The sequence below is a fragment of the Bacteroides sp. Ga6A2 genome, from assembly GCF_000702225.1.
Taxonomy (GTDB): Bacteria; Bacteroidota; Bacteroidia; order Bacteroidales; family Bacteroidaceae; genus Ga6A1.
This window is the reverse complement of record NZ_KL370873.1, coordinates 17912-133254: the sequence shown is the minus strand read 5'-3', so window position 1 is coordinate 133254 and position 115343 is coordinate 17912. Positions and strand designations below refer to the sequence as shown.

The 115343-nt window shown below is 46.5% G+C and carries 94 protein-coding genes, 2 tRNA genes and 2 pseudogenes (1 of these 98 cut by a window edge); 60 read left to right on the top strand and 38 right to left on the bottom strand.

The window, feature by feature from the left end; all coding sequences use genetic code 11:
* The coding region annotated (locus T538_RS17395) for a BspA family leucine-rich repeat surface protein (protein WP_155993294.1) crosses the window boundary (this coding region is incomplete at its 3' end): on the bottom strand, positions 1-3 show 3 of its 600 nt. The annotated region extends 597 nt beyond the left edge of the window.
* A 235-nt stretch (positions 4-238) separates the two neighbouring features.
* Positions 239-2524, bottom strand: a complete 2286-nt coding sequence (metE, locus tag T538_RS0115340; protein ID WP_031535065.1) for a 5-methyltetrahydropteroyltriglutamate--homocysteine S-methyltransferase — start codon at positions 2522-2524, stop codon at positions 239-241.
* 422 nt (positions 2525-2946) lie between these two features.
* On the opposite strand from metE, the gene T538_RS0115335 reads away from it, so the two are divergent.
* Together T538_RS0115335 and T538_RS0115330 are read left to right on the top strand one after the other, a co-directional pair.
* Positions 2947-4755, top strand: coding sequence for a transglutaminase domain-containing protein (locus tag T538_RS0115335; protein ID WP_031535067.1), 1809 nt, complete (start codon positions 2947-2949; stop codon positions 4753-4755).
* Between the two features lie 17 nt (positions 4756-4772).
* Positions 4773-6914, top strand: coding sequence for a DUF3857 domain-containing protein (locus T538_RS0115330; protein ID WP_031535068.1), 2142 nt, complete (start codon positions 4773-4775; stop codon positions 6912-6914).
* 108 nt (positions 6915-7022) lie between these two features.
* On the opposite strand, the gene T538_RS0115325 is transcribed toward T538_RS0115330, so the two are convergent.
* The 11 genes from T538_RS0115325 to T538_RS0115270 form a co-directional block, all read right to left on the bottom strand.
* Positions 7023-7715: an LrgB family protein gene (locus T538_RS0115325; protein WP_031535070.1), complete on the bottom strand. Its 693-nt coding sequence runs from the start codon at positions 7713-7715 to the stop codon at positions 7023-7025.
* A gap of 4 nt (positions 7716-7719) precedes the next feature.
* Positions 7720-8073: a CidA/LrgA family protein gene (locus T538_RS0115320; RefSeq protein WP_031535072.1), complete on the bottom strand. Its 354-nt coding sequence runs from the start codon at positions 8071-8073 to the stop codon at positions 7720-7722.
* A gap of 107 nt (positions 8074-8180) precedes the next feature.
* Positions 8181-8255: transfer RNA gene (locus T538_RS0115315), tRNA-Val, on the bottom strand.
* A 254-nt stretch (positions 8256-8509) separates the two neighbouring features.
* Positions 8510-9592 (bottom strand): leucine-rich repeat domain-containing protein, encoded by a 1083-nt coding sequence (locus T538_RS18245; protein ID WP_081836772.1) that lies wholly within the window; start codon positions 9590-9592, stop codon positions 8510-8512.
* Between the two features lie 723 nt (positions 9593-10315).
* Positions 10316-12013 (bottom strand): leucine-rich repeat domain-containing protein, encoded by a 1698-nt coding sequence (locus tag T538_RS0115305; protein WP_155993288.1) that lies wholly within the window; start codon positions 12011-12013, stop codon positions 10316-10318.
* A gap of 264 nt (positions 12014-12277) precedes the next feature.
* Entirely contained in the window at positions 12278-13570 is a 1293-nt protein-coding gene (locus tag T538_RS17910) for a peroxiredoxin family protein (protein WP_031535077.1), read from the bottom strand.
* A 386-nt stretch (positions 13571-13956) separates the two neighbouring features.
* Positions 13957-14334 carry a DUF2752 domain-containing protein gene (locus T538_RS17385; RefSeq protein ID WP_034539336.1) on the bottom strand — a complete coding sequence of 126 codons (378 nt, stop codon included), beginning with the start codon at positions 14332-14334 and terminating at the stop codon, positions 13957-13959.
* A gap of 79 nt (positions 14335-14413) precedes the next feature.
* Positions 14414-15649, bottom strand: a complete 1236-nt coding sequence (locus T538_RS0115285; RefSeq protein WP_031535081.1) for a sodium ion-translocating decarboxylase subunit beta — start codon at positions 15647-15649, stop codon at positions 14414-14416.
* Between the two features lie 3 nt (positions 15650-15652).
* Positions 15653-17500, bottom strand: a complete 1848-nt coding sequence (locus tag T538_RS0115280) for a biotin/lipoyl-containing protein (RefSeq protein ID WP_031535083.1) — start codon at positions 17498-17500, stop codon at positions 15653-15655.
* Positions 17501-17532: 32 nt separating this feature from the next.
* Positions 17533-17793, bottom strand: a complete 261-nt coding sequence (locus T538_RS0115275) for an OadG family protein (RefSeq protein ID WP_231497132.1) — start codon at positions 17791-17793, stop codon at positions 17533-17535.
* Positions 17794-18033: 240 nt separating this feature from the next.
* Positions 18034-19482 carry an MFS transporter gene (locus T538_RS0115270; RefSeq protein WP_031535087.1) on the bottom strand — a complete coding sequence of 483 codons (1449 nt, stop codon included), beginning with the start codon at positions 19480-19482 and terminating at the stop codon, positions 18034-18036.
* 269 nt (positions 19483-19751) lie between these two features.
* Between T538_RS0115270 and T538_RS0115265 the strand changes: the two genes are divergently transcribed.
* The 9 genes from T538_RS0115265 (at position 19752) to T538_RS0115225 (ending at position 32857) form a co-directional block, all read left to right on the top strand.
* Positions 19752-20921, top strand: coding sequence for a glycoside hydrolase family 88/105 protein (locus T538_RS0115265; protein WP_231497131.1), 1170 nt, complete (start codon positions 19752-19754; stop codon positions 20919-20921).
* A 72-nt stretch (positions 20922-20993) separates the two neighbouring features.
* Positions 20994-21977: a pectinesterase family protein gene (locus tag T538_RS0115260; protein WP_034539362.1), complete on the top strand. Its 984-nt coding sequence runs from the start codon at positions 20994-20996 to the stop codon at positions 21975-21977.
* Between the two features lie 104 nt (positions 21978-22081).
* Positions 22082-25312, top strand: coding sequence for a SusC/RagA family TonB-linked outer membrane protein (locus tag T538_RS0115255; RefSeq protein WP_231497130.1), 3231 nt, complete (start codon positions 22082-22084; stop codon positions 25310-25312).
* A 33-nt stretch (positions 25313-25345) separates the two neighbouring features.
* Positions 25346-27607, top strand: coding sequence for a RagB/SusD family nutrient uptake outer membrane protein (locus T538_RS0115250; protein ID WP_031535095.1), 2262 nt, complete (start codon positions 25346-25348; stop codon positions 27605-27607).
* A 180-nt stretch (positions 27608-27787) separates the two neighbouring features.
* Complete coding sequence (locus tag T538_RS0115245; protein ID WP_051656168.1) at positions 27788-28498, top strand: DUF4919 domain-containing protein; 711 nt, start codon at positions 27788-27790, stop codon at positions 28496-28498.
* 171 nt (positions 28499-28669) lie between these two features.
* The gene (locus T538_RS0115240) at positions 28670-29662 is read left to right on the top strand and encodes a Gfo/Idh/MocA family protein (protein WP_231497129.1); all 993 of its coding nucleotides are present in this window, start codon (positions 28670-28672) and stop codon (positions 29660-29662) included.
* Between the two features lie 459 nt (positions 29663-30121).
* On the top strand, positions 30122-31039 hold the full coding sequence (locus tag T538_RS0115235) for a DMT family transporter (RefSeq protein WP_031535101.1): 918 nt from the start codon (positions 30122-30124) through the stop codon (positions 31037-31039).
* 66 nt (positions 31040-31105) lie between these two features.
* Complete coding sequence (locus T538_RS0115230; RefSeq protein WP_155993286.1) at positions 31106-32083, top strand: YwqG family protein; 978 nt, start codon at positions 31106-31108, stop codon at positions 32081-32083.
* Between the two features lie 189 nt (positions 32084-32272).
* Complete coding sequence (locus T538_RS0115225) at positions 32273-32857, top strand: hypothetical protein (protein ID WP_031541517.1); 585 nt, start codon at positions 32273-32275, stop codon at positions 32855-32857.
* A 953-nt stretch (positions 32858-33810) separates the two neighbouring features.
* On the opposite strand, the gene T538_RS0115220 is transcribed toward T538_RS0115225, so the two are convergent.
* From T538_RS0115220 to T538_RS0115210, 3 genes are all read right to left on the bottom strand, one after another.
* Positions 33811-33884: transfer RNA gene (locus T538_RS0115220), tRNA-Arg, on the bottom strand.
* Between the two features lie 55 nt (positions 33885-33939).
* Complete coding sequence (locus tag T538_RS0115215; RefSeq protein ID WP_051656180.1) at positions 33940-36594, bottom strand: putative LPS assembly protein LptD; 2655 nt, start codon at positions 36592-36594, stop codon at positions 33940-33942.
* Between the two features lie 110 nt (positions 36595-36704).
* The gene (locus T538_RS0115210) at positions 36705-37241 is read right to left on the bottom strand and encodes an HD domain-containing protein (protein WP_031535109.1); all 537 of its coding nucleotides are present in this window, start codon (positions 37239-37241) and stop codon (positions 36705-36707) included.
* Between the two features lie 231 nt (positions 37242-37472).
* Here T538_RS0115210 and T538_RS19260 point away from each other — a divergent pair.
* The 3 genes and pseudogenes from T538_RS19260 to dnaA form a co-directional block, all read left to right on the top strand.
* Positions 37473-38339, top strand: a pseudogene (locus T538_RS19260) (N-acetylmuramoyl-L-alanine amidase); the annotation flags it as partial.
* A gap of 642 nt (positions 38340-38981) precedes the next feature.
* A complete protein-coding gene (locus T538_RS0115195) occupies positions 38982-39902 on the top strand; it encodes an MlaD family protein (RefSeq protein WP_031535114.1) in 921 nt (306 codons plus the stop codon).
* 112 nt (positions 39903-40014) lie between these two features.
* Positions 40015-41415 (top strand): chromosomal replication initiator protein DnaA, encoded by a 1401-nt coding sequence (gene dnaA, locus T538_RS0115190; protein WP_031535116.1) that lies wholly within the window; start codon positions 40015-40017, stop codon positions 41413-41415.
* 76 nt (positions 41416-41491) lie between these two features.
* Here the strand turns inward: dnaA and T538_RS0115185 are convergent, their stop codons facing one another.
* A complete protein-coding gene (locus tag T538_RS0115185; protein ID WP_031535118.1) occupies positions 41492-42226 on the bottom strand; it encodes an NADPH-dependent oxidoreductase in 735 nt (244 codons plus the stop codon).
* A gap of 78 nt (positions 42227-42304) precedes the next feature.
* Here T538_RS0115185 and T538_RS0115180 point away from each other — a divergent pair, with 78 nt between their 5' ends.
* The 5 genes and pseudogenes from T538_RS0115180 (at position 42305) to asnA (ending at position 47634) form a co-directional block, all read left to right on the top strand.
* Positions 42305-44569 (top strand): ribonucleoside-diphosphate reductase, encoded by a 2265-nt coding sequence (locus T538_RS0115180; protein WP_031535119.1) that lies wholly within the window; start codon positions 42305-42307, stop codon positions 44567-44569.
* A gap of 10 nt (positions 44570-44579) precedes the next feature.
* Entirely contained in the window at positions 44580-44939 is a 360-nt protein-coding gene (gene folB / locus T538_RS0115175; RefSeq protein ID WP_155993284.1) for a dihydroneopterin aldolase, read from the top strand.
* A gap of 16 nt (positions 44940-44955) precedes the next feature.
* Positions 44956-45750 (top strand): annotated as a pseudogene (locus T538_RS0115170) (rhamnogalacturonan acetylesterase); the annotation flags it as partial.
* A 53-nt stretch (positions 45751-45803) separates the two neighbouring features.
* The gene (ung, locus tag T538_RS0115165; protein WP_031535126.1) at positions 45804-46466 is read left to right on the top strand and encodes a uracil-DNA glycosylase; all 663 of its coding nucleotides are present in this window, start codon (positions 45804-45806) and stop codon (positions 46464-46466) included.
* 133 nt (positions 46467-46599) lie between these two features.
* Positions 46600-47634 carry an aspartate--ammonia ligase gene (gene asnA, locus T538_RS0115160; protein WP_031535128.1) on the top strand — a complete coding sequence of 345 codons (1035 nt, stop codon included), beginning with the start codon at positions 46600-46602 and terminating at the stop codon, positions 47632-47634.
* Positions 47635-47675: 41 nt separating this feature from the next.
* Here asnA and T538_RS0115155 read toward each other — a convergent pair whose 3' ends face one another.
* Positions 47676-48734: a nucleotidyltransferase family protein gene (locus T538_RS0115155; RefSeq protein ID WP_081835030.1), complete on the bottom strand. Its 1059-nt coding sequence runs from the start codon at positions 48732-48734 to the stop codon at positions 47676-47678.
* Between the two features lie 370 nt (positions 48735-49104).
* Between T538_RS0115155 and T538_RS0115150 the strand changes: the two genes are divergently transcribed.
* The 3 genes from T538_RS0115150 (at position 49105) to T538_RS0115140 (ending at position 52167) form a co-directional block, all read left to right on the top strand.
* Positions 49105-51270: a hypothetical protein gene (locus T538_RS0115150; RefSeq protein ID WP_031541515.1), complete on the top strand. Its 2166-nt coding sequence runs from the start codon at positions 49105-49107 to the stop codon at positions 51268-51270.
* 143 nt (positions 51271-51413) lie between these two features.
* Positions 51414-51551, top strand: a complete 138-nt coding sequence (locus T538_RS0115145; protein ID WP_155993282.1) for a hypothetical protein — start codon at positions 51414-51416, stop codon at positions 51549-51551.
* 379 nt (positions 51552-51930) lie between these two features.
* Complete coding sequence (locus tag T538_RS0115140; RefSeq protein WP_031535136.1) at positions 51931-52167, top strand: YecH family metal-binding protein; 237 nt, start codon at positions 51931-51933, stop codon at positions 52165-52167.
* Positions 52168-52223: 56 nt separating this feature from the next.
* Here T538_RS0115140 and T538_RS0115135 read toward each other — a convergent pair whose 3' ends face one another.
* The 3 genes from T538_RS0115135 to T538_RS0115125 are packed head-to-tail and all read right to left on the bottom strand — an operon-like array spanning position 52224 to position 57228.
* Positions 52224-53480 (bottom strand): MFS transporter, encoded by a 1257-nt coding sequence (locus T538_RS0115135; protein ID WP_031535138.1) that lies wholly within the window; start codon positions 53478-53480, stop codon positions 52224-52226.
* 18 nt (positions 53481-53498) lie between these two features.
* On the bottom strand, positions 53499-54815 hold the full coding sequence (locus T538_RS0115130; RefSeq protein ID WP_031535140.1) for a SpoIID/LytB domain-containing protein: 1317 nt from the start codon (positions 54813-54815) through the stop codon (positions 53499-53501).
* 49 nt (positions 54816-54864) lie between these two features.
* Positions 54865-57228, bottom strand: a complete 2364-nt coding sequence (locus tag T538_RS0115125; RefSeq protein ID WP_051656165.1) for a DUF4922 domain-containing protein — start codon at positions 57226-57228, stop codon at positions 54865-54867.
* A gap of 118 nt (positions 57229-57346) precedes the next feature.
* Between T538_RS0115125 and rlmN the strand changes: the two genes are divergently transcribed.
* The 26 genes from rlmN to T538_RS0114985 all read left to right on the top strand — a co-directional run bounded on the left by rlmN (position 57347) and on the right by T538_RS0114985 (position 82603).
* Positions 57347-58393: a dual-specificity RNA methyltransferase RlmN gene (gene rlmN / locus T538_RS0115120; protein ID WP_031535144.1), complete on the top strand. Its 1047-nt coding sequence runs from the start codon at positions 57347-57349 to the stop codon at positions 58391-58393.
* Between the two features lie 99 nt (positions 58394-58492).
* A complete protein-coding gene (locus T538_RS0115115) occupies positions 58493-59581 on the top strand; it encodes a DUF4837 family protein (protein ID WP_031535146.1) in 1089 nt (362 codons plus the stop codon).
* Positions 59582-59603: 22 nt separating this feature from the next.
* Complete coding sequence (locus T538_RS0115110) at positions 59604-60674, top strand: PdxA family dehydrogenase (RefSeq protein WP_031535148.1); 1071 nt, start codon at positions 59604-59606, stop codon at positions 60672-60674.
* A gap of 1 nt (position 60675) precedes the next feature.
* Complete coding sequence (locus T538_RS0115105; RefSeq protein ID WP_031535150.1) at positions 60676-61425, top strand: nucleotidyltransferase family protein; 750 nt, start codon at positions 60676-60678, stop codon at positions 61423-61425.
* Entirely contained in the window at positions 61416-62261 is an 846-nt protein-coding gene (locus T538_RS0115100; RefSeq protein WP_031535153.1) for an ATP-grasp domain-containing protein, read from the top strand. Before T538_RS0115105 ends, T538_RS0115100 begins: the two co-directional genes overlap by 10 nt.
* 10 nt (positions 62262-62271) lie before the next feature.
* Positions 62272-63246, top strand: a complete 975-nt coding sequence (locus T538_RS0115095; RefSeq protein ID WP_031535156.1) for a CDP-alcohol phosphatidyltransferase family protein — start codon at positions 62272-62274, stop codon at positions 63244-63246.
* Positions 63236-64225, top strand: coding sequence for a lysylphosphatidylglycerol synthase transmembrane domain-containing protein (locus tag T538_RS0115090; protein ID WP_031535158.1), 990 nt, complete (start codon positions 63236-63238; stop codon positions 64223-64225). The genes T538_RS0115095 and T538_RS0115090 overlap by 11 nt, the downstream gene beginning before the upstream one ends.
* 7 nt (positions 64226-64232) lie before the next feature.
* Positions 64233-64946, top strand: a complete 714-nt coding sequence (locus tag T538_RS0115085) for an HAD family hydrolase (RefSeq protein WP_031535160.1) — start codon at positions 64233-64235, stop codon at positions 64944-64946.
* Between the two features lie 27 nt (positions 64947-64973).
* A complete protein-coding gene (locus T538_RS0115080) occupies positions 64974-65543 on the top strand; it encodes an FKBP-type peptidyl-prolyl cis-trans isomerase (RefSeq protein ID WP_031535162.1) in 570 nt (189 codons plus the stop codon).
* Between the two features lie 42 nt (positions 65544-65585).
* The gene (gene aroC, locus T538_RS0115075) at positions 65586-66662 is read left to right on the top strand and encodes a chorismate synthase (protein ID WP_031535164.1); all 1077 of its coding nucleotides are present in this window, start codon (positions 65586-65588) and stop codon (positions 66660-66662) included.
* Between the two features lie 937 nt (positions 66663-67599).
* Positions 67600-68541, top strand: coding sequence for a PorP/SprF family type IX secretion system membrane protein (locus tag T538_RS0115065; RefSeq protein ID WP_031535169.1), 942 nt, complete (start codon positions 67600-67602; stop codon positions 68539-68541).
* Positions 68538-69983, top strand: a complete 1446-nt coding sequence (locus tag T538_RS0115060) for a T9SS ring complex lipoprotein PorK/GldK (protein WP_031535171.1) — start codon at positions 68538-68540, stop codon at positions 69981-69983. The genes T538_RS0115065 and T538_RS0115060 overlap by 4 nt, the downstream gene beginning before the upstream one ends.
* Before the next feature lie 7 nt (positions 69984-69990).
* The gene (gldL, locus tag T538_RS0115055) at positions 69991-70920 is read left to right on the top strand and encodes a type IX secretion system motor protein PorL/GldL (protein WP_081835031.1); all 930 of its coding nucleotides are present in this window, start codon (positions 69991-69993) and stop codon (positions 70918-70920) included.
* 18 nt (positions 70921-70938) lie between these two features.
* The gene (gene gldM / locus T538_RS0115050) at positions 70939-72489 is read left to right on the top strand and encodes a type IX secretion system motor protein PorM/GldM (RefSeq protein ID WP_031535174.1); all 1551 of its coding nucleotides are present in this window, start codon (positions 70939-70941) and stop codon (positions 72487-72489) included.
* Between the two features lie 36 nt (positions 72490-72525).
* The gene (gldN, locus tag T538_RS0115045; protein ID WP_031535176.1) at positions 72526-73641 is read left to right on the top strand and encodes a type IX secretion system ring subunit PorN/GldN; all 1116 of its coding nucleotides are present in this window, start codon (positions 72526-72528) and stop codon (positions 73639-73641) included.
* A 194-nt stretch (positions 73642-73835) separates the two neighbouring features.
* On the top strand, positions 73836-74492 hold the full coding sequence (locus T538_RS0115040) for a porin family protein (RefSeq protein WP_031535178.1): 657 nt from the start codon (positions 73836-73838) through the stop codon (positions 74490-74492).
* A gap of 156 nt (positions 74493-74648) precedes the next feature.
* A complete protein-coding gene (locus T538_RS0115035; protein ID WP_155993280.1) occupies positions 74649-75359 on the top strand; it encodes a DUF6249 domain-containing protein in 711 nt (236 codons plus the stop codon).
* A 3-nt stretch (positions 75360-75362) separates the two neighbouring features.
* Complete coding sequence (locus T538_RS0115030) at positions 75363-75899, top strand: RNA polymerase sigma factor (protein ID WP_031535182.1); 537 nt, start codon at positions 75363-75365, stop codon at positions 75897-75899.
* Positions 75889-76245: a DUF5056 domain-containing protein gene (locus T538_RS17905; protein ID WP_051663842.1), complete on the top strand. Its 357-nt coding sequence runs from the start codon at positions 75889-75891 to the stop codon at positions 76243-76245. The genes T538_RS0115030 and T538_RS17905 overlap by 11 nt, the downstream gene beginning before the upstream one ends.
* A 36-nt stretch (positions 76246-76281) precedes the next feature.
* The gene (locus T538_RS0115020) at positions 76282-76680 is read left to right on the top strand and encodes a hypothetical protein (protein ID WP_231497128.1); all 399 of its coding nucleotides are present in this window, start codon (positions 76282-76284) and stop codon (positions 76678-76680) included.
* 479 nt (positions 76681-77159) lie between these two features.
* A complete protein-coding gene (locus T538_RS0115010; RefSeq protein ID WP_081835032.1) occupies positions 77160-79358 on the top strand; it encodes a TonB-dependent receptor domain-containing protein in 2199 nt (732 codons plus the stop codon).
* Positions 79355-80167: a sensor histidine kinase gene (locus T538_RS0115005; protein ID WP_051656159.1), complete on the top strand. Its 813-nt coding sequence runs from the start codon at positions 79355-79357 to the stop codon at positions 80165-80167. Before T538_RS0115010 ends, T538_RS0115005 begins: the two co-directional genes overlap by 4 nt.
* Positions 80164-80595 carry a hypothetical protein gene (locus tag T538_RS0115000; protein ID WP_031535192.1) on the top strand — a complete coding sequence of 144 codons (432 nt, stop codon included), beginning with the start codon at positions 80164-80166 and terminating at the stop codon, positions 80593-80595. Before T538_RS0115005 ends, T538_RS0115000 begins: the two co-directional genes overlap by 4 nt.
* A gap of 10 nt (positions 80596-80605) precedes the next feature.
* Positions 80606-81376 (top strand): LytR/AlgR family response regulator transcription factor, encoded by a 771-nt coding sequence (locus T538_RS0114995; RefSeq protein WP_031535194.1) that lies wholly within the window; start codon positions 80606-80608, stop codon positions 81374-81376.
* A 313-nt stretch (positions 81377-81689) separates the two neighbouring features.
* The gene (locus T538_RS0114990; RefSeq protein ID WP_155993278.1) at positions 81690-82145 is read left to right on the top strand and encodes a DUF5640 domain-containing protein; all 456 of its coding nucleotides are present in this window, start codon (positions 81690-81692) and stop codon (positions 82143-82145) included.
* 29 nt (positions 82146-82174) lie between these two features.
* Positions 82175-82603, top strand: a complete 429-nt coding sequence (locus T538_RS0114985; protein ID WP_155993276.1) for a hypothetical protein — start codon at positions 82175-82177, stop codon at positions 82601-82603.
* Positions 82604-82814: 211 nt separating this feature from the next.
* On the opposite strand, the gene T538_RS0114980 is transcribed toward T538_RS0114985, so the two are convergent.
* The 4 genes from T538_RS0114980 to T538_RS0114960 form a co-directional block, all read right to left on the bottom strand.
* Positions 82815-83339 (bottom strand): peptidase associated/transthyretin-like domain-containing protein, encoded by a 525-nt coding sequence (locus T538_RS0114980; RefSeq protein ID WP_155993274.1) that lies wholly within the window; start codon positions 83337-83339, stop codon positions 82815-82817.
* 167 nt (positions 83340-83506) lie between these two features.
* Positions 83507-84211, bottom strand: a complete 705-nt coding sequence (locus T538_RS0114975) for a hypothetical protein (RefSeq protein WP_031535198.1) — start codon at positions 84209-84211, stop codon at positions 83507-83509.
* Positions 84212-84675: 464 nt separating this feature from the next.
* Positions 84676-85377 carry a YiiX/YebB-like N1pC/P60 family cysteine hydrolase gene (locus tag T538_RS0114965; protein ID WP_051656157.1) on the bottom strand — a complete coding sequence of 234 codons (702 nt, stop codon included), beginning with the start codon at positions 85375-85377 and terminating at the stop codon, positions 84676-84678.
* The gene (locus tag T538_RS0114960) at positions 85361-86089 is read right to left on the bottom strand and encodes an RDD family protein (protein WP_031535203.1); all 729 of its coding nucleotides are present in this window, start codon (positions 86087-86089) and stop codon (positions 85361-85363) included. Before T538_RS0114960 ends, T538_RS0114965 begins: the two co-directional genes overlap by 17 nt.
* 102 nt (positions 86090-86191) lie before the next feature.
* Here T538_RS0114960 and T538_RS0114955 point away from each other — a divergent pair, with 102 nt between their 5' ends.
* The 8 genes from T538_RS0114955 to T538_RS0114915 all read left to right on the top strand — a co-directional run bounded on the left by T538_RS0114955 (position 86192) and on the right by T538_RS0114915 (position 96074).
* A complete protein-coding gene (locus T538_RS0114955; protein WP_031535206.1) occupies positions 86192-87160 on the top strand; it encodes a stage II sporulation protein M in 969 nt (322 codons plus the stop codon).
* Complete coding sequence (locus tag T538_RS0114950; RefSeq protein WP_031535208.1) at positions 87135-88019, top strand: hypothetical protein; 885 nt, start codon at positions 87135-87137, stop codon at positions 88017-88019. The genes T538_RS0114955 and T538_RS0114950 overlap by 26 nt, the downstream gene beginning before the upstream one ends.
* Before the next feature lie 5 nt (positions 88020-88024).
* Entirely contained in the window at positions 88025-88597 is a 573-nt protein-coding gene (locus T538_RS0114945; protein WP_051656156.1) for a DUF4129 domain-containing protein, read from the top strand.
* Positions 88594-89838 (top strand): hypothetical protein, encoded by a 1245-nt coding sequence (locus T538_RS0114940; RefSeq protein ID WP_031535211.1) that lies wholly within the window; start codon positions 88594-88596, stop codon positions 89836-89838. The genes T538_RS0114945 and T538_RS0114940 overlap by 4 nt, the downstream gene beginning before the upstream one ends.
* An 8-nt stretch (positions 89839-89846) precedes the next feature.
* A complete protein-coding gene (locus tag T538_RS0114935) occupies positions 89847-90821 on the top strand; it encodes an AAA family ATPase (protein WP_031535213.1) in 975 nt (324 codons plus the stop codon).
* A 6-nt stretch (positions 90822-90827) separates the two neighbouring features.
* The gene (locus tag T538_RS0114930; RefSeq protein WP_231497127.1) at positions 90828-92138 is read left to right on the top strand and encodes a DUF58 domain-containing protein; all 1311 of its coding nucleotides are present in this window, start codon (positions 90828-90830) and stop codon (positions 92136-92138) included.
* A 51-nt stretch (positions 92139-92189) separates the two neighbouring features.
* On the top strand, positions 92190-95078 hold the full coding sequence (locus T538_RS0114925) for a DEAD/DEAH box helicase (RefSeq protein WP_031535217.1): 2889 nt from the start codon (positions 92190-92192) through the stop codon (positions 95076-95078).
* Between the two features lie 492 nt (positions 95079-95570).
* Positions 95571-96074: a hypothetical protein gene (locus T538_RS0114915; protein ID WP_031535219.1), complete on the top strand. Its 504-nt coding sequence runs from the start codon at positions 95571-95573 to the stop codon at positions 96072-96074.
* 181 nt (positions 96075-96255) lie between these two features.
* Here T538_RS0114915 and T538_RS0114910 read toward each other — a convergent pair whose 3' ends face one another.
* Entirely contained in the window at positions 96256-96789 is a 534-nt protein-coding gene (locus T538_RS0114910) for a hypothetical protein (RefSeq protein ID WP_139185368.1), read from the bottom strand.
* A 9-nt stretch (positions 96790-96798) separates the two neighbouring features.
* Positions 96799-98247, bottom strand: coding sequence for a hypothetical protein (locus tag T538_RS0114905; RefSeq protein WP_031535223.1), 1449 nt, complete (start codon positions 98245-98247; stop codon positions 96799-96801).
* Between the two features lie 306 nt (positions 98248-98553).
* Between T538_RS0114905 and T538_RS0114900 the strand changes: the two genes are divergently transcribed.
* A complete protein-coding gene (locus T538_RS0114900) occupies positions 98554-99645 on the top strand; it encodes a leucine-rich repeat domain-containing protein (RefSeq protein ID WP_031535225.1) in 1092 nt (363 codons plus the stop codon).
* Positions 99646-99739: 94 nt separating this feature from the next.
* Here T538_RS0114900 and T538_RS0114895 read toward each other — a convergent pair whose 3' ends face one another.
* Entirely contained in the window at positions 99740-100978 is a 1239-nt protein-coding gene (locus tag T538_RS0114895) for a dienelactone hydrolase family protein (RefSeq protein ID WP_031535226.1), read from the bottom strand.
* A 73-nt stretch (positions 100979-101051) separates the two neighbouring features.
* On the opposite strand from T538_RS0114895, the gene T538_RS0114890 reads away from it, so the two are divergent.
* The 3 genes from T538_RS0114890 to T538_RS18510 all read left to right on the top strand — a co-directional run bounded on the left by T538_RS0114890 (position 101052) and on the right by T538_RS18510 (position 104416).
* On the top strand, positions 101052-103577 hold the full coding sequence (locus T538_RS0114890) for a cellulase family glycosylhydrolase (RefSeq protein WP_197025804.1): 2526 nt from the start codon (positions 101052-101054) through the stop codon (positions 103575-103577).
* Positions 103578-103606: 29 nt separating this feature from the next.
* The gene (locus tag T538_RS0114885; RefSeq protein WP_031535229.1) at positions 103607-103942 is read left to right on the top strand and encodes a hypothetical protein; all 336 of its coding nucleotides are present in this window, start codon (positions 103607-103609) and stop codon (positions 103940-103942) included.
* Between the two features lie 237 nt (positions 103943-104179).
* Entirely contained in the window at positions 104180-104416 is a 237-nt protein-coding gene (locus T538_RS18510) for a hypothetical protein (protein WP_155993270.1), read from the top strand.
* 52 nt (positions 104417-104468) lie between these two features.
* On the opposite strand, the gene T538_RS0114875 is transcribed toward T538_RS18510, so the two are convergent.
* The 10 genes from T538_RS0114875 to T538_RS0114830 all read right to left on the bottom strand — a co-directional run bounded on the left by T538_RS0114875 (position 104469) and on the right by T538_RS0114830 (position 114952).
* Complete coding sequence (locus T538_RS0114875; RefSeq protein ID WP_031541500.1) at positions 104469-105059, bottom strand: hypothetical protein; 591 nt, start codon at positions 105057-105059, stop codon at positions 104469-104471.
* A 92-nt stretch (positions 105060-105151) separates the two neighbouring features.
* Positions 105152-106642 (bottom strand): succinate CoA transferase, encoded by a 1491-nt coding sequence (locus tag T538_RS0114870; protein ID WP_031535235.1) that lies wholly within the window; start codon positions 106640-106642, stop codon positions 105152-105154.
* 201 nt (positions 106643-106843) lie between these two features.
* Complete coding sequence (locus T538_RS0114865; protein WP_031535237.1) at positions 106844-107272, bottom strand: amino acid-binding protein; 429 nt, start codon at positions 107270-107272, stop codon at positions 106844-106846.
* Between the two features lie 12 nt (positions 107273-107284).
* A complete protein-coding gene (locus tag T538_RS0114860) occupies positions 107285-108601 on the bottom strand; it encodes a phenylacetate--CoA ligase family protein (protein ID WP_031535239.1) in 1317 nt (438 codons plus the stop codon).
* Positions 108602-108643: 42 nt separating this feature from the next.
* Complete coding sequence (locus T538_RS0114855) at positions 108644-109057, bottom strand: PaaI family thioesterase (RefSeq protein WP_031535241.1); 414 nt, start codon at positions 109055-109057, stop codon at positions 108644-108646.
* The gene (locus tag T538_RS0114850) at positions 109057-110373 is read right to left on the bottom strand and encodes a phenylacetate--CoA ligase family protein (protein ID WP_031535243.1); all 1317 of its coding nucleotides are present in this window, start codon (positions 110371-110373) and stop codon (positions 109057-109059) included. The genes T538_RS0114855 and T538_RS0114850 overlap by 1 nt, the downstream gene beginning before the upstream one ends.
* 33 nt (positions 110374-110406) lie before the next feature.
* Positions 110407-111720 carry an aminotransferase class I/II-fold pyridoxal phosphate-dependent enzyme gene (locus T538_RS0114845; RefSeq protein WP_031535245.1) on the bottom strand — a complete coding sequence of 438 codons (1314 nt, stop codon included), beginning with the start codon at positions 111718-111720 and terminating at the stop codon, positions 110407-110409.
* The gene (locus T538_RS0114840) at positions 111717-112289 is read right to left on the bottom strand and encodes an indolepyruvate oxidoreductase subunit beta (protein WP_031535247.1); all 573 of its coding nucleotides are present in this window, start codon (positions 112287-112289) and stop codon (positions 111717-111719) included. The genes T538_RS0114845 and T538_RS0114840 overlap by 4 nt, the downstream gene beginning before the upstream one ends.
* 4 nt (positions 112290-112293) lie before the next feature.
* Entirely contained in the window at positions 112294-113883 is a 1590-nt protein-coding gene (locus T538_RS0114835; RefSeq protein WP_031535249.1) for a thiamine pyrophosphate-dependent enzyme, read from the bottom strand.
* A gap of 19 nt (positions 113884-113902) precedes the next feature.
* Entirely contained in the window at positions 113903-114952 is a 1050-nt protein-coding gene (locus T538_RS0114830; protein WP_031535251.1) for a Fic family protein, read from the bottom strand.
* Positions 114953-115343 lie beyond the last annotated feature (391 nt).

Below are 115343 nucleotides of genomic sequence, written 5' to 3'. Positions count from 1 at the left end.
CATAATCTAAAAAATGGTTTAATTACGCCTGCAAAATTAAGTGGTTTTTCACTTTTCTGCCAAAAAAGAGCCAATATTTATAATATTTTAACTTTTCAAGGATAAGAAGGTATAGTTCTTTCAACAATCAGTCTGTGGTTAAAGTAAGTTGATTTAATTCCGCCACCGCATTGAGTATCAGAAAATAGAAAGACAAAAGCAGACTTCTGCAAAGAGAAATCTGCTTTTTCGTGCATTGTTATACCGCAACATCTTCGGCTTCGGCGCGGAGTATTCGTGCGGCTTCTACAAGGTTAATAAGGCTTTCCGAAGTCTCCTTTTCGCCGCGCGTCTTCAGTCCGCAGTCGGGATTTACCCACACATTCTCCTGCGGAATCTTGGCGGTTATCTTGTGCAGAACATCGATAATCTCGTCGACCGACGGCACGCGAGGCGAGTGTATGTCGTACACGCCCGGGCCAACCTCGGTCTCGAACTTGGCGGCATTGAGCGCGTCGAGCAACTTCAGGTCTGAGCGGCTTGCCTCGAAGGTTATCACGTCGGCATCCATGGCGTCGATGTCCTTTACGATGTCGCCAAACTCGCTGTAGCACATGTGCGTGTGAATCTGAGTCTCGGGCTTTACCTTGGCATGAACCAGACGGAATGCCGGGATTGCCCAGTCGAGATAGTCGGAGTGCCATGCGCTTTTGCGCAGCGGAAGTTTCTCGCGCAGGGCTGCCTCGTCAATCTGGATAATCCTGATGCCGTTCTTCTCGAGGTCGAGAACCTCGTCGCGAATGGCAAGACCTATTTGCAGAGCCTGCTCCTTTAGCGATATGTCCTCGCGCGTGAACGACCAGTTAAGAATTGTTACCGGGCCTGTGAGCATTCCCTTAACAGGCTTGCTGGTACAGCTCTGTGCAAATACCGACCATGCAACGGTTATCGGCGTGCTTCGGCTCACGTCGCCCCAGATTACAGGTGGCTTAACGCATCGTGTGCCGTAGCTCTGCACCCAAGCGTTCTGCGTAAACACGTAGCCGTCCATCTTCGAACCGAAATACTCAACCATGTCGGTACGCTCAAACTCGCCGTGAACAAGAATGTCGAGGCCTATGTTCTCTTGCAGCCAGATGCACTCGGCAATCTTTCGGCGGTTAAAGTCAACATATTGCTTTTCGGATATCTCGCCCTTTCTGAAAGCCATGCGGTTGGCACGCACATCGGCAGTCTGCGGAAACGAGCCGATGGTTGTTGTTGGGAACGGCGGCAGGTTGAACTCGTTCTTCTGAATGTCGCGGCGGTCGAGTCGGGCAGGCTTGCGCTCAAAATCGGCATCGCTAAGAGCCGAAAGTTCGTTCCATACCGCCTTGTTCTCGGTTGTGCGGGCTGATGCGAACAGAGCCTTGTTTGCTTCCTGAGCCTCGGCGTTGCCGGTTGCTATGTCGGCAAGTTCGGCAAGTTTCTCCTCGGCAAAGGCAAAGTGTCGGAGCACCTCGGCAGGCAGCTTCTCCTCGCTTGCCACGGTGTACGGAACGTGCAGGAGCGAGCACGATGTGCCCACAACCACGTTTTCGGCCTTTACCGATTTTTCAATCTGCTCTATCAGCAGATTTTTCTGAGTGTAGTTTGCTTTCCAGATGTTTTTTCCGTTTACGATGCCAGCAAAGAGCAAGGTATTCTCTGGAAATCCTGATTGTAATAGGTTGAGCGACTGCTGTCCCTCGACAAAGTCGAGTCCGATGCCGTCGAAGCCAATCTGAGTAACATCGGCATAGACATCGCGAATGTCTCCGAAGTATGTCTGAAGGGCGATTTTCAGTCCTGTTGCGCGAATCTGCTCAACGAGCGACTTGTAAATCTGTCCGAAGAGTTCGCGCTCCTTGTCTGTTACATCGAGAACCAAGGCAGGCTCGGCAAACGAAATCCATTCAGCCCCAGCCTTGGCAAGACGGCGCGCAATTTCGGCATAGGCCGCAGTTGCCGATGCAGCAAAATCTTCGGCTTTCTTGCTGCCGTTGTAGCGCGCCAGACGCAGAAATGTGTACGCTCCGATTAAGGTAGGAACGGTATTTATTCCGGCTGACTTAGCCTCGATAAACTCGCTCACAGGCTTTGCGTCGGTAGCCACGCCCAGTTCGGTTGTGTCGTCAATCTCAGGCTCTATATAGTGATAGTTTGTGTTGAACCATTTCTTCATAGGCAACGCCTTCACGTCGCCCAACTTGCCCTGATAGCCGTGGGCTGCGGCAAAATATGTGTCGAGCTGCGGCAATCCGAGCTGACGGTAGCGTTGTGGCACGGCACCAAGCAGAAACGCCGTGTCGAGCATGTTGTCGTAGAACGAGAAATCGTTCGACGGAATAAAGTCGATGCCAGCCTCCTGCTGCTTCTGCCAGCCGTAGAGACGGATTTCGGCAGCCACCTTGCGAAGTTCGTTTTCAGACACTTCGCCCTTGAAAAACTTCTCGCTCGCAAACTTCAGTTCGCGCTTTTTTCCGATTCGTGGGAATCCTATAACCGATGTCTTTTTTGTTGTCATTTTATTAGTATTGTGTTTGTTAAACTATTTTTTCTTGATTTCGGGTGCAAAGATATGCGCGCAGACTTATCGTACAAAATCTTTTTCGTAAGTTCGGGAAAATATGCTTCGTTTGTATTGAAATTTCGCTCTGATTCAGAATATTATTCTGTTAAAAATGCTTTGCTTCGGGAAAAATAGATGAGGAAGGGGAGGGGGAGTCCAACCCGAACGAATCCCGAAGGCATCCCGAACGGTTGCCGGATTTTGGAATGATTGAGGCTGGGATTTTTCATTTTCTGTTAGAAAATCTGAAAAAATGTAGTATTTTTGCAGTCGGTTTTAGGGATTAGGTATCGAAAACATCTGCAATAATAGAAAAATCATAATCTCCATAGCCTGCTTATTTCTAATTTTGTTTAACTGCAAAAAACTTTTAGTAAATGATAAGAAATTTACCTACGCTTTTGCTGGCATTTCTTTTTGCAACCAACGTTTGTGCTCAGACTGAGGATAACAATGTAATGGTAAGCGATGCTTCCGACTGCTATTATTTCAGCGAGAAAAACGGCGTTGTCACCGTGCGCAACGAACGTGCCGAGACCTATACGGCTACCCGTATGTGGGCTGACGTTCAGCCATTCATCTCGTACGGTAGGGGCTGCCAGCTAACATCGTCGCGTGTTCGCGGCTATTCGCCAATGTACAAAAATGTTACGCGCAGCAGCGTTTTTGCCGGAGACACCAAGGTGTGTTACTTCAACGCGCGTCTTGGCAGCAAGGGCGAGACGCTCAGGGCATCGTTCGAGAGGCTTTATTCCGATGTCAGGTTCTTTACCGACATTCCGTTTCACAACGATTATTTCATAAAAGACAAGGTTATAAAAGTCGTCGTTCCAAAGTCGCTTAGCCGCTTTGCCGTCAAGGGTATAAACCTGCCGCCATCGGTAGTGTTTGAGCATAAACAGTCGGGCGGAAACGATATCTATACCTTTACCATTACCAACATGCCAACACCTCCGACTGACGACAATCAGCCCGACAATACATCGGGTATCATCGTAACCGGAAGTTTTGCCGACTATGCCGATTTGTACGCGTGGGAGCATAAGTTTGCCGAGGAGGTTGACTGCTCCGTTAGTAATATAGACCAGATAGTTTCGGAAGCCACGGCTGGTGCGAAAAACGATGTTGAGCGCGTGGCACGGACGTTAGAATGGGTGCAGAATAATATCCGTTATGTTGCCGTAGAGAAAGGCGACAATGCCTGGAAACCAGATGCTCCGCAAGAGGTTATACGCAAAACGTATGGCGACTGTAAAGGCATGGCTCTGCTTCTGCGCACGCTGTTGAAACATCAGAAGATTGATGCACGCTTGGCAGACGTGAGTTCTGCCAAGGCTTTCGTAAAGCCGAGCCAAGTGCCTACGCTCTGCTCGATAGACCACATGGTTTGCGTTGCCTTCGTGGGGGGAAAGGAATATTGGCTCGATGCTACCAACAAGTACGCTCCGCTGGGTTTCGCTTCCGACTGGACATCGGGCTGTGAGGCTATTTACGAAGAGCCGGGCAACAAGTGCAGAATGGTGCGTATGCCGCTTCACACCTCGTCTATGTCTAAAGATTCGGTAGTGGCTGATTATTCCTTAGCGTCCGAAGGTGCGATAGTAGGCGAGATAAAGCATCATTTTACTGGCGATATGAAGATGTCTGCGCTCGCCGCATATTTCGAGACCGAGAGTCAGGACCGAAAAGAACTTTCGGGAAGAATGCTCGGCGTTGCAGTCAGTCCTAATATTGATGTGAGCGACATCAGCTGGAGCGGAGCCGACAGCCGCTCGGCTGTTTCAACCCTGTCTGCCAAAATCCGCAACAAAGATGCGGTCGAGATGGTAGGCAGCGAGGTTTACGTTGAACTCAATCCGATGAAAGACTGGATTCTGCCTGTGGTAAATACCGAAAAACGAAAAACAGACTATGAACTGCCTATGATTGCCGAGTGCAGCGCAGATATAACACTCTCAGTACCAAAGAGTATGACGGTCGAATCGGTACCCGAAAACCTTACCGTCGAGACCGACAATGCCGTGCTCAGTCTGCTGTGTGAGGCAAAAGGGCAGAAGATAATCTTCAGAAAGAAAATCGTAATAAAGAATAAGATTGTTCCGCTTGCCAAGCAGTCAGACTGGAACGCTACCGTTAAGCGTTGGAACGAGGCTTGCAGCGAACAGATTGTGTTGAAAAAAATGTAATCAGTAATAAATATCCAATGAGTAAGAGATTTACCAAAATGATGGCAGCCGTTTGTGCCGCCGTGTTAGCCTTGTTCTCGTCTGCCGTAAAAGCCGAGAATGATGCCGATTATCGTAAGTATGCCGATGGCGTCCGAAAGGAGGTCTATGCCATGCCGATGCCTGAGTTCAGTAACCCTAAAATTCCCGACGAGCTGAAGAATAAATCGTCGGTTGTGATGGCACGTTATACCGATGTGTCCGTAGGAAAACAGCTAAAGCTTGCCTTCAATTTCGGAATAAGCCTGAGCAACGATGTATTGCTCACACGTATGACGCGCGAGCTGGTTTATATCGGCGATGAAAGCACTCTGAAGGAGTATTCGGAGTACGAATTTCAGACCCACAGCAAAAACTGGACAGGGTATGGAGTAGACCGCCAGAAGCGAGTGCTGGGTATCAGGGTGATAAAGAAAGACGGAACGGTTTCGGAAGTGCCGACCGACGATTACATTATCGAATCGGAAGGCTACAAGGATAAGAACAAAACGCACAAACTCGCCGTCCCGGGCTTGCAGATAGGCGACTTTGTAGATGTCATGTTTCATACCGTGACGCGCTATCAGAATCATAGTTTCGAGCCAATGTATTTTACGTTCTTCGACACAAAACCTGTTCTTTCAGACAAGTATCATTGTGTTATCAACAAAGATTTGGCAACATTCTACCGCTGTTTTAATGGGGCTAAGCGATTTGTCGAGTCGACAAATGCCGATGGCGACATCGTTCTCGACGCTACAGTACTCAACGAGCCGCAGTTTCCTGAGTTCTGGGTTAAATATAGCGCGCAAGTGCCTTATATCCAGTTGCAGATATATCACCTTAAGTCAGACAAACCAAAGTCTGCCCAAAGCGGTCTACGCTATGTCGAAGACTACGAAACGCAGTTGAAAGATGCGTGGGCTGGAATGTCTTTCGGTAAAATTCCTTTTTATCCTTTGAGCAAGGATGCAAAGCTGGTGATTAGAAACTGCGAAAAACTGAGCGACAAAGAAAAGGTTGAGCGTATATACAACGTTATGCTTCTTATGAGCATAAACGGACACAGCTACTGGGGCATAGAATCGTTCCTGAATGAGTTCGGAAAGGCTCTGAAGAAAGCCGGTATATCTTTCAAGCCTTTCTTCACAACCGATGAGAACGACGAGCCTATAGACGAACTCGGTACGTACTACAACGCATATCCCGGCATATATATTCCGTCGGTAGATGAATATTATTTAAAACCTGTTGCCATAATGCCTGCCGGCGAAATACCGGCGTCATTCAGCGGGCGAAAGGCTTTCGTAACCGACGAGAAGGGCACGACGTGGTCGCCAGTCACTCTTCCGTCTTACACGGCAGAACAGAACAAGGAAAAGTATGATGTTGCCGTAAAGTTCGACGGGACAAAGCTGAATGTGAGCCGTCGCCTCGAACTGTCGGGCTTGAGAAAGACAAGTGCTCAGATGCGTCTTCTTACCTTCGGCGATTTCGACTCGTCTCTGCGTAGAAATGCCGGAACAAAAGAGAAGAGTTACGAAGAGTACATCTGGGCTGAATTCGATTCAAATACTCGTGCAGGCAAGATTGAGGAGATTAGAAAGGCACGCGAGAAACAGCTCGAAAATGTAAAGTCTGAGATCGAGAACTTCCACGGAAAGGATGTGCAGGTTGATTTCAAATCGTTCAAGGTAGAGAGTTATGGCACTCGCAGAGATTCGTCATCTTTCGTATTCAATGTAGATTACGAAATCAGCAATCTTGTAAAGAAGGCAGGAAAGAACCTCATGCTCTCGGTTGGCGAGTTGCTTGGCAGACAGACTACTCTCGACGAGAACGAAAGGAAACGCAATGTGGATATCTACTACAAGCCTCGCACCTTCGAACATACAGTCCGCATAGATTTGCCTTCGGGCTATACAGTCTCTGCCGAGGCTCTTGGTAAACTTAATGTTAATGTTGCTAACGAGTGCGCCGAGTTTGTAGCAAAGGCATCGCTAAATGGCAGTCAGCTTGTTGTCGAGATGCGCAAAGTCTACAAAAACGACCATGAACCAGTCTCTAACTGGAATAAGATTGTCGAGGTTGTGGATGTTGCCAAAAACTATCAGAATATGCAAGTGGTTTTAAGCAAATAGGGTAGTAAGGGACTTCGTGTACAGATGGATTCTACAGACAACTGTGTGTTGAGTTTGTACAAAAAATATAGCCTGTCGTTTCTTCTGAAAAGACAGGCTATACTTATATCAGAAACCGAGCATCTGTAAGATATACGGAGCAAGGATTGCCGTCAGAATGCCGTTGAGGATAAGTCCAAGGCTGGCATAAACGCCGTGCATCTCGCCCTTCTGCATGGCGGCAGATGTCCCGACGGCATGGGCTGCCGTTCCTATCGAGATGCCTTGCGAGTCGGCATGCTTTATGTGCCCTACATACAGCACCTTAAATCCGACCACCGCGCCCAGAATGCCCACGCACACAACAATGGCTGCCGTAAGCGACGGTATTCCGCCAAGCGTGCGAGTAACCTCCATGGCTATCGGGGTTGTTACCGACTTGCTTGCAAGCGACAAGACTACCTCTTTGCTCGCGCCAAGCCATTTGGCTATCAGCACAACCGATACGATGCCCACCGTGCAGCCCACAAACTGCGACACGAGTATTGGCACAATCTGCTGTCTTATCGAGCGTAACTGGCGGTAGAGCGGCACTCCCAAGGCAACCACGGCAGGCTTCAGCCAGAAGTCAATCATCGAGCCTGCGCTCTGGTAAGTCTCGTACTTTATTCCCGTAACCTTCAGGAATATTATCAGAAAGGCTATGCTTAGCAGAATAGGGTTAAGCAAAGCCCAGCCAGTTAGTTTTTGCAGCCTTCGCGCCAAGAAGAACACGCCGAAGGTTAGCGTGAGCAGAAAATATTGGTTTTGTAAATATTCCATCGGTCTATTTCTTTATTTTATCCTGAAAAATACGCGTAATGTGGTGCGACCATCCCGTAACCACAATAACCAGAATAGTGCTTGCCACTACCGACACGACGATAGGCACAAACTCAGCCTTTATAATGTCGAAATACAGCATCAGCGCCACACCCGGTGGAACAAAGAAAAAGCCCATGTTCTTGGTCAGAAAGGTGCTTAGCGTCTCAACCCACTCAAGCCTGATGGCCTTGGTCTGAAGAAGGGCTGTGAGAAGAAGCATTCCGAGAATGCTCGAAGGAATAGGAATGTTGGTGAGCCAAACGATAAGTTCGCCAACGGCAAGACATCCGATGATGATTGCAAACTGTCTGAACATATCTTGTTTTGTTTAAAAATTCTGTCTGGGCAGAAAAATCCTCAAGAAAACTTTTCGGGGAGATTATACAAAAAAGAACTTCTACGTATTGTAGAAGTTCCTCGGAGTGGGCGTTGACGGATTCGAACCGCCGACCCTCTGCTTGTAAGGCAGATGCTCTAAACCAGCTGAGCTAAACGCCCTTTCTTTCGAAAAGCGATGCAAAGATACAGCTTTTTTTTGAACTACCAAACTTTTTGGAAGAAAAATTAAAAAATAATTAAGAATTCACAATTCACAGTTGACAATTCACAGTTGACAATTGACAATGGATAATTCTGGGCTGGCGTATAGTTGCATGATAAAGGAAAACGACTTGCAGCCGCATGAGATAAGCGTTTGCAAGTCGTTTTTTTATAATTATCCGTTTCGGAAATTCCGCAAAAGGTAAAGAACGTTATTCTGCAATACCGTTAAGATTGTATTTCTTGCCGTTTCTTACAATAACAACCTTGCCGTCGATAATGTATTTTCCGTCTTTCATGCCGTTGTCTGCCTCTATGTCTGCAACACCAGTAGTTCCTGACAGTGTGTCTACGGCATCTTCCAGAATAGTGAAGTTCTTCCAGTAATCTGCAGCCTCGTATGTTGCCTTGCAGCCCGGGAGCACATGGAGTGTGCCGTATTTTGTAAACGTTTTATCACCAATCTTCTGCGGAGTTTTTGCAAGGTTGGTAACAGAAGTCAGAGCATCGCAATTCTTAAAAACAGAATTTCCAATGCTTGTCACAGATTTAGGGATAGTGACAGAGGTTAGTTTTTTACATTCAAAAAAAGCGTAACCTTCAATATTTGTCACAGAATTCGGAATAGTGACAGAAGTTAGTTCTATACACTTCCAAAAAGCATAGGATCCAATACTGGTAACAGAATTCGGAATAGTGACAGACTTAAGACTGCTACAGTATTCGAAAGTTTTCTCTCCTATAGTTTTCACAGAATTCGGTATAGAGACAGAAGTAAGACCATAACAAAAACCAAAAACGCCTTCTCCCAAACTAGTAACAGAATTCGGAATAGTGACAGTTCTCAATGCACTGCCATTGAAAGCACCATTTCCAATACTAGTAACAGAATTCGGGATAGTGATATAGTTAATGCTTAAACATTGAGAGAAGGCATAATCTCCAATACTAGTAACAGAATTCGGAATAGTAGGTGATGGGAGGGATTTACAGTAATAGAAGGCACAACGTCCTATACTCTTCACAGAGTTACCGATAATGACAGTGGTGAGATTTTTACATTCATAAAAAGCACCGCTTCCAATATTAGTCACCCCATTGTTAATTACTACTTTCTTGATTTTATCTTTTTGAGGTAGCCATGGAGCTTTACTTTTTTTAGAAGAATAGTAGTCAGGCATATTAGTGCCCGAAATTGTCAGAGTACCGTCATTGGACAGTTTCCAAGTAACGTCAGCATGAATCATGTTGAATGAAACAATGCTCAAAATGATAGTTAAAAGAAATTTCTTCATTTCTTAAATTTTAGAATTATTAAAGATGTTAATTTAATCAATATGGTATTTTTCCTTATATTTAGAATTTTATATGCATTATGTGCACACATTAACCATAATCATGCGTAATAGTCTGCAATAATACTATTTTTATCTATATGAGCGTATGTTCTTTGCCTGTTTTTTGAAAGAAAATTACATTCTTCTACTTAGAGACAATTCACAATTGACAATGGACAATTTATGATTCATGATTCTTAGATTTACGTATAGTTGCATACGTGAGTTCGGAATAAGAAACTTCATCCTTCTATATTTGGAAATGATTATTCGAAATGACGCTGAAAGCGTCACCTCTCAGTAACCGCAGCATCCGTAGGATCTGCGGACAGTAATGAAACGGATAATTTCGACCCTGAAAGCGGTCGCCCATTGCGTCAGATGGGGCACTCCTTCAGAGTGCTTGTCGTAGGTTGGTGGCTTTTTCCGCAGGTCGTTCCGACCTACGGCTACTAAGCGGAGACGCTTTCAGCGTCTGCAACATACAGATAATCAATTCTGTGATGTCTTACAAAAACAACAGAACTATGCGTTGTACAAGTAAGAAATGTATAATTTATCCCGAATTCGTATAGTTGCGTGATAAAAGAAAAACGACTTGCAGCCGCATTAAATAAGCGTTTGCAAGTCGTTTTATGTTATTTTTCCCGTTACGGAAATACTGCAAAAAGGAAAAGACTGTTATTCTGCAATACCGTTAAGATTGTATTTCTTACCGTTTCTTACAATCACAACCTTACCGTCTATGAGGTATTTTCCGTCTTTCATGCCGTTGTCTGCCTCTACGTCTGCAACACCAGTAGTTCCAGAACCATTGGCATCCTCTATAATTGTAAAGTTCTTCCAATAATCAGCAGCTTTGTATGCAGCCTTGCAGCCCGGGAGCACATGGAGTGTGCCGTATTTTGTAAACGTTTTATCACCAATCTTCTGTGGAGTTTTTGCAAGGTTGGTAACAGAAATCAGAGCTTTGCATTCCTCAAAAACAGAATTTCCAATGCTTGTCACAGAATTAGGGATGGTGACAGAGGTGAGTTTTGTACAGTTGTAGAAAGTGGAATCCTTAACAGCTGTCACAGAATTAGGGATAGTTACAGAGGTAAGTTTCGAACAATTCGAGAAAGCTGCCTTATCAATATTTGTAACAGAGTTTGGAATAGCGACAGAGGTAAGGCCTGAAGAATAGAAAGCAGACTTACCAATACTTGTAACAGAATTAGGAATAGTAACTGATGTGAGGTCTGTACAACCACAGAAGGCAAACGCTCCTATACTCTTTACGGAATTAGGAATAGAAATTGAAGTGAGATTGTAACATTTATAAAATGCACCGCTTCCAATATTAGTTACCCCATTGTTAATTACAACTTTCTTGATATTACTTCTTTGAGAGAACCATGGAGCATCAGTGCCCTTAGGACGATAGTAGTCAGGCATGTCTGTGCCAGAAATTGTCAAAGTACCGTCCTCAGACAGTTTCCAAGTAATTTTATTACTATTCATGTCTTTGGCATCCTCTACAATTGTGAAGTTATTCCAATAATCAGCATCCTCGTATTTTGCCTTGCAGCCTGAAACTACATGGAGTGTGCCGTATTTTGTAAACGTTTTATCACCAATCTTCTGTGGAGTTTTTGCAAGGTTGGTAACAGAAGTCAGAGCATCGCATTCCTCAAAAACTGAATTCCCAATGCTTGTCACAGAATTAGGGATGGTTACAGAAGTGAGTTTTCTACAGTTATAGAAAGCGAATTTCTCAATAGTAGTCACAGAATTAGGTATAGTTACAGAGGTGAGGCTTGTGTCAGAGAAAGTAGAAGCTTTAATAGTTGTCACAGAATTTGGAATAGTTACAGAGGTGAGTTTCTCACAGCCCATGAAAGCAGACATACCAATAGTTGTCACAGAGTTTGGTATAGCGACAGAGGTAAGGCTTGAACAAATATAGAAAGCATGATCACCAATACTTGTCACAGAATTTGGAATAGTTACAGAGGTGAGTTTTGTGCAATCACAGAAAGTCGCCTCTTCTATACTCTTCACAGAATTAGGAATAGTGACAGAGGTGAGACCACAGTTATAGAAAGCATGATTACCAATACTCTTCACAGAATTAGGAATAGAAATTGAAGTGAGATTGCTACATCCAAAAAATGCAGCGCTTCCAATATTTGTCACTCCATTGTTAATTACTACTTTCTTGATTTTATCTTTTTGAGGTAGCCATGGAGCTTTACTTTTATAAGAAGAATAGTAGTCAGGCATATTAGTGCCCGAAATTGTCAGAGTACCGTCATCAGACAGTTCCCAAGTAACGTCAGCATGAATCATGTTGAATGAAACAATGCTCAAAATGATAGTTAAAAGAAATTTCTTCATTTCTTAAATTTTAGAATTATTAAAGATGTTAATTTAATCAATATGGTATTTTTCCTTATATTTAGAATTTTATATGCATTATGTGCACACATTAACCATAATTATGCGTAATAGTCTGCAAAAATACTATTTTTATCTATATGAGCGTATGCTCTTTGCTTGTTTTTTGAAAGAAAATTACATTTCTTCCCGTCGCGACTGGGCGACGGGAAGGACACATCATATAAACAACGTGGGGTGATGATATTTTGCTTGTTCATTATTCTATTCAATGTTTAGTGCTTTTTTGATAAGCGGTTCCAGCTCCTCTGCTTTAGTGGAGGTAGAGAGAATGGTGCCGTTACGGTCTATGAGGAACATGGCACCTCCGGCATTGTTAGCACCGTTCTTGCGCCATACACCGTTCTCGTCGTTCAGTTCCAGCAGGCTCGTCCATGGATAGCCGTCTATCTTGGCCGCGTTTTCCATTGCCTTGCGGCTGCGTTCACGGGCGATGGCAATGACGGTGAAGCCTTTGTCTTTGTATTTCTCATATATTGGAATCATGGCAATGCTGTGGCGGCGGCATGGACCGCACCACGATGCCCATAGGTCAATGAGTGCAACCTTGCCTTTTGTGAGGGTGGAAATTGGAACGAGTTGGCCGTCTGCATTACGCACTGTGTAGTCAATGTAGGGTTTGTCAGGCTGCAGGTGGTATGCTGCCTCAGCTATGGCTATTTGCTCATGGATGGGATGGTTAGGGTAGTAATTTGCCAGTTTGTTATGATAAAGCGTCAGATATGGCTCATAATCAGACTTGTTGAAGTTTGCAATGATATCAGCATATTTTAAGCCTTGGATAGCATCAAGCACATCGTAAAGCGTCCTAAGCATCGGGTGTTCTTTGGCGTAGGCTATGCGAAAATGCCTCAGTTCTGCATATATGCTGTCACGCTGCTGTTTCAATTGCAAACCTTGTGCAGTAAACTGTTCACTCTCATTCCGTATATAATGGTCTATCACTTGACGTAGAGAGTCAACGTATGCCTTTGGCAGACTATCCACATTCATAGACCTCGCCTTGACAACTGTGGAAAGATATTCTGCTTTGTAGAACTCTGTCTTGCGATCAGGATTTTTCAACTTGTTGTTTATTTCTTCCATGGGGTTCCAAAAGCGTACTTCCTCTATGCTGTCTTTTATTGCATGCTTACGTCCTTCCTCGCCGTTGCTGACGATACGTACCCGCTTGTCTTTATACATCGTAACATTCACGTTACAGTTCTCAGCGAGAAATTTGCCAACGAATCCACTGGCTTTTAGTGATTTTGCGAAACATACTTGATAAAGCTTTGGTAAATCGGTCTCAATATCGTAGGTGAAGTGCCCGTCATTGGCTTTTACGTGAAAGCGCGGGTCGTTTACAGCGCGCAGGTCAGTGCCGGGCTCACAGATGATGATTTCGTCGCCCCATGCGTCGGTTTCCAATGTTCCTTCAACATGGCATTTGATTTGCCCATGCCCCGTTATTGCGATGAGGGCGAGCAGTGCGGTGATGATAGTTTTCTTGTTCATATTTATATCGTTTTATTTTAGTCTTTCTTTCATATCTTCCAGTTGGCTGAAAGCACATACTCCAATACTCTTCATGGTGTTAGAAATAGATTTTGAAGTGATTTAGTTGTTATTTAAATTAATATGGTATTTTCCTTATATTTAGAATTTTATATGCATTATGTGCACACATAAACCATAATCATACGTTATGGTTTGCAAAAATACTATTTTTATCTATATAAGCGTGTGGTTTTTGCTAGTTTTTTGAAAAGAAATTGTGCTCTTCTTCTACTACTTGTAATTTTTAACATTGTTTTAGGTAATGTAAAATAAATGTTATTATCAAAGAAACCATTGTTGTGTAAAGGAATTTCCTCAAAAAAATAATTGTAATTTGTAAGCTGTCAATTAAGAAATCCAAATTCAGAAATAAATCTCAAAACGCCCCAGACAAAGTAGGCGGCAATAAATGCTCCGAAAAAATAACGGTTGCAGAAAACGGAGCGCAGACGGCGGTTTCGTCCCCACACAATGGCAACGGTTATAGGCAAGGCGATGGGCGCGACAATCGTAAAGAAAGCGTTGAAGCGTAGAGCCTCGTTCCATTCGCCATGCAGAATGGCGTGCAGAGCGCGCTGAGAACCGCACGCCGGACATTGTATGCCCGTAAGCTCGTGCAACGGACAGCGGATGGGAAAATGAGCCATAGACGGGTCTATGAAGTAATACAGCGCCAGCAACGCCGCGCCAATCATCAGGAAACAGAAAGACGATTTGTTCATAAATCAGCAGAAAAACACATCCCTGCAATGTCCTGTCTGAACATTTGCAGGGATGCGCCTAAAAATATTTAATCATGTTTTATCCGAGGAACGAGATAAGAACGCCGGCTGCAACCGCTGAGCCGATAACACCCGAGATGTTGCTCGACATACAGTAGTTCAGAACGTGGTTCTTTGGGTCGTACTTGGTAGAGATATCGTTGCACACACGGCTTGCCATCGGAACGGCGCTCAAGCCAGTTGCACCGATAAGCGGATTGATTTTCTTCTTTGAGAACAAGTTGAAAATCTTAACCATGCAGATACCTGATGCGATAGAAAGCGCAAATGCAAGGAAGCCGCCGATAACGATACCGATGGTGCGAGGGTTCAGGAAGGCATCGACAGTCATTGTTGCGCCAACGCACAAGCCAAGGAACACAGTTGCGGTGTTCATTACGCTGTTCGAAACGGTGTCGAACAAACGGCTTGTGTCTGAACCGATTTCCTTCAGAAGGTTACCGAACATCAGCATACCGATAAGGCTCACAGCCGATGGTACGAATATCGCAACGATTGTTGTAACGGCGATAGGGAAGATAATCTTCAGTGTGCGCATATTCTTGATTTCTACCTTGTTAGGGTAGAGCTTGTCCTGCTCCTTCATGTTAATCATAAGCTCCTTCTTTGTGCACAAAAGCTTTACAACCAATGGAATGATTACAGGCACGAGCGCCATGTAAGAGTATGCCGCGATGGCGATAGCTCCAAGCAAGTGAGGTGCCAGCTTGATGGTTGTGTAGATGGCTGTCGGACCGTCGGCACCGCCGATGATTCCGAGTGCGCCAGCTTCTTTAGGGGTGAAGCCCATGAGGATTGCGCAGAGAAGAACGGTGAAGATACCCATCTGTGCGGCTGCTCCGAAGATAGAAAGGCGAAGGTTGCGCAGCATAGGGCCGAAGTCGGTAAGCGCGCCCACACCCATGAAGATTACCGGAGGAAGGAAGCCTGTCTTGATGAGCATATAGTAGAGGAAGTTCATCAGTCCAAGCTCGTGAGCCACGTCGTGAAGCGGCATCTCCCAGATGTTGTACTGTTGTCCGTTATAGTTGATGAAACCGTTCTCGTCAGCCTGAAGAACGCCCATCTCGCCGCCCGGGAAGTTGGCAAGCAACACGCCGAAGGCGATAGGCACAAGCAGAAGAGGCTCGTAGTGCTTCTTGATTCCGAGGTACAGCAGCACGAATGCCAGCGCGTACATTATCAGGAAGCGCGGGTCAGCAGAAATGTTGCTGAACGCCGTCATTTCATAGATTTTTGTCAGTATCTCGTTCATACCTTATGCTCTCTTAATTTTCATTATAACGTCATCTTCTTCAACGCTGTCGCCAGAGTTGAGTGGAATGGCTGTGATAACACCGTCGAAGTCGGCACGGATAGCGTTGTATGTCTTCATTGCCTCGATGTAGCAGAGCACATCTCCGGCCTTAACAGCGTCGCCCACGTTCTTTGGAGTTTCCTGAGCGTTCTTCACGCGGTAGAATTTACCCTCGAGTGGAGCGATGATGTCCTCGCCGTCGCCTGCTGCGACAGGTGCGCCTGCGGCTGGGGCTGATGTAGCGGCAGGAGCAGCGTCGCCGTATGCAATATTAACCTTGTAGTTCTGTCCGTTCACGCTTACCGTGATAGTTTCAGGCATTGCTGCGCCTGCGGCAGGAGCGTTCTTTGCAGCCTTACGCTTAGCAAGGTCAGCCTCGAAGTCAGCCTTTGCCTTTCCGCTCTTGTAAGCCTCATACTGAGATGGGTGCATAGAGTACTCGAAGAGTTCTTCGTCGTCCTCGCCAAGTTCCCAACCGTTAGCCTCCATCTTCTTGCGGTATTCGTCAAGGTCGTCTGGATAGTTTTCCTGAGGGTCTGAAGTCATGAACTCGCGACCTTCTGCCTTTGCCATCTCAACGATTTCCGGAGCAACCTCGCCCGGCAGTTTGCCGCTCTTGCCAAGAATCATATCCCAGATGTTGTCGGCAATCATGCTCCAGCGCTCCTTGCCCTTCTCCATCTGAATCACGTTCATCAATGCAAGGTTCTTAACATACTGGCTGAATGGAGTTACAAGGCATGGATAGCCCACCTTAGGCCAAACGTATGCAACCTCGTCGAACAGTTTTACGAGAATCTCGTCGGTAGACAGCTCTGGCTGGTTGTGCTTAACCTTCCATTTGTTAAGCGATGCCAGATTTTCCTCAAGGTCGGTCATAAGCGAGCCCATCATTCCGCCCGGCAGACCCGGCTTAACGAGGAGCGAGTTGTTCAGACGGTTCAAGTCAGGGCAGTAGTAGCCAAGGAAGTCGTCCATCATCTCCTGAATCTGTGTGCGGACCTCCATGTAAGCCTCCATGTTAATCTCTTTAACCTTGAAGCCGGCATCCTTCAGCATTTCCTGAACGGCGATGATATCGGCGTGGCCAGTACCCCAGGCAAGTGGAGCAACGGCAGTATCAACATAGTCGCAACCGTTCTTGCATACTTCGAGGATAGAAGCCATGTTGAAGCCCGGACCTGCGTGTGAGTGATACTGTATGATGATGTCTTTCTTGTATGCCTTGATTCCGGCAGTAATCTTGCCGAGCGATTCAGGACGGCCGATACCAGCCATATCCTTCAAGCAGATTTCGTCTGCGCCGGCATCGATGAATGTCTTAGCCAGATTAACGTAGTATTCTACGGTGTGGATAGGCGAGTGGGTGATGCAGAGAGATGCCTGGGCAATCATTCCGCCTTCCTTTGCATATTTAATTGATGGAATTACGTTGCGTGGGTCGTTAAGTCCGCAGAAGATACGGGTGATGTCTGTACCCTGTGCCTTCTTAACCTTGTAGAAGAGCTTTCTCAAGTCCTTAGGACATGGGCTCATTCGCAAGCCGTTGAGGGCGCGGTCGAGCATGTGTGTCTGAATTCCAGCCTCGTGGAAAGGCTTTGTCCAAGCGCGAACCGACTTGTTAGGGTTCTCGCCGTAAAGAAGGTTTACCTGCTCAAAGCCACCGCCGTTTGTCTCAACACGGTCGAAACATCCCATTCTGATGATGGCTGGCGCAACCTTTACCAACTGGTCAACTCGTGGCTGGTACTTTCCGGCACTCTGCCACATATCGCGGAAAACTAAACTGAATTTTACTTCTTTTTCCATATTATCAAACTCTGTTTTTTGTCGTTATGAAATTAAATTTTCTCAACTTTCGAAACACGACCCTTGCCGCCAGTAAGTTGAGCCACTGTAGCGTCGATTATTGCCTTTGTTTGTGCGTCTATTGCGCTCGGAGCGGCAGCAACAGGCGATTTCTTCTGTTCTTCCTCTGCCGGAAGCTTGTTCGTTGCCGCAATAAGCAACTTTCCAAGAAGTATAACAATGCACAGAATGAGGAACACCGTGGACATTCCCACGAGCATCAGTTGTACTCCTAACATGAATTCATCGTTCATAGTTTTATATTATTTAGTTATTATTTGTCTTTCAAAAAATCCGTACGAAAATATCAAAAAAAATATTAACAGAGTAATTTTGTCTTATGTTTTTTAGTAGAAAGACGGAAAAAAACAGACCAATGTTCTGAAAAGTTGTTGTAGAGCAGAAGTTTTAAAAAACGCTGCTTTCCGCAGAATACAAAAAGCCCGAGAACGCAAATCCTCGGGCTTCTTTTGAAGTTGTATTTTGATTTCTGATTATCGAACGATAACAGGACTGTACTTAGGAACAAGAGTCTTCATTACAATCCAGCCGATAAGATAAGCAACGGCGCAGACGCAGAAGATAATCATGTAGCCTGCTGGCTTGCCCTCGAATCCGAGGAACTGGAATGCTGAACCCTGCTCTGCTGCGTATGTGAACAGACTTCCTGAGCACTTGTTGATAAGGAATGAACCCAGACCGCCTGCCATTGCGCCGATACCTGTTACGGTAGCGATAGCAGTCTTAGGGAACATATCAGATACTGTTGAGAAGATGTTTGCACTCCAAGCCTGATGTCCTGCACCAACCAGACCGATGATGATTGCTGGCCACCATGCGCTGTAAGCACCGAGAGGCTGAGCAAACAAAGCAAGTACTGGGAAGAATGCGAAGATAAGCATTGCAAGCATACGACCCTGATAAGGATTCATGCCCTTCTGCTCAACGAACAACTTTGGAAGATATCCGCCGAACATTGAAAGAACTGTTACGATTGCATACAATGTGAAGATAAGCGCGATACCTGTTGGAGAGTCTGATGTATATCCGTACTGGTCAGAGAAATAAGCAGGAGCCCAGAACAGGAAGAACCACCAAACACCGTCGGTCATGAACTTACCGAAGGCAAACGACCAAGTCTGACGGAATGTGAAGCACTTTGCAAAGCCGATAGCAGGACCTTCGTCGTCGCTGTTTGCAGCATTGTTGCTGTCCTCATCCTGATTGATGTAAGTAAGTTCGGCCTCATTTACATGCTTGCTCTTTGTAGGCTTGTCGTAGATGAAAATCCAAAGACCTGCCCAAACAAAACCGAGCACACCGATGATTACGAAAGCCAACTCCCAGCCCATAGCCTTTGCCAGCAACGGAATAGTTGCAGGAGCAGCAAGGGCACCAACAGATGCACCAGCGTTGAAGATTGATGTTGCGAAAGCACGGTCCTTCTTAGGGAAATATTCAGCTGTAACCTTGATTGCAGCAGGGAAGTTACCAGCCTCGCCAAGTGCCAGAACGCATCGGCATGCAAGGAAGGCATACATACTTACGGTTGCAATAGTAAGGGCTGCTACCGAGCCAGCCTCTACGGCTCTGAGAGCCTCTACGCTGTTAAGGCCTTCCCACTGCATTGTGAACCAGCCACAACCTGCATGCATAACAGCACCGAGCGACCATACTACGATTGCCCAAAAATATCCTTTCTTTGTACCCATCCAATCTACAAACTTGCCTGCAAAAAGGTTCGCTACGGCATAGAAGATTGAGAATACGGCTGTGATGTTACCGTAAATTTCATCAGTCCAATGAAATTCCGGTGCAATAAAATCTTTCCAAGTTAGGGATAGAACCTGACGGTCCATATAGTTTACTGTAGTAGCAAAAAACAACATGGCACAGATAACCCAGCGGAAATTACTCATTTGGTTTGTCTTTAAAGAACTCATTCTGTTTTGTTATTTAGTTATCAAATTCTTGCAAATAGTGGAAAATCGCGAACAAAGATAAAGTAAACTACTGAAAAAAACAAGAACTTCGCCGAAATCTCCAAAAAAAAAGAAAAAACGCATGTTTCGTTAATCGTATTTATGTATCTTTGCACACAAAATATATTAATAATGTTAATATGATCAGAAAATACTTATCGATTACACTTGCTTTTGTTTTTACCAGTGCGTTTGCGCAGGACAAAATTATAGTACCTTCAGATCTTCCCATGTCTGTCAGAATGGTTAAGAGTGAGATGCACCGATGCCCAAAGGGCTGGCAGCTCGATTTCCAGAAACAGCCAAAGTGGGATTATTGCCATGGCGTAGAGATGAAGGGCTTCCTCGAGGTTAGCGAAATGTATCGCGACACCGTGGTCTACGCATACGTCAGAGACTTCTGCAATCAGATGACTCACGACGACGGCACGGTAGAGACCTATCGTCCTTACGAACTCAGTCTCGACCGCATAAATACAGCAAAACTCTTCTTCAAGATGTATTGGAAGACGGGCGACGACAAGTATCGCCGTGCAATCGAAAAGTTCAGAATGCAGTTTGATTTTCAGCCTCGCACATCCGAGGGCGGATATTGGCACAAGATGGTTTATCCAAACCAGATGTGGCTCGACGGAATGTATATGGCACAGCCTTTTTATGCCGAGTATAACCGCCGTTTCGGTAAGTTGAGAGAGTGGCAGGAATGCATCAAACAGTTTAAGATAATCGATAAGCATACATTCGACCCCGTAACTGGATGGAATCGCCATGCGTGGGATGAGAAGGCCACACAGCGATGGGCTAACCCAACAACCGGACAGAGCGCACACGCATGGGGACGCGCAAACGGCTGGTACGCAATGGCACTCGTTGATGTGCTTCAGCAGATGCCTGAGGACATCAAGAACAGAGGCGTGCTGGTAGAGATTTTCAAGAGAGTTGCAAAGCAGATTCGTGACAAGCAAGACCCTAAGACTGGCTTGTGGTATCAGGTTCTCGACCGTCCGGGCGATGAGGGCAACTACTTCGAATCGTCGGTTTCGGCAATGTTTATCTACACCTTGTATCGCGGCGTGTTCCAAGGTCTTCTTGACGAGTCATACCTTGATGCAGCCGAAAAGGGATACGACGGTTTCATGAAGGAATTTGTTGATGTTCAGGCTAACGGATTGGTAAACATCAAGAAATGCTGCGCTGTTGCTGGACTTGGCGGTCGTCCTTACCGAATGGGCGACTACAAGTATTACATCGAAGAGGCTGTCAGGGATAATGACCCTAAGGCTGTAGGTCCGTTCATCTCGCTCTGTATTGAGCGTGAGAGACTTGCAATGCGTGCGCAGAAGGCAAGTGCTGTTTCGGAAAAAAATAGCGCAAAGAGTGGCAAAAAAGGTAAAAAGTAAATAATAATAGGTGCGCAGGTGTGCGTACCTATTTATAATATAAACAAAATGATTACAAACTACATTGATTCCATGAAAAAATTGCTTCTGTTGGCAATTCTTACAACTACATTCGCGACGGCTGGTGCAAAGGGACAATACGATAATTCCGATACGCTCTATGTGTCGCTCGACAGAAAAGGAGAGTTCAAGTCGATAGCCAAGGCTATCGAGGTGTGCCGCGCGTTTATGGAGTATCACAAGGTGATTTTCATAAGAAACGGCGTTTATCGCGAGAAACTGGTAATACCGTCGTGGCTCACAAACGTTGAACTGTGCGGCGAGTCGGCCGACAAGACCGTCATTACTTGGGACGATCACGCAACGCGATTCATAACAGGTTCAACTTCCGAAATGGGAACGTTCAGAACCTATACATTAAAGGTTGAGGGCAACGACATCACTCTTAAAAACCTGACCATTGCCAATATGGCAGGCAGGGTGGGACAGGCGGTGGCTCTGCACACCGAAGGCGACAGGATAAAGGTTCTGAGCTGCCGATTGCTTGGTAATCAGGACACCGTATATATGGGCGTTGAAGGAACAAGAGTGTTCTACAAGGACAGTTATATTGAGGGAACGACCGATTTCATCTTCGGTCCGTCGATAGCATGGTTTGAGGGCTGCGAGATTCGCGAACTTGCCAACTCGTATGTTACAGCGGCTTCAACTCCCGAGAACCAGAAATTCGGCTACGTCTTTAACAACTGCAAGATTACGGCCGACGATTCAGTAAAAGAGTTCTACCTCGGTCGTCCGTGGCGACGCTTTGCAAAGACGCTCTTCATGCATTGCGAACTCTCGGGCAAACTCAGCAAAAAAGGCTGGAAGCAATGGAGTAATGCCGAGGAAGGCGCAGAACTTACAAACACTCAGTATCAGGAGTTTGAGAACTCAGGCGAGGGTGCTCAGACAAAAGACAGAGTAGAGTGGAGTAAGGTTCTCAGTAAGAAAGAGGCTTCGAAAATAACACCTGAAAGTGTTTTTGGGGTAAACACATCATGGATTGTTGAATAAAATAGTAAAAAGGCAAAAAGTAATTTTCAATTGATAGAATAAATATTTAAGGCATGAATTTGAATTTACAAATTAAAAGATGTGCTCTTACTTTTGTAATGAGCATGCTCTGCCTGATTGTTTTTGCGCAAAGTTACACCGTGCGAGGAATTGTAACGGATAATAGCGGCGAGCCTATTATCGGTGCAAACGTATCAGTGAAGGGCACGAACAATGGTACAATTACTGACTTTGATGGTAAGTTCACGCTCGACGACGTAAAACCTGCCAACGTGCTTGAGGTTTCTTACATCGGTTACATTACTCAGAGCGTGAAGGTCGGCTCTATGGCTAACTTCACCATCATGCTTCACGAGGATGACAAGACCCTCGACGAGGTTGTTGTTATCGGTTACGGTACAATGAAAAAGCGTGACATCACCGGTGCCGTTTCTTCTGTATCGAGCGATAAGATTATCGACCCAGTATCAAACGTAACGCAGGCATTGCAGGGTAAACTGTCTGGTGTGTTCGTTCAGAGCACCGACGGTCGTCCGGGCGGTTCTGTAAAGGTTCGTGTGCGTGGAGGTGGTTCCATCACACAGAGCAACGAGCCTCTTTACATTGTCGACGGATTCCCTGTGTCAAGTATTGCCGACCTTTCTGCCGAGCAGATTGAATCTATCGACGTGTTGAAGGATGCCGCATCTACTGCAATCTACGGTTCGCGAGGTGCAAACGGTGTAGTTCTTGTAACAACCCGAAGCGCACAGACCGGTGATAAGGTTCGCGTTCAGTACGACGGATATTATCAGACTAAGACTGCAGCCAAGAGACTTGAAACTCTGAACGCTCAGGAATATGTTGGTATTACTTGGGGTATCGGTACAATGCTTGGTATTGGTGACAACGTGGCTAAGTATTTCGGATTGGGTTCTGCCTATGGAAACAATTTTGCTGCTTATGCAAATGTGGCCGCTCACGACTACACAGACGATTTGTTGCGTAATGGTAGAGCGCACAGCCACAATATCTCAATCACCGGAGGTTCAGAGAAGACAAAGATGGCTTTTAACCTCAACTATTTTGATGAGGATGGCTTGAAGAAGAAGTCTGGCTTTGAGCGTTTCGCTACTGCCTTGAAGATAAATCAGAAGATCAGCGAGAAGGTAAAGCTCGACCTCGAATTCCATTATAGTGAGGCAAATACAGAGGGTGACGAGACTTTGCAGGATAGTAAAGGTTCGGTAATTACTTCTGCTTATATGTATCGTCCAATCGACAATCCGCTTGGAACTGGCGATAAGACTTTGTTTGGCGATGGTATGAAAAATGTTGACGAGGACTACAACCCTGTTACGATAAATAACGGAACTGAGCAGTTTGTACAGAGAAGAAACTTCCGTGCAAATGCTGGTCTTGAATGGACTATTGTAGATGGCTTGAAGTTCCGTACTGAGTTTGGTGGCGGTCGTGGTAACAGCGAGAGTCGCTACTACAACAACGGATATTCGCTTAACAGTAAGGATGTAAACTCAGCATCTATAAGCAAGACAAACGGTTGGCAGTATCGTTCGGCTACAACTCTTAACTGGCAGGCTGTAGGTCTTTCTGACATTCACGATTTGTCAGTCCTTGTTGGTAATGAGTTGCGTGGTTCTTCATCAAGCACATTGTCAACTGGAAAATTGAAGGGATATCCTGTATCTTACAGTCCAGAAGAAGTTTGGGCTAATATTGGTGCTTATGATACATCTATTGCCCAGACTGTTCCAACAAACAAGATTGGTACTCCAGAGCGTAACGTCTCATTCTTCGGTCGTTTGAACTATAGCTTGAAGGATAAGTACTTGCTTACAATTACTGCCCGTGCCGATGCTTCGTCTAAGTTTACAAAGAATAACCGTTGGGGTTACTTCCCTGCAGCTGCGATTGCATGGCGTTTGGGCGATGAGAGCTTCTTTGAGGGCTCACGCGAATGGCTTTCAAACCTAAAGCTTCGTTTGTCATACGGAACAGCAGGTTCGGATAATATCAACTCTTCTTTGTGGCAGACAACCTATACCTCAAGTTCGTCTGTTCGCGACGGTTCTCCAGTACTTACATACAAGACTTCGTTCCTTGGAAACCCAGACTTGAAGTGGGAGACAACAGTCTCTCGTAACCTTGGTCTCGACTTCGGTCTGATTAACAACAGAGTTACAGGTAATATTGATGTTTACTGGAATACAACAAAAGACCTTCTTATCACAGTTCCTGTGAGTGTAACAACAGGTTCTAACTTCCAGTACCAGAATGTTGGTAAGACATCTAACAAGGGTATCGAGTTTGCCATCAATGCAAATATCATCCGTACAAAGGATTTTGAATTGACAGCTTCTGCAACATACAACTATAACAAGAACAACATCGACGAGTTGAACGAGGGTGTAACAACTCTTTACGGTTCTACATGGGGTTCATCAGACCAGGTTCCACAGCTCGACTATGAGTATATCGTAGGTCAGCCAGTTGGTACTGTTCGTGGTTTCAAGTGCGTAGGCTTCTATTCTGTTGATGACTTCGAGTATATCAACGGTCAGTATTGCTTGCCTGTTGATGATAACGGAAAGCGTGTAGGCGATTTTGCTCTTTCAACTTTGTATGATGCTACAATGGGAAAAGAGTTCAATATTCCTTCAGGACAGAGCGCATTCCCTGGAGCAGCCAAGTTTGAGGATGTAAACAAGGATGGTGTTATAAACGAGGATGATGTAACAAGCCTTGGCTCTATAACTCCAGCGCATACCGGAGGTTTCAACCTAAATGCAAAGTACAAGGGCTTCGATTTTGGTGCAACATTTGCATGGGCAATTGGCGGACATGTTTACAATGCTGTGGCAATGAACTCGCTTTCGGCAAGTAAGTACTCTCTTGGTTCTAACCGTCTCAGCTTTATCAGAGAGTGTTTCCAGGTTCAGAAATTTGATGACAAGGGTGATGTTTACTTGGTTACCGACCCAGACGAACTGAAGCAGATGAATGCAAACTCAAAGTACTATCTGCCAACGCTTAACCCTTATGTAATCTCTACATTCTTCGAGGATGCTTCATATTTGCGTCTGAATTCGCTTACTCTTGGCTATTCGTTGCCAAAGGAGTTTGTAAAGCATCTTGCAATGCAGAAGCTTCGCTTGTATGTTACGGCTTCTAACTTGCTTACAATCACAGGCTACTCAGGTCTCGACCCAGAAGTCAGCTCTGCCGATGACAAGTCAAGTTCTCGAAATTCGGGTAAGTTCCCTACAATCGGTCTTGACTGGGGTGCTTATCCACGTGCCAAGTCGTTCACATTCGGTCTGAATGTCGAGTTCTAAACCAAAGAGGTGTAATTTAAATACTGATTAAAAATGAAGAAATCATTATATATTGTTTTAGGTGCAGGAATGTTGCTTGGCGCAACATCTTGTGATGAATACCTTGACACATCTTCGCCTTCTATTGCATCTTCCGATTTCGTGTTTACACACGAGGAGAGTGCGCAGGGCGCGCTTAACTATGCCTACGAAATGTGGCGAGGAAGTTCGGCTGTTCACTCAAACGGATTGTTCTACGATGTGGTTGTTGACGGCGATGAGACAACACGCCAGCCAGAGCGTTTCGGTGCTCAGGCGCGTAACTTGCCACAGAGTATGTATGCAGCCATTTCGGGTGCTGCGGGTGGCGTAAACTGCGAGAAGGGCGGTACTAAGAACTTCAGTCTCGACTACAAGAATTCAGCATCTGCTTTTTCTGGCTTGTATTCTATTATCGGACAGACAAACTATCTTACCCGTGCTTTCGAGGCTCAGCCAGAGTTTGAGAAGATTCTAAAGGAAGGCAAGCCTACTGTATTGTCAGACCTTTACGGTCAGGCAGTAGCACTTCGTGCAACTTGCTACTTCGAGCTTCTTCGTTTCTTCGGCGATATCCCTTACTCTCTTGAGCCGGGTGTTGCTGCCGAGGGTCTGACAAGCCGCGATTACATTTACGACGACCAGCTCCGCCGTCTGAAGTTGGTTGAGCCGTTCATGTTCCGCCTTGGCGAGAACGCATCGGCTGTGCCTACTATAATGACAAGAGACTATGTAGACGGTCTTATCGGCCGTATGGCGTTGTATGCAGCAGGATACAGCACTCGTCGTAACGATGTTGAGTATGTTGGTTACGATGGCAACAAGATTTCTTTTGAGATTGCATGCAAATCGGCAAACACAAATTCGTTCTATGCCCGCCGCAGCGATTACAGGAAGATTCTTGAGGACGCGCTTCCATACCTTCGCAGTTTCTACGCAGCATCTTTGGCCCGCAACAGCTATGGTTACTTGGTTGTAAAGGATGGACGTACTTCTGATGTGTTCAACACAGAGGATGGAAAGGTAGAGCGTAAATACGGAAATCCATATCAGTATGCTTTCCAGCAGATGATGAACGGCGACGGCTTCTATTCAGCAGAAAGTGTGTACGAGATTCCAGAAACTCGTGCCGTAGGTGCAAACGAGCGTCCATACGCGTTTGGTCGTCCATCAAACGGTGGTGGTAGTAACTCATTCCCATGTAAGGCATACGGTCAGAGCCGTTTCAACCCTCTTTACTACTACAACGACTTCGACCCTAAGGATTTGCGCCGCGATGTTACATGTACCGTAACTGGTAGTGACGGTAAGGGTGGCGAGGCTATCATCTCGCTGGCTGGTAATGCCTCAGCAAAGCTTGCCGGCGGTATTGCCCTTAACAAGTGGGACGAGAACCGTGGTTCTTCGCCTTATGTATTGTCACAGCGTCAGGCCGGTATCAACTGCCCTTACATGCGTTCTGCCGACATCTATCTTATGATTGCCGAGATTGATGCAATTATAGGTAATGAGGTTGAAGGCAAGCAGATGCTTGAAGCCGTTCATAACCGAGCTTTTGCCGAGCCACAGGACATCAACGCCTTCATCGAGAAGTGCGGCGGTTCTTTGCTCGATGCTGTTATCGAGGAGCGCAAGCTTGAGTTCGGAGGCGAGGGCTCACGCCGTTACGACCTTATCCGTAACAATATGCTTACTCCTGTTCTTACTGATTTCCATAACAAGATGGAGGCTATGTATTCCGACCTTCAGACTAAGGGATATCATACTTTCGAAAACGGAAACGTGATTTCTAACTATATTTGGGTTAAGAACGTGGATGCCAAGAAGCTCTTCGGATATCGCCTTACAACTCAGTATTCTGCTCCTGAAGAGGCTGCTGAGTACGACTGGCAGAATGACCTTGCATCAACAGTTCTCTATCCATGCTGGAGAGGTCAGAACGATGACTGGTATTCTGTTGGCTATGCTTCTTATTCGTTGGAGTCTGATAGAACAAAGAACTTGGCAAAAATCAATCAGACAACTACAAACCTTTCAATTGTAGGCTTGTTCCGCCATGTTGATGAAGAAGAGGCAAAGGCTCTCGAAGCCGACGGATATACAAGAGTTGACTGGGGTATTTCTCTCCTCAGCAGCGATAACAAGGACGACTATAACAAGAATGTTTTGTGCGGATATGTTTACGACTATCCTCCAATCTACTTCTTGCCGTTCAGTATAACTGATATGCAGACATCTAAGATTACAAACGGTTATGGCTTCCAGAACGTGAAGTAATTTAAAAGAATATCAACAATAGAAAGAGTCTGGTTTCTCATCGCGGAAGCCAGACTTTTTTTGTAAATAATGTTCGTAATCTGCAACAAACTGTTGGAAAAAGAAAAGGCGTAAGCGAAATATTATTACTTTTGTACCTGAAATACAACTAAAACTGATGTTATAACAAAATCTAAAAGTATGAACAAGTACATTCTGACTTTTGTATGCTGTCTGACATTCTCGCTGCTTGGCGTGGCTCAGACAAGAGAGATTATTCCGGTAGACTGGAAGGGTATTAAAAAGGAGATAAAGAAGAATCCCGAACATGTAAGGGATTTGGTAAAGAGGCTGTCGGCCGAGAAAATAGACACTACGATGACTTTTCCCGAGAGGATTCTGGCATTCTATGGGCAGTCTTTCCTGACCGACGATGGCGAGGAGCTTGATGCAAGGGAGTCGATGAAGTTGCTGAGAGAAGAGAAATATAAGGATTGCATAAAGAGGGCAGACAAGGCTTTAGGCGTAAATCCGCTGAACTTGGATGCTCTTTGTGCCAAAGGCGTTGCCTTGAAGAGGCTGTCAAAAGATTCAAAATCGGGAGTAGCAGAAGACGAATGTATTCTGTATTTCAACAGAATGACTCGCATCTTCAACACGATAGCAATGACGGGCTATGGAGACAAGGAGCATCCTTTCTATGTTACGAAGGTGAGCGACGAGTATAGTTTTATGAACCATTATCTCGAACTATACGACCGCGAGCGTCAGGTTCTTGCCGGAAACTGCGACCTTATTTATTTGAAAAATGGCAGCAAATATTACGACGCAAAGGAAATCTATTTTGAGATTACGCGAGTATTGGAGCTTGAGTCGATAAAGTTTGGCTTAATGAAACCTGATTATAAATAACAGAAAAACAGAGCATCCTAATCAAAGAAAGATGCTCTGTTTTTTTATGGTTTGTTTCTGGCGGACTTGCAAAAGTGATTTTTTAGTCATATTTTTGTGCATAAGGAAGTTAGATGCCGTCATTCATCGGCTTCTGTAAAGAACTATAACCTTTTTTAAAAGCACATTTATATGGAACAGGACAAAAACATGCGCGTGGGAATTATCGGCGCAGGCTGGATAGCCACAAAGGCAGCAATCACGCTTTGCCATTTAACTAATGTAGAGGCTTATGCCATAGCGTCGCGCACGCTCGCCAGGGCGCAGGAGTTTGCCGCAAAATGGAACATTGCCAAGGCTTACGGCTCGTACAGCGAGCTGATTGCCGACCCCGATGTTGACCTTGTGTACGTTGCAACGCCCCACAGCCATCATTTCGGTGTTACGCGCGAGGCTATCCTTGCCGGAAAGCCTTGCCTTGTTGAGAAGGCTTTCATGGCAAATCATCGTGAGGCTGAGGAGATTGTTACGCTGGCGCGAGAAAAGCGCGTTTTCCTTGCCGAAGCCATCTGGACTCGCTATCAGCCGGCCGTGAAGATTGTGCGCAAACTCATATCCGACGGCAGGATAGGAGAACCGCGGCTTGTTACGGCAACGCTGGGCTACAGCATGGGCGAGAAACCGCGTATAATGCAGCCCGACCTCTGCGGCGGCGCGTTGCTCGACCTTGGCGTGTATGCTATCAACTTTGTGAGAATGTTTTTCGACAGCAGGATTCTGAATATTGAGTCGCAATGTGTAAAGTCGAAAACGGGAATGGATTTGACAAACTCAATCTCGCTCGTTCTCGAAGATGGAATCCTTGCAAACCTTCAGTCGTCGGCTGCCTGCGTGGGCGATAATATCGGCGTAATTGCCGGAACGGAGGGCAACATCATCATCGACAACATAAACAATCCGCAGCGGATTCGTCTGAACGGTCGCGACCGCGTGTTTGTAGAGGAGATTGAAGTGCCGCGGCAGATTACGGGCTACGAATATCAGTTCTTGGAGTGTCGCGAGGCTATTGCCGACAACCAGCTTGAGCCGTACAGCATGCCGCTCAACGAGACGCTCTACATAATGCAGCTGATGGACGGTTTGCGCCGTAAGTGGGGCGTGCGCTATCCGATGGACGATTTCTGATACACGTTATTTGAGAATTCACAATTCATAATTCACAATTCATAATTCAGAATTCAAAATTCAGAATTCACAATTTGAGAATTCATAATTCATAATTCAGAATTTACAATTTGAGAATTCAAAATTCAAAATTCATAATTCATAATTGGCGGTTGGTTTTCATTATTCATAAACTACCCTCTCAAAAAACAACTGTAACTGTAACTCGATTTGGAATTTTGAAAGTTGAAAAGTCTTGATTCTGAATGTGTTGGGAAAGAGATAGCGGGTAATTCATGTAAGCCAAATCATTGGTAATGCAAACAGGGTGAAGCCTTGCAATAGAAAACGAGTTGGGCGGAAAGACGAAGAATCAGATTTTTTTGTTTTTCCGCCTATGTTTTTCAAAATGCAGACAAAACAGACTTCAACAAAAAAATAGTTTGTATCTTTACTGCCGTAAAAAGATTATTTCCAGACATGAGTAATTTGTTGTATCATTTCGTAGCCTTTGTTGTGGTGGCGATATGGGGCTCTACCTTCGTATTTACAAAACTGCTGCTAAACGGCGGACTGTCGCCTGCGCAGATATTCACGCTCAGGTTTATAATAGCCTATGTGCTGCTGCTTGCCACGTCGCTGTCGTACTATCCGCGCAAGATGGGCTGGACAAAGACCGGGCTGAAGAAGTTTCGCCTCTTTGCCGATTCTGTTAAGGACGAAATGCTGATGCTCGGACTTGGCATAAGCGGCGGCTCGCTCTATTTCCTTACCGAAAATTCGGCTATGAACTATACAACAACCACAAACACGTCGCTTATAGTTTGCCTCTGTCCGCTCTTTGCAACTGCGCTTATATCGCTGTTCTACAAGTCGGAAAGACTCAGTAAGATTCAGATTCTGGGCACTCTGATGGCTGCCCTTGGTGTTGTGGTGGTTGTTCTTAACGGTCATTTCGTGCTCCATCTCTCGCCGCTTGGCGATGCCCTGGCTTTTGCGGCGTGCCTTTGCTGGGCTGTCTACTCTCTGCTTATGATTCCGGCAAGCCAGAAGTACAACACAATCTTTGTGACCAGAAAAGTATTTTTCTACGGACTTGTGTCTATGCTTCCTTACTATTGGTTTGTGCCGGGATTTCCGTCGCTTGCCGACATCATGCGCCCCGAAGTGCTCAACAACCTTCTGTTTCTTGGCTGCGTGGCGTCAATGCTCTGCTTTCTTGTATGGAACTGGGTTATAAAGAGACTCGGCGCGGTGGCTGCCACAAACTACGTCTATTTCAATCCCGTTACAACCATTGTCTTTGCGTGGGTTGTGCTTAGCGAGGATATAACCGTGTACTTCATCATAGGCTCGGTATTGATTATTGCCGGAATGTTTTTGTCGAACAAGAAGTAAATTTGTCATTTTTTTATATCTTTGTCGTAATTTCCAACTTTGGGAAGAAACATTTATCTTGTAGATATGAAAAATAAGGATACAGAAGATTATGAGGAGTTGGAAGACGTCTCGTATCTGTTCAAAGGAAATCTTGATGACGACGACGATTTTGACTATGACGACGATGACGAAGAGTATGAAGACGATGACGATTGCTTTTACACAAATGCACAGGCAAGACTGATTTTTGATGAGATAAAGAAACAGACTGCCGTAACAGCCGTAGAGATTGTTGCCGACATAGTTGATAAGAACAAACCGCTGCTCTTGACTGACAGCAAGTTTGGCGGACTTCCTTACTGGCAGGATGGAATGGAATATCCTACGGCAAAAGACGACGGGACAAAACTCGTACTTCTGGCTCAGATAAACTTCGGGCAGATGCCGCATCTCGATGACTTTCCTGAGAGTGGAATCCTTCAGTTCTTCATAAAGCCCGACGATATTTACGGCTGCGATTTTGATAATAGAAATTACGACAAATGGCGTCCGGTATATCACGAGAACATCGGCGAGCCTATGAGCGAGGATGCTCTCAGGGCAATGGGCGTCAAGACTGCCGAGGAGGTGGAGTATTTCCCGCTATCGCCCGAGTTTGCCCTTTCTTTCGAGAAACAGGAAAATGTCCTGAATATGACTTGCGAGGATCTTTTTGAAAGAGAGGTGCGTAAGATTGCTCCAAAACTGAATCTGCCAGTTCCCGATGATAATGTGCCTTTCTACGATTTCTTCAGCGAAAGCATAAGTGATGAATTTTATGACGAGTGTAGCAGAGAAGGACATAGAATAGGCGGATATCCGGCGTTTACACAATGCGACCCTCGTCTGCCCGACGATGACAAGGATGTTCTTCTGTTGCAGATTGACAGCTGTGGCGAAGGCGATGTTGGTGACGGCTTGATAATGTGGGGCGACTGCGGCATTGGCAATTTCTTCATTTCAAGAGACGACTTGAAAAAGCGCGACTTCTCTCGGGTTCTTTACAACTGGGACTGCAACTGATTGAATTATTACAAAGAACGAATCTTATACCGAAACCGTTTCTGCTCCTTGCAGGCAGAGGCGGTTTTTGTTTTGTTGATACGTTTCGGGAGCGGCAAAGTGTGTTGTGCAGCAGATGTGTTAAAAAATTATAAAATGCTCAGCAATAACATTCTTTTCACTACTTTTGCGGCGATTAAAAACAGGTATATGAACAAGATTAAGAAAACACTTTTGGCATTGTTCGTGGCAATGTCGTGCTCGGCAATGGCACAAAACGCACAGAACTATCTTAACATCAAAGCTCCAATCTCATTCGACGGAAAGGATTATAAGCTTGGCTGGAGCTCTCATCCTGCCGAATATTACTACTTGGAAGAGTTCTTTCCCGAAGGACAGAAACCTGAGCATTACGACGATATGTTTAGCGTTTCTGTGGTTGTTGCAGATGTCGAGGTTTCTGATTTGGTCATGGCCAAGGTGCGCGAACTCGACGAACGCAAGAAAACTGACGGATGCTGCAATTATCAGGTTCTGGAGAGAAAGGGAGGCGAGGTTATCATCGACTTTATGGTTGCTGCCTACGAGAATGGCAAGACATCGTTTGTAGAGTCGGACATTCATCATTACAAGAAAATCAAGTTGAACGGAAAGCCAGCTGTACAGCTTAACTTTTACAGCCACAGAGCTTATGGCGACGATATTGTTCCTTACTTCGAAACTCTTTTGAAACAGAAGACCGACTGGATTATAAAAATGGGCGAGATGGATATTAAAGTCAGTCTGAAACAGTAGTCCGTTTGGGGCGAAAGGGGCGGTGGCGTATGGGTGAGGCTTCTTCATTGTGCTATGGCTTTTGTTTGGGATGTTTTCGGGTTTCGTTCGGGATGCGGGCTTGTAACTTGTTTGCGATGCAAAGATACAAACCCTAAAATTGCCACTTATGCGTTAACGTACGTTTTTAGGAGTTCCGTACGATTATATGCGATTTTTTTTCTCTGTGGGAAAATATACGTTTGGCTTCTTTCTCGCTTCATGGGTAATCCAACGAATATCATTGACCCTGAAAGCGGTCGTCCATTGCAACTAATGGGGCACTCTTTCAGAGTGCTTGTTGTTAATGGCTATTATACCGCAGGTCGTCCCGACCTACGGTTACTAAGCGGAGACGCTTTCAGCGTCTGTGAAATACAGAAAAGTGTTGTAATTTTCATAAAGCCAATGATTTAAGGAAATAGATGCGTCGAGAATAATCCAGAACTCGCGTAGCCTTTAGAGCGAGTTCGGGATTGCCATGCGTCTCTTTCGGTAGCAATCGAACGGACTTTGAGCTGAAAATTCGGCTTTACGGGTGTCTGTAACGTTGTGTATTCTTTCCGATAATGCCGAGGGCGTATCGTATAATGCTGATATAATGCCTTTTAGGAGAAAAATATATACGGGAGAGTTACAGTTACAGTGGTTACAGTTGTTTTTCGAGAGGGTTGTAGTTTAATTTATTCTCTCTCTTTTTTTTATTTTATATATTATATATATTATATATATTATATTATATAATATATTAATTATTAGATATTTATATATATATTATAATAAAGAGTTTTATTAATATTAATATATACCATGCCTCAAAAAAACGAACTGTAACTGTAACTTTGTAACGCTTTACTCAATTTTTCTTTATATGGCTCTTTGTAAAAAAATATCGAGAAACCCTTTGTTTAAAGGACTTCTCGATGTGTGCCTTGTGATCCCGATGGGATTCAAACCCATGACCTTCAGAACCGGAATCTGACGCTCTATTCAGCTAAGCTACGGGACCTTTTGTTTTTTCAAACTCGTGCAAAGATAATTCTTTTTATCCAATAATCCAAATTTTAGTACCAGTCGAGCGTTGACGACATGCTACTCTTCTTCTCGTACTTCAGGGCATCGGCAAGTTCCGAGGCATTGGCGCGAAGCGAGATGTTGTATGATGTGTATGGACCAACCACAAAACTTCCGCTCATGTCGAAGCAATGCATGCTTCTGCCAATAGAGCAGGTCGTTGCCGAAATGCGGTGGTTGTTGAAGTCGTAGCCCGAACTGAAGCTGAAACTCCAGTTGCTCGAGATTCCAACGTTTCCGCTGAAGTTGAGCGTGTGGGTTAGTTTGTATGGATAGCGGTGCGTGCGCACGTTGAATTTGCTCTTTGTGTGGTCTTCGGCAAGCGATACGCCATACGAGAAACTCAGCGACCACGGCAGTTTGAAAGCCATGTAGCCGTCTTTGTCGGTAGTATCTTCCTTGTGCTTATCCTTTCTTACAACATTTTTCTCTTCGCCGTCCTCGTTAGCATCGTCTGCTTTGTTTTCGGTAGATTCTTGTTCTTTGTCCTTCTTTCCGAAGCCGAACAATTTGGCGAGTTTCTCGTTGTTAAGGGTGTACGAAATGCTCTGGCTCATTCCCTGATAGCGGCCGAAGCGTCCGTAACTCCATTCGGTACGGTCGCTCAGGTCTCCGTTGTCGTCGTAAGCGTATGTGGCAAATACGGCTGTGGTGCTGAACGTATAGCTCTTAGACAGTTTCAGACGCAGATTTACGGTCATGTCGCTCCATTTGCGTGTTGTGGCTGCAAAGTTGTAGCCCATGCTTACACCAAGGTTGTCGATAAGACTAATCTTCTTGTAACCAGTCGAATCCTTGTCCGAACGAATCTTCATCTCAACGTTGTTGCCTATCGAGAAGTTCATCGAGCTTGACAGACCGCTTCCCGGCGCGCCATAGAGTGCACCCTCGTAGTAGTTGTACTGCACATCGTTGCCGTTGGCATCCTTGTATGTTCCGTAAACTCCGAATCGCTTGTCGCTGAAATCGGGCGTATAACTGTACGAAACCTGAGGCGTTAGGACGTGGCGTATTGCCACAACCTTGTCGCCGAAAAGTTTGCGGCTCGGAACATAGAAACCGTAGAGCGTAGTATTGGCAGAAATGCCGGTAGAATAGTCGTAAACTCGGTTGAATCCCGTAATTGTATCGCGTTCTACTACGCCCTTGTCCTTGTTGTATTTTTGCTCCACCTTGTAGGTGTACCAGCGTTCGTGATAGCTGACTTGCGGACTAACGTTAATGTATTTCAGAAGGCTGAAACTCATGTCGGTGCTGAGTTGATGGTTCATACCATTCTTCCAGTCTTTTGCAAAACTCGAGTGCAGCAGTTTGTCTTCCTTTGTGCTGATGCTGTTAGCCATCTGCATATTGTAGTTTATGCCGATTTTCTCGTACCATCGTGCGCTTCCGGCCGCCTTCTTGCGCTTGAACGGATAGAACTTAGGAATTCTGAAGTCTACTCCCGGAAGAGACACCTGCATAGAGCTGTCGCGAGTGTTCTGCGAGAGGGTAGAGGTGAGCGAGAGAGTTGCTCCCGTTCCCCACAAGTCGTTAAGGTTGAGCGAGATACTCGAAGCCTTTGTGTTTGATGAATATTCGGCCAGATTATATCTTGCCGAAAGGCTGTTGGCGTTATAACTGCTTGTGTTGAATCTGACACTTGCAGAGAAGCCTATCTTCGGGTTTGCCTTTGCATCCTGACGATGGCTCCAGTTTATCTGAAAGTCGGTCGACTCGGTCTGGTCTATGCCCTTGTCGCCGCTCTTTGTCTTCATGTAACTGGCGTTGAAACTGCCCGAGTAGCGGTATCTCTTAACGTAGTTAGACGATGCCTTCAAGCCCCACGACCCCTGCGTGTAGATGTCGCCGAGCAGCTTCAGGTCCATGCGGTCGCTTATGGCAAAGTAATATCCTCCGTCGCGAAGATAGAATCCTCGCGTGCTCTCGTCGCCGTATGTTGGCATGATGAATCCGCTCGAATACTTGCTGCTGAACGGGAAGTAGAAGAACGGAACGGCAAGCGGCAGCGTAACATCCTCGACCACGAGCCATGCCGGACCCGATACCACGTCCTTTCCCGGACGCACCTTGGCGCGGCTCAGAGCCAGATAGAAGTGCGGATGCTTTTCGTCGCAGGTTGTATATTTGGCGTGCTCAACATAAAGTTCGTCGTTCGAGCCTTTCTTGGCCCTCTCACTCGTCAGGAATCCGTCGCCCTGCTTTGTGTCGACGTTGGTTATGTAGCCGCGCTTTGTCTTGAAGTTGTAGCTCATAGTCTCGGCGTTGTACGGCGTGTCGCCGTCGGTAAATACCGGCAGACCGTTCATCACTCCGAGCGAGTCGGGCATACCTTGTGCAAATACGGTGCTGCTGTCGATATTCATCGAAATCTGGTCGGCCTCGAGAGTGATATTCTGATACGAAACCTTGCTTTTTCCATACAGATGGGCAAAACCCTTGCCAGCCTCGTACACAATTGAGTCGTTTGCTGTGTACTCGACAGGTGCTTCGAGCGGCTGATTTTTTCTGTTCACACCAACAGAGTCGTGCGACAGCGAATCGTTTGCAAGAGAATCTGAACGTATGGCATCTGGCTTTACGGAATCGCTCACCGAAAAATTGTGACGCTCAACCGCAAAACGGGCATTAGACCGTTGCGCCATGAGGAACAACAGTACGAATGATGCAAATATGAATGTTTTTTTCTTCAAAACGTCGGCAAAATTACAACATTTCCTTGTTACCTGCTAATCTTTTAATGATATTTTCTGTGTTACAGAAACATTTTACACCAATTTTCGAACCTCTCAATTCCGTCGTCTCCGAATTTTCTGATGCTTTTCAGAGCCTGCTCCGGAGTCTTTACTTTTTCGAGGTTCGACTTGCTGTAAAACTTGTCGGCAAAGCAGATAAGTTGTTCTTCTAACGTTTCGGGAATCAAATCCTTGTGCGGAACCGGCAGATTTTGTTCAACAATCTGCTTGAGCGACAGCCCCGTGCCCGTGTGCCTTTCGCAAACCCTTGCGTGGCGCGGATATCCCTCGGCCTCCATTATTCGTGCGCCAATAGTGCCGTGGCAGATGTAAGGTTCTGTGCCAAAGCATTTTATTCCGGGAGCATCAGTCTCGAAAATGCCTATGTCGTGAAGCATTGCCGCCTCGAAAACAAAGTCTTTGTCTATATCAAATTCTGGATGTTTGTTTGCAATTTCTATAGCCATGTCGGCAACGCACCGGCTGTGGAAAAGCAGAATTTCTTTCAGTTCCGATTCCTCGGGGTAGTATTTGTTAATTATGTCCAGCGGATTCATTTTTTATCTGAGAAATAGAATATTGTGTTAAAACTATGCAGAACAATCTATTCTTTTTGCGGAAGCAAAAGTAACTAAATTATGTCAAAAAGCAGTATTAAAACGAAAAAATGTTATGCAGATTATTAGACTTTTACAAAAAAAATATTATTTTTGCGACATTATACTTTAAATGTTATGTGCAAAAAAATATTCTTATTAGCATTTCTAGCGTTGAATGTGGCATGGAATATGCCTTCATTCGGAGCATCTGCTCCTGCAAGTAAAAAGTTTATCGTAGTTATCGACCCGGGACATGGTGGTCATGACCCCGGTGCTATCGGTTCAACAACACGAGAGAAAGTTATCAATCTATCTATTGCTTTGGAAGTTGGACGCCTAATCGAGAAAAACTGTAGCGATGTAAAGGTCATCTATACTCGTAAGAAGGATGAGTTTGTTCCGCTTGACGAGCGTGCAAACATCGCAAACAAGAACAAGGCCGACTTGTTCATCTCTATACACACCAACTCTCTCCCAAGTGGAAAGATTGCCCGTGGTGCCGAGACTTATACGCTTGGTATGGCCAAGGCCGAGGCAAACCTTGAGGTTGCAAAGAAGGAGAACAATGTAATCCTTGTTGAGGATAACTACCGTGAAAAGTACGAGGGCTTCAACCCAAGTTCGTCTGAGAGTTATATCATGTTCGAGTACATGCAGGACAAGTACATGGAACAGAGTGTCGAGTTTGCTCGCCTTATCCAGAACAAGTTCGTGTCTACTGCAAACCGTGCCGACCGTGGTGTGCATCAGGCAGGATTCCTTGTGTTGAGATGTACTTCTATGCCAAGCGTACTTATCGAACTTGGTTATATCTCAACTCCTGATGAAGAGCAGTATCTTACATCAGACGAGGGTATCTCAAACATGTCAAAGAGTATCTACGAGGCATTCCTTAACTATCGTCACAACAACGACGGTCGTATCAAGACTGCTACAATATCAAGCAACGACGATGCAATCGTAGGCAGCGTTCCTACTGTTACTGCAACAGCGTCAGAGCCTGCCGTAGCTCCTGCTGCTGCACCTGCTGCTCCAGCCGTTGTTGCTGCTCCGGTTAATCCAAATGCTCCGGGCGCACCGGCACCAGCCGCTCCAGCTGTTGTTGAAGAGCCTGCTCCAGCCGCACCTGCCGTAGTTGAGGCTCCTGTTGCTCCAGCACCAGCCGCTCCTGCTGCACCTGCTGCTCCGGCTCCTGCTAAGCCAGCCGCACCTGTTGCCGAGCCAGCTCCAACACCAGCACCAGCTCCTGCTGCACCTGCAACTCCAGAGCCAGCCGCTCCAGCACCTGCAAAACCTGCTGCACCAGCACCTGCTAAGCCAGCAACTCCTGCTCCAGCCGCAACACCAACGCCGGCAGCCAAGCCAGCCGCTGCACCTGCTGTTAAGCCAGCTGCACCTGCTGTTAAGCCAGCTGCTTCTGGTTCTAAGCCTGTATTCAAGGTTCAGCTTGGTGCTGTAAGCGCTCCAATCAGCAATGCTGATGGCAAGTTCGGACTTACTGGTGTCTCTTATTATAAGGAAGGCGGTATGTATAAGTATACTTACGGTGAAACTTCAAACTTTGATGAAATCCAGAAGTTGAGAACTGAGGCTAATGCCAAGGTTCCGGGAGCATTTATCATTGCATTCCACAATGGTAAGAAGATTCCGGTTGCAGAGGCTAAGGCTCTTCTGAAATAATAAGGTATAAAAACGAAAATGAAATCATCTGCAAAAGAGGTAAAGATTGCTATCACAGCCATAGCTGCTGTTGTTATAATGTTCGTAGGAATAAATTTCCTGAAAGGCATAAACGTATTCAAGTCGAGCAACTTCTATTACGTTGCCTTTGAGAACATTCAGGGTTTAACTGCTTCGAGTCCGGTTTATGCCGACGGTTATAGCATAGGTATTGTCAGAAGTATCAACTATGACTACGAGCATCCCGGCAACGTGATTGTCGAGATTGAGGTTGACAAGGACATGCGAATTCCGAAGGGAACAACCGCCGAACTTGTAACCGAGATGCTGGGAACTGTAAAGATGAATTTGCTGCTCGCCACTAACCCTCGCGAAAAATGCGAGCCGGGCGACACTATCAAAGGTGGCGTAAATGCCGGCGCTCTTGGCGCGGCTGCCAACATGGTTCCCGAAATTCAGGCTCTGTTGCCTAAGCTCGACTCGATACTGACTTCTGTTAATACTCTGCTCGCTGATCCTGCGTTGGCCGGCACTTTGCACAATGCCGAAAGAATTACTGCCAACCTCGATGTTACAACTCAGCAGCTTAACAGACTTATGGCAGGCGATATTCCGCAGCTGACAAAGAAGCTAAACGTGATAGCAGGAAACTTCGAAGAGACAAGCGCAAAACTTAAGGAACTTGACGTTCAGAAGACTCTTGCAGGTGTAGACGCAACTCTTGCCAACGTTCAGACTATGACTGACGATTTGAACAAGAAGATGAACAGCAAGGACAACAATATCGGCCTGATGCTTAACGACAGATCGATTTACGACAATCTGAATGCGGCAACAGCAAACGCTGCAAGCCTGATGAAAGATTTGCAGGAGAATCCTAAGCGTTACGTTCACTTCTCTGTTTGGGGAAAGAGCGATAAGAAAAAAAAGTCGGAGTAAAACTTACTCGGCTTAAAGATAAAAATCCCGCGCTTCGATTGTAGAAGTGCGGGATTTTTTTTGTAGTTTTGCAAACTCGAACAAACTTGTAGATTAAAAAGTGCATTAACAGATGAGCAACTTTGATGTAAAACAAATGTGGGAACAATGTCTTGGCATTATCCGGAACAACACTCCTGAACGCGAGTTCACGACTTGGTTCGGAGCCATACAGCCCATAGAATATTCTAACGGCGAACTTATTCTTAGTGCGCCGAGTCACTTTGTAGTTGAACGTATCGAAGCTGATCATCTCGACCTGTTGCGCTTTGCCATCCAGAAGGTTTTTGGAAAGGGCACAAAACTTGAATACCGCGTACTTGCCGACAAGAAGAACAATCTTACTGTTGATGTGGAGGCTACTAAGCGTACTGTATTCAAGGAAGAACTTAAGAAGCCTGAGATTACGAATCCGAATGAGAAGCCTGTGCTCCGTCCGCTCGATCCTCGTCTTAACCCAAACTACAATTTCGAGAATTTCATCGTTGGAGGCTGTAACAAACTGCCTCGTTCGGCCGGCGAGGCTATTGCCGAGCGTCCTGCTGATACTGCGTTCAACCCGTTGTTCCTTTACGGCCCTCCGGGAGTGGGAAAGACGCATCTTGCCAATGCCATCGGTATAAAGATTAAGGAACGATATCCCGAGAAACGCGTGCTCTATGTTGCTGCGCACGAGTTTCAGGTGCAGTATACCGATTCTGTAAGAAACAATACTTTCAACAACTTCATAAACTTTTATCAGAGTATTGACGTGCTGATTCTTGATGATGTTCAGGAGTTTGCCTCTGCGTCGCTTGTGAAGACGCAGGACACGTTCTTCCACATCTTCAACTATCTGCATCAGAACAGAAAGCAGCTGATTCTTACTTGCGACCGTCCGCCGGTAAAATTGCAGGGAATGACGGACCGACTTCTGTCGCGTTTCAAGTGGGGATTGCTGGCTGAAATTTCGCGTCCCGACGTGGCTCTGCGAAAGGAAGTTATACACAGCAAGGTGCATCGCGACGGATTGCATTTCTCAGAAGAGGTAATAAATTATATCGCCGAGAATGTTGATGAGAGCGTGCGCGATTTGGAAGGCATCATAACATCGCTCATGGCGCGTGCAGCCGTGTTTAATCGCGACCCTGACTTGACGATGGCAGAGAACCTTGTGCATCAGATTGCAACTCTCTCGAACAAGCCGATAACCGTCGATGACATCATCACGAAGGTTTGCTCGTACTACAACATCGAACCGAAGGAGATTCAGACTCCAAGCCGAAAGCAAAAGGTGGTTCAGATTCGTCAGATTGCCATGTATCTTTCGCAGAAGTACACCGACACGTCGCTGTCGCGCATCGGTACGATGATTGGAAAGCGAAACCACGCAACCGTGCTTCATGCAACGAAGATAATCTCGGGCTTGCTTGAAAACGACAAGCAGTTGCAGAAGGATATGCAGGAAATAGAGGCTCTGGTGAAGCAGAGATAGATATAAAACGAAATCAACCGTTTCATTCATTCAGGAAGATGATGAAACGGTTGATTTTTTATTTCCGAGAGTTCTTTCAGAAACCTTGTTTCTTTACAAAGTCCCAAAGAGTTTTAGAGAGAGCCTCGTTGTCCTTGCGGGTGTATCGGCAATCGGTAAACACTTGTGCAAGGTTCTCTTTCTTGTTTATTCTTACAAACTCCTTGTTCTCTTCGAGAGCCTCTTTTGCCGAATAAATCTGGTCTATCTGCTCGGCTGAGTAGTCGTGATATGTCTCATTGTGCATGATGGCTTCGACAGGAAGACGGTCGCTCTTCTTTGCATCCTCGGCTGGATATCCAACGGTTATTGTTGCAACAGGCACGACGAACTTCGGCAGATTCAGCACCTTCGAGATGGTTTCGGGCATGTATACCGTTGTGCCGAGATAGCATGTGCCAAGTCCGGCAGCCTCGGCAAGCACGGTGACTGTCTGGGCAAACAGGAGAGTGTCCTGAACGGCATTCATGAACGACAGAAAGTTGTCGTATCCGGCATCGGCGTTGCGCTGTTCGCACCACTTTGTAAAGCGGTTGAAGTCGGCGCAGAATGTCAGAACTACAGGTGCGCCAGTAACCATTGGCTGGTTGAAGTGCGCTGGTGCCAACTGCTCTTTAATCTCCTTGCTTCGGCTCACTACAACGCTGTAGAGCTGCATATTTCCCATCGTTGGAGTCTGCATAGCCTCCGCGATAATCTCGTTCAGCAGAGAAGCCTCAATATCTTTGTCCGAATACTTGCGTATTGAACGTCTGTTTTTTATGCTATCCATAAATTGTTTTGATTGTTTAGAGCACAAAATTAGCACATTTTTTTGTAATTTTGCAGAACTCTAATCAAAAGAACTAAGATTGTGGCTAAAACACTTACATTTGACGAGGCTTTTGCTGCTGCCCTGAAATATTTCGGCGGAGACAATGTTGCATCCGAGGTCTGGGTGAAGAAATACGCCCTGAAGGATTCGGACGGAAACGTGTGCGAACTTACGCCCGACGAGATGCACAGGCGCATGGCGAAGGAAATCGCCAGAGTTGAGGCTCGCTATCCTAATCCTGTTGATGAGAGCGAGATTTTCGGTCTGTTCGAACATTTCAGATATCTTATTCCTGAATCGCGACTGATGTCGGGCATCGGCAATAACTATGTTGCCGAGTCGTTGTCGAGCTGCTTTGCCATCGGACTTAAAGGCTCGTCGGATTCGTACGGCGCAATTATGCACATCGACGAGGAACAGGTTCAGCTTCTGAAACGTCGCGGTGGAGTGGGGCACGACCTCAGCCAGCTGCGTCCTAAAGGCTATGCTGTCAAGACATCAAACCTGACATCCATCGGACTTGTTCCGTTTATGGAGCGGTATTCAAATACGGCGCACGAGATAGCTCCCGAAGGCTCGCTTGTGCTTTCTCTCTCTGTCCGCCACCCTGAGGTCGAGGCGTTCATCGGCATGAAAAACGCCGCTACGAACGTGGCTGTGAAGATTGATGATGAGTTTATGAAGGCGGTAATAAATAATCGCCAGTATGCCCAGCAGTTTCCGCTCGATGCGCAGACTCCGGTCGTAAAGCAGCATATCGAGGCTACTGATTTGTGGCAGATAATGATGCATAATGTGATGAGGAGTGCCCAGCCCGAAATCCTTTTCTGGGACAGAATTACGCGCGAAAGCGTATCTGACTGCTACGACGAGTGCAGAAGCATTTGTACCAATCCGTCGGGCGAGATTCAGCTGAGCGCGTACGATTCGTGCCGGTTGCTCGTGATGAATCTGTATTCGTACGTTCAGAATCCGTTCTCGTCGTCGGCATCGTTCAACTACGAACTTTTCGACCGTCATGCACGAATCGCCCAAAGAATAATGGACGACATAGTAGACCTTGAACTCGAAAAGATAGAGCATATTCTTGAGAAAATAGACGAAGACCCCGAGAGCGACGAGGTAAAATATACCGAAAAGCGACTTTGGGAGAAAATATACGAAAAGACGAAACTCATACGTCGCACGGGCATCGGATTGCTGGGCGAGGATGAGACTGTGGCGGCGTTGAATCTCCGCAACGGTTCGCACGATGCTGCCGAATTTTTTTCTGGTGTTTACCGCAACCTTGCCTTGTCGGTTTATTCATCGTCGGTTCAACTTGCGAAAGAACGCGGAACTTTCGGCATTTACAACAGCGAGAAGGAGGCTGAAAATGCCTTCATAAACCGCATAAAAGATGCCGATGCTTCTCTGTTTGCCGAGATGCAGAAGTATGGCAGACGAAACATATCATGCTTGGCGTCAGTCCGTTCCGAGAAGAAAAGTCTTGCGGCGTTGGCTCATCTGCCTGTCATTCAGGAGCGTGAGGGCAACGACGGTATTGCAAAACTAAAACTTTACGGAGAGTTGCAGAAATGGTCGGACCATGCCGTGGCTGTCGACATCATGCTTTCTGCAAAGGCTGACGAAAGTCTGGCAAGCAAACTTTATATCGAGGCTTGGCGCAACGGGTGCTGGGTTTGTAATGTGCGTTGCGAGAAAAATGAGGAAACAGAGCCGATGTCAAAGGATTCCGTGGTGTTCAAGCAGCCGATAATAACCGAGGTTCGTCCGCAGTCGCTCGAATGTGATGTGGTAAGATTTCAGAATAACAAGGAAAAATGGGTGGCTTTCGTAGGATTGCTCGACGGCTATCCTTACGAGATATTCACAGGTCTGCAAGATGATGAGGAAGGCATTGTTCTGCCAAAATCCGTTACCAAGGGAAAAATCATAAAGAACGTTCTGCCCGACGGCACAAAACGATACGATTTTCAGTTTCAGAACAAGCGCGGCTACAAGACAACTGTCGAGGGCTTGAGCGAGAAGTTCAATAAGGAATATTGGAACTACGCCAAACTTATCAGCGGCGTGCTCAGATACCGAATGCCTACGCATTATGTAATAAAGCTCGTAGGCTCTCTTCAGCTCGAAAGCGAGAGCATCAACACGTGGAAAAACGGCGTTAAACAGGCTCTCAAGAAGTACGTCGTAAACGGAACAGAAGCGAAGGGCGTGATGTGTCCAAACTGCGGAAGCGAGTCGCTCGTTTATCAGGATGGAAATCTAATCTGCAAGGAATGTGGAGAAATAAGATAAATCAATGAAAATGAATACTTTTGTACATCTTAACAAGATAAAGATATTTGCCCGTCATGGGGTTTTGCCGCAAGAGCAACTCACAGGCGCGTATTTCTACGTCAGCCTGAAAATAGGCTATGATTTCTCCAAGGCTATGCTGACCGACAATCTGGAAGGAACGATAAGTTATGCCGATATTTTTGAGATAGTAAGACTGGAGATGGCAGTCTCGTCAAAACTTCTTGAACATGTTGGCGGACGCATCGCAAACCGCATCAAGAACGAGTTTCCGCATATAACGAGCATCGAACTCACTATCGACAAGGAAAATCCGCCGATGGGAGCCGAATGTTTGGCGGCTGGCATCGATATAAAGATTGAATACTAACTAAATATTAAAACATATGAAACTAAAGTTTATTGCACTAATGTGCGTTGTAGCGGCATTGTTTGTCTTTGTTTCGGCTACTAAAGATGATGTTGTGACAATCCATACCATCGGCGATTCTACGATGGCAAACAAACCGCTCGACAAGGGTAATCAGGAGCGTGGATGGGGACAGGTTCTGGGTGAGTTCTTCAATCCCGACAAGGTGGTTGTAAAGAACTACGCGGTGAACGGCCGAAGCAGCAAGAGTTTCATCAACGAAGGCAGATGGGACGAGGTTCTGAAGAATATTAAGCCGGGCGATTACGTCTTTATTCAGTTTGGACACAACGACGAGAAACCGAAGGAGGACCGCCACACAGACCCGGGAACAACTTTCGATGCCAACCTTCGCAAGTTTGCAGTCGAGGCAAAGGAGAAAGGAGCGATTCCTGTTCTCTTCAACTCAATTGTCCGCCGAAATTTCGGACACAACAAGAACGCCGTTGCCAACGACGATTATCGCAAGGCTAAGGCTGATGATATAGTAGAGGGCGATACGCTCATCGATACTCACGGAGCATACCTCGACAGTCCGCGAAATGTGGCAAAAGAACTCGGTATCGTCTTCATCGACCATAACAAATTGACACACGATTTTGTTCAGTCGCTTGGTCGCGAAGGCTCGAAAAAAGTTTACATGTGGATTGAGCCAAATACTTGCGAGGCGTGCCCAAATGGTCGTCAGGACAACACACATCTTAATGTCTGGGGGGCTCACAAGGTGGCAAACCTTGCAGTTCAGGAAATAGCAAAGAAGATTCCTGCGCTGAAGAAGGCGGTAAACAAAAAAGTGTGCAAGCAGTATAACAAATAATAGCAATTATGGACGTAAAGATAGAGGATTCGTGGAAGCAGCATCTTGCCGCAGAGTTCGAGAAACCGTATTTTGGCGAGTTGGTAAACTTCGTTAGGCAGGAGTATGCGCAATACCGCATCTATCCGCCGGGAAACCTTATTTTCAACGCTTTCAACCTTTGTCCGTTCGACAAGGTGAAGGTTGTGATTCTTGGTCAGGACCCTTATCACGGACCGGGACAGGCTCACGGCTTGTGCTTTTCGGTTAACGATGGTGTTCCGTTTCCTCCATCTTTGCAGAATATCTTCAAGGAAGTAAGCAACGATACAGGCAAGCCTGTTCCGCAGTCGGGCAATCTAACCCGATGGGCACAGCAGGGTGTATTGCTTCTCAACACAACGCTTACAGTTCGCGAGCATCAGGCTTTCTCTCATGCCGGAAGAGGGTGGGAAACCTTTACCGATGCCGTAATCTCTCTTCTTAACTCGCAGAGACAGAATCTTGTGTTTATTTTCTGGGGCTCTCCGGCGCAGAGGAAAGGCGCATTTGTCGACCGCAATCGTCACTTGGTGCTGACATCTCCGCACCCGTCGCCGCTGTCTGCTTATCGCGGATTTTTCGGCAATTCTCACTTTTCGAAAGCAAATAGTTACCTTTTAGAGCACGGTGAAACACCTATTGAATGGTGATGATGTGATAAAATGTAATATCTATAATGTTATTTGTGTGAATTGTGAAAAATAATTAAAGAATTTGCATCATTTTGATAAATAATACTTATCTTTGCAACGCTAAAACGAAGAGCGACAAAAGAAATTTAAAATGAGTATTATTAAACCAGCTGACTATAAGTCACTGCTCGACATCAAACAAACAGAGCAGGGGATAAAGAAGATTAAGGACTTCTTTCAGATGAACCTTTCTACAGAGCTGCGCCTGCGTCGCGTCACAGCTCCTCTGTTTGTGCTAAAAGGACTAGGCATTAACGACGATCTTAACGGAGTTGAGAGAGCAGTTACTTTTCCTATCAAGGCACTTGGCGATGCCAAGGCCGAGGTGGTACATTCGCTTGCCAAGTGGAAAAGACTCACTCTGGCTGAATACGGAATCGAAACCGGATACGGACTATATACTGACATGAATGCCATTCGTGCCGACGAGGATTTGGATAATCTCCATTCTCTCTACGTCGACCAGTGGGATTGGGAGCGAGTAATCTCTAAGGAAGACAGAAACATCGATTTCCTTAAGAAGATTGTTCGCCGAATCTATTCTGCCATCGTCCGCACCGAGTATATGACGTGCGAGATGTATCCTCAGATTAAGCCTTTCTTGCCTGAAGATATCCACTTTATCCATGCTGAGGAGCTATTGCAGATGTATCCAAATCTCTCTCCACGCGAGCGTGAGGATGAAATCTGTAAGAAATACGGTGCTGTTTTCATTATTGGAATCGGTGAGAAACTGTCTGACGGAGAGCCACATGACGGCCGTGCTCCAGATTACGACGACTATTCAACTCCTAATTCCGAAGGTTACAAGGGCTTGAATGGCGATATCCTTATCTGGTATCCTGTTCTTGGCAGAGCACTCGAGCTTAGTTCTATGGGAATCCGCGTAGACAAGGAGGCCCTTCTCCGCCAGTTGAAGGAGAGTGGCAAGGAAGAACGCAAGGAGTTGTACTTCCACAAGATGCTTCTCAACGATAAACTTCCGCTTTCTATTGGCGGCGGAATTGGTCAGAGCCGTTTGTGCATGGTAATGTTGCACAAGGCACACATCGGCGAGACTCAGGCAAGTATCTGGCCTGATAAACAACGCGAGGAATGTGCAAAATACGGAATGCACCTTATATAATATAAAGAATAGGGCGGTACTTTTGAGTATCGCCCATTTTTTTATGCTTTGAAGATTTTTTTGATTGCCGTTTTTATCTTTAATAATAGGTGCAGAGTCTGATTCAAACTACTCCACAAGACTTCGTTTACCGTTGCTTTGAAACCTAAGAAATGACGGTATTGCGCAATTTCGTAGTTGATGTATGTTATTCCGCCATTACGCTTGATTGTCAGAATATTCTTGAGGTCGAAACATGTCGCAAGTATCTCTTCGCCAAGTAGTTGCTCTTCTTCCGATGGCAGCATGTATGTTCCGTCTTCTTTTTTTAGGTGCTCCTTGTTTAGTCCGAAATAATGTATTAAAATGGAGTTGAATGCGTTTGCGTATTTAATCACGAGCTCGTCTTTTGTTTCGAGGATATGCTGAATTCCGTATGTCGAAACATATTGATTCCAATCGCAGATCATGTGCATCTTCAGTCCAGTGTGCGTAAGATGATAGATGTTGTGCAGAATCGTGTACATGCAGTAGAATTTTGCCTTGTCGCCAACATGCTTTTTCAGATAATCATAGCGTTTTTTGCTACTTAGCGTTGGGTATCGCTGTACAATCTGCTTGTGCAGTTCTATCTCAACACCGTTGATTCTTACATTGTCGTGTTTCTCGATAAATGTGCCTACTTCAACCTTTATTTCATTGGCTTTCAGTAACTTCATTGCGAGTGAATAGTCTTCGACATAGAAATCTATGTCGCCAAGTTTTCTGTGCGATGGAGTCTTGTACAATTGTGCTATGTCCGTTCCTTTTATGACATGCGAGCGCACGTTGCCACTTTGCATAATCTTTCTTAAAGCCAGTATTGTCTGCAAATGAATGGCATAAAGTTTCTCCGTCTTGTCTCTAAGATAGATGAACTTCAGTTTTGTGCGCAGAGGCGGTTGTATTCCGTTTTTTTCAATGCTGTCAAGAATTAGCGGTCCTACGCACTGGTTGTACGCTTGTTCGTAAAAGCTGTTCCAGAACTCCTGCGGATTGTCGGCAAAGAGTTTCTCGTCCGCTTTGTTGTCGTTAAGGATTGCTCCCAACAGGTTGACTATAGCTAATTGTACTTTTTCCATTATAGTTATAATTCAAGTTTGCTAAGATATCCATAATTTTTATCATGTGCAACACATGAGCGCTTTATTTAATATTTTTTTAGATTTTGAGGTCATGTTAAGAATTTATTTGAAGGTTGATCGTTTGAGGTTGTGAAATATATTTGACCTTTATTTGATGTTGCAGAATGGTGTGCTTACTGTGTGTTTAATAATGCTTTGTAAATATGTTAAATAACTTACTTTTAGTGAAGTATGTGTGAATAATCTTTACATGGATAATATTGTATTGCTAAATATTTTTTTACGAAAAAAACATAATATATAGCATATATCATAAATTTTTTGTATCTTTGCCGAAAATATAAGAATCTATTAATTCGATTGATATATGAAGAATTTATTACTTTTATTTATTTGCTTGATGCTTTGTGCTCCTCTATGCACTAAGGCACAGGTAAACGTGTCTACTTCAGCTCAGTTGAAGGATGCTTTTGCTGAGTATAGCAAAATATCTCAATATCAGACTGCTTATGATAATGCTGTGGCAAAAGTTAATAGCATTCAGGGACAGTTGGGAAACACTCAGCAATTTGTTACTGTGGAGGTGTATGACGAGTTGACTTCACAGTGTTATGATGTATATGCAGAAGTAGAATCGGCATCAAATTTAAGTTCAACTACTGAGATAAATAATAAACTGAAAAATGTAAAGTTGTATCTTCAGACGGTGAATTTAAAGTCTCTTTCTGATGATGCATGGGATGCATACTATGATTGGATAGACGAAAATGGTTATGAAGATGACGATGAGTCTATAGATGCATTTTTAGCATTGGAAGGTAATGAACAGTATGCTAAAATAGTAAGCTATTATAATGTTTATCCTGTAAATCCAAATTTACTAAATGGTGCGATTGGAGAACAGAAGAGTGCTTATGATGTTTTTAGAACTGTAAGAAATAAAGAATTTTATCTGTTCTATAGAACTAAGATAGGTGCAAATTTTACTACTGATAAGGAGGCAAATAATGGTATTGGTAATGTTAATGGTTTTTTGAAGGCTATAGCAGTTGTAACAAAACTCCAGAGTGATGCTTTAAATAATACTTTAACAACAACTGTGCAAGAAAATCCAATTTATGTACAGTTGTCAGAAAAATTGGAAGATGCTAATGCTGAAATGACTGCAGCGTATGCAAATCTTGATAATGCAAACAATGCAGCGGAAATCAATATTGAGGCGTCTTTCTCTACAGATGCATATATTAGTAAGTATGGCGGAACAATAAATGGTAATGCAAGAACACTTACTTTAACTAATGAGGCTTTGATTGGTACTCTTTCTGCTGATGGTAAGGTGAATAATCTTTGTGTTGCTAATGCTGTGATTGCGCGCTCAAATGATGGAAACTATAAAAATTGTTGTACTGTAGGTGATAATATTATTGGCTATGTTGGTAATGACGGCGTAACATATAGTTCTTTGCTTGCTTTGGCAGCTGATATGAATACGGTTTATGGTTGTGATGTAAATAATCCTACATTTTTGGTTCCGGTAACTCAGAATACTAAGGTTTATAAATATGCATATTATGCTTTGACTTCAAAGAATGTTAAGAAGACTGGATATGTAAATAGTGTTGGTGGAAGCCTTGTTGGTAAACCAACTCTTAATGATAATGAATTCTTGATTCTAGAGTCGGAAAATACCAATACAGCCATAACTGAGAAAAATATAATTGAAAATACTTCTGAAAATGGTTATGTTTGTAATTATTGTTATTTGACTGATTCAAAAGAATTTTACGCTCCTGTAGCATTTACTGCAACGAAGTTGGATTACAGCCGTTCGTTTAGTGCCGTTTGGTCATCATTGATTTTGCCATTTGAAGTTAATTCTACAGTCCTTGAGAAAATAGGTGTGAGTCGTGTAAATGAATTTACTTCATACGAGAATCATGTTTCTACATTTACTACTATTCAAGGTGGAATGGAAGCTTATACACCTTATATTATTTTCCCTTCTTCTTCAGGTAAGGTGTTTAGTAATATTGAGGATGCAGTATTCCCGAAGTCTCCGTCTACAGATTTGACTAGACTTGGTAATAATGGATATTTCTATGGAAACTTAGGTCCAAAGCAGGAGGCTATTAACCATATTTCTGATGGTGAGAAGTATAATGTTTATGGATTCAATACAAAGAATCAGATGGTTCGTGCTCTTGGTACTTCGTATTTCTCAGCGTTCCGTTGTTATTTGAGAGCTATCGAGTCTGATGGTGCAGAGGCAAAGGTTCGAGTCGTATTGCGTGATGAAAATGGTAATATGCTTGATGGTGAAACAACTGCTATAGATGCAGTTCCTACTGAAAACTTTACAGTATCAGGTGTTAATGGCGTGATAGTTGTAAATTCAGATAAGTCTCAGAATGTATTAGTTTATACATCTGCAGGTAAACTTGTTAAGTCCGCAGAAGTTGCTGAAGGTGAGACTACTATATCTGTAAATCCAGGAATGTATATTGTAAACGGACAGAAGGTATTGGTTAAGTAATTAGAATAAAATATAGAAGGTTTGGGGTAAAAAACTGCCTCAATCCTTCATTGAGATATTATAGTAAACAAGTGATAATCTTAAATAATAAATGTATGTTAGATAAAATTGAATATGTAAAACCAGAGTTGTACACCATAGAGATGAATGACATCGTTTTAGCTGGTGCATCAGCTTTCGATAACACAGGCGGAGATCCTATCGATTCTGGCGATTTCAACTCTAAGGGCCGTGGTGGTAATGGCGGCGGTATGTGGAAGTATATGGATGATGAGAAATAATCAAATTAATATAATAAAGAGGGCGGGAGTGTAAACTTCTGCCCTCTTTGTTATAAAGGTTTAGTTTGTGTCATAAAAATCGTGAAGAAATCATTCTACACGATTTTTGAATTCAGTTGAAGTCTATTATTTCATCGTTGTTTGAATCATCGGAAATAAAAGTTACGTCTTGGGATGAATTTAGAAGTTCGACTCTTTCGATTATCTCTTGAGTTTTAATTGTTGGTTTAATATATGTACTTTTCATAATTGTTTGGGTATAAATTATTAAACAATAGTGTATTTCTGCAAAAATACCTTTAACTTTGTATTATTGCAATATTTAGTTGCAAAATATTTTGTTTTAGTCGCATATTTTGACAATAAATAAAGATTGGTTATGGAACAAATTCACGGACATGAGGTTCTGCACATGATGGAAGGAAACGTGTATAGCGAAGCATCGTTGAGACAGGCTATAATAGCTCGATTTGGGGCAAAACAACTGTTTTATACATGTTCGGCATCGAACCTTACGGTAGACGGTCTTATCGAGTTTCTGAAAGAGCATGGCAAGTTTAAACCGATGAACGACGGATTTACGGTAGATGAAACCAGCGTTTGCAGTAATGAATAAAAAATGGCTGTTATCACGTGCAATGATAACAGCCATTTTTTGTGCTTTCCGAAGCCTTATAACTTGCGGTAAACGGCAGCCGTAACGGCGAATGTTACGAGGCAGAAAAGCATTACGATATTGAAGAACATTGGGTAGCCAACATTTGTGCTAATATAACCTGAAATCATGCCCGGATACATTACGCCGCCAAGATATTGCCCTGCTGTACAGATGCTGAAAACGGCTGTGCTTCGTTCGCCTCTTGAGAAAGTGACCAGATATAGCGTATAGGCGGCAAAGCCCAATCCGTAGCCAATTTGCTCGACGCAAAGACAACTGCCTATAACATACAGATTGTCGGTTGGAAAGTAACTTAGATATACATAAACGACATCTGGTAGCGTGATGCACAAAACAAGCGGCCACAGACATTTTTTCAGACTCCATTTAGATACAGCCCAACCGCCTATTATTCCGCCAAGGAGAAGGCCTATAACGCCCAGTGTTCCGCTTACAAAGCCGTAATCTACGTTAGACATGGCAAGTCCGCCTTCTTCGGTGCTGCGGGTAAGGAAGAGTGGAACGATTTTAGTAAGCAATCCTTCGGGAAGGCGGAAAAGAAGAATGAAGCACAATGCCGAGATGATGTTCGGTTTGGTGGCAAATACCTTAAGTGTTTCGACAAATTCCTTGACTTGAATGTGGAAGTTGAACGACTCGTGCGTTGTTTTTTCGACATTTGGCAAAACGATAGTGTGATACAAGCCCAGCAAGCCCATCAAACCACCTAGGATGAGGAATATTGCCGACCATGACATCTGAACGCTGCTATCGCCCTCAAAAACGTCATTTTGAAGCCATCCGGCAAGCATAACCAATCCGCCCTGACCGATAATCATGCCGATGCGGTAAAACGTGTTGCGAAGTCCGACGTACAGTTCCTGTTCTTTGTCCTTGAGTCCGATGATGTAAAAACCGTCGGCGGAGATATCGTGTGTGGCACTTGCAAACGCAATAATCATGAAAATAGCCAGAGTTCCCTGAAGCCAGAACGATGTTGGAATGGTGAATGCCACCAGCGCAAGCGTAATGCCCATCAGAAACTGCATGGACAGAATCCACCAGCGTTTAGTCTTTATATTGTCGATAATCGGACTCCATATTGGCTTTATAACCCACGGTAAGCCCATCCATCCGGTGTAGAGCGTAATCTGCTCGTCAGAGAGTCCGAACTCCTTGAACATGATGACGCTAACAATCATTACGGCGGTAAAAGGCAGTGCCTCGCCGAGATATAGCGATGGAATCCATTCTAACGGTTTGTTGCTCATGATTTTGCGAGTATGGTGTTAGTAAAGTTTTTTTATCTGAGCCTTGCGATAGTAGTGCATCAGAATCTCGTTGTATTTGTAGCCTTCTTCGCCCATCACCGCTGCGCCAATCTGGCAGAGGCCAACGCCGTGTCCCCAGCCTGCGCCGGTAAGCGTGAAACTCTGCGGAATGCCGTCGACGACTTCGCCCTTGTCTACCACGAAAGCCGAACTGAACAGATGAGAATCGCTCAGGGTGCGGCGTATTTCGAGTTCCTTTCCGATGATGTATGTCTTCTTTGTTCCGATGATTTTCAGTTTTGAAATTCTGCCGCTCTTTCCGCGTTCGATAGGGATGAGGTCAATGATTTCGCCGTAGTCCTCCTTCTGCTTTGTTCTGATGAGGTTGGCGATGCGCTCTTGCGAGAGAACCTCCTTCCAACGGTAGAAATTGGTTGTTTCTTGGTCGTATGAGTTGAGAACCTGCGACAGAATGGCTACGTTGTGAGTGTTGCAGAATGCTTTAGGCGCGCTGCGAATCCATTTTGCGGCATTCTCCTCGACTGTGAGGTCGGGAATTTCGCTGTTGTCGCAGTCGTCGCGGACAGGCTCAAGATAGTTCTTGTGCTCGTTCTGCCAGCAATATTCAAACTCCTCGCTTATGCCTCCGCAGCACTTGCTGAAACGTGCGTCGCAAATCTCCAGTCCTTCCTTCAGAATCTGCCCCTTTGTGGCTTCTACAGCCTCTACAACCGTCTGGTTGTTTGCCTTTGTTATGCCTTGGTAACGTTGGCAATGGTCATCGGCGCAGACATCAAAAATAGTGTGGTCTTCGCGGTCGTACCACTTGATGTATTCAGTTTCGGTCTTGGCAAACGAGAAGAATCCGCCGTCTTCCTTTTTCTTCTCATTCTGATTGCGCTTCTCGATTTGTGCAAGCAGCCAACTGCGCGAGATTACGGCGTGAGCCTTCAGAAATTCGAGAGCCGATGTTGCCTTCATTTCTGAGGAAATGACGCTGATGAGGTAGTCTTCGACTGGAAGAATGTTGATGGCGCAGATTTTTCCTTCGTGAACGACGAGTTTCAGAGTACCGCTGAAGATCTGCGTTTCCTTTCGCTCCCAGTGGAAGTTTATGCCGATGGTTACGTCGTAGAGCGAGAACGACGCTTTCTTCTCCTGAGGCACGAATGTGAGTTCGCGGTAGAGGTTGTTGTTCCAAAGAATTCCGCCTTCGCTGAACGAGACGCTCTGTTCGCCCGAGATAATTTCTCCTTTTGCCAAATATTTGTTGTTCAGCGCAAAACGGATTTCGTTTCCGCTGACTATGCCTACACTAACTTCTGGTTCTTTCATAACTTGTTGAAAATCTTGTTTCTATAAAGAAAACGAGATTTTTATGTATTTATTTGTTTAGTTCGTTGATAACTTTTTTTATCTCTTCTTCTGAAAGCGAAACTTCCTTCAGAATTCCGTTTGCCTCCTCAGCTGTCAGACCGTGGAAATCTTCCTGTCGTGGAGTGATGATGAGTCCGCCCATATCGATTGTTCCCGGACTTACGAGACGCTTTTTTTCGCCATTGGCAGAATAACATTCAGGGCGATGCTTCTTGCGAGGGAAGACGATGATAATCTCATGACTTTCGTTTCGCCAAGCCATCACGTTTACGGCAGGCTCAGTCTGTCCCTCTGGCATCGGAAGTGCGCTGTAAAGTTCCTCGAAAAGATAGAAACTTGTGCCTTTGCTCGCCTCGATGGCGAAGGCTGGGCAGGCAAAATCTGTTATCTGATAAAGGCAACTCGAGAACGTGCCCTTTATGAATTTTGCGTTGTGAATGTGGCGATACCAGTTCTTCTCGATTGGCACCGAGCCGCGCAGTCCGCCTTGGAAGTGAGCATGGTCGGGAGCCGAAGCACCGCACATCGGTCCGTTGTAGAAGATGAAATAGTCGGGCGAGATGCTCCAGAGCAGCTGCGTAAACTGCGCGTAGTGGTCGAGAATCTGCTGTGGCTTGTGCTCGCAGAAACTGAATGTAAAGTGATTTTTCAGAATCGGGAACGGATTAACCAAAGCGTTGAAGTCCGTGCCGGTTTCGAACGAAATCTGCTCGGCAGGGCGGTTCTCGTTGCAAAGAAAGCAAGGTCTGTTGGCTATGGTTTTCTTGTCAATCTTTGCGCCAGTCGAAACGATTCGGGCAGGATTGAACTGAACCGAGATGTTCTCGTCGAGCGGCTTTACCATCACGTTGTCGAGTTCAGCCACGCGCTTCTTGAAATCGTCCCAACATTCGGTCTGGTTTATGAATTTTTCGGTCAGGTCGATTGGCTCAGCCTCTCGCACAAGCTCCTCGCCGTAGAGGTTGAACTCGCTGCACATAAGTTTTCGTGCGCAGAGTTCGATGGTGCGGAGTTTGTCCTTGTATGTGTTGTTCTTGTTCTGCTTCTCGATGCTCAGATTTGCGTCGGAATTGCCGTCCCAGCGTCGGCAGAGATAGAGAACGTCGAAGATTCGCCCGATGCGATAGTCTCTCGATAGCGTGATTCCCATGGCATAATCTTCGCCGTAGCTTGTGTTTGGGAAAGGCGTGTTGCGTACGATGCTTGTTACGAAGGCACGCGGCGCGCCAAGTCCGTTTATGCGCAGGGCATTGTTGTGACCGTTCTCGTCGGTCCATTCCTTGTGGTCAATCACGCCCGGAGGCAGAGTCTCGAGCTGGAAGTTGCACATGCGGTACGAGCCTATTACCATTGCGCATTGCTCCTCGCGGAACTTGTCTACGATGCGCTGAAGCGTGTTGTTGTCGCTGTAAAGGTCGTCAGAATCGAGTTGGACGGCGTAGCATCCGCATCGCTCATCGTTGATGGCTCTGTTCCAGCATCCGCCGATGCCGAGGTCGTCGCGTTCGGGAATGATGTGAACCACTCGCTCGTCGCTGAAAGAGTCGATGGCTTCGGTCGTTCCGTCGTCCGACAGATTGTCGACAATAAGAATGTTGAATTTGAAGTCGCATTCCTGCGTGAGAACGCTGTTTATGGCATCTTTTATCGTTTTTACGCGATTCTTTACTGGTATAATTACACTCGCCACCACCGGAAAATCATCTTCGCAAACCTCGGCATTGTCGGTGCGCGGAGGCAGATATGCGTTTATGCTCTTCAGATAGTCGGTGCAGGCGATTTCCATCTCAATCTGCACGTCTCTGTTGCGCGGATTAACGTAGTCGAACTGCTTCTCGCCGCTCGTGCGCTTGTCTGTCTCATCTTCGGTGTATAGACATTCATTCAGATGAAGAATTTTCGTGTACGGAATGGCAAGTCGGGTGGCATACCATCCGGCATATTTGAACGAAGTGTCTTTCAAAGCCTTCTGAGTAGCCTCGTAGAAATCTACGCTGTAGAAAATCAGCACCGAGCCGAAGTCGAAATCATCTCTAAGGCTTCCTTCCTGATAGTCGATGAGCGGATGCTGCTTCAGTCCCTCGTCGGTACGCAGAAAATGGTCGGTGTAGAGCATAGAAAAATCGAGCGACATACATAAGTTTGCCACTCTGTCAATCATGCCGTCGCCAAGAACCACCTTGTCGGGGCGTGTAATAATCATTATGTAGTCATCGTCAAGGGCTTTTTCGGCCATCGTCATGAACGATTCCGACGAATAGAAATTATCGTTAACCAACTGAACCGAGCTTATCAGTTCGTTCTGTTCAAGTGCCTGCGCGAGTGCTTTGGTCTTGGCATCGCTGCTGTAGGGCATAAAACAACTAATCATACTTTATTTCTTTATTGATATGCGAAAATACGCCTTTCTTTGCGAATTGCAAAAGAATAGAATGCTTTTTTATTTTTTTTTATTACCTTTGCTCCGTTTTCGTGTATTAAAATAAAAAATGGATAGTCAGAAACAGCCGCTTTTAGGAATGACACTTGCCGAACTGAAGCAAGTGGTTGCATCGTTGGGCATGCCGTCTTTCACTGCAAAGCAGATAGCATCGTGGATGTACGATAAGCAAGTTGCAGAAATTGACGAGATGACCAACCTGTCGGTGAAGAACCGCCAGCTTCTGGCTGAACGCTACTGCATCGGAAACAGTGCGCCCGTAGATGGTCAGCACTCGGTTGACGGAACGGCGAAATATCTGTTCAGAACATCGGCAGGCGACTATGTCGAGACTGTTTACATTCCCGACGGCGACCGTGCAACGCTGTGTGTGTCGTCGCAGGTGGGATGCAAGATGAACTGCCGTTTCTGCATGACAGGAAAACAGGGCTTCCAGGCGAGCCTTACGGCTACCGAAATCCTCAATCAGATATATTCTGTACCGGGACATGAGAACCTTACGAACATTGTGTTCATGGGGCAGGGCGAGCCGATGGATAACCTCGACGAGGTGTTCCGCGCGCTCGAGATTCTTACGGCTGATTACGGGTATAAGTGGAGTCCGAAGCGTATAACCGTATCTACCGTCGGTCTGCGCAAGGGCTTGAAACGCTTTCTCGATGAGAGCGAATGTCACTTGGCAATAAGCCTTCATGCACCGATTCCTGAGCTGCGACTCTCGATGATGCCAGCCGAAAAGGCTTTCCCAATCGAAGAAATAATCGAACTTCTGCGCCAGTACGACTTCAGTCACCAGCGCAGACTTTCGTTCGAATACATAATGTTTGGCGGACTGAACGATACACCAACGCATGCCAAGCAACTTGCCAGCCTGCTGAAAGGGCTTGACTGCCGCGTGAACCTAATCCGTTTCCACAAGATTCCGAACGTGGACATTCCGCCAACCGTCGAAGACCGCATGATGCCGTTCAGAGACTATCTCACAAACCATGGCATCTTTACAACCATTCGCGCATCGCGAGGCGAGGACATCTTTGCGGCTTGCGGACTGCTCAGCACTGCCAAGCAGGAGGGCGTTGAACTCAATTTTGGGTAAAAGAAAATTCGGGGTGGAGGTAAAGTAAAAGTAAAATGCAGAATTTGCGCTTGCGCATCTTTTTGTGCTACTTTTGCCGAAAAACTAACAGAATTTATTATGAAGAAAATATTTGCTTATTTGTTGTTTGTTGCAGTTGTGATGAACATCGCAGGCTGCGATAAGGGTGGAGGATTTTTGCTTCCGGCATCGAGCGGAAGAATGTACGAGGTTCTTGTCGTAATGGACAAGGAGCAGTGGGAACATTCGCCTGCCGGAAGAGCTTTGTTCGATGTGCTCGACACCGACGTGCCGGGACTTCCGCAGAGCGAACGCTCATTCCGCATAAATCAGGTAAACACCGTTGCCTTCAAGAGTACTTTCAGATTGTTCAGAAACATCATCATCGTGAACATCGACAAGAATCAGTACACTCAGACTAAGATGAAGTACGAGCGAAACGTGTTTTCCGATCCTCAGGTTATCCTGACTATCCAGTCGCCAAACCAGCTTGAATGTGCCGAGTACATCAAGGAACACACGCAGGAGATTATCGACTTCTTCGTCAGAATTGAGTTCCAGCGTACCTTCAAGCAGTTGCGCGACCGCCACAACGAGCGTCTGAGCAACACCGTGCGCGACAGTTTCGGCTGCGACTGGTGGATTCCTGTTGATATGCAGCGCATCAAGAAGGGCAAGGACTTCATTTGGATTTCTAACGAGATGAACGACCAGAATCTGGTTATCTATTCATATCCGTACACTTCGAAGAATACGTTTACGTACGATTACTTCGTGCACAAGCGCGACTCAGTCATGCGTCTGAACATTCCGGGCACGCACGACTATCAGTACATGGCAACCGATACGATTTATGTCGTTACCCGACCAATCGTCGTAAAGCATCAGTACGCATACGAAGGCCGCGGATTGTGGGAGATGGAGAACGATGCCATGGGCGGTCCGTTCGTATCACACTCGAGAGTCGATACCATAAACAATCGCATTATCGTTGTCGAAGGATTTGTGTACGACCCTGCGCACCTGAAGCGCGAGAAGATGCGCCGACTCGAAGCCATTCTGTACACGCTCCGTCTGCCAGCCGAACTCGAAAAGGACAAGGAGGGCAAGGACGATGACTTGGGCGCGAGCAGCAGCTTCATCGAGGTTATTAAGAAGAAACTGAAAGGAAACGAAAAAAAGAAATAAATATTAACAGAAAATACAGAATATGATTCGTGTTGCTATTACACACGGTGACATAAATGGCATTGGATACGAGGTTATCTTCAAGACATTCGAAGACCCTACGATGCTCGAACTTTGTACACCAATAATATACGGTTCGCCAAAAATTGCCTCATATCATCGCAAGGTGCTCGACATTCAGACACCTTACGTCATCATCAACAACATAGATGATGTGCAGGAAGGCAAACTGAACATTTTTACATGCTTCGACGAGGAAGTGAAGGTTGAGTTCGGGGCAGCAACTCCTGAGGCTGGCGAGTGCGCCATCAAGGCTCTCGACATGGCGATAGTGGACTATCAGAACGGCATGTTCGATGTGCTTGTAACGCTTCCGCTCAACAGAAACCTTATCCAGGGCTTTGCCGGACAGATGGAATACATTGAGCAGAAGGTGGGCGAGGGACAGAAGTCTCTGCTCATGCTGATGAACGACCGTCTGAAGGTTGCTTCGGTAACTGATAACATGCCTCTGCGCAGCGTTGTTCAGAACATCACGAAAGAGAAAATCGAGGAGAAAATACAGATTCTGTTCAAGTCGCTGAAGCAGGATTTCACGATAAACAATCCGCGTATCGCCGTTCTCTCGCTCAATCCAAATCTTGCCGACGATGGCGAGATGGGCGTTGAGGAAAGCGAGATTATTGCTCCGGCAATCGACAGCATGGTTGGCAAGAACATACAGTGCTTCGGTCCTTATCCGGCAGACGATTTCTTTGCAAATGGAATCTACACGCATTTCGACGCGGTGCTTGCAATGTACTACGATCAAGGTCTTGCTCCGTTCAAGGCTCTTGCAACCGACGATTGCTTTGAGTACACCGCCGGACTGCCAATCGTCCGCACAGCTCCGTCTCACGGCGTTTGTTACGACATTGCCGGAAAGAATGTAGCCAACGAGCAGTCTCTCCGAATGGCAATCTATTCGGCTATAGATATCTGCCGAAATCGCATCCGGGACGAGCATGCACACGCACATCCGCTCAGAAAGCAGTATTTTGAGAAGCGCGATGACAGCGACAAGTTGAAGTTGCAGCAAACAGATGACGAATAAGATGAAATTCGCTATAATTGCAGCCGGCGAAGGCTCTCGTCTGTCGCAAGAGGGAGCCGACAAGCCAAAGCCGCTCATTGAACTTAACGGCGAGGCGATGATTGACCGTTTGGTGCGTATCTTTGCAAAGAACGGTGCCGAAGAAATAGACATCATCGTTAATGAGATTCATCCGGAGACGAAAAAGCATGTTCTGGAACTGAAGGAAAGGCTTGACGTGCCTGTTCAGGTGGTTTGCAAGACCACTCCGAGTTCAATGCACAGTTTCTACGAACTCAGTCCGCTGCTGAAGGACAGCAAGAAATTCTGCCTTACAACCGTCGATACAATCTTCCGCGAAGATGAGTTTGGACGATACATCGAGGCATTCAGGAATACGCAGTGCGACGGCATGATGGCGGTGACCGACTATATCGACGACGAGAAGCCGCTTTATGTCTCAACCGACACAGAAATGCAGATAACAGGCTTTCACGATTCGCTCGAAAACTTCGAGAAGAGCGGCGTTGCCGAAACATCGGAGTGCAGGTATATCTCAGGCGGAATTTATTGTCTTAGTGCCGATGCCATCGGCGTTCTTGAGCAGTGCATCGAGTCGGGACAGGCAAGAATGAGAAACTTCCAGCGACAGCTCGTGGCATCGGGCTTGAAGTTGAAGGCTTGTGCATTCTCTAAAATTCTCGATGTAGACCACATCTCGGACGTTGAGAAGGCCGAAGAATTCTTAAATAAGGGCGGAAAATGCTGTTAGGAGTTAGCCGAGGCAAGGAGTTTTCGCCCAACCGACAGGACAGCGACACGGCGATAATCAACGCCGTTGCCGACAATCTGCGCCAGATGGGGCACGAAGTCGTGATGTGCTCGGAAAATGAGTATCTGCACGGCGATTTCAGCGGTGCTGAACTTGTGTTCAATATGGCGCGCCATCAAGACACGGTGGCTAAATTGCAGAAAGCCGAGGGTTGTGGCACAAAGGTCGTAAATTCGGGCTACGGCATAGCCAACTGCATCCGCCGTCCGCTCACCGAGAAGGTGATTGCATCGGGCTTGCCATCGCCAAAGAGTGCGGTTATCGTGCTCGAGGGTTCGGAGATTGATGCCGACAGTCTGCGCGATGCCTCTTATCCATGCTGGATAAAGCGTGGCGACGGCTGTGCGCAGATAAAGGAGGATGTCAGTTTCGTTACGAATACCGAAGAAGCCGTCGGCGTTTTGCGCAGCTTCAAGTTGCGCGGCGTTGCGAGTGCCGTTCTTAACGAGCATCTTGCAGGCGACCTCGTTAAGTTCTACGGTGTTGAAGGAACGGATTTCTTCTATTGGTACTATCCGTCTCCGACAAAGAACAGCAAGTTCGGCTTGGAGGCTATAAACGGTGAGTCGCACGGCTTCGCGTTCAGCGTTGAGCGCATGAAGCAGATAAGCGACGATATGGCAAAACTCATCGATGTTCCTGTTTACGGTGGAGATGCCGTGGTGAGCAGCGAGGGCGACATCAAGATTATCGATTTTAACGACTGGCCAAGTTTCTCAGCTTGTCGCGACGATGCTGCCAAGGCAATAGCGGCAAGAATACATCAGATGTTATAAATGTTTGAAAATGAGTGAAAACAAAAAAATAAACGTTGAGAGTACATACAAATCGTTAGACACCGAAGAATGGTTCGACATCCACTTTAACCGACCAATCGGTTTCTGGTGGGCTAAGTTCTTCAACAAGTTTGATGTACATCCAAATACGGTTACGATATTGTCAATCTTTATCGGAGCGATAGCCGGTGTGTGCTATTATTTCGACCCCGATGTAACTCCGCATTGGTTTGCCATCAACGTGCTGGGCTGTCTGCTGCTTACGCTGGCAAACTTCTACGATAGTGCCGACGGACAGTTGGCGAGAATGACGGGCAAAAAGTCGCGCCTTGGCAGAATCCTCGACGGATTGTCGGGCGATGTGTGGTTCTACGTCATTTACATTGCCGTGTGCCTTCGACTCATGGATAACGAGATTCCGTTCTGGGACGGTCACGTGTGGTCGTTCAGCATCTTCTTCGTTGCTGCATTCTCTGGAATGGTGTGCCATCGCTATCAGTGTTCGCTTGCCGACTATTACCGCAATATCCATCTTTTCTTTCTGAAGGGCGAGGATGGAAGCGAGTTCGACACAAGCGACGAGTGGCGCAGTAAGTACAGAAACCAGCCGTGGAGCGGTCATCTTCTCGAGAATCTCTTTGCTTGGGGATATGCCAACTACACTCAGCAGCAGGAAGGAGCAACAAAGAACTGGCAGGCTCTGTACAAAGCCATCTCGGAGAAGTGGATAAAGAAGGGTGTGAACATTCCTTCGGCTTTCGTAAACGATTTTCTTGAGGGCAGCCGTCCGCTTATGAAGTGGACTAATATACTTACTCACAACACGCGCGCCACGGTGCTCTACATTGCGTGTCTGGTAAACCTGCCTTGGCTGTATTTCGCATTCGAGATGACGGTTCTTGTGGCAATCCTTCTTCACATGCGCCATCAGCACGAGAAGTTGTGCAAGCGTCTTCTTGAAAATATTGACAACTATGTCGAATAAGGCACGGAATATCTTCTTTGTCATTGGCATCGTTGCCATTGTGGTTATGCTGCTCACCTTCGATGTGAGTTTCAGCATGGTGTGGGAGAATCTGAGTATGGCTGGCTACTGGTTTCTGCTCGTCATGCTGTTGTGGGCATTTCTCTACGCAATGAACACATGCACATGGCTGTTGCTTCTGAAGTCGAGCGGCGAGTTTACTATGCCCTTCTGGAAGTTGTACAAGATAACGGTAACATCGTTTGCCCTTAACAGCGCCACACCTTGCGGACTGATGGGCAGCGAGCCGTACAAGATAATGGAACTGAAGTCGTGGGTGGGAGTGAACCGCGCCACATCGAGCGTCTTGCTCTTTGCCATGATGCACGTTTTCAGTCACTTCTGGTTCTGGCTCACGGCTGTGGTATTGTTTGCCGTGCTCGAGAGTTACGATGCCAGTTTTGCCATTCTGCTTGCCGTTGTGGGAGCGTTCTGCTTGCTTGTAATCTACTTTTTCATAAAGGGATACAAGGTGGGCATCAGTTACAAGGCAATTAAGTTGCTGACACACGTTCCGTTCGTAAAGAACTGGGCGCGCCGTTTCATCGAGGAGAAGGCGGAGAACCTCAGACAGATTGATGCGCAGATAGCGCAGCTGCACAGCCAGAGCCGCGGCACATTCGCCGCAACGCTCGCGCTCGAGTATTTCGGTCGAATAATAGGCTGTTCGGAGGTGTTCTTCATCTTGCAGATATTTAATTCAGACATAAGTTACGTTCAGTGCATATATATCATGGCATTCACGTCGCTTTTTGCAAACATGCTGTTTTTTATTCCGATGCAGGTTGGCGGTCGCGAAGGCGGATTCGCCCTCTCTGCCAAAGGATTGGCAATTCCGGCAGGCTACGGCTTCTTTGTGGGGCTTATCTGCCGAGTAAGAGAACTTATCTGGACCGTAATCGGAATGTCGTTGATGAAAGTTGGTAACCGTACTAAATAATACAAATATGGAAAATTTAAAAGGAATTATTTTTGACTATGGTGGTACAATCGATACCAATAGTCGTCATTGGGCAGAAGTGCTTTGGGAGAAGTATCAGGAAGCAGGCGTTCCTATAACCAAGGAGCAGTTCAGAGAGGCTTATGTTCACGGAGAGCGTACATTGGCTAAGTTCCCTCTCATAAAGCCTTACTACAAGTTTGTGCAGGTGCTCCAGTCAAAGATTACGGTCGAGACCGAGTTCCTTGTACACAAAGAGTATTGGAACGTGTCGGACGCTGAACGACGCGAGTTTACTGATAAGATTGCCGGGTTGTGCAACGACTATGTGCTGAATGTTCTCGACACAACGAAGGCTGTCGTTGCCGAGATGGCAGACAAGTATCCGGTGGTGCTTGTTTCGAACTTCTACGGAAACATCAACGCCATTCTCGATGATTTCGGTCTTGAGCCATATTTCAAGGCAGTTATCGAGTCGGCTATCGTAGGCGTTCGCAAACCCGACCCAAAAATCTACGCTCTCGGCGTTGAGGCTCTCGGCCTGAAGCCAGAGGAGGTGCTTGTTGTGGGCGATTCGTTCAGCAAGGACATCGTACCGGCTAAGTCTATCGGCTGCAAGACGGCATGGCTCAAGGGCGAAGGCTGGGGCAACGAGGAGATTGACGAGTCGGTGCCAGACATCATCATCACCGACCTTGAACAACTCCCGTCAAAGTTGTAACTAATTATTTAACAATATATTCAAAAGATGGCAGATAACAAATATGTAGCGGTTTCTTACAAACTTTACACAAAGAATAGCGAAGGCGAGGTTGAACTCTTCGAGGAAACTCCGGCAGGACATCCTTTCCAGTTCATTTCGGGAATGGGATTCACACTCGACAAGTTTGAGAGCGAGATTCTGGCTAAGCAGAAAGGCGACGACTTCGACTTTACTATCGCAAGCGAGGATGCTTACGGCGAATTCATGGAAGAGGCTGTTGTTGAACTCGACAAGAAGATTTTCGAGATTGATGGCAAGTTCGACAGCGAGTATGTTCGTCCCGGACAGGTTATTCCTTTGCAGAACGCCGAGGGACAGCGCATGAACGGTACCGTATCAGAAGTGAAGGCTGACAAGGTTGTTGTAGACCTCAATCACCCTCTGGCTGGTTTCGACCTCAACTTCAAAGGCAATATTTCCGAACTTCGCGATGCTTCGAACGAAGAAATTGCAAGTTTTGTTAATGCCATGAGCGGCGGTTGTGGAGGCTGCGGCGGATGTGGCGGCGGCGACTGCGAGGGTGGCTGCGAAGGCGGTTGCGGCGGTTGCAAGTAAAAACGGCACACAAAGCGAGTACACAACATAAGCAAACATAAAATGAGCAATACATTTGGTAATATTTTTAGAGTAACAACCTTTGGCGAGAGCCACGGTGCTGCCGTGGGCGGTGTTATCGACGGATTTCCGGCAGGCATAGAGGTCGATGAGGACTTTGTTCAGCACGAGCTCGACCGTCGCAAGCCGGGACAGAGCAAGATAACCACCGACCGCAAGGAGGCAGACCGCGTTGAGTTTCTGAGCGGCATCTTCGAGGGCAAGAGCACAGGCTGTCCGATAGGGTTCATTGTGCGAAATACCAATCAGCACAGCAGCGACTACGAGAATCTGCGAGGACTGTTCCGTCCGTCTCATGCCGACTATACCTACTTCACGAAGTACGGAATACGCGACCATCGTGGCGGAGGACGTTCGTCGGCGCGCGAAACCATCTCGCGATGTGTTGGCGGTGCGTTGGCAAAACTCGCTCTCAGACAGTTGGGCGTAGAGGTGATTGCCTACACGTCGCAGGTTGGCGGCATAGCCCTTCAGCGCGATTACCATCTGTACGACCTTGCTCAGACCGAAAGTAACATTGTGCGTTGTCCGGATGCCGAAAAGGCTGCCCAGATGGAGGCTCTAATCTCTGAGGTAAAGGCGCAGGGCGATACCATTGGCGGAACAATCACTTGCGTTATAAAGGGCTGCCCTGTAGGACTTGGCGAGCCTGCCTTCGGAAAGCTTCATGCGGCTCTTGGCGGAGCAATGCTCAGCATAAACGCCGTTAAGGGCTTTGAGTATGGCGAGGGTTTCGACGGACTGGAGCAGCGCGGTAGCGAGCAGAACGACCGTTTCTTTAACGATGGCGGACGCATAAACACCCGCACCAACCATAGCGGCGGCATTCAGGGTGGAATAAGCAACGGACAGGACATTTACTTCCGTGTTGCCTTCAAGCCGGTTGCAACGCTTTTGTTCGAGCAAGATACGGTTGACATCAGCGGAAATGACACGATTGTAAAGGCTCGTGGTCGTCACGACCCATGCGTTCTTCCGCGTGCCGTGCCGGTGGTCGAGGCAATGGCTGCAATGACAATCCTCGACTATTATCTGCTCAACAAGACGACGCACTTGTAAATATCAGAATTGAATATAAAAGCGAAGCGTACATTTTTTCGTTATGGAAAGTGTGCGCTTCGCTTTTTTTGTAGTATTGTGAATACAAATGCTTTTGTAAAAGATGTTTTTCTTGATGAATTATTTGTGGAAAGTTGAGGATGTTAATGTTAAATAACAACATCCCCCCTTTTCCCTTCGGGATTCGTTCGAGATTCGTTCGGGACGAGAGCCTGTGGCTTTCCTTTGTGAGGTGTTGCAGATAAGGTACAAAATTGTTGTGTTTTGTAAAATGTTTGCTATATTTGCAGTCATAAAAAATCCGATAGATTCTCCTTAAATAATCAAGAATGATGGTACGCTTTATAATTTATTTGTCTATTTTCTTTTGCATGACATCGTGCAAGACGAATGAGCAAATCTGTACGAATCCAGATAAAGCTGCGATGTACGGAAAAGATGGGAATTATGGCATTTACCTTATAAGGTCAAAAATAGATTCGTTTGATTTCTATAAATTTCGCTATGACTTGGTAATAAACAAAACCGGCAAGATTACGGAAGTTAAATCTTATAACGAAAACAGTAGAACCGATTCTTTGATGATTAAGCATATACTAAAGATGCCGAAATGGTCTCCTGCAATTAAAGATGGTAAAAAAGCATCTATCATTTAAAATTTCATATAGCCCCTAATTTTTAAGAATTTTCAACTATCTCTAAGTTTGCAGATGATTGCGGCGCAGCCGCATAAGAAAGCAAATTGGTCGAGAAAAACAATAGCAATTCAAGACAGTTTCTTACCTTTGTCGTTGTAAGGAAGAATCGGTCTGTCGAAGAGGTAAACCAGTCAACTCTCCTCAAGTCCTCATTGTTAATTGTCCATTGTGCATTGTCAATTAAAAATATTTTTTTTCGCATCAATGCAATAAATCTGGCGCTTTGTAGTTGTATAATTGTGGTTAGGAAGTTTTTATTGTTGATATTTATGGCTGTCTGCATATCGCCCGATTTGCAGGCACAATACGACGTACACTTCAGCAACTATTGGGCACTCGACCCTTACTACAACCCTGCATCGTCGGGATTGCAGAACCGCCTTAACGTAACGGCTGCCGTGGCTATGCAGATGCTGGGCGTCGAGAATGCCCCAAAATCGCTGCATGTGGGTGCCGACATGCCCATGCCGCTGCTTCCGCCAGAGCACGGAGTGGGAGTAAACTTCTTTACCGAGAGCATTGGTATGTTCAGTCATCAGCGGCTCGCCATTCAGTATGCCTACCACGGAATGGTGGGTAAGATAAGACTTAGCGGAGGCGTTCAGGCCGGAATGATAAGCGAGAAGTTCAACCCTACTGATATCGAGTTTGGCGAGGCTGAGAGCGACCCCGCCTTCCCTTCGTCGGAGGTAGACGGCAACGCCATCGATCTCAGTGCCGGCATCCGCGCCGACTACAACGGCTATTGGCTCTCGCTCGCAGCAAAGCACCTTAACTCGCCTAAGATTCTGCTGGGCGAGAATAACGAACTGAAGGTGTCGCCATCTTATTATTTGTTGGGAGGATGCAATATACAACTAAATAATCCGTTTATTTCTATACAACCTTCCTTGATGGTTATGTCGGATGCCACGGCGTTGCGAGCCGACATCACGCTGCGTGCCACCTACAAGTACGACGAAAAACGCTTTTACGGCGGAGTGGGTTACAGTCCCACAAACTCGTTTGCGGTGCTGCTGGGTGGCGACATCGGCGGAGTGTCGGTGGGATATGCCTACGAGGCGTACACATCGGCTTTGGGAGCGGCAAACGGAAGTCACGAGCTGGTGCTCGGATTCCAGACCGACCTCAACCTCTTCAAGAAAGGAAAGAACAAGCATAAAAGTGTAAGAATCTTATGAAATACAATATCAGAGCAATAATTTGCATCGTTGGAATGGCAACTATGACGGCTTCGTGCCTCGGACCTAAGCAGAACGCTATGGCTTCGGGTGGCGAGGTTACGGGAGTGAGCGGAACAGCAATGAGCGAACCCGCCCCGTTCGGCATGGTTATGGTTAAGCGCGGAGCACTAAAGCAGGGCATGACAGCCGACTCGCTTTGGGGACTGAAGATTCCGGAGAAGGAAATATCGGTCGATGGCTTCTGGATGGACGAGAACGAAGTATCGAACGCCAAATACCGACAGTTTGTGTACTGGGTGCGCGACTCCATCATCCGCGAGCGACTTGCCGACCCTGCATTCGGCGGCAACGAGGCTTACAAGATTGAGGAGGACAAGAACGGAGACCCCGTGAAACCGCACCTTAACTGGGCAAAGCCTATTCCGTGGAAGCATCCGTCGGAGGATGAAGCTCGCGCCATCGAAAGCCTTTACATCACACATCCTATCGATGGCACAAAGATGCTCGACTACCGACAGTTGAACTATCGCTACGAGATATACGACTACACGGCAGCCGCGCTTCGTCGTAACCGTATGAATCCCGAAGAACGCAACCTTAACACCGATGTTCCGGTAGACTACAACAAGGTTGTGATGATTTCGAAGGATACTGCCTATGTCGACGACGAGGGCAGAATTGTACGTAAGACGATAGACCGACCATTGTCTGGTCCGTACGACTTCCTTAACACTTACATCGTAAATATCTATCCCGACACAACTTGCTGGGTAAACGACTTTACGAATGCCGAGAACGAGATTTACATGCGTACATACTTCTCTAATCCAGCCTACGACGACTATCCCGTTGTGGGAGTTAGTTGGGAGCAGGCTAATGCCTTCTGCGCATGGCGCACCGAATTCCTTATGAAAGGACTGGGCGGAGCAGCCAAGTTCATTCAGCGATACCGACTGCCAACCGAGAGTGAATGGGAGTTTGCAGCCCGAGGCAAGGACAACACTCCGTTCCCGTGGGAGAGCGAGGACTCGAAGAGCGACAAAGGCTGTTTCTATGCCAACTTCAAGCCCGACCGCGGCAACTATACCAAGGACGGCAACCTCATCACGAGCAAGGCCGGAATCTATTCAGCCAACTCTAACGGCTTGTACGACATGGCTGGAAACGTGGCAGAGTGGACAAGCACGCTCTACACGGAAAGCGGTGTGCAGAACATGAGCGACTTAAATCCTAATCTGAAATATAACGCTGCTATAGAAGACCCTTACCGCCTGAAGAAGAAGGTTGTGAAGGGCGGTTCGTGGAAAGACCCCGAATCGTTCATCCGTTCGGCTTGGCGAGTGGGAGAGTATCAGAACGTGGGACGAAGCTACATAGGCTTCCGTTGCGTGCGTTCGCTGGCAGGTGCTTCGAGCAGCAGAGTAAAAATCAAGAAATAAGTTAATTATGGCAAAAAAGAATATTATAGTCCGTCTGCAAAACTGGATGGACAGCGTGGCTGGTCAGACATTTCTGAATTATGCCTATAGTTGGGGCGCATCAATCGTAATTTTGGGTACGCTCTTCAAACTGCTTCACTATTCGGGTGCAGATATCATGCTGTGCCTCGGTATGGGAACCGAGGTTATCGTGTTCTTCCTCGCAGCCTTCGACCGTCCTTTCGACAAGAACGAGATAGGCAAGGAGATGCCTGAGGATTACGACATCCTTGCCGATGACGACGATGACAAGCCGTCTGCCGCAGTCAATCCTCAGCATACGGCTTACATGCCACAGCAGCCGGTAGCGCAGCCTCAGATGGCAGCACAGCCTTATTCTGGCGCAATGCCAAGCGGAGCGGCTCAGCAGCCTATGGCACAACCTCAGGGCGCAACCGTTCAGGGTAGTGCGGTAGATGCTGCAAATCTGGCAAACGCTATCTCTGGTCTTGCCGCAACCGAGGAGATTATTGCTGCTCAGAAGTCGGCTATCAGCAATCCTGAACTCGAATCGGCAACCAACGACTATGTTCAGCAACTGAAGCAGCTTACCGAGGTTCTGAGCAACGTGGCTCAGCAGAGCACACGCATGACCGAAGGCTCTGCCGAGATGGAGACGCTGAACCGTACCATCGCGAGCCTCAGTTCGGTTTACGATACCCAGCTGAGAAGCGCAGGAATGCAGATGGCTACCATCGACCAGATAAACGAGCAGACACGCCGTATGGCAGTCCAGATTCAGGAACTGAACAACGTATATGCCCGAATGCTTCAGGCACTCACCGTTTCTGCTCCTCAGTACTATCAGCAGCAACCGCAGTACCAGCAGCCTTATCAACCTTCGGGCTACCAGCAGCCGGCGCAGCCATACACTCCGCAGCAACCTTTGCAGAAATAAACGAAAAACTGTAGGGCAATGGGAGTAAAGAAAAGACCGATATCACCTCGCCAGAAGATGATTAACCTTATGTACGTCGTGCTGATGGCTCTGTTGGCACTCAATGTTCCGAGCGATGTACTGAACGGTTTCTCACTCATCAATGACAGTCTGCTGCACTCAACGGCAAACTCAACGGGCGAGAACAACGATGTTTACAAGGATTTTGCCGAGTACATGAAGCAGAATCCCGAGAAGGTGAAGGCATGGTACACCAAGGCGATGGAGGTGAAGCACGAGGCTGACACAATCTACAATCTCATAGACCAACTGAAGATTGAGATTGCCAAGGAAGCCGATGGCGAGGACGGAAATCCCGACGACATCCGCCGAAAGGACAACACCGAAGCCGTGTCGCATGTTATGTTTGCTGCCGGAACAGGCAAGGGCAAGCAGCTGCGCAAGGGCGTAGACCGATTCCGCGAGAAGATTCTGTCGATGATTACCGATGAGCATCAGCGCAAGATAATCGCATCAAACCTCGAGACAAAAGTTCCGAAGGGCAAGGATGCCATGGGCAGAAACTGGGAGCAGTACATGTTCGAGAGCACTCCGTCGGCTGCGGCGGTAACTCTGCTGTCGAAACTCCAGAGCGACATACGCTATGCCGAGGGCGAGGTTCTGCACACGCTTCAGTCTAACATCGACGTGAAGGACATCCGCGTAAACCAACTCGATGCCTACGTCATTCCGAACTCGCAGACCATCATCCGCGGCGGAAAGTTCGAGGCAAAGATTGTCATGGCGGCTGTCGATACAACTCAGAAACCGACAATATACATAGGCGGAAAGCAAGCCAACCTGAAGGACGGACTCTATCAGACCGTCTGCTCAAGCACAGGCGAGCACACGCTTGCCGGATATCTTGAGATGGTAAACGCATCGGGCGAGAAGATAAAGCGCGATTTTGTTCAGAAATATACAGTTATAGAGCCGTCGGCAACCGTTTCGGCAACGCTGATGAACGTGCTCTACGCCGGATTTGCAAACCCAATCAGCGTGTCTGTTCCGGGTGTGCCTAACAACCAGATTTCAGCCGTAATGAGCGGCGGAACGCTGTCGCCTGCCGGAAACGGAACATACATCGCACGTCCTACTGCCGTGGGCAAGGATGCGGTGATAACCGTTTCAGCCAAGTTAGACGGCAGAGTGCAGGAGATGGGCAAGTTCACCTTCCATGTGCGCAAACTACCAGACCCTACGGCTTACATAAAGATGGGCACAGGCAAGTTCAAGGGCGGATCTCTGCCTAAGGCTACGCTTATGAATACCGAGACTCTCGGTGCAGCCATCGACGACGGACTGCTGAACATCGAGTTCAAGGTTCTGGGTTTCGAAACCGTGTTCTTCGACAACATGGGAAATGCCGTTCCCGAGGTTTCGAATGGTGCGCAGTTCTCTGCCCGTCAGAAAGATGTGTTCCGCAAGCTAAGCCGAGGCAAGCGATTCTACATCTCGCGCATCCGTGCGGTTGGTCCCGACGGCATAGAGCGCAAACTTAATCAGGCACTCGAGGTTATTGTAAACTAATCAATGATAATACCGACTTTTTTAGAAAGAATACAGATGAAACGTATTTTGTTTTTCAGCATATCGCTGTGCCTCGTACTGAATCTCGTGGCTCAGCCGGCTGCCCGACGCAAGGAGCAGGCGGAGAAGCAGAAGAGCCGTGCAACAGGACTCACCGAGAGGGCACGGCTGACATATCCCGTTCAGCAGGATATGCCCGACGATGCCATGTGGAGCCGCGAGGTGTACAGAACACTCGACCTTACAAAAGATGAGAACGCTGCCCTCTACTATCCCGTAGAGCCAATAAACGGCAGAATGAACTTGTTTACGCTGGTGTTCAGACTGGTAACAAACAACATGGTGCCTGCCTACGACTATCGTCTTGACGGAAACGAGGTGTTCACGACCGACAACAAGATTAACGTGAAGGATTTGCTCGACCGTTATCATATTTATTACGAGGAGAATAACGGCAAGTTCAAGATTGAGAATGCCGACATTCCATCGAACGAGGTGATGAGTTATTTCATCAAGGAAGTGGCATTCTACGACCAGCATACGGGAAGTTATCACAAGAAGGTAACTGCCATCTGCCCTGTTCTGCATCGCACCGACGAGTTCAGTTCTGCGCCTATAAAGTATCCGCTTTTCTGGCTTAATTACAAGGATTTGTCTACATACCTCACTCGCAATCCGGTTATGACGAGCAACCTCAACAACTCGGCTACGATGAGCGTTGACGATTACTTTAGCATGAATATGTACAAGGGCGAGGTTTACAAGACCACTAACATGCAGAACCGCCTGATAATGCAGTATTGCGAGACCGACAGCGCACGCATTGCCGAGGAGAAGCGTATAGACAAGCAGCTTGTAGACTTCGAGAAGAACATCTGGTCGCAGCCCGAGAAGCCGAAGCCATCGGTGGCAGCCAAAGCCGATGCCGTGAAGGACAGCGTAGCCGTTGCTAAGACCAACGAAAAGAAGTCGGTTCGCCGCAGTCGTTCGGCTCGTCGCTCGCGCGGAACATCTGGTTCATCTTCTAAGAGCAAGAGCAGCGCAACGAAGTCAAAGAGCACAAAGACCAAGAGTTCAGCGTCAAAGTCGTCTAAGCCTAAGTCGTCAGGCTCTTCGGGCGCAAGGGCATCAGTCCGCCGACAGAGACATTAAAAACATCTAACCACATAGAATTTGTTTTTGGCGTTTTGCCGTTTTTCTGACAAGAAGATGGCAAAACGCTTTTTTGTATTTCTCAGTTGTAGAAAGTAGCAAATGGAAATAAAAAACCGAAGAAATGTCGTGAGAAGAAAAAATGTATTTATATTTGCAGTTGGATTATAAAAAACAACAAAAAGAGAATATATATGAGAAAAATCATTTCAATGTGCGCTCTTGCTGTGGCATTGCTCGTTGCTGCTCCGGCACAGGCACAGGTAAAGTTTGGTGTTAAGGCAGGTCTTAACCTCTCAAAGGTTAGCACAAGCGGTGCTATCGGTGACAATTTGAAGAATGACAACCGTGCAGGATATTTCTTCGGTCCTATGCTCGATGTAAAAGTTCCTCTTATCGGTCTTGGCGTTGACGGTGCTTTGATGTACAACCAGCGCAACGGTAAGGTAGGTTACGAATATGCAGAGTCTTATGGTGAGTTAGGTTCTGTGGAGGTTAACGGAATGAAAGATGTAACTCAGCACTCTATCGCCATCCCTGTCAATATCAAGAAATCGTGGGGCTTGGGCGGACTTGCAAGCATGTTCGTTGCCGTTGGTCCTCAGTTCGACTTCACTATCGGTGGCAAGAAGTGGAAGGATATGAAGGCTGTTAAATGGAAAGATTCTAATGTTAGCCTTAACCTTGGTGCAGGTGTTGTATTGCTCGACCATGTTCAGGCTGGTCTTGGCTATAACATAGCACTTGGCAAGACTGCCGAAGTTTCAGACGATTCAAGCCTTGGAATAGCAAAGAATGCTCTTACATCTAAGACAAACTCTTGGCAGTTCCATGTGGCATATCTTTTCTAAAACAGACGAATTTTTAGCGTAGAACACAAATAAGACTGGCGGCAATCTGCAATAATTGCTGCCAGTCTGTTTTTTTCAGAAAAAATGCAGAATGATGCAACCTTTTGTTGCAGACGTTGCGTCTAATACATGAAAATCAAAAAAATAAAGAAATATATGAAAGCAATATTCATTACCGCCATTGCTTGCTGCATGATGGCAACAATGACACTCACAGCTTCGGCAAAGCCCGGAGACAAACAGCAGAAGAAAGAGAAAGTATCGGCTGTGCTTACCGACAGCACTTCGAAGAACTCGCTCACAGTTGTATCGGACACACTGCTTAACGATACCGTTGCGGGCACAGAAAGCTGGGGCGATTCTGATAACGACGACCATTTTACCAAAAGATGGAATTTTAACTTTGACTCGGATAAGTCGGATAACATTATGATTATTACCGTAGTCTCTCTTGTTTGTGTATTCGGTTTTCCTCTTCTGGCAGTCTGCTTCATCGCTTATCTTATTTACAGAAACCGCCGCAACAAGTATCGTCTGGCTCAGTCGGCTATCGACAAGGGACAGGAGATTCCGGCAGAAATAATCAATGCAGATAAGACTACTACTGATGTAATAAATTCAGATTCTATATACAAGATGAAGCGCGAGGCTGTGCGCAGGATTTTTATTGGCATTGGTTTGGCTGTGTTCCTTGGCTATATTATAGGCAAATTAGGAATGATGATTGGCTTGCTTGTGGTGATAATAGGCGTTGGCAAGTATGTTGTTGCTATGATGGACGAGAAGCACGAAAATCAGAAAGACTTATACAATAAGAACGAATCGGAGAACAGAAAATCTGACTCAACCAACGACAGTCCTTTTTAAGTAATGAAAGAGATAAATGACATTGCACTCGTTGCGCAAGTGGCTGTATTTCACAACAAGCGAGCCTTCGGGCAGCTTGTTGAGAAATATCAGTCGCCCGTGCGGCGGTTTCTACTCAACCTTACATCGGGCGATGTGGAACTGAGCAATGACTTGTCGCAGGAAACATTTATAAAGGCATATTCAAACATAACATCATTCAAAAACCTGTCTGGGTTCTCAACTTGGCTGTTTCGTATTGCATATAACGTTTTTTATGATTATCTTCGCAGCCGGAAAGATACATCATCGCTCGACGATGTTGTGGTGCAGCCGCAGAGTTCAGAACCCGATGCAGCAATGAAACTCGACGTACACAACGCCATGCGGCTTCTCACTCCGAACGAGAGAACGTGCGTATCGCTGCATCTGATGGAAGATTTGCCCATCGACAAGATTGCACAGATTACGGGGATGCCTGAAGGGACTATCAAGTCGCACATCTCCAGAGGAAAGGCGAAACTTAGTACTTATTTAAAAAATAATGGCTATGGCAGATAAGGATAATGACATTGTATTGCAGTTTCTGAAAGAGCAGAAGCAAGACATACCAGACAATGGGTTCAGCAGCAGGGTGATGAGGAATTTGCCCGACAGAAAGACCCACAGGCTTGTTGTGCTTGGGCGAATGTGGTCGTGCGTGTGTATCTTTGCCGCGCTGTTATTTATCTGCTCGGATTATGGGCATACGCTCATCGTGTCGGCACTCGACAACATCATGTGCCAGTTCAAGATAACCGAGCTGAAGATAAATACAACCCATCTTATATACGCTATGGGTGCTGCCTACTTGGCAATGCTCGGCGGATTGTTTAACTGGTTGTACACTAAGATTTTGAGAGCATAGTCCCCAGCGGGCTATGCTTTTTTGTATGAAATAATTATGAGTATTTTCAATTTCTTTAAGAAAAATAAAGCGAATCAAGGTTTGGATTATGTTGCTTTTGAGAAATGGCTCGACCAAACGTTGAGTGCGGAAATCCCAGATGATGTTGTAGCGTTTAACTTCAACATATACGAAGATGGTGATTTTAATTGGAGTGTTGAACTTATTGGCGCAAGTACGTTTGATGAGGAAGATGAGGATTGGGCTTGTGATGAGGTTTTTTCAAATCGCGATAATCCTATTGTTTGGCAAGAAAATGCCGTCTGGGAAGAAATTCTGACAGAGGTGGAGAATGTGGTAAGAAAGTATCTTGAACAAGGTCGATTCGCTCAGAAATTAAAACAATATAAAGGAATTGCTGTAGGATTTGTAGATGGAAATTTGACCATCCTGTAAATCTTATGTATGAGCTTGAAATCAACGGCTTGCTCACGCTTTTCATCAGAATGGTGTGGGCAAGTTTTTTTATCATCATCCTTTGCAAGTTCGGGAAAATTCAATACATCTCTTACTCTTATTACGTATAATTTGTTGATTCTAAAAAGTTACAATACTTATAACAATAAGTACTCTGAAGGAGTGCCCCATCTATCGTAACGGGCGACCGCTTTCAGGGTCGAAAAATTTCATATCATTTCTGTCCGCAGATCCTATGGATGCTGCGGTTACTGAGAGGTGACGCTTTCAGCGTCATTCTGAATAGTCATTTCGTGATATAGGCGAAGATGGCTTTTTTATTTCCAACTGGCGTAAAAGTCGGTTCGCTGCCTAAAAACTCCGCTTCACTGCTTTTCCTCTTTTATCACTAAGGAAAAGACCGTAACTTTACACCCGGAAATGCAGAAAAGTAAAATTCTTGAGTATAAAGTAAAAAGATGAGAAAAAGCCTATACTGTTTGTACGTTGCGCTTGTTTCGGCGGTTGCGGCAAGTGCCCAGACAAAGAATGATTCGACCTTTCAGATTGCCGACACGCTTTCGTGGATTGATGCGCAGGCAAGCCTCGATGAGGTGGCCGTGGTGGCGCATGTGCCCATGGTGCGCATGAGAACCGACAAGATGACCTATCAGGTTAAGAATGATGTAGATGCCAAGACGCAGACGGTGTTGCAGATGCTGCGCAAAGTACCTATGGTTACGGTTGACGGCAAGAACAACATCACGGTGAACGGCTCGCGCGAGTTCAAGGTGTATGTTGACGGACGGCTCAACACTATGATAACGCGCAATCCGTCGCAGGTCTTCCGCAACATGCCGGCAAGCAGCGTGCAGAGCATCGAGGTCGTTACCAATCCCGGCGCGCGCTACGACGTTGAGGGCGTGGGCGGCGTTCTGAACATAACCACGAAGAAGAAAAAGAACCTTACGGAGAAGGTTCGGGAACTGAGCGGCAGCGTGAACGCAACGGCAAGCACCAACAACTGGGGCATGGATGCCAGCATCAGCGGACAGCGCAACCGTTTCTCGTTCGACCTGAATATGATGGGCGACTACACTTATTACAAGGGTGGCGAGGAGGAGTCGTCGCTCACGCAGAAGGGCACATCGCCCGTGACGATGAAAAGCTGGGGCAGGAGTCCCTTTCACATGCCGTTCATGATGGGCGAACTTAGCATGGGCTATCAGCTCGATTCGCTGTCGTCGCTGCATCTGGGGCTTTCAGCCACTTGCTTCGGAATGAGCAGCAATGGCACGCCAAACTATCTGTACAGCGGCGGAATGTACGGCGACGGACTCAGTTTCAGTAATCATCTCGACAACAGGATGAAGAATACGTCGTACGACGGAAATCTTGCCTATCAACACTTCTTCGGACTTGATAACAAGGGCAGCATGACGCTTACATACCAGTTCTCGCACAATCCGACGAGGACCGACAACAGCGACGATTTCTTCGGCTTCAGTTCTGAAAACACGGCTGGCGTGAGCTCGCGCGTATCGAAAGTCAGGGAGAAGAACATGAGCAATCATCTGCTTGCCGATTTTGTTATTCCGTTTACCGAAAAGATGAGGCTCAACACCGGTGCGAAACTCACCATGGAGCGCAACACAAGCAACTCAGCCGACGAGCGTGCCGACAACAGCGGCGATGCGGTGCATTACAGGCAGCGGCAGGGTATTGTGGCTCTGTATGGCGAGTATGAGGCAACCTTCGGGTGGCTTAACGTGAAGCCCGGCGTGCGATACGAACATACATGGCAGAAAACCCGTCATCTTCTTGGCAATCAGCACGATTATCAGCTTGACTACGGTCTGCTTGTGCCGGCCCTTAGCGCCACGGCATCGCTCGGCGAGAGCCAGAACATCGGACTGAACTACAACCTGCGCATCCGTCGCCCCGGAATAGAGGAACTCGACCCTTACAGAGACCGCTCAAATCCGTCGGCAGTATCGTACGGAAATCCTCAGCTCGATGCCGAAAAGACGCATAACCTCGCGCTCGTCTATTCGCTCAGCGGCAGTCGGTTCTCGATGAATGCCACGCTGCGCCATTCGCTCTCTTCCAACGCCATTCAGCAATATTCGTTCTATCGCGACGGATTGCTGAATACTACCTTCGGCAATGTGGTTAAGAACAACAAGACTGCCCTCAATCTCTATCTTAACTGGAGTATGACAGGTTCAACGCGAATGCTCCTGAATGCCGAGGCTGGGTATGCCGACCTACGCAGCAAGGCTCTCGACGCTCACAACAGCGGATGGGCGTTCAGCGCAAACTACGGCATTCAGCAGAATCTGCCTTGGAACCTGAAACTGAGCGCGAATCTTGAACTGATGACGCGCGAATACACGCTGCAAGGCTGGGATTCGGGTATGGCAATGTGCTCGGCCTCGATAGCCAAGTCGTTCTGCCGCGACAAGTGGAGCGTAACGCTTTCGGGAACAACTGGCATAGGACATGGCGGAAATCTGTTGTGGAAGCAGTATAGCGAGGGCAAGGATTTCATCTCTTCATCGTGTATGCGCGAGCCGATAAAGAACATTTCGGTAGGTATAAGCTACAAATTTGGCGGAAAAAAGTATGATGATGAGAAAAATGACGTATCTTTACCTCAGAGAAAGAAACGCCGATGATTAGAAAGATATTGCACAGAATGCTTGTGGTGGCGGTGCTCTCGCTGGGAGCGCTGCTGCTTTATTACGTCTTCTGGTTTGTGGTCGATGCCGAACTGCGCGGACAGCTCGAGAAGGAGTGGCCTTTCCGCCCTGTTGAGATGCTGTTCGACTATGCCATGTGCTGCCTCTTCACGCTCTTTTCAACCATCTATTACTGGCGGTCGTACGAGAAGGCCGAGCGCGAGCGCGACAAGTTCCGCCTTCAGGCTCTGGAGAACCAGCTCAGTCCGCATTTCGTGTTCAACAACTTCAGCATCCTTGCCGACCTTATCGAGGTTGATTCAAAGCGTGCCTCGGCTTATCTTATGAATCTGTCGAAGGTGTACCGATACACTCTTTCGCACCTCGACCACAGCACGGTTTCGCTGCGCGAGGAACTTGAGTTTTTGCGCCAGTATCTTGCGCTGTTGCAGCAGCGGTTTGGCGACGGCATAAAGGTCTGCATCGCGCCCGAGGTTTCAGGCTTGCAGGGAAGTCTGCCGCCGGCCGCCTTGCAGATGCTTATCGAGAACGCCATAAAGCACAACGAGCACACGCTGGCCCGTCCGCTTGTAATAGATGTTTCTTGCACCGAGCGTGGCATCGTGGTCTGCAACCGCAAGCAGCCAATCCTGTTGGCAGATGCGGCCTCTCGCAGTCTTTCTGCCAACGTCGGTCTGCATAACATTGTTGAACGCTATCGGCTTCTTACTCGTAAAAAAGTAGAGATAATCGATACTCCGGAAGAATATCGTGTAACAATACCATTGATAAAGACAGAAAAATGAACAAAAATTTTATTGCAATTTGTGCCGTGGCTGGACTCTTGGCTGGATGCTCGGCAACTCCTCAGTTTGAGAATAGTAAAGACATGGAGGATGTGGTTGGGATGGAGTTGCCAAGCTACAAGATGAAAAAGTATATCGAAGACTCTTCTATGGATATCCATGGCGATTATGACGACAGTCTGATTGTTGAGTTCGACTGTCTGCCATCGAAAGCCTTTATCGAGAAAGTTAATAAGATGGTTGAGCAGGACAGTGGAAAGACTGAAAAACGCTGGCTGAAAGAGGATGAGCATCGGTATCGTTTTCAAGCGAGATATGGGGATGGCGGAAGAGTTCCGAAATGTAGGGAAGGTCGTAATGACTGGTACATAAGCATGGAATTTTCGGATAATTCGAAGCCAGCTGTGATTGTGTATGGATATTGGTAAAGACAGAAAAATGAAAATACTTATTATCGAAGACGAGCAGAGTAGTGCCGACCGTCTTCGACGGATGCTCGAAGGGGAGCACGATATTGTTGGTGTGGCGCAGAGTAATGCCGAGATTAAGGCGTTTTTTGCTGCCAGCCATGCCGATGTAGACTTGATTCTGTCCGACATTCAGTTGGGCGACGGGTTGAGTTTCGAGGGGCTTCGCACCGCGCCGTCGTCAATCCCCGTCATTTTTACCACGGCATACGATCATTATGCCGTGCAAGCCTTTCGGTTCAACAGCATCGACTATCTGCTAAAGCCTGTCGATGCAGACGAACTCAGGGTGGCTCTGGAAAAGGTAAAGCCTGTCAGCAACTCGCAGTCTTCTGCCTTTCCGTCAACAACCGATGCCATTGCGCAGTTGTTGCAGTCGGTCAGGAGTCAGACAATACGCTACCGCGAACGCTTCTTGATTCCTTATCGTGCCGACGAGTTTCTTATTATCCCTGTGGGCGAGGTGAGCCACATAACCATTCGCGACAGTGTTGTGCGACTTTGCACCATCGCCGGTAAGACGCATGTTCTTAACATGACTCTCGAGGAAGCCGAGAACCAGCTCGACCCAAAGCGTTTTATGCGCGTAAACCGCCAGTTTGTTGTCAGTGCCGCAGGCGTAAGCAAACTGTCAACTCATTTTCTTGGTAAGATGCGTATTCACATGACAGCCTTTCCCGATGTCGAGATAATTGTCAGCAAAGACAAGGTGAGCGCGGTAAAACATTGGCTCGATTCGTGAAAAAACATTCGGCTTGGGTTGATTTCTTTTTGAAGAAAAGCAAGAATTTTCGCGCAATGAGGCGTAATGTTAAAAAAGTGCAATAAATACTTAAAAAATATTAAATAATCACCTAAGATTTGGTGTGTTTCTCTAATTGTGTTACTTTTGCCGCGTCTTTCAAAATCGTGTGATATTAGTCTTTTGGTTTGAGGGATGGACTGCATACAGATGCCTTTATAATTTGTATCGTGTGCGAGTTCTATAATTTTAAAGAAATGACCTGAAACTTGTTTTCAGATATCTAAAATTTATAAAATAAACAATTGTAATTATGAGAGTAAAAAATCTTTTTTGGAGTGTGCTTACCTTTATGGTTGTGGCACTTATGGGAATGAGTTTTGCATCGTGCGGCAGCGATGACGACGATGATGAAGTAACAAATCCAGCCGAGGCTATCGTTGGAACATGGCAGGGCGAGAATGACGAAGGTGGCTTGACATACGTCTTTAACGCTGATGGCAAGTGTACATTGGTGAGCGAGAAGAACGCTGTTCTTTTTAAGGTAAAGACTCGTAAGTCTGGAACTTATGTGCTGAAGGATAACAAACTTACCATGAGCTGGACAAAGTTCGAACAGGGCATGCCGCTTTCAGATGATACATGGTTTGATATGGAAGGTAGTAAGGAGACTTCTTCAATGACAATTTCTATGTCGAAGAAGAAACTCACCTTTACCGAGGAAAATGGCAAGAAGATTGAAAAGCCTGTCGTTCTTACTAAAAAGTAACTGATTAAAAATATTAAATAATTGTAATTATGAGAGTAAAAAATCTTTGTTGGAGCGTGCTTACCTTTATGGTTGTAGCACTTATGGGAATGAGTTTTGCATCGTGCGGCAGCGATGACGACGATGATGTAAAGAAAGAAGAGGTCTCTGCTATCGTAGGAACATGGCAGGGCACGAAGAACAAAATGGCTGAGACTCTGATTTTCAATTCTGATGGTACTTGCTCAGAGGAGAGCGTGCTCGAAGTTGGTTCTTATCAGTTGAAAAATCGTCAGACAGGTACTTACATCGAGAAGGATGATAAAATTATCATAACCTTCGATAAGTTCGAAGAGTGGGACCCTACAAAGGGTAAATGGTATGATGTAGAAAAGGATAAGAAAACTGTCGAGATGAAGTATTCGAAAACTGACAACAAAATCACAGATTCAGACAGTGTAACTTATACGAAAAAGTAAATAGATTGTTTTTTGATAGGCATGGAGCGCATCAGGTTTTACCGACTTTTGATGCGCTCTTTTTTTGTTGAAATGGGGATTTGTATTCATGCTCTTTTATGGCGGTGAGAGTTTCAAACTCCCGTTTCTTGATGCTGTCGAATTATTGCTTCCTTTCGGTAGCAAGCGACTACTGGTCGAGTGCGGAAATTCGGCAGAACATGAATGGTGTTTATGGCACGCGCTCCTTTGTCCACTCTACAAATTCCCGCGTATAGCAAGGTTCAGTAGACTGAAATATACCTTTTTCATACGCTTTCTTATGCAGAAATGGAAGCTGCTTATACAATTTTCGTCTTTCTTTATTTATCTTACGTAAAGACATATAATCATAAGTAGAATCAAGAATCATTACCACCTCAATATTATTACAGTCTTCCGACAACATAAGGTCAGCACGTTCACACCCCACATAGCCAAAAGATAGTTTGTAGACAGGTAACGATGTCTCAAAATTAAAACACCCATCGACTCCAGTAACACCAACATCTATGCTGTCATTTATCAATATAGATACGCCAATAAGTGCTTCCAAGTCATATTCGTCAACAACAATACCTTTTATTATTCTGTTTTGTGAATATGCAGAATTACAATATGATAATATCATAAAGATAAATAGGAAACGTACCGCACTAAGTCGAATTCTCGAATTCTGTAACATAGAAAATAGAAATTTATAATATTTTGTTTTCATACCCATAAAAAATTAGCGGTGGGAGTTGCAAACTCCCGATTTTTTTCTCAGCCGAATTTGGAAATTCGGCGGAACTGTGGGACTGTTTTTTCTCAGCCGAATTCTTGCTTTCCTTCGGTTGCAAGCGACTACTGGTTGAGCGCGGAAATTCGGCTGATTTGGACACGCTATTTCTTCTTTTTATAGATTCTGTCTCTCCAATGCAATTCATCGCCTTTCACATAGACGTATTCGTGATAGAGAAAATATCTTACAAAGAAGTAGTCGTCTAACGTTGGAATTTTGACGTCTATTCGGTTTTTACCTTGTTCTATTGCAAAATCTTCAGAAGACAATTCTGACGAACTTAATATGATTCTTCCGTATGTAACGACAAATCCGTGTGCTATCAAATTTCTTGTTGGCATTATATCAAAGGCAAAGTCATCGCATTTGGGAATCGTAACTGATTTCTCGTAATTATTGTTTTTGAATTCTTTAAAATGTGGACCTGTATATACGCCTATTTCCAAATCCCCCAAATTGTACGGAATGATAAAATTTATCTTTATTGAGTCATCGCTTCTGTCTTCATGGCTTTGTTCTATAGACCATGTGTCATACAAGTCGTCAGTAACTGAGTTTATTTCCAGCAGATACTTGTTTATTTTTGTTACAGAACACTTTGCAATAGTGTCCAATTCCCACCAAGGGGGAAAATGGCTCGTTTTATGGCTCTTGAACAGAAGCGTATCACCAGAAATGATTATTTCTCCGTAGTCTCCGCTGTATCTTCCATCAAGTTTCTGCGCAAACAAAAAGTTGCATGCGCTACACAAAATGACAAGAACTATGCATTCTCTTATTAGTAGACGTTTATGATGTTTTTTCATAATTTAAAAATCAGTTTTTGTTTGATGATATTCAAATGCTATTGGAATGATGCAACAAAGACAACAACCAATATCCATTTTGTTGCAAATGTAGTTATTTTTATCCCAGAAAACAAAATAATTTGCAACTTTTCTTGTGGGCTTGCATGGATTAGAATGTGGGGGATTTTTCGTCAACTGTACGATGTCGGGATTCTAAACTTTTAGACTACTCATGACCTACTCTGGCTATACCTTGCGTATATCTTCCCTATATCTTCCCTATATCTTCCCTATATCTTCAATATACCTTCCATATACCTTGAATGTTCCTTCCTTCTTTCTACTTTCTTTCTACTTTCTTCCTACCTTCTTCCTACTTTCTTCCTACCTTCTTCCTACCCACTATTTTGTATTTACCAAAGGGATATTTAGCGTTGTAATTGTTCGTTATGAATCATCAATGAGCCAAGAACTTTCAATTTTCAATTTTCAACTCTCAATTTTCCATTGTGAATTGTCTTCTGAATTCTTCCCAATATCTTAACTCTCTTGTGGCTTGACAGTGCTGCCGGATTGCTGCCGTCCTTTCCCTCGGGCACTTCCAAGCCCCTTTTGGCATAATATTCTGTCCAGTAGGGCAGGATTGTGCCGTTGGCATCGTGGAACGACATAGGGATTGGCTCGAAGATGAGTCCTCCCTTGCCATCGACAAACGATTTCTGAACCAGTTCGGAGCAGTAGAACTCATCGTCGGTATTGCTGAACAAACGGTCGTATTTCAGTCCGATGCGGCTCTTGGCGTTGGCTATCGATGTGCTGATGTCAACGTTGCCTTTTATCCTGCCGTGCAGCAGTAGAGGCGTGCCGTCGTCAGCCTTTGGAGCGCGAGAAATGAACGTGTCTATCGGACACATCCACACCCCCTTGTCGCCCGTAGCCTCGATGATGAATGTTGCGCCGCGCTCAATGCACACAATGGCAACATGGTTTATGTCGTTAGAGCCGCGTCCTTTGGTAGATGCCACAATGGAGCGCGAGAAACTGCTTGCCGTCTTCATGTTGGCGCAGCAGAACAGAAGGTCGCCGTTGCGCAGTTTTGCCGTATTCTGCGCCATAGCCGCGGCAATAGAGCCAAGCAGACCGAGAAACAGTCCGCATCGTTTTATGTTAAATGCCAATTTCACGGTTGTAGTAGTTATAGTCTCTTATAATCGTTTTCAGAAAAGCGTTAGGCCACATTGTGGTGTTTTCAACGTTGTATTTCTTCTTTATTGTCTGTGCCAATGTGGTTATGTTGCTTATGTAGTTTGAGTCGAACTTGTGCAACGTGTTGTTGATGAACGAAATCTGTCCCCAAGTCATATTCTTTGCAAACTCGAACGTAGGCGTATAGTCGCCCTCGGTAAAACTCATCTCCTTTACCACCATGTTGTACTTGGCAAAATCCTCTTCTGAAATAACGATGCAGCCGCCTGCCATGTCGCCTATTCTCTGGTGGCTCTTGTTGGTAAACATGAAGATGAGTCCGATAAGGAAGAAATACGCATCGACAAAGAAGAGCAGAAAGCGCACTATCGCCGCGCTTGTTGTAAGGGCGTTGCCGTCAGCCATTATAACGCGAATCTTCATGAAACTCTTGCCCAAGGTCTGTCCGTTCCAGAAAACCTCGGCAATGAGTGGGTAGAGGAACGGCAGCAGGTTGAGGAATATGACGCTATACGTTACATAGTCGTTGGTTATGCTTGACAAGATTGCTGTTACACCCATCAGTGTGGAAGATGCGAATGATACTATGATGCAGTCGATGATGCGTGCGAAAATTCTCTGCGCAACGCTTGCCGGGACAAGTCTCAGGCGTATGAACTGACTGTTTGTTATTACGTTTTTACTATACATCTGATAGCCTTTTTAGATAAATTGTTGCAAAAATAGTTAAAAATATCAATCTTTTTAATTTAATCTGTTGTTTTTTGCTAACTTTGCAATAACAAATCGTAAATGAAAGAAGTTCAATTTATTCGGAAAAACAAGGAGAAGTGGCTCATAGCCGAAAAAATCTTAAAGAAAGAGATTAAGTCTCCTGATACTATTGTCGAGGCATACGAAGGACTCTCGGCCGATTTGGCATTCGTTCTTACGCACTATCCAAATTCGGACCTTGCCGACTATCTTAACTGTCTTACGCTGCGGCTTCACAACCGTATTTACGGCAAGCGCAAGCACAAACTCTCGTCGCTTGTCAGATTCTTCAGTCATGACGTGCCGCTTGAGATGTACCGCAACCGCAAGTTCATGCTCATATCCATAGTAATATTTGTCATATCCACAGCCGTGGGTGTGCTGTCGCAGTATAACCTTGCCGACGAGACTACGATTTTGGGTAAGGATTATGTTGAGATGTCGCTCAAAAATATAGAGAAGGGCGCGCCTATGGCTGTCTATGGTTCGGGCGGAGCATACGAGAGCTTCTGGTTAATTGCGCTAAACAACATCAAGGTTGCCATCTTGGCGTTTGTCAGCGGCGTGCTTACTTGTTTCTACACCGGATTCATAATGGTAAAGAACGGCGTCATGCTCGGGGCGTTCATCACGCTCTTTTCGCAGCACGGCGAACTGGTTAACTGCCTGAAGGCGGTATGGCTTCACGGAGTGGTAGAGATTTCGAGCATCATAATATCGGGTGGAGCAGGACTGGCCCTTGGCTCTGGCTGGCTCTTTCCGGGCTCTTATCCGCGCATCACGTCGTTCGTAATGGGCGCGCGCAGCAGCGTTAAGATTGTGGTTGCGCTCGTTCCGTTCTTCTTCTTCGCATCGTTTATCGAGAGTTACATAACACGGTTGTCCGACAAGGATATGGCTCTGCCAGTAAACCTTGCCATCATCTTCGGAACTATGGCTCTCATCTTACTTTATTTTGTATATCTACCTGTAAAAGTACATAATGCAGAAATTCATACTGATAACTGAACGCGACTTTACCGACAAGTTCAACGAGTTTAACAACGTGCTCCGCCTTAACTTCAGAAACATAGTGAAGGTGGGCAAGTGGCTTTTGTGGATGCCGGTATTGCTGGGCATCTATCTCTATTATGTTGTAGACAGGGAGCAGGAAGCCAACATTTTCGACAGTTTTTATTTAATCGATGCCGATGATGGCGCAATTGTCTTTGTCTTTGCCATTCTGCTGTGCTTCTGCTCGTGCGTGGCGTCGTCGGTAATGTTGGTTGTGCTGAAGCCTTTCTTCGATGGCGAGAAGAGTGCCGACGAGATTGACATACGCAATGCCGACTGGCGCTTGTTGGCTCGTGTTCTGCCACAAACGCTCGTACCCATTGTGTTTTGGTGTGCGTTTGCTGCCATCTTGCTGAATATCAGGGAAGTTTGGGTTGGAGTTTTGCTGATGTTCTTGAGCCTTACTCCGCAGTCTACGGTACTGTTGTTCTATAACATTTCGGTATGCGTGGCTTTGTTCGAGGGTGATAAGAAGTATGTTTCGACAGGCCGTGTGTTCAAACTCGTTGTCGAAGAACTTACAGGCTCTGTAGGATTTGTTTTGGCGATATCTATTCTGGGGCTTATGCTGCCGTTCGTGTTCACCATTCCGCTGTATGTTCTGGGCGACCTGAAGATGGTTATGCTGCGCGACATGGGCACAGACTTTATGTTCGAACTAATGTGCTGCCTGACAACCATTCTAAGCGTAATGGCGTTTATGGTCTACTGCCTATTTATTGCCATTGCCGGAGTAATTCAGTATGGCTCGGCGGTAGAGAGGGTAGACAACGTTTCGTTTAACCGAACCCTGAAGAATTTTGATAATCTCTGATTGGTATGAATGAAGGAAAGACTCTCGTTTTTAACGAAAAGATTATAGATGGCTGGACCGAGGAGTACGACTACAACCGCGAACTCGGAAAGACAAAACTGAAGCCGGAGATTAAGGAAAAGGATAACAATCTGACCGAAAAAAGAATAGGAGACTTCTTTACCATTGTGTTATGGATTATCGGCATCTTCCTTCTGGTTGGAATTACCACCTTCTTGGTCTACCACCTGAAGCTGGGCAGCCTGAAGAAGAAACCCGTAGAAATCCCGGAGGAAGACACAATCTACGGCATAGACTTCGAAGCCCTTATTTTGCAGATGGAAAAGGAAGGCAACTATATGCAATGCATACGCCTTAAATACCTGTCGGTGCTCAGAACGCTGCACGACTCGCACCGCATTGCGTGGGAGCCTTACAAAACGCCTACGCAATATGTGTATGAAATGAAGAATGTTGATTTCAAAACGCTTACAAACTTGTTTATGAAAGTAAGGTATGGCGGATATACCGCAACCATACAGATGTACGACGAGGCTAAACGTTTGTCGGACTTGGTGCTGAAAGGAGGTAGAGGATGAACAAAAACACGTTGCAGACCATTGCAAAAGCCCTTCTGCTTGCCTTGGTGCTTGCCTTGATATTTTGGCTTGGCAAGCGTATTCAGCGATTCGACTGGGACGAATATCAGCCGTCGCCAAAGTGTACCGAGCCATTTGGCGTGGCTCTGTACGACAGCATCGTAGGCGAGGCTTTGGGACAGAAAGTCGTTCAGTCATACGGCTTGCCAAAGAAAGTAAAGCATAGCGAAAGTGCTTTTCTGATTGGTAGTACAGCCTATGGATATTGGCTCGAAGATGAGGAGTGGGGCACATATAAAAATCTGGCAAAGAAAGGCGCGGTGGTCGTTATTATTGATGGAGGCGATGATGTTGTTCCTGTAGGAGCCAAGATGCCTCCCAAAGCCGATCCTCATGGAGTTGATATCAGGAGTGTAGACTACCATTCGGTTACAGATTACAAGGATGCAACTGCTGCCGAGGTTCAGACTTACGACCGAACCGTAACGTTCGGCAACGGACAGAAGACGAAGCTTCGCAGTTTTTTGTGTCAGAGCAGTATCAAATATTACGACAATAGTTTCAAGCCGATATGCGTTGCCAGCGACACTCTTACGACGGCATGCCTCAGAGAGTATCCTAACGGAGGAAAGCTTATTGTGACTACGATGCCGCTCGTCTTTACAAACTACAGCGTTATGGACTCCGACGCGCGCAAACTGTCGGAATACATGTCGTCGTTCTTCAAAGGCAGAAAACTGTATCGCCTGCACGAAGAAAAGAACAAAAAAAGCGTGATGGAAGAAGAGGACGGCGACTTTAAGTACATCATGTCGCAGCCGCCGCTTAAATGGGCATTCTACATCATTCTGGGGTTGCTGGTTGTTTACATGGTATTCAACTCGCGCCGCCGCATGAAGGCTATCCCTGTGTATAAGATTGACGAGGACACAACGCTTCAGTTTGCCAAGGTTCTCGGCACGTTCTACTATCATCAGGAATATCATGTTCCGTTCCTGATGAAGAAGTACGACAAACTGAAGTCAACGCTTCAGAGCCGCTACGGCTGGGATGTTGACAAGATGGAGGCCTCTGATTTGATAAACCGACTCTACGTCATTACCGGAATAAGGAAAGACCGCATTGCCAAACTGTTTATTCTCATTCGCGAGTACAGTCAGGATGCGCGGACAATCTCGGCAAAAAAAGACATAATTGAATACATCGAAATAATTAAAGAAATAGAAAAGAATTTAGACTGATAAACAATATGGAAGAAATATTTGAAAGCAGAGTGAACCTTGAGGAGTTTGCTCAGAGATTCGAACATTTGAAGGAGAATATCGGCAACATCATCGTCGGTCAGGAAGAGACGGTAGATATCATGCTCACCGCCATTCTTGCCAACGGACATGTGCTGCTCGAGGGCGTTCCGGGTGTTGCCAAGACGCTGCTAGCGCGTCTCGTTGCACGTCTGGTAGATGCGCAGTTCAAGCGCGTGCAGTTTACGCCCGACCTCATGCCGAGCGATATTCTCGGAACAACGGTGTTTAACATGCAGAAGAGCGAGTTCAGTTTTCATCGCGGACCGGTTTTCAGCGATATTCTGCTTGTCGACGAGATAAACCGTGCGCCTGCCAAGACTCAGGCTGCCCTCTTCGAGGTGATGGAAGAGCGTCAGGTTACAATCGACGGCAACAGCTACGAGATGGGCGATTTCTACACCGTCATCGCAACGCAAAACCCTGTTGAGCAGGAAGGAACGTACAAACTCCCCGAGGCTCAGCTTGACCGCTTCTTGATGAAGATTACCGTTGGATATCCGTCGGTAGACGATGAGGTGCAGATAATGGAACGCCATCAGGCAGGCAATATCTCCGTAAAACTCGAAAACGTTCAGCCTATACTTACCAAAGACGAACTTCTGAAGTTCCGCAAGCTGGTTGATGAAATCTACCTCGACAAATCGCTTCTGCGCTATATTGCCGAGATTATTCAGCAGACACGAGTAAGCAAGTCGGTATTCCTCGGAGCATCGCCTCGTGCATCAATAGCAATTATGCAGAGCTCAAAGGCTTATGCCATGCTTCAGGGACGCGATTTCGTTACGCCTGAGGATATTAAGTTCGTTGCTCCGTACGTTCTTCAGCACCGCATACAGCTCGATGCCGAGGCCGAGATGGAAGGCTTGGGAGTGGTTACGGTTATCAAACGACTTATCGACAAAGTTGAAGTTCCAAAATAGTTTTTGATGTCGCTGTTTTTTACAAAACGATTCTATATTGCGGCGTGGCTGATAGTGCTTCTGTTCGTTGTCGCCTACATCTACAGTCCGCTGTTTGTGCTTGCCAAGATTGTTTTCGGGCTAGCATGGATTATTGTGGGCTTCGACATCTGGCAGATGTACAGGCGCAACGGCGAGATGAGCGGACGGCGCGAGTGTGCCGAACGCTTCAGCAACGGCGACGAGAACCAAGTGTTGATATCGTTCTGCAACCCTTATCCGTTCAGGGTGGGTGTTGAGGTTATCGATGAGGCTCCCGTGCAGTTTCAGTTGCGCAACCTTATGTTAACCTGCCGCCTTGCCGCCGCCGAGGAAAAGACGCTCGGTTACACCGTTGTTCCGAAGAGGCGCGGCGAGTATAAGTTCGACCGCATACGCATCTTCTTCACCTCGCCGCTTGGGCTGGTTATGCGCCGCTTCACTGTGGGCGAGAGTCAGACGGTAAAGGTGTATCCGTCGTACACACGCCTTTCGAACTACGCCTTTCTTGCCATCCGCCGTAATCTTCGCGAATACGGAATAAAGAAAGTAAGGCGCGTGGGCGTTGATACCGAGTTTGAGCAGATTAAAGACTACGTTATCGGCGATGAATACCGCAACATAAACTGGAAGGCGAGTGCCCGAACTGCCCAACTGAAAGTGAACGTATATCAGCAGGAACGCTCGCAAGACATCTACTGCATCATCGACAAAGGCAGAATGATGCAGCAGAGTTTCGACAAGATGTCGCTTCTCGAATATTCCATAAACTCGGCTCTGGCACTCTCTTACGTTGCCGTGAAGAAGGAGGATAAGGCTGGACTCGTAACCTTCTCAGACCAGTTCGACACCTTTCTGCCGCCGGCAAGGGGAATGGTTCAGATGCACCGCATGATGGACAGCCTCTACCGCCAGCAGACAATCTTCTCGGAGAGCGACTATTCGGCTCTTGCCGTGCATTTTCTCTCTAAGGTTACAAAGCGCAGTCTGATAATTCTTTACGCCAACTTCGCCACCGCCCACACCATGAAGCGCGAGTTGCCGTATCTGCGACAGATTGCCGAACGCCACAGACTTGTTGTCGTGATATTTGCCGACAGCAGTCTGCGCACTTTTGCCGACGGCAAGGCGGTAAGCGAAGAGGAATATTTCCAGCGACTGCTTGCCGAACGCTTCATCGACGAGAAGAAGAACCTCATTGCCAAGATGCACCAGATGGGCATCGACACCGTTTACACAACGCCCGACAATCTGTCGGTCGATATGATAAACAAGTACTTGCAGATAAGGCATTTCTGATGCCTTTCTTGCCAAGCAACGAAAAAGTGAACATTTGCATTTAAGTAAATAATGGAGAGATTGATTATGGTTTTAACGCCCTCGGCTCCGTGGATTGAATGGACAATTCAGCCACAGATGGCGGTGGCAGATGAGATAAGTTATAAGATAAAAGGCAGTCCGAAGGAGAACGATGAGGCTCTTACCGAAGACGAACTGCAACTTGTGCAGATGTGCAACTCAATAAATCCGGCGGCACTCTACAACAGTTTCGCCGACAAGAAGAAGTTTCGCCGTCAGACTGATTTTGAGGAGAAGGCAGACGATGCCGCCCGAAAATTCGTACACAACTATGCCGATGCCAAACTGGGAAAGTGCATCGAGACGGCTTTCGCCCTTGGCGTGCCAATGTTCGTAAGACGAAAGCACATCGATGGCATTTATATAGATAAACAGCTAACTCTTAACGACGAACTGAATCCTCTCATCGGCTTTCACAAAGGCGAGGAGACAACGAAGTACGTCCTTCAGTTTGAGTATCCCGACGACGAGCACACCGTATGCACGCCAAGCCAATGCAAGTGGGTGGTGCTAAACGAAGAGCCGGGACTGGTGCTCGAGGACGACACGCGAGTCTTCACCCTTCCCGAAGGTTTCTCGGGCAAGAGAGTGAAGCCTTTTCTTGCAAAGGAAGCCATCATGGTGCCGTCGCGCACCGAGAGGGAATATTTCCGTAAGTTCATCTGGAAAAACGTATCAGATGCCGACCTCGATGTGTCGGGATTCGAACTCGACAACGTGGAGGTTGAGCCAAAATCGTTCATCATACTTAACCGCAGCAAGAAGGGCGACCCAACGCTGAAACTCTGCTTTCAGTACAACAACCACATTGTTTACACGGGCAATGTGCAGAAGCGTTTCGTGTCGTTCAAGGAGCAGGACGAGAGTTTCAGATTCCTCTGTATCGACCGTCAGTTCGACAAGGAGCAGGCGGCTACCGATGCCGTTGTGGCACTTGGCTGCACGCCGGCCGAAGGCACATTCTTTCAGCTAGACTACATGCCGCAGCGCAACAAGTGGTGCCAACTCATGGAGTGGTACAGAAACAATCGCGAGGCACTTGCGGCAGCCGGCGTGGCTCTTATTCAGAAGAGAATGTCGCCTCAAGTCTTTCTTGGCGATTTCAAGATTGAGCAGGGCTTCAGCAAACTTAACGACTGGTTCGAACTGCATCTCACCATCAGGCTCGACGACAAACGCACGATAACCATCGGCGACATACGCGAGAATATTCTCGACGATAATCCCGAATATCTGATGCCCGAGGGCGACATCTTCATCATTTCCGACGAACTGATGGCGCAGTATGCCAAGGCGATGCTCGTGGCGCGCCGTGGAAAGCGCGGCGGACTGCTTGTGCACCGCAGCGCGTGGGGGCAGACCGACCTTCAGACCGATGACACCGTCGACGAGATTGCCGATGCGCTCGTTCCGTCTGCCCTGAAAGCCGAACTGCGCTCGTATCAGACCGAGGGCTACCGATGGATGTACCGCCTTCAGCAATACAACTGCGGTGCGTGTCTTGCCGACGATATGGGCTTGGGAAAGACGCTCCAGACAATAACCCTTCTGCTTAACTATATGGAAGGAAAAACGCTCTATTCGGTGGCTTTCGATGGCATGAACGACCTTTTCAGCGCGCCTGCGCCCGATCAGCTTTACAAAACGTCGCTCATCGTTGCTCCGGCATCGCTCGTTTACAACTGGAAGGCTGAGATAAGCCGATTTGCGCCGAGCATCAACGTGCTCGACTATACAGGCCCCGAATATAAGCGAAAGGCAAAGCAACAGACCATGCAGCGTTGGGACGTGGTTATCACAACCTATCACACGCTGCGCAACGATGTCGATTTTCTCGAAACCGTGCCGTTTGGCTACGTTGTGTTCGATGAGTCGCAGAACTTCAAGAACCGCACGTCGCAGCTCTATTACTCCGTAACGCAGTTGCAGAGCGAGCATCGCCTTGCGCTTTCGGGCACTCCGATAGAGAATTCGCTGGGCGATTTGTGGTCGCTCATGGAAGTGCTTAATCCCGGACTCCTTGGCGGATTTACCGACTTCTCGCGCCTCTATATGCAGCCTATAAACGAGCAGATTGAGGAGAAGCGCACCGCCGCGCTGAGGCAGATTGTTGCGCCATACATCTTGCGCCGAACAAAGGAACAGGTGCTTACCGACCTTCCCGAACGCACCGACGAACTTATGGTTTGTCTGATGGATTCGGAGCAGAAAAAAGTGTACGACGAGCAGGTATCTTCTGTCCGGAATCTCATCATAACCACTGGCGAGAGCGCGACGCACAGCACCGCCATTCTTGCCGGACTGATGCGCATACGCCAGATTGCCAACCATCCGCGCTTGCCCGAACTCACTAAGGAAGGCTCAACGCTCAAGCCGGCGGACCTCTCGATAAACGAGTCGGGCAAGTTGAAGGCTGTCTTCTGTCATCTCGAAAATATCGTCAGTTCGGGACACAAAGCTCTTATCTTCAGCGATTTCGTTAATCTTCTCGAAATCGTCTCTGCCGAGTTCGACCGCCGCGGCTGGAAGTTCGTGCAGCTGACAGGCTCTACGCAGAACCGCGAGGATGTTGTGAACCGTTTTCAGAACGATGCCGACTGTCCATTCTTCCTCATCAGTCTAAAGGCTGGCGGCGTGGGACTGAACCTTACCGCCGCCGACTATGTCCTTCTGCTCGACCCTTGGTGGAACACCGCTGCCGAGGAGCAGGCTATCTGCCGCGCCTATCGCATGGGACAGCAGAATCCTGTTTTTGTGTATCGATACGTATCCGAGTCAACTCTCGAGGAGCGAATCCTGCATCTTCAGCGTAACAAACAAACACTTGCTGAGGCTGTTCTTAACAGTCATCTGCTCGATGCCGAATTCACAGACAATTGACAATTGGAACTTAGAGAGAGTTGAAAGTTGAAAAAACAATTTAATTGACAATGGACAGTTGACAATTTATTTTGAAAGTTGAAAATCGCGTCAAGATAGGGTCAAGATAGGGTCAAGTAAGACGCAAGGTAGCGGCAAGTAAGCCGAAAGGTTCGTTCAAGGTTCGTTCAAGGTACGTTCAAGATTCGTTCAAGGTACGGGGAAGTAAGCCGGTAGGTACGGGGTAGGTTCGGAGTAGCTACGGGGAAGCAAGCAGAAAATAATTGACAATTTTTAGTTGAAAGTTGAGAATTGAAACTTGAAAATTCTTAAAATTAGAGATACATGCCTTTGCTTTATTAAAACCCAACTGCCGTATTGATGAAAACACAATTCTCCTTGCATATATTTACAAAGTGGCGGAAGGGGCTGAAGAAGAAACGCTTGTGGCGGTGCTGGTAAAAGATGAAAAAACTGGTGAAAAGATATTAAAAAAAATAATAAAATAAAAATATGGAAATAAGGATAATTCGTTGGTGTAACTATGCTTTTTTAGACGGAATATTGCTGAAAATGGACACGTATCCTGAATTAGGATGGGGGTATACTACAAGAAACTCGATTCTTGCAGAAAAGTATGGGTTCAAAAAGGAATTTTATGATTTTGAATATTTCTTGCCAATAAAAGACATCGCCCATACAAGAGGCTTCGAGTCGAACGTATATTGCAAGTATAAGGGCTTTGAGTTCTTTGTACACTCATACAACGTTTGTAATGACAAACTGTTTTGTATATCTCCGGAGTCTTATGAGGCTGCAAAATTCTTTGGATTTTCAGATGGGTCGATGCGGTATGAAATGCCAAATTTAGATGTTCCCCTCTCCGACCTTGACGAAATCTATCGCAAGCGTCGCAAGTTAGACAAATTCATCTTCGACGTAGACCCAATAAAGCCGATATATAAAGACGGCAAGTGGCTAATAGAACTAGATGAAAACGGCGTGTATGTTATTTAATATCAAATACTTTTTAACAAAATGACACTCGCTTCGGCTTCTTGCATCACCGAGACCGACATTTACAAAAATCAAGTCCTTGTAAAAAAATTCCGCCCTCGCAAGTCATTAGGAGATGATGCGAAGGCGGGTTCCTATTCATAATTAAATCCAAAAAACTTTCTGCTAACGGATGTTGTTGTTACCACCAATCAACATTGAATGTGAGTCCTGCGCTGAAGCCCCATCTGTTCTTGAACGGAAAGTCGTCTTCCAGTCTCATATGCCATGCTTCGAACAGGTTGCGTTCGGCTCGGGCATAGATTCCTACCACCTCGCCGAAGTTATAGCAAATGCCGGCATTCAGTCCGGTGCTGCCGAAGAAACTTGCCTGTGCTCCTACGAAAAAATCGAGTTTAGAAGGCAGTTTCAGCGTTTCCTGAAAGTGATATTTTAGCGTAAAAATGCCGTCCATGCCGTCGACGTAGTTCTTCTCGCCGTATTCGTCGTTGTATGGCTCAACCACGCGCGCTGCAATGCCTATCGACATATGGTCGGAAAATCCGTAGTCTGCTCCAAATTCGCCGCCGTGCTGCTTTCCGAAGTTCAGATAGCCGACGTGCAGCTTGAAGTCGTCGTCGCCGTCGAAGGCCTGTGCCTTGCCGCTAAGTGCAAAGCCAATGAACATTGCCATCGCAAAAAGGCGCAAGATTGCTTGTCTGTTGCTCGTTTTCATCGTCTTGTATTATTCTTTGATTGTATATTTGCTTATGTATCTGACACGGCGGCGCTCGTTTGTCTTGCTGTTCTTTACCGTCTGGTTGCCGTGTACTATGAAGTTCTCGTCGTACCAGTGCATGCTGTCTGTGTATCTGGCTCTTTTTATGCTCTCGCCGTCGCCAATGGTCTCCAGAATCTCGGTGTTACGGTCTTTTACAACCTCGCCGTCCGAGTTGCGGAACAACTTTGATGTAAGTCGCTTTCCGTCGGTAAACACGGTGCTCACGTTATTGCCCTTCAGACTTGCCGAAACGAATGCCTTTACAAAGAAAGGCTTTTCGCGAGGCTCCATCTTGAAGCAGTTGTCCCACACAATGTTTCCCTGATTGTCGAACTTTACAAGAATGGCATGTGTGTAGAAATATCCGTTGAACGTAGCGTAGACACCTCCGAAGCCGTCGCGCGTGGTGGTGTATGTAGGATAGTAAGCCTCGCCCAGATAGTAGTAATAGCCGTTCTCCGACATTATCTTGTGGCTTGCAATGTGATAGTTTAGGCTGTATTCCTTGCCGTTCTTCTCGGCCTTCTCCTTGCGTCGTTCAACCTTAGCCTTCTTCTTGCTGCTCATGTATTCTGTAAAGTTCTTCAGGTTCAGGAAGTTGTAGAACTTTATGAACTTAAACTTGTCTCCTTCGAGCTGGGCAAAATAGATGCCTTGCGCCATTCCTTCCTTCTTGTTGGTGTAAGTTCCTGTAAGAAAGTATTTTCCGCCCGACTTTGACACCGACGCGTTGCAGATGTACTCCTTCATGTCCTTTGTGAGCAGTATGCGGCTGCGTGTGCTGCCGTCGAGTCCGAATCGCATAAGATAGACATTCTCTTCTACCTTAACGAGTGAGTTTATCTCGCCGTCGATGATGGTGTTTTCGAGAATGAAGATTTTCTTGTCGCGCACTCCGTCGATGTGGATGTCGCTGTATTTCGTGTCGCCGTTTTTCAGGTTTACTATGCCTATGCGCTCAATCTTCTTCTGTGTCGAGCTGAACACCAGATATCCGTTTTCTATGCAGAGGCTGCGCATCGAGCCTTTGTGCGTGTATTCGCCCTCAATAACGTTGGTCTTGTGGGTGTTGGTGTTGTAGGCAACAATCAGGAACGAGTCGTCGCTCTCGCGCAGTATGCTGTAGCATATCTCCCTGTCACTTTCGCAGGTGTATAATTCCATGTCCTTGCTAATCAGCATCGAGTCTGTTGCCACCAGTTTGAGGTTGGTGTTGTAGTGCATGATTTTGAACCATCGCTTGTCGTCCTGTGTCTTCTTGTCGAACATTTGTTCAAGCACGCCATACTCGCCCATCGGAGTGGTGTATGTGTCTTTGTATTCGCGGTAGGGAAATTCCACACGCGCAGTTACTTGCGCATGGCTTACAGTACTGCACAGTAAAAGTAGTAGTAAATAAATTGTTTTGTTCATGATTCTTTTTTGTCTCTAATTCAGTGCGCAAAGTTATATCTTTTTCTTCTGAATATGGACTAATGTCTTTCTGCTGATGTTAATTTTAACTTTTTTTAGGATATTTTCAATATATAATGTGTAACCGATTTTTGTTGCTTTACCCAATAGTTAGTATTTTTGCCAGAAAGTTAAATTCTTCTACGGATTTAATTGGGAAAATATAAAATGAAGCTAAGATTTGTATGAACAAATATTTACAGGCAATAGAACGAAACGAAGTCAGGGATTTTCTCTTTGGCTATGGTGAGTATTTTGAGAAAAACTATGAATGGGGGGGAAGAAGCTGGACATAATCAAGCACGAACTTTTGGGAGTATTATTCGTTATGGTGAGGAGATTGGATTTGATAAGCTTTTTCGTCGTTTAGAGTTTGACTTTACGTCGATATTGGAAAATAATGATATTTCGGCATTCGAATATGCCTATATGTTATATTATATTGAAGAGCTGTTTCACTATTATGCAGATACAAAAAGACGTCCGTTTGATTGGACTCCTTCCGATAGACTGTGCGAACTATATCGCCTCAACTTTGAGAGATTGAAAAATAGTGATTTGTATGAAAGCTATCTTAGTGAAGTTGACTTTCTGAAAAAAGAATACAATTACTATCTTTTAGAGAAAGCCCCTTATGAGCGGAACAGCAAGACAACTTTGCACGAAGTGCCGCAAGATACAGTAGGTGAATATGTAGTGCCAGAAGGTATAATAAGAATCCGCAATTATGCTTTTGATGGTTGCAGTCATATAACTTCTGTCAAGATGCCCGATTCTGTGAGAAGTATAGAGTGGTATGCCTTCAAGGGCTGTACCTCGTTGGAGTCGGTATCCATTTCGCCGAATGTTGATTTTATAGGAGAAAATGCTTTTGAAGGTTGTACTAAACTAAAGTCTATTTTCATACCTGCAAGTGTAAGAATAATAAATAGTTATGTGCTTGATGAATGTATTTCTCTTTCAAAAATAGAAGTGGCAGAAGATAACAAGTATTTTGCATCAAAAGATGGAATGTTGTACAACAAAGATATGACAAGTTTGATAAAGTGTCCGTCTGCAATAGAAACGCATAATCTTGTTATTCCAGAAGGAGTTACGGCGATTGAGAGTAATGCCATATGTGGCAGTACAAAGGTTAAGAGTATCCATCTCCCCAAAAGTCTTAAACAAATAAATAGGTCATCGATATACGATTGTCCTAATGTGAGTGAATTGCATATCGGAGTAAAGGATTTAACCAATTTTCACGTTGTTGATGGATTGATGAGTTTAGCAGACCAACAATGTGTATACTATGTGCCAAGTGATGCAAAGGTTGACGAATTGTTGCTGGAATATTGTAAAATAGTCAGGGAATAAAATTTGTTTTTACCCTTATTTGATTTTGAAAACTCTATAAAAACGCCCTCGCAATCCGAAACTTGCGAGGGCGTAATATCTTTCAGAGAAAACGTTATTTCTTGTTTTTCAGATGCTTGTCGAAGAAGTCAAGAGCCTTCTGCTGCATCTCTTTGCTGAAAAAGTGCGGACCGTTGCTTATGAAACTCTCGAAGTTGTTTTTTGCTCCGGCTGCCGTCCACGCATCGTCCATAATCTGATAGGCGCGCGTAACGCCGTTCACCGGAAACAACTTGTCGTTTGCACCGTTCATAAACAGCACGGGGCGTGGCGCAATCAGGCTTGCCACATCGGCATAGTCCATCTTTCTGACAAGCCCCGGAATGAGCATGCAATAGGCAGAGCCGCCCTTGTTCTGGTTGTTCTCAAGCGTCATCAGCTGGTCGGTTGTGTTCATCCAGCACACGGCAACGCACGCCGCAACCTTAGGGTTTGCCGCCGCGCTCATCCACGCCCTGAACGAGCCCATAGAGAAGCCCATCACCGCTATGCGGCTCTTGTCAACCTGCGGAAGGGTAGACACAAAATCGATGGTGTGAATGTCGTCCCACGCGATGGTTGCGCCCAGCGATGTTCCCATCTGCAACAGGTTTGCCGATAGTGCCTGCTGAACGTCGTAGTCCGTTCCGCACTCGGCGCGGCGGTCGCCCCACATCAGCGCATCGGTTACGAAGACAACATATCCGTGTTCAGCCAAGAAATTGGCAACATACTGGTCGTCGTAGCATCGGTGGCACCAGTCGCGCGCCACGCTGTCGGTCTTCTGTGGAAGGGAGAGGTACGAAGGGTCGCACATCTTCTCCTTGCCAATGTCGAACGATGCACCGTGGTCGTGAAACAGAACCACCGTTGGAAACGGACCTTCGCCGTTTGGCACGAAAAGATATGATTTCGCCCTCGAATATTTGCTTATGCTGAATTCGAGTTTCGCTATGCTGTAACTGAAGCGCGCGTTAGCATCGGTCGCGCTGCTCTTTGCCTCGACGTTTATTGGCTGACCGTATGGGCGCGAGCCGAACGCAACGGTTGGCGTCTCGGGCTGAAGGTTCTTCATCAGTTCGGCATAGGCGGCATTGTGCCATGCCTTGAACTTCGTTCCCTTCTTGGCGTTTCGCCATGCCAGCGGATATTTAAGGTCGTTCTTCAGTTCCTGATAGAACAGCGGCATTGCCTTCTTAATCTCGAAGCAAGTATCGCCGCTCGGAGCCGGAACATGCGGCTTCTTGCGCTGTGCCGAGACCGAAAGTGCGATGCTCAGTAGTAGTGTAGTTGCAAATAAATTTCTGAAAAGCATATTTTTCTGATTTTGTTAAATTATGAGCAAAAGTAGTAAAAAAATGCTTAACTTTACCCGAAATTCGAACACAATGAAAAAACTAACAATTTTGTCGGCTGTTGTGATGATGTTTCTTTCATCAGCCGATGTCATCAGCCAACCGCTTTATCGCGACGGAAAAACATGGTTTGGAGTAAACTACTGCGCGCCGTTCGCCCACGGATACCGCGTTCATAATCGCCTCGGAAAAGATGCAAAGGAAGCCATCAGCCGCGATGTATATCACATCTGGCGTATGGGTATGAACGCCTATCGCATACACGTTTGGGATGTTGAGATAAGCGACGGCGACGGAAATCTGATTGAAAATGAACATCTCGACCTGCTCGACTATACCGTTGCCGAGATGAAGAAACGCGGCATCGACGTAACCCTAACGCCCATTGCCTTTTGGGGCAACGGATGGCCCGAGCCCGACGACCTCTCCCAGCCGGGATTCAGCAACAAGAAGGGCAAGGGCGAGATTCTTCTGCATGAGCCGAGCATAAAGGCAATGGAGAACTATCTGAAACAGTTTATGAAGCACAAGAACCGATACACCGGATACACATACGCTACTGAGCCTGCCGTTGTTGCCATCGAGGTGAACAACGAGCCTAACGAGCATGCGCTGACCGACAAGCAGGTGACGGCTTACATCACGCGCATGGTAAAGGCTATCAAGAGCAGCGGATTCAAGAAACCTGTTCTGTACAACATCAGCGAGAATGTGCAGAAGGCTGATGCCACGCTTCGGTCTAACGCCGACGGCTTTACGATGCAGTGGTATCCGCTCGGGTTGTGCAGCGGTGAGCCGCGAGGCGAGAATGGACTTCCGCTGGTGGCGCACTACAACATTCCGTTTGCTGCTGACAAACGTTTTGCCAACAAACTAAAGTGGATTTACGAGTTCGATTCTGCCGATATGCTTGGCAGTTACATGTATCCGGCAATGGCGCGCGCCTTCCGCGAGGCTGGATTTCAGTGGGCTACGCAGTTTGCCTACGACCCTTTCTTCGAAGCACCGGTAAATACCGATTACAACACGCACTATCTTAATCTCTGTTTCACACCCTCTAAGGCTGTGGGAATGTTGATTGCCGGCAAGGTCTTTGCCGATACCAAGTCTATGCAGAAGTTCCCCGATTTTCCGCAGAGCAACACGTTTGGATATTGCAGTGTAGACAGTCGCAACGACGTTACGGTCTACAACTCTCCAACGGTTTTTGCCTACACTCGCAGCATTGCCGACAGAGCCGTGAAGCCCGTCTGTGCCGACAGTCTTGCGCTTGTTGCGGGCGTGGGCAGCAGCTCGGTTGTACGCTACGGCGGAACGGGCGCATATTTCCTTCAGAAGGTTGCCGGCGGACTCTGGCTTCTCGAAGTCTATCCCGATGCTTTGCTGTGCGACAATCCGTTTACCAACCACAACTCGGCGGAGCGCACCGTGTCGGTAATCCAGAGCCATTGGCTGCCAATTACCGTCGCGCTCGATGCGCTTGGCGACGGCTTTGCTTATCGTCCGCTCGTGCTTAACGACGGCGTTGAGGCTTCGGCAGGAAAGGCTGAGGGCAGAACATTCAGCGTTTATCCCGGTCGTTGGCTTTTGGGCAGCGGAGATATTCCGGATGCTGATATTCAGAAACTTGCGGAATTCAAGCAATGTCCAAGCAATGTTACCGATGCCAAAGTCGTTATTCGCTCGCCGAAAACCGTCGAGGTGGGCAGAAGTCTTTCTGTCGAGGCAGATATCGCCCTTCCTCTTCAGAATTCCGAAGGCGCGGTTTCGCAGAAGAATCTGTCGGAAGTGTGGCTCATCGGCTCGATTAAGGGCGGACGTTATTTCCGTCTGAAGATGCAGAAAACGGTCGGGAATCCTTACGGATATTCGGTAAACATAGGTAATAATATTCTTGCAGAAGAAGGCGTGATTGAGTACAGCGTGGTTCTGCAAACTGCCGACGGCAAGTCGGTGGCTTATCCATCGGGCATCGCCAAAGACCCGCACCAATGGGATTTCAGTACGCGCGATGTCTGTCGCACCGAGGTGGTAAAATCCGATTCTCCTGCCGAACTGTACAACGCCCTCACGGATATCGATGCCTTTCAGATGCGCTGGCAGAAGGGCTGCCGCTTTGTCTATCTGCGCGATGCCCTTCAGATAGGAATAGACAACGTCGCCGACTACAAACGTCCTGCCGGAATGTTGCTCCAGATAGCCGATAAGTTGGCTTGCCGCCCTCGTGTGTTCGAGGCTGTGCAACTCAGGTGCGAGCGACTCTCGGAGAGCATCACGCTGCAATGGCAGGCTTACACCGCCGACGGGGGCTTCTACACCGCCGAGACCGAACTGGGCGCAGGGGCCGAGCAGATTACCGTTCCGTTCGAACTGTTCCGCGAAGAGGCTCTGAAGCCTATGCGCGACGGCTATCCTACGTTTGCATACGCCATGCCTCAACTCTACGGAAAACCGCTCATTTCAAAAGATATAACATCGCTCGTTGTCTGCCTTAAACCGCAGTCGGACAAGGCGAGCATCGCCGTAAAGAGTATCTCGGCGGTTAATCCAGTAAAGTAATTTGTAAGTACCGAAAAAAATAAAACTCTATGCGGAATTTTATTCTGAATATTGTACCGACATTGCTGGTTACTTTCTTCATATTTGCTGTTGTATATGATGATTCCTTCGTCTTACTTGCAGTGTTTGTTCTCTTGCCATTGATGCTGTTCGTAGCCTTAACTGCGTTTATGTCGTTTATATATACCCTTTTGGAGGAATATCGGTGGCGCAAAATAGTGTTGGGGTTGCACTTGCTTAATATTGTAATGTTCTTTTTGGCTTTTTATTTTACAGAATATAAAAAGAAGCCTATTGCCTATGAGATGGAAGACCACTACGAAGACAATAAGGACGACATCTTAAAACTTGCTGATTATGCCTAGAAAGCCATAAACGACTCGTGCTCAGTCAATATTGAGTACGACTTTTTCCATCCGTATAACAACAGTTTTCCCGATTCTGCGGAGTGTGCCAATATCGGTTTGGACGACTCGGAACTGCAGCTGATAAAGAAGCTGATATGGAAAGCGGGCTGTAAGGGAATATGTTTAAAGAATAAATGTTGGGCTGCGTCGTATTGCCGGGAAAAGGGTTATACTGATTCATGTGATATTCAACGGATGGAATCTGGCGAATCTATTGAAATCTTGTATAAGTGGGTTGGCTTGGGAACGTATTTATACGATATTCCTTTGCATAACACCCCAAAGGATGTATGGAAAAGGCATGTAGAGTCCTCCGAATATTCAAGCATAGAATACAACGACTCCGTAATGTTCTTATACAGAAGTGGAGCTGTAGGAAGCGATTTGTTTGCTGGTCGCGACGAGTACCTCGAAGATAGGAAGAAAAAGTAAAAAAACAGCGAAAGGCGGTTCAACTAGAGCCGCTTTTCGAACTTGTAAGATGTTATTTTTCGTCTTTCATTATTTCTTCTTTCTGTTGTCTTATATTGTCTAAACTGCATTGTTTGTATGAAAAAATGCCGTCTGTACAGTCATCGCCAACCCAAACGCCGTCTTCTTTTATCATTGTTATGTAAAGCGTGTGATTGTGATATTTTTCATCTTCCATGTCATTTCCAACGGTAATATCCATAACGCATTTTACTATAACGGCAGTATCGTTTTTTACTTTTGCAATGCTTGCTTCTTTCAGAACTGAATTATCGCTCCAATCTTGTGAAAGTGTCCAAAAATAACAGTCTGGTCCCCATAGTTCTTTGAACAGAATATCTCCTTCTTTCTTGATTGTATGGAATTCTTTAGAATAAAAACTCTTCTCTAAAGCATAATTTTCTTTGTTGTTAAAAATAACTGAATAAATGTGTTTGATGCGTGAAATAACATCTTGGTCTTTTTGAACGGCATTAGTAGTTTCAGGCATTTCCGTGGTGTCTGTTCTCTCGCAAATAGTAGTTTGGTTTCCATCATTCTGTTTCTGACTGTTTGAACATGAAATCATGATGAATAGCGTGACGATAAAAAGAAGTTTTTTCATTAGGTTGAATGTTATTTAGGAAAATAAGCCCTCAGAAATTCTTAGAGAAACTTCTGAGGGCATTATGTGAAAATTTATATCGGTCGGATAGTTTAAGCAAACTTGCAGTTGCGCATATCGCCAGTCTCGGCAAGAGCGATGTGCATCTTGAATGCGTTCTGGAGAGAGTGAGGAGTGTGCAATCCCTTACCCTCAGACAACTTCAGATAATCCCACAGAAGTTGCTTGTAGTCTGGGTGAGCGCAGTTCTCGATGATGAGGCGTGCACGCTGCGACGGACTCTTTCCGCGAAGGTCGGCAACACCTTGCTCTGTAACGATTACGCGAACGCTGTGCTCTGACGAGTCGGTGTGCGTAACCATTGGCACGATGCTTGATATAAGTCCGCCCTTGGCTGTTGACGGAGTGGTGAAGATTGAAAGGTAAGCGTTTCGTGCAAAGTCGGCCGAACCGCCTATACCGTTCATCATCTTTGTTCCGCTAACGTGGGTAGAGTTGATGTTTCCGAAGATGTCGGCTTCGAGCGCAGTATTGAGCGCAATGATACCCATACGGCGGATAAGTTCTGGATGGTTTGTAATCTCCTGAGGACGCAACAATACGCGGTTTCCGAATACGTTCATGTTGTCGTACATCATGTTAAGCGCATCTTCTGTAAGCGAGAGTGAAGAACCTGTAACATAGTTACATCTGCCCTTCATAATCAAGTCCATAACAGAGTTCTGGATAACCTCGGTAAACATTGAGAATGCCGGAACTTCAGGATTGTCGCCAAGTGCGCCGAGCACAGCGTTTGCCACGTTGCCCACGCCGCTCTGCAATGGAAGGAATTCTTTTGGAATGCCGCCGTTTTTCAGTTCCTTTACAAGGAAGTCGGCAACAAGGTTACCGATGGTCTGAGTCTCCTCGTTTAGCGGAGTGAACGGAGCCATATTGTCGCGGCAGTCGGTCATAACAACGCCAAGAACCTTCTTTGGGTCTACGTCAACGTAGGTTGTACCGATGCGGTCGCCCGGATTTACGATGTTTATTGGCTTGCGGTAAGGCGGAATCTCAGGGATGTAGATATCGTGCATTCCTGTAAGTTTGCCTGTGTGCGATGCGTTAAGTTCGATAAGAACCTTGTCGGCAACCTTTACGAGGGTAGGCGAGATACCTACAGATGTTGAGAGGATAATCTTGCCGTCCTCTGTTATGTCTGAAGCCTCAACGATGGCAACGTCAATTTTGCCAAGGAAGCCGTAGTTTACGTCCTGACCAATCATTGAAAGGTGAACATCGAAGTACTGCACTTCGCCGCTGTTGATGGCTGCGCGCATATCCTTATTGCTCTGGAACGGAGTTCTGAACTTTACAGCGTGGGCAAGCGACAGTTCTGTGTCAATCTGCTTTCCGGTTGCACCTCCAGTTATCAATCCAACTCTGAATTCTTCGCCTTTCTCGTGCAGCGCCTGAGCGTGTTTTGCCAGTGCCGACGGAATTGCCTTTGGCGTTCCAACAGATGAAAATCCACCAATACCAATGGTGTAGTCGTTCTTGATAAGGGATGCAGCCTCTTCGGCTGTTAAAATTGGATACTTCATATTCACAAATGTTTTTTTATTATTATGGAGTGCAAAATTATATCAAATTTTTAAATAAAAGCACATTGGCACAAAAAAATGCATATTAAAACGCATTTTTTTGTGCCAATGTGCTTAATTTTGAATTATTATAATATTGATATGCAATCGAGAGTGTTTTTATGCAGAATAATTGCAAAAGTATTCTCTTTTGATTGTATATTATTTCATTTCTGCCAGATTCTTGTCTGCCACAAAATCGAGTTTGTTAAGTATGATTACTTCCTTTGCGCGCTCGGCGTTATCGGTGCGGAAGACAAGAATTCCGTGGTTGCCCAGAAGGAACGAATACATGTAGGCAATCGATATTCCCTCGTTCGAGAACAGTTCTATGGCATCGGCGGCGCGTCCCGGCTGGTCGTTCAGCCTGATGGCAAACACATCCGACAGGGCAACGCTTATGCCCGACTCTTTCAGAATCTTGTAAGCCTCGGTAGGGTTGCTACAGATGATGCGGTAGATGCCGTAGTCGAGCGTGTCGGCAATGGTCGATGCGATAATCTGTATCTGTGCCTCTTTCAGCAGTTTCAGAACCTTGAGAAGCGTTCCGCTCTTGTTCTCGATAAAGATTGATAACTGTAATACTGTCATAATACTTGTATTTTACTGGTAAACGGTTCTTAAGTCTTTCACTCTCACGGCCTTGCCCTCGCTCTTAGGCAGTGTTCCCTTGGGCACGAGTTTTACTCTTGGGGTTAGCAGAATCTCGTCCTTCAGGCGGCGCGTAATCTCTTTTGTGAGCGATTGCAGGCGAGTGTAATCGTCGGTAAAGAGTTGGTCGAGTTCCACCTCTACGGTCATGTTATCATTGTCGTTGTCGGTGGTGAGGGTTATGAGATAGTCGGTAGAGAGTTCCTTGAACTGCATCAGAATCTTCTCAATCTGGATAGGGAAGATGTTTACGCCGCGAAGCACCATCATATCGTCCGAGCGGCCTTTCATGCGGTCTATGCGGATGTGTTTTCTGCCGCATGGACAGTCGTAGCCCAGAACTCGCGTAAGGTCGCGCGTGCGATAGCGCAGCAGCGGCATAGCCTCGCGGTTGATGGTTGTGAGCACAAGTTCGCCAATCTCGCCGTCGGGTACAGGTTCGAGGGTCTCTGGGTCTACAATCTCAACGATGTAGTAGTCCTCCCAGAAGTGGAGTCCGTTCTGCTCCTTACATTCAAAGCCCACGCCCGGACCGCACATCTCGCTCATTCCAAACGAGTTGTAAGCCTTTACCCCGAGCATTTTCTCAATCTTCTTGCGCTGTTCCTCAGAGTGCGGCTCTGCGCCTATGGCGAGAAGTTTCAGTTTTGTATCCTTCTTTGGGTCGATGCCAAGTTCGTCCATAACCTCCTTGATGCGAGTTACATACGATGGCACGGCATGTATTGCCGTTGTTCCGAAGTCGGTTATGAACTTAATCTGTCGTAGCGTGTTTCCTGCTGCTGCCGGAACGGTAAGCATTCCCAGTCGCTCGGCTCCGTATTGGAAGCCCAGTCCGCCGGTAAACATTCCGTAGCCCGATGAATTCTGGAACACATCGTCGGGGCGTAGGCCAACCATCCACAGGCATCGTGCCACGGCGTTAGCCCATTCGTCGAGGTCTTTCTGCGTGTGCAGGATTACCGTCGGGTTGCCCGTTGTGCCGCTCGATGAGTGCAGACGGACGCATTTCTCCAGCGGAACGCTTCTCATTCCGAAAGGATAGGTGTCTCTTAAATCCTGCTTTGTTGTGAACGGAATTTTGCGGATATCGTCGAGAGTCTTGATGTCGTCGGGTGTGATGCCGGCTTCCTCGAATCTCTTCTTGTAAAATTCCGAGTTCATGCAATGCTTTACTGTTGCTTTCAGTCGTTCAAGCTGGAGTGCTTTTATCTCTTCCCTCGAAAGCGTTTCTTTGTCGGGGTGAAGGAATTCTGAATTTACATCCATGTTTATAGTTTTCTGGTATTAAATTATAGTAAAAAATGTGAGTTACATAAGTCCGTCAACCTCCATCTGTGCCTTGGTGCTGTATGCAAGTCCGGTGGCCGATGCTATCAGCGTGCCGTCTTGGTTGCGCACCATCATGCTGCACGACGGCAGTTTGTGATGCTCGAACACCTCGGTACACTCAGCCGTGAGATGGTCGCCCAGTTTTGCCGACTTGTGGTAGGTTATGCTGTTGCTTATTCCCACGCTCATTGCGCCGTGTGTGTTCGAAACGGCGGCGAAGGCAAGGTCGGCCAAGGTGAATATTGCTCCACCTTGGCAAACGCCTGCTCCGTTTAAGTGCCGTTCTTCGACGTCCATCTCCGCCTTGGCGAATCCCTCTTCGATGTGAGTTATCCTGATGCCGTTAGAGGCGGCGAATCGGTCGAATTTATTAAGTCTTTCCAATAAAGTCATCACTTCGTGAATTTGTTCTTTATTGCGCGGTTGTCAATCACCCTCACGCTCTTGCCCTGATAGCGTTCGATGCTTCCCGGAGCCATAATCTTGATGTCAGCCTTGATGGCGATGACGCTCTGCAACTTGGCTGCGAGTTTCTTTTTCAGGGCGAGTTCCTTAACCGTGTCGGTTGAGTAGAATTCTTTTCTTACCTCAACCTGAACCTGAATTGTGTCGAGGTTGTTTACGCGGTCTACGATAATCATGTAGCGTGGCTCGAACTCAGGCAGACTGAGGATTACGCTCTCTACCTGCGATGGGAACACGTTGATGCCTCGGATGATGAGCATATCGTCCGAGCGACCCATAATTGAGCCCATCTTTATGTTCTTTCTGCCGCACGGACACTCGTCTATTATTAGCGAACTGATGTCGCGTGTGCGGTAGCGCAAAACCGGCATTCCCTCCTTTGTAAGGGTTGTGAACACAAGTTCGCCCTGCTGTCCGTAAGGCAGCGGCTCGAGAGTGTCGGGGTCGATGATTTCAGGGAAGAAGTGGTCTTCGCAGATGTGCGAGCCGTTCTGACATTCGCACTCGTATGATACACCCGGACCAAGAACCTCGCTCAGACCGTAGATGTTGAACATCTTCAGTCCCAGTTTGTTCTGAATCTCCTGACGCATGTTCTCAGTCCAAGGTTCTGCGCCGCAGAGGGCAGCCTTCAGCGAGAGGTCTTCCTTCTTTATGCCCATCTTTTCCATTGTCTCGGCAAGATAGAGCATGTACGAAGGTGTTGCAGCCGTTCCGGTAATCTTCAGGTCGCGCATCAGGCGCAGGTGCTTCTCTGTGTTTCCGGTTGATGTTGGAACTACAGCCGCGCCGATGTTCTCAACGCCGTAGTGAAGTCCCAGTCCGCCGGTAAACAGACCGTATCCGTAAGATACCGAGAAGGTGTCTTCTTTCGACATGCCGGCTGCGCCGAGGCATCGGCTCACACATTCAGCCCATATCTCGATGTCCTTCTGAGTGTAGCCCACGATTGTAGGGTTTCCTGTTGTGCCCGATGAGGCATGCACGCGTACAATCTCGCTTGCCGGAGCAGCCTGAAGTCCGTAAGGATAGTTGTCGCGGAGGTCTTGCTTTGTAGTAAACGGAAGTTTAACTATGTCTTCAATGCCGTGTATATCGCCCGGTTCGATGCCCAAAGCCTGCATCTTCTCGCGATAGAATTTCACGTTGGTATAGACATACTTTACCAGCTTTACAAGTCGCTTGCCCTGCAAATCGTGCATCTCGTCGCGCGACATTGTTTCTTTTGCCTTATTCCAGATCATTTTTTAAGAGTGAGATTAAGAGAGTTAGTTTTGTCAAATTTTGTGATTTTGTCTGAATTCTATGATGCGTTCCTCGAACAGAGGGAACTGCTCTTGCGTGATGAACGATGTGCACACCCTCACGCCCTGCTGCGTGCTTCCCATCGTGTCGAGAGGGAACACGGCAATTCCATAGAACATCAGTTCCTTGCTAAGTTCTATGTCGGTCATGCCCGGATACTGAACTGTGAAGTAGAATCCGTCGGCAAGCGGTGCGCCCATGTCGTTGTCGTAAACCAGATAGAAGTCGTTGGCAAGCAGAACCTTCTTCATGAACTCGGCTCTGCGTCCGTACTCGCGCACCTCGGCAACGAAGTTGAACGTGCCGTCGCAGGCAGCCTCCATCATGGCAGCCATGGCGTGCTGTGTTGAGTGTGTAACGCCGCTCGAAAGCGTGTACATAACGCGGTCGTAGAAGAATTTTCCGAATGCGCCCACGCCGAAGTTCCTCTGTAGGGCAGGGAATACTCTTGCCGACAGTTTGTTTGATATGCAACTTACGCCAATACGCTGTCCGGCATAACTGAATGCCTTTGAGCCAGAGATTGACAGAATGTAGTTGTCGGTATATCGTGCCACAGAAGCCTGATAAGGTGCTTCGTAAGGGTGCGAAAGGTCGTGGCGGAAGTCCATTGCAAAGTATGCAAGGTCTTCGAGCACGATGGTGTCGTATTTTGTTGCCAGTTCGCCAATGCCCTTCAGTTCGTCCTCGTTAAAGCAAACCCACGACGGATTGTTAGGGTTTGAATATACGATGGCGGCGATGTTGCCCTTCTTCAGGAACTCTTCCATCTTGGCAATTAGTTTGTCGCCTCGGAAGTCGTGAATGTCGAAACTTGTCGTCTTCAGCCCGATAATCTCGCATTGTGTTGTCTGCACAGGGAATCCCGGATGGATGAACAGAACCGTATCCTTTTCGGGAATGGCGTGGCGGATTGTAGTAAACACGGCGAAAGTGCCTTGCATTGAGCCTGTTGTGGCTACGCATCCTTCGGGTGCAACATCAACGCCGATGTATGCCTTTATGAACTTAGATGCAGCCTCTTTCAGTCTTGGAATACCGCCGTTCGGAGGATATGCAGCCGCGCATCCCTCGGCAAGAGCCTTGGCCTCGGCATCCATTCCAATCTTGCTTGGCTTCAGGCCCGGAACGCCCATCTCCAAGTGGATGAAAGGCTTTCCGGTTTTCTTTTCGAGAACTCTCGAAAGGGTTGCGATATCGCGTATTGTAGCCGTTGAGAAGTCGTCGAGCCCCATCTCGCTTATTGTTGAGGCTACAATCTCATAGTCTATCGGAGTCTGTTTCATTTTGCTGCCTCCACACCTTTGTCAAACGCCTGAAGGTTTGCATTCACGATAGCCTCGCCCTTGCGTGCGAAGATGCTCTTTATAGCCTCGCGTAGTTGCTCAACCGACACAATCTCGATGTAAGGCGCAGCCATGCCCAGCAGAACCATGTTGGCAGCCTTTGCCATGCCCAGTTCGCTTGCTATCTTCTCGATGTCGAGTTTTACGCTTGGCATTGCGTCGAGTTCCTTGTTCAGTTCGGCCTCGTCGGGATAGTTTGGAATGTTGATGAACGGCTTGCTGCTTGTTACAATCTTTCCGTTCTTGCTGAGGTATGGCAGATAGCGAAGAGCCTCCATCGGCTCCATAGAGATTATCACGTCGGCCTTGCCAAGGGCGATGAGGTCTGAGTAAATCTCGTCGGTAGAGAGGCGCAGATTGCTCTGTACGTCTCCTCCGCGCTGGCTCATTCCGTGAACTTCAGCCTGTTTAAGATGCAGACCAGCCTGTGTTGCGGCCTCGCCTATGATTGTTGCGATTGAGAGGATTCCTTGTCCGCCCACACCGCATAGTATGATATCTTTCTTCATCTTGTTACTTGTTTTTTTTCTTTGCTTCGCGCAGATGACGCTGGAGTGTCTGCATACATTCTCTTCGCGGAATTATTACAGAAACGCCGTTGTATTCAATCTCTTCTTTTATAACGTGTGTAATCTCTTCCATGTTCTTTGGCAGCGGCACAACCACGCGTACGTGCTCTGGCTCAACGCCCAGACCAAGGCAGATAGCCTCGTACTTGTTTGTTCCGGCGCTGTCCTGGCCGCCTGTCATTCCGGTTGTAAGATTGTCGGAGATTACAACCACGATGTTGCTCTTGTCGTTTACGGCATCGAGCAGACCTGTCATTCCCGAGTGTGTGAATGTTGAGTCGCCTATGATTGCGACAGAAGGGAAGAAGCCAGCATCGGCAGCACCCTTGGCCATGGTGATTGATGCGCCCATGTCAACGCAGCTTGCAAGAGCCTTGAACGGAGGAAGTGCGCCGAGAGTGTAGCAGCCTATGTCGCCGAAGATGCGATAGTCGGGATATGTTGCAAGAACCTCGTTAAGAGCGTTGTACACATCGCGATGGCCGCAGCCTTGGCACAACTGCGGAGGACGGCCTGCAAGATTCTTTGCGCTCTCGAATACTGCGCCGTAAGGCTTTCCGAGAGCCTTTGCCACGCTGTCGGGAGTAAGTTCGCCTGTGCGTGGAAGGTCGCCCGTGAGTCTGCCCTTCAGCGGATATCCTGCGCCGAGCAAGCCTCTTACGTCGAGTTCAACAACCGGCTGACCATCTTCAACCACGATAATCTCGCTGCATTTCTCGGCCAAAGCCTTAATCTTAGCCTCTGGCAGCGGATATTGAGATATTTTCAGGATGTTGGCAGCCTCGCCGTTGAGTGCTTCCTTAACGTAGTTGTAGGCAATTCCGCAGGCAATGATGCCCAGTTTTCCGTTGCCGTTTTCAACCTTGTTGTATATCGAATTTTCGGCTGCGCTGTTCATCTCGCTCTGCTTCTCGATGAGCGCGTCGTATTTCTTTCGTGCAATTCCCGGAAGGAGAACCCAACTGTCCTTAGACGGGTTCAGTTCGTTCTGCTTGCGAGCCTCGCCAATCTCAACGGCTGCGCGAGAGTGTGCCAGTCGGGTTACAACGCGCAGAAGCACAGGCTCTTTGATAGCCTCGGAGTAGTCGAACGCCTTAGCCATCATGTCGTAGGCTTCCTGCTGGTTAGACGGTTCGAAAACTGGAATCATGGCAAATTTTCCGTAGAAGCGAGAGTCCTGCTCGTTCTGCGAAGAGTGCATCGAAGGGTCGTCGGCAGCAAGTACAATCAGGCCGCCGTTTACGCCTGTTATGGCTGAGTTGACGAAGGCATCGGCACACACGTTCATTCCAACGTGCTTCATGCACACCAATGTGCGTTTGCCGGCATACGACATTCCGAGGGCTGCCTCCATGGCAGTCTTTTCGTTTGTACACCAGCGGCTGCGTATGTTGCGTTCCTTAGCCTCCTTGTTTGTTTGGATAAACTCGGTAATTTCGGTCGACGGAGTGCCCGGATATGCGTAGACACCGCTCAGTCCGGCATGTATTGCACCAAGTGCAACAGCCTCGTCGCCAAGAAGAAGTTTTTTCATTTGTATGTCTATTTTATTATTACTTTTTCAGAATGTATGCTGTGGCGCGTGCGCTTCCCACTTTTTCTATGCTGCCGTTGGCAAGCAGTTCGGCAAGCGTGCGCTCAATGGTTGTCATGCTAATGTCGGGGCAGCAGGCGGCGATGTCGCGCTTTTTTATGCGTCCCATTTTTTTCTCGAATACCGATTTCACCCTGTCTGCCTTCGACAGTTTTCCGTTGCGGCGCAGTTCTACGCGCTCCTGAAAGCGTTCGTATGTTGTTCTTATCAGTTCGAGGTAGAAGCGTACGAACGGCATGTAGTTGTTTGAGTTGTTGTGCCATCCGTCGGCACTCTCGCGCAGCGTGCTGTGATAGGTGTCTATGTTCTCGGCTACGATTTTCTCCAGACTAACGTATTTCCCGGCAAAGAAGCCGTGCTTGTATAGCAGGAGCAGAGTCAGGAGCCGGCTTATTCTTCCGCTGCCGTGCTTGAACGGGCGGATGCACAGAAAGTCGAGCGTGAAGATGGGGATGAGCAGCAGAGGCGAATAAGAGCCTTTCTGCATGGCCTCGTTAAACTTGTTGCAGAGCGTGTTAAGGGAGTCGCGCGTGTCGCCCGACTTTACCGGAACGAACTGAACCTTTTCGCTTCCGTCCTTCATCGTTTCGGCAACTACAAAGTCGTTCTGCTTCAGTTTTCCGCCTGTAACTCCGGGCGTGTATCTGTACAGTTTCTCGTGCAGTTTGCAAATTGTGTCGGTGCTTATCGGAATATTCTCGTAGTCCTCGTAGATGGAAGTCAGAGCCTGATAGTAGCCTATGGCTTCTTCTTCGGCTCTGCCGTTAGGGTTGATGTCGTTTTCGGCGAGAGCGTGCAGTTGCTCGGCGGTTATATCTGAGCCGGTAATGCTGCATGCCGATATTGCGCTGAGCGACTGTGCCTGATCCATCAGAGATTTGAGAATCTCGGGAGCATTCTCGATGTACAGGTCTTGCCGCCCTTTGCATTCGTATAATTCTGTCAGCAGTTTTACAATTTCAGCAACCAGAAGTTTGTTGGATGTACTTGTATAATTGTACTGATGCATTATTTGCTTTTCACTTATTAACGGTCGCAAATATACTGTTTTCTGTCTAATAATCTGCATCATTTGCCTAAAATCTGCATCAAAATCTGCAAAAATGATGCAGATATAGAATGTATATTCAGTTTATATTCAATATGCGACCTGTAAATGACAAATCATAACTCACGGCTGGCAATTGATAATGAACTTTCAGATTCTTTAGTTTGTAAGTTAAAAAGTGAAAGAAAATTAACAATTAACAGTTGACAATTGACAATGGGTAGAGAGAGTTGAAAATTGAAAGTTCTTGGCTCATCGATGACTCATAACGAACAATTACAACGTTAAATATTCCTTTGGTAAATACAAAATAGTGGGTAGGAAGAAGGTAGAAAGAAGGTAGAAAGAAGGT

Excerpts from the sequence above, each read along its gene's own strand:
- ung (WP_031535126.1), top strand. The coding sequence starts at position 45,804 with ATGGACGTAAAGATAGAGGATTCGTGGAAGCAGCATCTTGCCGCAGAG.
- T538_RS0115285 (WP_031535081.1), bottom strand. The coding sequence starts at position 15,649 with ATGAACGAGATACTGACAAAAATCTATGAAATGACGGCGTTCAGCAAC.
- T538_RS0115305 (WP_155993288.1), bottom strand. The coding sequence starts at position 12,013 with ATGAAGAAATTTCTTTTAACTATCATTTTGAGCATTGTTTCATTCAAC.
- aroC (WP_031535164.1), top strand. The coding sequence starts at position 65,586 with ATGAGCAATACATTTGGTAATATTTTTAGAGTAACAACCTTTGGCGAG.
- T538_RS0114850 (WP_031535243.1), bottom strand. The coding sequence starts at position 110,373 with ATGATCTGGAATAAGGCAAAAGAAACAATGTCGCGCGACGAGATGCAC.
- T538_RS0115275 (WP_231497132.1), bottom strand. The coding sequence starts at position 17,793 with ATGAACGATGAATTCATGTTAGGAGTACAACTGATGCTCGTGGGAATG.
- T538_RS18245 (WP_081836772.1), bottom strand. The coding sequence starts at position 9,592 with ATGAAGAAATTTCTTTTAACTATCATTTTGAGCATTGTTTCATTCAAC.
- T538_RS0115095 (WP_031535156.1), top strand. The coding sequence starts at position 62,272 with ATGAGTGAAAACAAAAAAATAAACGTTGAGAGTACATACAAATCGTTA.
- T538_RS0115100 (WP_031535153.1), top strand. The coding sequence starts at position 61,416 with ATGCTGTTAGGAGTTAGCCGAGGCAAGGAGTTTTCGCCCAACCGACAG.
- T538_RS17385 (WP_034539336.1), bottom strand. The coding sequence starts at position 14,334 with ATGAACAAATCGTCTTTCTGTTTCCTGATGATTGGCGCGGCGTTGCTG.
- T538_RS0115040 (WP_031535178.1), top strand. The coding sequence starts at position 73,836 with ATGAGAAAAATCATTTCAATGTGCGCTCTTGCTGTGGCATTGCTCGTT.
- T538_RS0114865 (WP_031535237.1), bottom strand. The coding sequence starts at position 107,272 with ATGACAGTATTACAGTTATCAATCTTTATCGAGAACAAGAGCGGAACG.
- T538_RS0115000 (WP_031535192.1), top strand. The coding sequence starts at position 80,164 with ATGAACAAAAATTTTATTGCAATTTGTGCCGTGGCTGGACTCTTGGCT.
- T538_RS0114980 (WP_155993274.1), bottom strand. The coding sequence starts at position 83,339 with ATGAAAACAAAATATTATAAATTTCTATTTTCTATGTTACAGAATTCG.
- T538_RS0114930 (WP_231497127.1), top strand. The coding sequence starts at position 90,828 with ATGTCGCTGTTTTTTACAAAACGATTCTATATTGCGGCGTGGCTGATA.
- T538_RS0114945 (WP_051656156.1), top strand. The coding sequence starts at position 88,025 with ATGAATGAAGGAAAGACTCTCGTTTTTAACGAAAAGATTATAGATGGC.
- T538_RS0115235 (WP_031535101.1), top strand. The coding sequence starts at position 30,122 with ATGAGTAATTTGTTGTATCATTTCGTAGCCTTTGTTGTGGTGGCGATA.
- rlmN (WP_031535144.1), top strand. The coding sequence starts at position 57,347 with ATGGATAGTCAGAAACAGCCGCTTTTAGGAATGACACTTGCCGAACTG.
- T538_RS0114915 (WP_031535219.1), top strand. The coding sequence starts at position 95,571 with ATGGAAATAAGGATAATTCGTTGGTGTAACTATGCTTTTTTAGACGGA.
- T538_RS0114885 (WP_031535229.1), top strand. The coding sequence starts at position 103,607 with ATGCGGAATTTTATTCTGAATATTGTACCGACATTGCTGGTTACTTTC.
- T538_RS0115245 (WP_051656168.1), top strand. The coding sequence starts at position 27,788 with ATGAACAAGTACATTCTGACTTTTGTATGCTGTCTGACATTCTCGCTG.
- T538_RS0114870 (WP_031535235.1), bottom strand. The coding sequence starts at position 106,642 with ATGAAGTATCCAATTTTAACAGCCGAAGAGGCTGCATCCCTTATCAAG.
- T538_RS0114995 (WP_031535194.1), top strand. The coding sequence starts at position 80,606 with ATGAAAATACTTATTATCGAAGACGAGCAGAGTAGTGCCGACCGTCTT.
- T538_RS0115125 (WP_051656165.1), bottom strand. The coding sequence starts at position 57,228 with ATGATTAGTTGTTTTATGCCCTACAGCAGCGATGCCAAGACCAAAGCA.
- T538_RS0115090 (WP_031535158.1), top strand. The coding sequence starts at position 63,236 with ATGTCGAATAAGGCACGGAATATCTTCTTTGTCATTGGCATCGTTGCC.
- T538_RS17910 (WP_031535077.1), bottom strand. The coding sequence starts at position 13,570 with ATGAACAAGAAAACTATCATCACCGCACTGCTCGCCCTCATCGCAATA.
- gldL (WP_081835031.1), top strand. The coding sequence starts at position 69,991 with ATGGCAAAAAAGAATATTATAGTCCGTCTGCAAAACTGGATGGACAGC.
- T538_RS0115320 (WP_031535072.1), bottom strand. The coding sequence starts at position 8,073 with ATGTTCAGACAGTTTGCAATCATCATCGGATGTCTTGCCGTTGGCGAA.
- T538_RS0115215 (WP_051656180.1), bottom strand. The coding sequence starts at position 36,594 with ATGGCGCAACGGTCTAATGCCCGTTTTGCGGTTGAGCGTCACAATTTT.
- T538_RS0114845 (WP_031535245.1), bottom strand. The coding sequence starts at position 111,720 with ATGAAACAGACTCCGATAGACTATGAGATTGTAGCCTCAACAATAAGC.
- T538_RS0115005 (WP_051656159.1), top strand. The coding sequence starts at position 79,355 with ATGATTAGAAAGATATTGCACAGAATGCTTGTGGTGGCGGTGCTCTCG.
- T538_RS0114950 (WP_031535208.1), top strand. The coding sequence starts at position 87,135 with ATGCAGAAATTCATACTGATAACTGAACGCGACTTTACCGACAAGTTC.
- T538_RS0114900 (WP_031535225.1), top strand. The coding sequence starts at position 98,554 with ATGAATGGGGGGGAAGAAGCTGGACATAATCAAGCACGAACTTTTGGG.
- T538_RS18510 (WP_155993270.1), top strand. The coding sequence starts at position 104,180 with ATGGAATCTGGCGAATCTATTGAAATCTTGTATAAGTGGGTTGGCTTG.
- T538_RS0114840 (WP_031535247.1), bottom strand. The coding sequence starts at position 112,289 with ATGAAGAAAGATATCATACTATGCGGTGTGGGCGGACAAGGAATCCTC.
- T538_RS0115135 (WP_031535138.1), bottom strand. The coding sequence starts at position 53,480 with ATGAGCAACAAACCGTTAGAATGGATTCCATCGCTATATCTCGGCGAG.
- T538_RS17905 (WP_051663842.1), top strand. The coding sequence starts at position 75,889 with ATGGCAGATAAGGATAATGACATTGTATTGCAGTTTCTGAAAGAGCAG.
- gldM (WP_031535174.1), top strand. The coding sequence starts at position 70,939 with ATGGGAGTAAAGAAAAGACCGATATCACCTCGCCAGAAGATGATTAAC.
- T538_RS0114875 (WP_031541500.1), bottom strand. The coding sequence starts at position 105,059 with ATGAAAAAACTTCTTTTTATCGTCACGCTATTCATCATGATTTCATGT.
- T538_RS0115105 (WP_031535150.1), top strand. The coding sequence starts at position 60,676 with ATGAAATTCGCTATAATTGCAGCCGGCGAAGGCTCTCGTCTGTCGCAA.
- T538_RS0115210 (WP_031535109.1), bottom strand. The coding sequence starts at position 37,241 with ATGAATCCGCTGGACATAATTAACAAATACTACCCCGAGGAATCGGAA.
- T538_RS0114830 (WP_031535251.1), bottom strand. The coding sequence starts at position 114,952 with ATGCATCAGTACAATTATACAAGTACATCCAACAAACTTCTGGTTGCT.
- T538_RS0115155 (WP_081835030.1), bottom strand. The coding sequence starts at position 48,734 with ATGGAAAAAGTACAATTAGCTATAGTCAACCTGTTGGGAGCAATCCTT.
- T538_RS0114975 (WP_031535198.1), bottom strand. The coding sequence starts at position 84,211 with ATGAAAAAACATCATAAACGTCTACTAATAAGAGAATGCATAGTTCTT.
- T538_RS0114835 (WP_031535249.1), bottom strand. The coding sequence starts at position 113,883 with ATGAAAAAACTTCTTCTTGGCGACGAGGCTGTTGCACTTGGTGCAATA.
- T538_RS0115080 (WP_031535162.1), top strand. The coding sequence starts at position 64,974 with ATGGCAGATAACAAATATGTAGCGGTTTCTTACAAACTTTACACAAAG.
- T538_RS0115185 (WP_031535118.1), bottom strand. The coding sequence starts at position 42,226 with ATGGATAGCATAAAAAACAGACGTTCAATACGCAAGTATTCGGACAAA.
- T538_RS0115250 (WP_031535095.1), top strand. The coding sequence starts at position 25,346 with ATGAAGAAATCATTATATATTGTTTTAGGTGCAGGAATGTTGCTTGGC.
- T538_RS0115115 (WP_031535146.1), top strand. The coding sequence starts at position 58,493 with ATGAAGAAAATATTTGCTTATTTGTTGTTTGTTGCAGTTGTGATGAAC.
- T538_RS0115195 (WP_031535114.1), top strand. The coding sequence starts at position 38,982 with ATGAAATCATCTGCAAAAGAGGTAAAGATTGCTATCACAGCCATAGCT.
- T538_RS0115030 (WP_031535182.1), top strand. The coding sequence starts at position 75,363 with ATGAAAGAGATAAATGACATTGCACTCGTTGCGCAAGTGGCTGTATTT.
- T538_RS0115325 (WP_031535070.1), bottom strand. The coding sequence starts at position 7,715 with ATGGAATATTTACAAAACCAATATTTTCTGCTCACGCTAACCTTCGGC.
- T538_RS0114910 (WP_139185368.1), bottom strand. The coding sequence starts at position 96,789 with ATGAAAACGAGCAACAGACAAGCAATCTTGCGCCTTTTTGCGATGGCA.
- T538_RS0114860 (WP_031535239.1), bottom strand. The coding sequence starts at position 108,601 with ATGGATGTAAATTCAGAATTCCTTCACCCCGACAAAGAAACGCTTTCG.
- T538_RS0114905 (WP_031535223.1), bottom strand. The coding sequence starts at position 98,247 with ATGAACAAAACAATTTATTTACTACTACTTTTACTGTGCAGTACTGTA.
- metE (WP_031535065.1), bottom strand. The coding sequence starts at position 2,524 with ATGACAACAAAAAAGACATCGGTTATAGGATTCCCACGAATCGGAAAA.
- T538_RS0115335 (WP_031535067.1), top strand. The coding sequence starts at position 2,947 with ATGATAAGAAATTTACCTACGCTTTTGCTGGCATTTCTTTTTGCAACC.
- T538_RS0115010 (WP_081835032.1), top strand. The coding sequence starts at position 77,160 with ATGAGAAAAAGCCTATACTGTTTGTACGTTGCGCTTGTTTCGGCGGTT.
- T538_RS0115280 (WP_031535083.1), bottom strand. The coding sequence starts at position 17,500 with ATGGAAAAAGAAGTAAAATTCAGTTTAGTTTTCCGCGATATGTGGCAG.
- T538_RS0115255 (WP_231497130.1), top strand. The coding sequence starts at position 22,082 with ATGCTCTGCCTGATTGTTTTTGCGCAAAGTTACACCGTGCGAGGAATT.
- T538_RS0114990 (WP_155993278.1), top strand. The coding sequence starts at position 81,690 with ATGAGAGTAAAAAATCTTTTTTGGAGTGTGCTTACCTTTATGGTTGTG.
- T538_RS0114925 (WP_031535217.1), top strand. The coding sequence starts at position 92,190 with ATGGAGAGATTGATTATGGTTTTAACGCCCTCGGCTCCGTGGATTGAA.
- T538_RS0115130 (WP_031535140.1), bottom strand. The coding sequence starts at position 54,815 with ATGAAAGAACCAGAAGTTAGTGTAGGCATAGTCAGCGGAAACGAAATC.
- T538_RS0115060 (WP_031535171.1), top strand. The coding sequence starts at position 68,538 with ATGAAATACAATATCAGAGCAATAATTTGCATCGTTGGAATGGCAACT.
- asnA (WP_031535128.1), top strand. The coding sequence starts at position 46,600 with ATGAGTATTATTAAACCAGCTGACTATAAGTCACTGCTCGACATCAAA.
- T538_RS0114935 (WP_031535213.1), top strand. The coding sequence starts at position 89,847 with ATGGAAGAAATATTTGAAAGCAGAGTGAACCTTGAGGAGTTTGCTCAG.
- dnaA (WP_031535116.1), top strand. The coding sequence starts at position 40,015 with ATGAGCAACTTTGATGTAAAACAAATGTGGGAACAATGTCTTGGCATT.
- T538_RS0114955 (WP_031535206.1), top strand. The coding sequence starts at position 86,192 with ATGAAAGAAGTTCAATTTATTCGGAAAAACAAGGAGAAGTGGCTCATA.
- T538_RS0115270 (WP_031535087.1), bottom strand. The coding sequence starts at position 19,482 with ATGAGTTCTTTAAAGACAAACCAAATGAGTAATTTCCGCTGGGTTATC.
- T538_RS0115240 (WP_231497129.1), top strand. The coding sequence starts at position 28,670 with ATGGAACAGGACAAAAACATGCGCGTGGGAATTATCGGCGCAGGCTGG.
- T538_RS0115230 (WP_155993286.1), top strand. The coding sequence starts at position 31,106 with ATGAAAAATAAGGATACAGAAGATTATGAGGAGTTGGAAGACGTCTCG.
- T538_RS0115020 (WP_231497128.1), top strand. The coding sequence starts at position 76,282 with ATGAGTATTTTCAATTTCTTTAAGAAAAATAAAGCGAATCAAGGTTTG.
- T538_RS0115330 (WP_031535068.1), top strand. The coding sequence starts at position 4,773 with ATGAGTAAGAGATTTACCAAAATGATGGCAGCCGTTTGTGCCGCCGTG.
- T538_RS0115145 (WP_155993282.1), top strand. The coding sequence starts at position 51,414 with ATGAATGACATCGTTTTAGCTGGTGCATCAGCTTTCGATAACACAGGC.
- T538_RS0114940 (WP_031535211.1), top strand. The coding sequence starts at position 88,594 with ATGAACAAAAACACGTTGCAGACCATTGCAAAAGCCCTTCTGCTTGCC.
- T538_RS0115085 (WP_031535160.1), top strand. The coding sequence starts at position 64,233 with ATGGAAAATTTAAAAGGAATTATTTTTGACTATGGTGGTACAATCGAT.
- T538_RS0114855 (WP_031535241.1), bottom strand. The coding sequence starts at position 109,057 with ATGACTTTATTGGAAAGACTTAATAAATTCGACCGATTCGCCGCCTCT.
- T538_RS0115140 (WP_031535136.1), top strand. The coding sequence starts at position 51,931 with ATGGAACAAATTCACGGACATGAGGTTCTGCACATGATGGAAGGAAAC.
- T538_RS0114985 (WP_155993276.1), top strand. The coding sequence starts at position 82,175 with ATGAGAGTAAAAAATCTTTGTTGGAGCGTGCTTACCTTTATGGTTGTA.
- T538_RS0115265 (WP_231497131.1), top strand. The coding sequence starts at position 19,752 with ATGTCTGTCAGAATGGTTAAGAGTGAGATGCACCGATGCCCAAAGGGC.
- T538_RS0115225 (WP_031541517.1), top strand. The coding sequence starts at position 32,273 with ATGAACAAGATTAAGAAAACACTTTTGGCATTGTTCGTGGCAATGTCG.
- T538_RS0114895 (WP_031535226.1), bottom strand. The coding sequence starts at position 100,978 with ATGCTTTTCAGAAATTTATTTGCAACTACACTACTACTGAGCATCGCA.
- folB (WP_155993284.1), top strand. The coding sequence starts at position 44,580 with ATGAATACTTTTGTACATCTTAACAAGATAAAGATATTTGCCCGTCAT.
- T538_RS0115260 (WP_034539362.1), top strand. The coding sequence starts at position 20,994 with ATGAAAAAATTGCTTCTGTTGGCAATTCTTACAACTACATTCGCGACG.
- gldN (WP_031535176.1), top strand. The coding sequence starts at position 72,526 with ATGAAACGTATTTTGTTTTTCAGCATATCGCTGTGCCTCGTACTGAAT.
- T538_RS0115110 (WP_031535148.1), top strand. The coding sequence starts at position 59,604 with ATGATTCGTGTTGCTATTACACACGGTGACATAAATGGCATTGGATAC.
- T538_RS0114890 (WP_197025804.1), top strand. The coding sequence starts at position 101,052 with ATGAAAAAACTAACAATTTTGTCGGCTGTTGTGATGATGTTTCTTTCA.
- T538_RS0115150 (WP_031541515.1), top strand. The coding sequence starts at position 49,105 with ATGAAGAATTTATTACTTTTATTTATTTGCTTGATGCTTTGTGCTCCT.
- T538_RS0114960 (WP_031535203.1), bottom strand. The coding sequence starts at position 86,089 with ATGTATAGTAAAAACGTAATAACAAACAGTCAGTTCATACGCCTGAGA.
- T538_RS0115035 (WP_155993280.1), top strand. The coding sequence starts at position 74,649 with ATGAAAGCAATATTCATTACCGCCATTGCTTGCTGCATGATGGCAACA.